At 51.9% G+C, this 112,515-nt stretch carries 115 protein-coding genes, 3 tRNA genes and 2 pseudogenes (2 of these 120 running past the window's edge); 37 read left to right on the plus strand and 83 right to left on the minus strand.

The annotated features are described in order from the left end of the window. The 12 genes from Q0X97_RS05830 to Q0X97_RS05885 all read right to left on the minus strand — a co-directional run. Positions 1–53, minus strand: the start of a protein-coding gene (locus tag Q0X97_RS05830; protein ID WP_302066445.1) for a hypothetical protein. The gene continues 154 nt to the left of window position 1, outside the view; the window shows 53 of its 207 coding nt (coding positions 1–53); its start codon is at positions 51–53; the stop codon falls past the left edge of the window. Between the two features lie 3 nt (positions 54–56). Beyond that, a complete protein-coding gene (locus Q0X97_RS05835; RefSeq protein WP_302066446.1) occupies positions 57–374 on the minus strand; it encodes a hypothetical protein in 318 nt (105 codons plus the stop codon). After that, complete coding sequence (locus tag Q0X97_RS05840) at positions 367–1,782, minus strand: replication initiation factor domain-containing protein (RefSeq protein ID WP_367881744.1); 1,416 nt, start codon at positions 1,780–1,782, stop codon at positions 367–369. The genes Q0X97_RS05835 and Q0X97_RS05840 overlap by 8 nt, the downstream gene beginning before the upstream one ends. Before the next feature lie 134 nt (positions 1,783–1,916). Next, positions 1,917–2,123: a hypothetical protein gene (locus Q0X97_RS05845; RefSeq protein WP_302066448.1), complete on the minus strand. Its 207-nt coding sequence runs from the start codon at positions 2,121–2,123 to the stop codon at positions 1,917–1,919. 149 nt (positions 2,124–2,272) lie between these two features. Beyond that, entirely contained in the window at positions 2,273–2,488 is a 216-nt protein-coding gene (gene rpmE / locus Q0X97_RS05850) for a 50S ribosomal protein L31 (RefSeq protein ID WP_085389143.1), read from the minus strand. Between the two features lie 173 nt (positions 2,489–2,661). Then, positions 2,662–3,186, minus strand: a complete 525-nt coding sequence (sodC, locus tag Q0X97_RS05855; RefSeq protein WP_302066449.1) for a superoxide dismutase [Cu-Zn] SodC — start codon at positions 3,184–3,186, stop codon at positions 2,662–2,664. 107 nt (positions 3,187–3,293) lie between these two features. Next, complete coding sequence (gene cysS / locus Q0X97_RS05860; protein WP_302066450.1) at positions 3,294–4,706, minus strand: cysteine--tRNA ligase; 1,413 nt, start codon at positions 4,704–4,706, stop codon at positions 3,294–3,296. Positions 4,707–4,810: 104 nt separating this feature from the next. Continuing rightward, complete coding sequence (locus Q0X97_RS05865; protein WP_302066451.1) at positions 4,811–5,197, minus strand: hypothetical protein; 387 nt, start codon at positions 5,195–5,197, stop codon at positions 4,811–4,813. Beyond that, positions 5,197–5,952: a type VI secretion system amidase effector protein Tae4 gene (locus Q0X97_RS05870; RefSeq protein ID WP_302066452.1), complete on the minus strand. Its 756-nt coding sequence runs from the start codon at positions 5,950–5,952 to the stop codon at positions 5,197–5,199. The genes Q0X97_RS05865 and Q0X97_RS05870 overlap by 1 nt, the downstream gene beginning before the upstream one ends. A 137-nt stretch (positions 5,953–6,089) precedes the next feature. After that, positions 6,090–7,244, minus strand: coding sequence for a GTPase ObgE (gene obgE, locus Q0X97_RS05875; protein WP_302066453.1), 1,155 nt, complete (start codon positions 7,242–7,244; stop codon positions 6,090–6,092). Positions 7,245–7,384: 140 nt separating this feature from the next. After that, positions 7,385–9,235 carry a glycine betaine ABC transporter substrate-binding protein gene (locus tag Q0X97_RS05880; RefSeq protein ID WP_302066454.1) on the minus strand — a complete coding sequence of 617 codons (1,851 nt, stop codon included), beginning with the start codon at positions 9,233–9,235 and terminating at the stop codon, positions 7,385–7,387. Positions 9,236–9,331: 96 nt separating this feature from the next. After that, complete coding sequence (locus Q0X97_RS05885; protein WP_302066455.1) at positions 9,332–11,380, minus strand: M3 family metallopeptidase; 2,049 nt, start codon at positions 11,378–11,380, stop codon at positions 9,332–9,334. 319 nt (positions 11,381–11,699) lie between these two features. Here Q0X97_RS05885 and Q0X97_RS05890 point away from each other — a divergent pair, with 319 nt between their 5' ends. The 3 genes from Q0X97_RS05890 to Q0X97_RS05900 all read left to right on the plus strand — a co-directional run bounded on the left by Q0X97_RS05890 (position 11,700) and on the right by Q0X97_RS05900 (position 13,895). Further along, positions 11,700–11,996 carry a helix-turn-helix transcriptional regulator gene (locus Q0X97_RS05890; RefSeq protein ID WP_169709798.1) on the plus strand — a complete coding sequence of 99 codons (297 nt, stop codon included), beginning with the start codon at positions 11,700–11,702 and terminating at the stop codon, positions 11,994–11,996. A 30-nt stretch (positions 11,997–12,026) separates the two neighbouring features. After that, on the plus strand, positions 12,027–12,797 hold the full coding sequence (gene xth, locus Q0X97_RS05895; RefSeq protein WP_302066456.1) for an exodeoxyribonuclease III: 771 nt from the start codon (positions 12,027–12,029) through the stop codon (positions 12,795–12,797). Between the two features lie 132 nt (positions 12,798–12,929). Further along, positions 12,930–13,895: an MBL fold metallo-hydrolase gene (locus tag Q0X97_RS05900; protein WP_302066457.1), complete on the plus strand. Its 966-nt coding sequence runs from the start codon at positions 12,930–12,932 to the stop codon at positions 13,893–13,895. Positions 13,896–14,019: 124 nt separating this feature from the next. On the opposite strand, the gene glnA is transcribed toward Q0X97_RS05900, so the two are convergent. Then, the gene (glnA, locus tag Q0X97_RS05905; RefSeq protein WP_302066458.1) at positions 14,020–15,438 is read right to left on the minus strand and encodes a type I glutamate--ammonia ligase; all 1,419 of its coding nucleotides are present in this window, start codon (positions 15,436–15,438) and stop codon (positions 14,020–14,022) included. Between the two features lie 420 nt (positions 15,439–15,858). On the opposite strand from glnA, the gene aroE reads away from it, so the two are divergent. After that, the gene (aroE, locus tag Q0X97_RS05910; protein ID WP_302066459.1) at positions 15,859–16,683 is read left to right on the plus strand and encodes a shikimate dehydrogenase; all 825 of its coding nucleotides are present in this window, start codon (positions 15,859–15,861) and stop codon (positions 16,681–16,683) included. After that, entirely contained in the window at positions 16,676–17,362 is a 687-nt protein-coding gene (mtgA, locus tag Q0X97_RS05915; RefSeq protein ID WP_302066460.1) for a monofunctional biosynthetic peptidoglycan transglycosylase, read from the plus strand. The genes aroE and mtgA overlap by 8 nt, the downstream gene beginning before the upstream one ends. An 81-nt stretch (positions 17,363–17,443) precedes the next feature. Here mtgA and aroB read toward each other — a convergent pair whose 3' ends face one another. The 7 genes from aroB to pilM all read right to left on the minus strand — a co-directional run bounded on the left by aroB (position 17,444) and on the right by pilM (position 24,618). Then, positions 17,444–18,523 (minus strand): 3-dehydroquinate synthase, encoded by a 1,080-nt coding sequence (gene aroB, locus Q0X97_RS05920; protein WP_302066461.1) that lies wholly within the window; start codon positions 18,521–18,523, stop codon positions 17,444–17,446. A gap of 414 nt (positions 18,524–18,937) precedes the next feature. Further along, a complete protein-coding gene (locus Q0X97_RS05925; protein WP_302066462.1) occupies positions 18,938–19,468 on the minus strand; it encodes a shikimate kinase in 531 nt (176 codons plus the stop codon). A gap of 47 nt (positions 19,469–19,515) precedes the next feature. Continuing rightward, positions 19,516–21,699: a type IV pilus secretin PilQ gene (gene pilQ, locus Q0X97_RS05930; protein WP_302066463.1), complete on the minus strand. Its 2,184-nt coding sequence runs from the start codon at positions 21,697–21,699 to the stop codon at positions 19,516–19,518. A 17-nt stretch (positions 21,700–21,716) separates the two neighbouring features. Then, on the minus strand, positions 21,717–22,253 hold the full coding sequence (locus Q0X97_RS05935; RefSeq protein ID WP_302066464.1) for a pilus assembly protein PilP: 537 nt from the start codon (positions 22,251–22,253) through the stop codon (positions 21,717–21,719). Between the two features lie 17 nt (positions 22,254–22,270). Further along, positions 22,271–22,915: a type 4a pilus biogenesis protein PilO gene (locus Q0X97_RS05940; protein WP_302066465.1), complete on the minus strand. Its 645-nt coding sequence runs from the start codon at positions 22,913–22,915 to the stop codon at positions 22,271–22,273. Between the two features lies 1 nt (position 22,916). Then, entirely contained in the window at positions 22,917–23,519 is a 603-nt protein-coding gene (locus Q0X97_RS05945) for a PilN domain-containing protein (RefSeq protein ID WP_302066466.1), read from the minus strand. 1 nt (position 23,520) lies between these two features. Continuing rightward, on the minus strand, positions 23,521–24,618 hold the full coding sequence (gene pilM, locus Q0X97_RS05950; protein WP_302066467.1) for a type IV pilus assembly protein PilM: 1,098 nt from the start codon (positions 24,616–24,618) through the stop codon (positions 23,521–23,523). 150 nt (positions 24,619–24,768) lie between these two features. On the opposite strand from pilM, the gene Q0X97_RS05955 reads away from it, so the two are divergent. Continuing rightward, positions 24,769–27,225: a penicillin-binding protein 1A gene (locus Q0X97_RS05955; RefSeq protein WP_367881745.1), complete on the plus strand. Its 2,457-nt coding sequence runs from the start codon at positions 24,769–24,771 to the stop codon at positions 27,223–27,225. 348 nt (positions 27,226–27,573) lie between these two features. Here Q0X97_RS05955 and yihA read toward each other — a convergent pair whose 3' ends face one another. Continuing rightward, entirely contained in the window at positions 27,574–28,203 is a 630-nt protein-coding gene (gene yihA, locus Q0X97_RS05960; RefSeq protein WP_302066468.1) for a ribosome biogenesis GTP-binding protein YihA/YsxC, read from the minus strand. A 145-nt stretch (positions 28,204–28,348) separates the two neighbouring features. Here yihA and Q0X97_RS05965 point away from each other — a divergent pair, with 145 nt between their 5' ends. From Q0X97_RS05965 to ccsB, 3 genes are all read left to right on the plus strand, one after another. Beyond that, positions 28,349–28,972 (plus strand): cytochrome c, encoded by a 624-nt coding sequence (locus Q0X97_RS05965; RefSeq protein ID WP_302066469.1) that lies wholly within the window; start codon positions 28,349–28,351, stop codon positions 28,970–28,972. A gap of 182 nt (positions 28,973–29,154) precedes the next feature. Continuing rightward, positions 29,155–31,107 (plus strand): cytochrome c biogenesis protein ResB, encoded by a 1,953-nt coding sequence (locus Q0X97_RS05970; RefSeq protein WP_302066575.1) that lies wholly within the window; start codon positions 29,155–29,157, stop codon positions 31,105–31,107. Beyond that, positions 31,100–32,293, plus strand: a complete 1,194-nt coding sequence (ccsB, locus tag Q0X97_RS05975; protein WP_302066470.1) for a c-type cytochrome biogenesis protein CcsB — start codon at positions 31,100–31,102, stop codon at positions 32,291–32,293. Before Q0X97_RS05970 ends, ccsB begins: the two co-directional genes overlap by 8 nt. A gap of 76 nt (positions 32,294–32,369) precedes the next feature. On the opposite strand, the gene Q0X97_RS05980 is transcribed toward ccsB, so the two are convergent. Next, positions 32,370–33,005: a TetR family transcriptional regulator gene (locus Q0X97_RS05980; protein WP_302066471.1), complete on the minus strand. Its 636-nt coding sequence runs from the start codon at positions 33,003–33,005 to the stop codon at positions 32,370–32,372. A 244-nt stretch (positions 33,006–33,249) separates the two neighbouring features. Between Q0X97_RS05980 and Q0X97_RS05985 the strand changes: the two genes are divergently transcribed. The 3 genes from Q0X97_RS05985 to Q0X97_RS05995 are packed head-to-tail and all read left to right on the plus strand — an operon-like array spanning position 33,250 to position 39,221. Continuing rightward, a complete protein-coding gene (locus tag Q0X97_RS05985) occupies positions 33,250–34,506 on the plus strand; it encodes an efflux RND transporter periplasmic adaptor subunit (protein WP_302066472.1) in 1,257 nt (418 codons plus the stop codon). 9 nt (positions 34,507–34,515) lie between these two features. After that, positions 34,516–37,785, plus strand: a complete 3,270-nt coding sequence (locus Q0X97_RS05990; RefSeq protein ID WP_302067688.1) for an efflux RND transporter permease subunit — start codon at positions 34,516–34,518, stop codon at positions 37,783–37,785. Positions 37,786–37,787: 2 nt separating this feature from the next. Beyond that, on the plus strand, positions 37,788–39,221 hold the full coding sequence (locus tag Q0X97_RS05995) for an efflux transporter outer membrane subunit (protein WP_302066474.1): 1,434 nt from the start codon (positions 37,788–37,790) through the stop codon (positions 39,219–39,221). A gap of 148 nt (positions 39,222–39,369) precedes the next feature. On the opposite strand, the gene speA is transcribed toward Q0X97_RS05995, so the two are convergent. Continuing rightward, positions 39,370–41,271, minus strand: a complete 1,902-nt coding sequence (gene speA / locus Q0X97_RS06000) for an arginine decarboxylase (protein WP_302066475.1) — start codon at positions 41,269–41,271, stop codon at positions 39,370–39,372. A 211-nt stretch (positions 41,272–41,482) separates the two neighbouring features. On the opposite strand from speA, the gene Q0X97_RS06005 reads away from it, so the two are divergent. The 5 genes from Q0X97_RS06005 to aroG all read left to right on the plus strand — a co-directional run bounded on the left by Q0X97_RS06005 (position 41,483) and on the right by aroG (position 47,443). After that, positions 41,483–43,159 (plus strand): formate--tetrahydrofolate ligase, encoded by a 1,677-nt coding sequence (locus Q0X97_RS06005; protein ID WP_302066476.1) that lies wholly within the window; start codon positions 41,483–41,485, stop codon positions 43,157–43,159. 112 nt (positions 43,160–43,271) lie between these two features. Next, on the plus strand, positions 43,272–43,835 hold the full coding sequence (gene orn, locus Q0X97_RS06010; protein ID WP_302066477.1) for an oligoribonuclease: 564 nt from the start codon (positions 43,272–43,274) through the stop codon (positions 43,833–43,835). Between the two features lie 286 nt (positions 43,836–44,121). Then, positions 44,122–44,436, plus strand: a complete 315-nt coding sequence (locus Q0X97_RS06015; RefSeq protein ID WP_302066478.1) for a hypothetical protein — start codon at positions 44,122–44,124, stop codon at positions 44,434–44,436. 85 nt (positions 44,437–44,521) lie between these two features. Continuing rightward, positions 44,522–46,162 (plus strand): glucose-6-phosphate isomerase, encoded by a 1,641-nt coding sequence (gene pgi, locus Q0X97_RS06020; RefSeq protein WP_302066479.1) that lies wholly within the window; start codon positions 44,522–44,524, stop codon positions 46,160–46,162. 237 nt (positions 46,163–46,399) lie between these two features. Beyond that, positions 46,400–47,443, plus strand: coding sequence for a 3-deoxy-7-phosphoheptulonate synthase AroG (gene aroG / locus Q0X97_RS06025; protein WP_302066480.1), 1,044 nt, complete (start codon positions 46,400–46,402; stop codon positions 47,441–47,443). Between the two features lie 151 nt (positions 47,444–47,594). Here aroG and Q0X97_RS06030 read toward each other — a convergent pair whose 3' ends face one another. From Q0X97_RS06030 to Q0X97_RS06180, 31 genes are all read right to left on the minus strand, one after another. Then, positions 47,595–48,230, minus strand: a complete 636-nt coding sequence (locus Q0X97_RS06030; RefSeq protein WP_302066481.1) for a hypothetical protein — start codon at positions 48,228–48,230, stop codon at positions 47,595–47,597. Positions 48,231–48,247: 17 nt separating this feature from the next. Then, on the minus strand, positions 48,248–48,712 hold the full coding sequence (locus Q0X97_RS06035; protein ID WP_302066482.1) for a hypothetical protein: 465 nt from the start codon (positions 48,710–48,712) through the stop codon (positions 48,248–48,250). Beyond that, a complete protein-coding gene (locus Q0X97_RS06040) occupies positions 48,705–49,475 on the minus strand; it encodes a tail fiber assembly protein (RefSeq protein ID WP_302066483.1) in 771 nt (256 codons plus the stop codon). Before Q0X97_RS06040 ends, Q0X97_RS06035 begins: the two co-directional genes overlap by 8 nt. Positions 49,476–49,547: 72 nt before the next feature. Then, complete coding sequence (locus Q0X97_RS06045; protein WP_302066484.1) at positions 49,548–51,020, minus strand: phage tail protein; 1,473 nt, start codon at positions 51,018–51,020, stop codon at positions 49,548–49,550. 3 nt (positions 51,021–51,023) lie between these two features. Continuing rightward, a complete protein-coding gene (locus Q0X97_RS06050) occupies positions 51,024–51,587 on the minus strand; it encodes a YmfQ family protein (protein WP_302066485.1) in 564 nt (187 codons plus the stop codon). After that, positions 51,584–52,639 carry a baseplate J/gp47 family protein gene (locus Q0X97_RS06055; RefSeq protein ID WP_302066486.1) on the minus strand — a complete coding sequence of 352 codons (1,056 nt, stop codon included), beginning with the start codon at positions 52,637–52,639 and terminating at the stop codon, positions 51,584–51,586. Before Q0X97_RS06055 ends, Q0X97_RS06050 begins: the two co-directional genes overlap by 4 nt. 13 nt (positions 52,640–52,652) lie before the next feature. Next, a complete protein-coding gene (locus tag Q0X97_RS06060) occupies positions 52,653–53,000 on the minus strand; it encodes a phage GP46 family protein (protein WP_004285281.1) in 348 nt (115 codons plus the stop codon). 101 nt (positions 53,001–53,101) lie between these two features. Beyond that, positions 53,102–53,770, minus strand: a complete 669-nt coding sequence (locus Q0X97_RS06065) for a phage baseplate assembly protein V (RefSeq protein WP_302066487.1) — start codon at positions 53,768–53,770, stop codon at positions 53,102–53,104. Beyond that, entirely contained in the window at positions 53,767–54,912 is a 1,146-nt protein-coding gene (locus Q0X97_RS06070; protein ID WP_302066488.1) for a phage baseplate assembly protein, read from the minus strand. The genes Q0X97_RS06065 and Q0X97_RS06070 overlap by 4 nt, the downstream gene beginning before the upstream one ends. Further along, the gene (locus Q0X97_RS06075) at positions 54,902–56,233 is read right to left on the minus strand and encodes a DNA circularization protein (protein WP_302066489.1); all 1,332 of its coding nucleotides are present in this window, start codon (positions 56,231–56,233) and stop codon (positions 54,902–54,904) included. Before Q0X97_RS06075 ends, Q0X97_RS06070 begins: the two co-directional genes overlap by 11 nt. Continuing rightward, a complete protein-coding gene (locus tag Q0X97_RS06080) occupies positions 56,230–58,428 on the minus strand; it encodes a phage tail tape measure protein (RefSeq protein ID WP_302066490.1) in 2,199 nt (732 codons plus the stop codon). The genes Q0X97_RS06075 and Q0X97_RS06080 overlap by 4 nt, the downstream gene beginning before the upstream one ends. A gap of 101 nt (positions 58,429–58,529) precedes the next feature. Next, positions 58,530–59,057 (minus strand): hypothetical protein, encoded by a 528-nt coding sequence (locus tag Q0X97_RS06085; protein ID WP_302066491.1) that lies wholly within the window; start codon positions 59,055–59,057, stop codon positions 58,530–58,532. Positions 59,058–59,130: 73 nt separating this feature from the next. Continuing rightward, entirely contained in the window at positions 59,131–59,286 is a 156-nt protein-coding gene (locus Q0X97_RS06090; protein WP_004284608.1) for a hypothetical protein, read from the minus strand. Further along, complete coding sequence (locus Q0X97_RS06095; protein WP_302066492.1) at positions 59,286–59,714, minus strand: hypothetical protein; 429 nt, start codon at positions 59,712–59,714, stop codon at positions 59,286–59,288. The genes Q0X97_RS06090 and Q0X97_RS06095 overlap by 1 nt, the downstream gene beginning before the upstream one ends. 6 nt (positions 59,715–59,720) lie before the next feature. Beyond that, positions 59,721–60,098 (minus strand): phage tail protein, encoded by a 378-nt coding sequence (locus tag Q0X97_RS06100; RefSeq protein WP_302066493.1) that lies wholly within the window; start codon positions 60,096–60,098, stop codon positions 59,721–59,723. 64 nt (positions 60,099–60,162) lie between these two features. Further along, positions 60,163–61,572, minus strand: a complete 1,410-nt coding sequence (locus Q0X97_RS06105) for a phage tail sheath subtilisin-like domain-containing protein (RefSeq protein ID WP_302066494.1) — start codon at positions 61,570–61,572, stop codon at positions 60,163–60,165. Positions 61,573–61,574: 2 nt separating this feature from the next. After that, complete coding sequence (locus Q0X97_RS06110) at positions 61,575–61,769, minus strand: DUF2635 domain-containing protein (protein WP_302066495.1); 195 nt, start codon at positions 61,767–61,769, stop codon at positions 61,575–61,577. Further along, positions 61,766–62,416 (minus strand): DUF1834 family protein, encoded by a 651-nt coding sequence (locus Q0X97_RS06115; RefSeq protein WP_302066496.1) that lies wholly within the window; start codon positions 62,414–62,416, stop codon positions 61,766–61,768. The genes Q0X97_RS06110 and Q0X97_RS06115 overlap by 4 nt, the downstream gene beginning before the upstream one ends. Then, on the minus strand, positions 62,400–62,828 hold the full coding sequence (locus tag Q0X97_RS06120; RefSeq protein ID WP_302066497.1) for a gp436 family protein: 429 nt from the start codon (positions 62,826–62,828) through the stop codon (positions 62,400–62,402). Before Q0X97_RS06120 ends, Q0X97_RS06115 begins: the two co-directional genes overlap by 17 nt. Before the next feature lie 2 nt (positions 62,829–62,830). Then, positions 62,831–63,211 (minus strand): hypothetical protein, encoded by a 381-nt coding sequence (locus tag Q0X97_RS06125; protein ID WP_302066498.1) that lies wholly within the window; start codon positions 63,209–63,211, stop codon positions 62,831–62,833. Positions 63,212–63,276: 65 nt separating this feature from the next. Next, the gene (locus Q0X97_RS06130; protein ID WP_302066499.1) at positions 63,277–64,185 is read right to left on the minus strand and encodes a Mu-like prophage major head subunit gpT family protein; all 909 of its coding nucleotides are present in this window, start codon (positions 64,183–64,185) and stop codon (positions 63,277–63,279) included. A gap of 2 nt (positions 64,186–64,187) precedes the next feature. Further along, entirely contained in the window at positions 64,188–65,246 is a 1,059-nt protein-coding gene (locus tag Q0X97_RS06135; RefSeq protein WP_302066500.1) for a phage protease, read from the minus strand. 210 nt (positions 65,247–65,456) lie between these two features. Then, entirely contained in the window at positions 65,457–65,873 is a 417-nt protein-coding gene (locus Q0X97_RS06140) for a phage virion morphogenesis protein (RefSeq protein WP_244741055.1), read from the minus strand. Positions 65,874–65,975: 102 nt separating this feature from the next. Then, positions 65,976–67,271, minus strand: a complete 1,296-nt coding sequence (locus Q0X97_RS06145; RefSeq protein WP_302066501.1) for a phage minor head protein — start codon at positions 67,269–67,271, stop codon at positions 65,976–65,978. Beyond that, entirely contained in the window at positions 67,258–68,826 is a 1,569-nt protein-coding gene (locus Q0X97_RS06150) for a DUF935 domain-containing protein (protein ID WP_302067689.1), read from the minus strand. Before Q0X97_RS06150 ends, Q0X97_RS06145 begins: the two co-directional genes overlap by 14 nt. Then, positions 68,826–70,505 carry a phage terminase large subunit gene (gene terL / locus Q0X97_RS06155; RefSeq protein WP_302066503.1) on the minus strand — a complete coding sequence of 560 codons (1,680 nt, stop codon included), beginning with the start codon at positions 70,503–70,505 and terminating at the stop codon, positions 68,826–68,828. Before terL ends, Q0X97_RS06150 begins: the two co-directional genes overlap by 1 nt. A 2-nt stretch (positions 70,506–70,507) precedes the next feature. Then, positions 70,508–71,005 carry a DUF1804 family protein gene (locus Q0X97_RS06160; protein ID WP_302066504.1) on the minus strand — a complete coding sequence of 166 codons (498 nt, stop codon included), beginning with the start codon at positions 71,003–71,005 and terminating at the stop codon, positions 70,508–70,510. After that, positions 71,005–71,220 (minus strand): hypothetical protein, encoded by a 216-nt coding sequence (locus Q0X97_RS06165; protein WP_302066505.1) that lies wholly within the window; start codon positions 71,218–71,220, stop codon positions 71,005–71,007. The genes Q0X97_RS06160 and Q0X97_RS06165 overlap by 1 nt, the downstream gene beginning before the upstream one ends. Then, a complete protein-coding gene (locus Q0X97_RS06170) occupies positions 71,217–71,480 on the minus strand; it encodes a hypothetical protein (RefSeq protein WP_302066576.1) in 264 nt (87 codons plus the stop codon). The genes Q0X97_RS06165 and Q0X97_RS06170 overlap by 4 nt, the downstream gene beginning before the upstream one ends. Positions 71,481–71,485: 5 nt before the next feature. Continuing rightward, positions 71,486–71,833: a hypothetical protein gene (locus Q0X97_RS06175; RefSeq protein WP_302066506.1), complete on the minus strand. Its 348-nt coding sequence runs from the start codon at positions 71,831–71,833 to the stop codon at positions 71,486–71,488. Beyond that, the gene (locus Q0X97_RS06180; protein ID WP_302066507.1) at positions 71,830–72,048 is read right to left on the minus strand and encodes a hypothetical protein; all 219 of its coding nucleotides are present in this window, start codon (positions 72,046–72,048) and stop codon (positions 71,830–71,832) included. The genes Q0X97_RS06175 and Q0X97_RS06180 overlap by 4 nt, the downstream gene beginning before the upstream one ends. 12 nt (positions 72,049–72,060) lie before the next feature. Here Q0X97_RS06180 and Q0X97_RS06185 point away from each other — a divergent pair, with 12 nt between their 5' ends. Further along, complete coding sequence (locus Q0X97_RS06185) at positions 72,061–72,231, plus strand: YegP family protein (protein ID WP_082403006.1); 171 nt, start codon at positions 72,061–72,063, stop codon at positions 72,229–72,231. Positions 72,232–72,279: 48 nt separating this feature from the next. On the opposite strand, the pseudogene Q0X97_RS11885 reads toward Q0X97_RS06185, so the two are convergent. The 21 genes and pseudogenes from Q0X97_RS11885 to Q0X97_RS06285 form a co-directional block, all read right to left on the minus strand. After that, positions 72,280–72,577 (minus strand): annotated as a pseudogene (locus Q0X97_RS11885) (hypothetical protein). Continuing rightward, the gene (locus Q0X97_RS06190; RefSeq protein WP_302066509.1) at positions 72,477–72,887 is read right to left on the minus strand and encodes a hypothetical protein; all 411 of its coding nucleotides are present in this window, start codon (positions 72,885–72,887) and stop codon (positions 72,477–72,479) included. Before Q0X97_RS06190 ends, Q0X97_RS11885 begins: the two are co-directional and overlap by 101 nt. Next, a complete protein-coding gene (locus Q0X97_RS06195) occupies positions 72,868–73,101 on the minus strand; it encodes a hypothetical protein (protein ID WP_302066577.1) in 234 nt (77 codons plus the stop codon). The genes Q0X97_RS06190 and Q0X97_RS06195 overlap by 20 nt, the downstream gene beginning before the upstream one ends. After that, positions 73,101–73,316: a hypothetical protein gene (locus tag Q0X97_RS06200; protein WP_302066510.1), complete on the minus strand. Its 216-nt coding sequence runs from the start codon at positions 73,314–73,316 to the stop codon at positions 73,101–73,103. The genes Q0X97_RS06195 and Q0X97_RS06200 overlap by 1 nt, the downstream gene beginning before the upstream one ends. Next, complete coding sequence (locus Q0X97_RS06205) at positions 73,313–73,873, minus strand: N-acetylmuramoyl-L-alanine amidase (RefSeq protein ID WP_302066511.1); 561 nt, start codon at positions 73,871–73,873, stop codon at positions 73,313–73,315. Before Q0X97_RS06205 ends, Q0X97_RS06200 begins: the two co-directional genes overlap by 4 nt. A gap of 183 nt (positions 73,874–74,056) precedes the next feature. Beyond that, positions 74,057–74,485, minus strand: a complete 429-nt coding sequence (locus Q0X97_RS06210) for a Mor transcription activator family protein (RefSeq protein WP_302066512.1) — start codon at positions 74,483–74,485, stop codon at positions 74,057–74,059. Next, on the minus strand, positions 74,475–74,897 hold the full coding sequence (locus Q0X97_RS06215) for a gp16 family protein (RefSeq protein ID WP_302066513.1): 423 nt from the start codon (positions 74,895–74,897) through the stop codon (positions 74,475–74,477). The genes Q0X97_RS06210 and Q0X97_RS06215 overlap by 11 nt, the downstream gene beginning before the upstream one ends. Positions 74,898–75,040: 143 nt before the next feature. Beyond that, entirely contained in the window at positions 75,041–75,514 is a 474-nt protein-coding gene (locus tag Q0X97_RS06220; RefSeq protein WP_302066514.1) for a DUF2335 domain-containing protein, read from the minus strand. After that, complete coding sequence (locus Q0X97_RS06225) at positions 75,511–75,705, minus strand: hypothetical protein (RefSeq protein ID WP_302066515.1); 195 nt, start codon at positions 75,703–75,705, stop codon at positions 75,511–75,513. Before Q0X97_RS06225 ends, Q0X97_RS06220 begins: the two co-directional genes overlap by 4 nt. Before the next feature lie 245 nt (positions 75,706–75,950). Continuing rightward, positions 75,951–76,838 carry a recombination-associated protein RdgC gene (locus Q0X97_RS06230; RefSeq protein WP_302066516.1) on the minus strand — a complete coding sequence of 296 codons (888 nt, stop codon included), beginning with the start codon at positions 76,836–76,838 and terminating at the stop codon, positions 75,951–75,953. A 43-nt stretch (positions 76,839–76,881) separates the two neighbouring features. Then, positions 76,882–77,082 (minus strand): hypothetical protein, encoded by a 201-nt coding sequence (locus tag Q0X97_RS06235; protein ID WP_302066517.1) that lies wholly within the window; start codon positions 77,080–77,082, stop codon positions 76,882–76,884. Further along, positions 77,082–77,612 carry a host-nuclease inhibitor Gam family protein gene (locus Q0X97_RS06240; RefSeq protein WP_302066518.1) on the minus strand — a complete coding sequence of 177 codons (531 nt, stop codon included), beginning with the start codon at positions 77,610–77,612 and terminating at the stop codon, positions 77,082–77,084. Before Q0X97_RS06240 ends, Q0X97_RS06235 begins: the two co-directional genes overlap by 1 nt. Then, positions 77,605–78,069 carry a hypothetical protein gene (locus Q0X97_RS06245; protein ID WP_302066519.1) on the minus strand — a complete coding sequence of 155 codons (465 nt, stop codon included), beginning with the start codon at positions 78,067–78,069 and terminating at the stop codon, positions 77,605–77,607. The genes Q0X97_RS06240 and Q0X97_RS06245 overlap by 8 nt, the downstream gene beginning before the upstream one ends. Further along, positions 78,066–78,554, minus strand: a complete 489-nt coding sequence (locus Q0X97_RS06250) for a hypothetical protein (protein WP_302066520.1) — start codon at positions 78,552–78,554, stop codon at positions 78,066–78,068. Before Q0X97_RS06250 ends, Q0X97_RS06245 begins: the two co-directional genes overlap by 4 nt. Before the next feature lies 1 nt (position 78,555). Continuing rightward, on the minus strand, positions 78,556–78,921 hold the full coding sequence (locus Q0X97_RS06255; protein ID WP_302066521.1) for a hypothetical protein: 366 nt from the start codon (positions 78,919–78,921) through the stop codon (positions 78,556–78,558). Positions 78,922–78,973: 52 nt separating this feature from the next. Then, complete coding sequence (locus Q0X97_RS06260) at positions 78,974–79,099, minus strand: hypothetical protein (RefSeq protein WP_302066522.1); 126 nt, start codon at positions 79,097–79,099, stop codon at positions 78,974–78,976. Positions 79,100–79,278: 179 nt separating this feature from the next. Next, positions 79,279–79,518 carry a hypothetical protein gene (locus tag Q0X97_RS06265; protein WP_302066524.1) on the minus strand — a complete coding sequence of 80 codons (240 nt, stop codon included), beginning with the start codon at positions 79,516–79,518 and terminating at the stop codon, positions 79,279–79,281. A 94-nt stretch (positions 79,519–79,612) separates the two neighbouring features. Further along, on the minus strand, positions 79,613–80,503 hold the full coding sequence (locus Q0X97_RS06270) for an AAA family ATPase (RefSeq protein ID WP_302066525.1): 891 nt from the start codon (positions 80,501–80,503) through the stop codon (positions 79,613–79,615). A 27-nt stretch (positions 80,504–80,530) separates the two neighbouring features. Then, the gene (locus Q0X97_RS06275; protein ID WP_302067690.1) at positions 80,531–81,850 is read right to left on the minus strand and encodes a Mu transposase C-terminal domain-containing protein; all 1,320 of its coding nucleotides are present in this window, start codon (positions 81,848–81,850) and stop codon (positions 80,531–80,533) included. Beyond that, positions 81,766–82,497: a DNA-binding protein gene (locus Q0X97_RS06280; protein ID WP_302066527.1), complete on the minus strand. Its 732-nt coding sequence runs from the start codon at positions 82,495–82,497 to the stop codon at positions 81,766–81,768. Before Q0X97_RS06280 ends, Q0X97_RS06275 begins: the two co-directional genes overlap by 85 nt. A gap of 77 nt (positions 82,498–82,574) precedes the next feature. Beyond that, positions 82,575–82,817 (minus strand): helix-turn-helix transcriptional regulator, encoded by a 243-nt coding sequence (locus Q0X97_RS06285; protein ID WP_302066528.1) that lies wholly within the window; start codon positions 82,815–82,817, stop codon positions 82,575–82,577. A 234-nt stretch (positions 82,818–83,051) separates the two neighbouring features. On the opposite strand from Q0X97_RS06285, the gene Q0X97_RS06290 reads away from it, so the two are divergent. Next, on the plus strand, positions 83,052–83,780 hold the full coding sequence (locus Q0X97_RS06290; protein ID WP_302066529.1) for a helix-turn-helix transcriptional regulator: 729 nt from the start codon (positions 83,052–83,054) through the stop codon (positions 83,778–83,780). Positions 83,781–84,064: 284 nt separating this feature from the next. Here Q0X97_RS06290 and folD read toward each other — a convergent pair whose 3' ends face one another. Beyond that, positions 84,065–84,922, minus strand: coding sequence for a bifunctional methylenetetrahydrofolate dehydrogenase/methenyltetrahydrofolate cyclohydrolase FolD (gene folD / locus Q0X97_RS06295; protein ID WP_302066530.1), 858 nt, complete (start codon positions 84,920–84,922; stop codon positions 84,065–84,067). Between the two features lie 265 nt (positions 84,923–85,187). Between folD and Q0X97_RS06300 the strand changes: the two genes are divergently transcribed. The 7 genes from Q0X97_RS06300 to tldD all read left to right on the plus strand — a co-directional run bounded on the left by Q0X97_RS06300 (position 85,188) and on the right by tldD (position 90,740). After that, positions 85,188–85,265 (plus strand) — tRNA-Pro (locus Q0X97_RS06300). Positions 85,266–85,310: 45 nt separating this feature from the next. Continuing rightward, positions 85,311–85,387: transfer RNA gene (locus Q0X97_RS06305), tRNA-Arg, on the plus strand. A gap of 17 nt (positions 85,388–85,404) precedes the next feature. Beyond that, positions 85,405–85,480 (plus strand) — tRNA-His (locus tag Q0X97_RS06310). Between the two features lie 154 nt (positions 85,481–85,634). Continuing rightward, entirely contained in the window at positions 85,635–86,144 is a 510-nt protein-coding gene (gene rfaE2, locus Q0X97_RS06315) for a D-glycero-beta-D-manno-heptose 1-phosphate adenylyltransferase (protein WP_302066531.1), read from the plus strand. After that, entirely contained in the window at positions 86,141–87,892 is a 1,752-nt protein-coding gene (locus Q0X97_RS06320) for a bifunctional biotin--[acetyl-CoA-carboxylase] ligase/type III pantothenate kinase (RefSeq protein WP_302066532.1), read from the plus strand. The genes rfaE2 and Q0X97_RS06320 overlap by 4 nt, the downstream gene beginning before the upstream one ends. Continuing rightward, positions 87,889–88,806, plus strand: a complete 918-nt coding sequence (locus tag Q0X97_RS06325) for a cell division protein (RefSeq protein ID WP_302066533.1) — start codon at positions 87,889–87,891, stop codon at positions 88,804–88,806. Before Q0X97_RS06320 ends, Q0X97_RS06325 begins: the two co-directional genes overlap by 4 nt. Before the next feature lie 491 nt (positions 88,807–89,297). Beyond that, positions 89,298–90,740, plus strand: coding sequence for a metalloprotease TldD (tldD, locus tag Q0X97_RS06330; protein ID WP_302066534.1), 1,443 nt, complete (start codon positions 89,298–89,300; stop codon positions 90,738–90,740). A 122-nt stretch (positions 90,741–90,862) separates the two neighbouring features. Here the strand turns inward: tldD and Q0X97_RS06335 are convergent, their stop codons facing one another. Continuing rightward, positions 90,863–91,837: a KpsF/GutQ family sugar-phosphate isomerase gene (locus tag Q0X97_RS06335; protein ID WP_302066535.1), complete on the minus strand. Its 975-nt coding sequence runs from the start codon at positions 91,835–91,837 to the stop codon at positions 90,863–90,865. 84 nt (positions 91,838–91,921) lie between these two features. On the opposite strand from Q0X97_RS06335, the gene tal reads away from it, so the two are divergent. Continuing rightward, positions 91,922–92,974, plus strand: coding sequence for a transaldolase (gene tal / locus Q0X97_RS06340; protein ID WP_302066536.1), 1,053 nt, complete (start codon positions 91,922–91,924; stop codon positions 92,972–92,974). Positions 92,975–93,333: 359 nt separating this feature from the next. After that, a pseudogene (locus Q0X97_RS06345) lies at positions 93,334–93,486 on the plus strand (transaldolase); the annotation flags it as partial. Positions 93,487–93,732: 246 nt separating this feature from the next. On the opposite strand, the gene Q0X97_RS06350 reads toward Q0X97_RS06345, so the two are convergent. Continuing rightward, positions 93,733–94,161: a thioesterase family protein gene (locus Q0X97_RS06350; RefSeq protein ID WP_302066537.1), complete on the minus strand. Its 429-nt coding sequence runs from the start codon at positions 94,159–94,161 to the stop codon at positions 93,733–93,735. Positions 94,162–94,425: 264 nt separating this feature from the next. On the opposite strand from Q0X97_RS06350, the gene fba reads away from it, so the two are divergent. Continuing rightward, positions 94,426–95,490, plus strand: coding sequence for a class II fructose-bisphosphate aldolase (gene fba / locus Q0X97_RS06355; RefSeq protein ID WP_302066538.1), 1,065 nt, complete (start codon positions 94,426–94,428; stop codon positions 95,488–95,490). Positions 95,491–95,608: 118 nt separating this feature from the next. Next, entirely contained in the window at positions 95,609–96,028 is a 420-nt protein-coding gene (locus Q0X97_RS06360) for an RDD family protein (protein WP_302066539.1), read from the plus strand. Between the two features lie 91 nt (positions 96,029–96,119). On the opposite strand, the gene Q0X97_RS06365 is transcribed toward Q0X97_RS06360, so the two are convergent. Beyond that, positions 96,120–97,460: an NCS2 family permease gene (locus tag Q0X97_RS06365; protein WP_302066540.1), complete on the minus strand. Its 1,341-nt coding sequence runs from the start codon at positions 97,458–97,460 to the stop codon at positions 96,120–96,122. Positions 97,461–97,776: 316 nt separating this feature from the next. On the opposite strand from Q0X97_RS06365, the gene mnmG reads away from it, so the two are divergent. The 5 genes from mnmG to Q0X97_RS06390 all read left to right on the plus strand — a co-directional run bounded on the left by mnmG (position 97,777) and on the right by Q0X97_RS06390 (position 103,715). After that, positions 97,777–99,663, plus strand: coding sequence for a tRNA uridine-5-carboxymethylaminomethyl(34) synthesis enzyme MnmG (mnmG, locus tag Q0X97_RS06370; RefSeq protein WP_302066541.1), 1,887 nt, complete (start codon positions 97,777–97,779; stop codon positions 99,661–99,663). A gap of 111 nt (positions 99,664–99,774) precedes the next feature. Then, positions 99,775–101,193, plus strand: coding sequence for a P-loop NTPase fold protein (locus Q0X97_RS06375; protein ID WP_302066542.1), 1,419 nt, complete (start codon positions 99,775–99,777; stop codon positions 101,191–101,193). Between the two features lie 327 nt (positions 101,194–101,520). Next, on the plus strand, positions 101,521–102,147 hold the full coding sequence (gene rsmG / locus Q0X97_RS06380) for a 16S rRNA (guanine(527)-N(7))-methyltransferase RsmG (protein ID WP_302066543.1): 627 nt from the start codon (positions 101,521–101,523) through the stop codon (positions 102,145–102,147). A gap of 120 nt (positions 102,148–102,267) precedes the next feature. Then, the gene (locus tag Q0X97_RS06385) at positions 102,268–103,035 is read left to right on the plus strand and encodes a ParA family protein (RefSeq protein WP_302066544.1); all 768 of its coding nucleotides are present in this window, start codon (positions 102,268–102,270) and stop codon (positions 103,033–103,035) included. Positions 103,036–103,220: 185 nt separating this feature from the next. Continuing rightward, entirely contained in the window at positions 103,221–103,715 is a 495-nt protein-coding gene (locus tag Q0X97_RS06390) for a heme-binding protein (protein WP_302066545.1), read from the plus strand. Between the two features lie 194 nt (positions 103,716–103,909). Here Q0X97_RS06390 and miaB read toward each other — a convergent pair whose 3' ends face one another. The 4 genes from miaB to Q0X97_RS06410 form a co-directional block, all read right to left on the minus strand. Beyond that, positions 103,910–105,229 carry a tRNA (N6-isopentenyl adenosine(37)-C2)-methylthiotransferase MiaB gene (gene miaB, locus Q0X97_RS06395; RefSeq protein WP_302066546.1) on the minus strand — a complete coding sequence of 440 codons (1,320 nt, stop codon included), beginning with the start codon at positions 105,227–105,229 and terminating at the stop codon, positions 103,910–103,912. An 18-nt stretch (positions 105,230–105,247) separates the two neighbouring features. Further along, positions 105,248–105,628 (minus strand): hypothetical protein, encoded by a 381-nt coding sequence (locus tag Q0X97_RS06400; RefSeq protein ID WP_302066547.1) that lies wholly within the window; start codon positions 105,626–105,628, stop codon positions 105,248–105,250. A gap of 350 nt (positions 105,629–105,978) precedes the next feature. Then, positions 105,979–106,851, minus strand: a complete 873-nt coding sequence (locus Q0X97_RS06405) for a Slam-dependent surface lipoprotein (RefSeq protein WP_302066549.1) — start codon at positions 106,849–106,851, stop codon at positions 105,979–105,981. A 356-nt stretch (positions 106,852–107,207) separates the two neighbouring features. Then, a complete protein-coding gene (locus Q0X97_RS06410) occupies positions 107,208–110,453 on the minus strand; it encodes a TonB-dependent receptor (RefSeq protein ID WP_302066550.1) in 3,246 nt (1,081 codons plus the stop codon). Positions 110,454–110,843: 390 nt separating this feature from the next. Between Q0X97_RS06410 and Q0X97_RS06415 the strand changes: the two genes are divergently transcribed. Further along, on the plus strand, positions 110,844–112,316 hold the full coding sequence (locus Q0X97_RS06415) for a YdiU family protein (RefSeq protein ID WP_302066578.1): 1,473 nt from the start codon (positions 110,844–110,846) through the stop codon (positions 112,314–112,316). Between the two features lie 196 nt (positions 112,317–112,512). After that, positions 112,513–112,515: the start of a sulfite exporter TauE/SafE family protein gene (locus tag Q0X97_RS06420; protein WP_302066551.1), read on the plus strand. Its footprint extends 795 nt past the window's final position; 3 of the gene's 798 nt are visible here — the first part of the coding sequence; it begins with the start codon at positions 112,513–112,515; the stop codon falls past the right edge of the window.

A 112,515-nucleotide genomic window follows, 5' to 3' on the forward strand; every position in this document is an offset into this window, starting at 1 on the left:
TCATGATTTTCCAAATCCTGCACTATGAAACGCTGTTCATATTTATTTACCATGACTTAGCCTTTCGGCGGATTTTGCGGCTGGACTTGGAAATCTTTCAGCACCGCCACCATGCCCTTACCGGTTGAAGTCATCTCAATGGTTGCAATCACAGCGATTGGAAATTTCAAGTTTTCCAGCCGCTTGAAATTGTCGGATTCACCGAATTTCATATTGGCAGCGGTAAAGCCTACGGCGTTACCCGACTGGCTGGGCATCGGCGTAGCAACAAGTACGGTACATGTATCGAGTTTGTTACCGTCGATTTCGCCTTTGAATTTTTTAGCACCAAGCAGAGTTGCTTGAATTTGGGTAATCTGGCTTTGCTCAAACATAATCTTTCCTTTCGGGTATTAATTCACAGTTAAACGATTTAATGGTGTTCACGGCTTTTCGCCGATGGGTTATAAAATAGGCCAACGAAAACTTGTAAGGCGAGTTTTCAATCTGGATCTTGCGAGTTAATGCTTTGCCTTGCTGTTCGGCTATCTCTAATTTCTTATGTTCGGGCAAGCCGTCATAAAGACATCTGGATAACCATTGCTGATAGGCATCTTCTTCTTTCTGCCGTCTGATACTGCCCCTGTCATTAGCAACTAATCCGAATAATGCACCATGAGGGTTGTAATCATCAGATAGTTTCCAATTTAAAAATTCATCGGTTTCTCTTGCGAGTTCGGCCTCTGGGGAGTTATGCAGATAACCGTATTTTTGCGCTTCCAATAACTCGTTAACGTCGTATCGGGCAGGTTCCAAACCTTTAGGATATTTGCCATCCTCAGCTATCAGCATTTCGACAATTTGGGCATCATCCATACCGACATCCCGCATGAATCTGACTAATCCGCCAACGGCGTTTTTGCCGTGCTTCACTTTATGTTCAAAAGTCATATTGAGCGTTTTTTCCCTGACGGCGATTCTTTTGGCTTCGGGCATATTCGCAAAGGTTTGGCAAATGGGAAACGCCCCTGAAAAATAAGCGCCTGAATCCTGCAATATTTCAAACGGTATCTCTATATCGCCGTGATTGAACTGAATTTCGAACCGCACCCACGGACTATCTTTATCGCCAAGCTGACGGCCTTTTTCATATATCCGCACATAACGGGCATTTTTTACTTTGCCGACATAAAGGGTTTTGCCGGTATGATCTTCTTTCTGCCATGCAGTACCCCGACATTCTCTTTTAGGCTGCATATTGTGATTGTTGAAAAAGCCGTTATCGTGGTCTAACAAAGCCTGTTCGGGCGTGTATTCACCGTTGAAAAAATCCAAAGCCAAATCACATCTGGTTATGCGGCAACGTATGGCGTTTTTCATAAAATCGTAAAGCCGCTTTTCCCAACCTTCGGAGGCCAAGTTACAGCCCAAACCTTTCAATTCAACCAAGACCGTATCCCGCTGACCGCCGTAATGAACCGCTCCATATTCAGCATCTTCAGAACCGAGTAAATACATGCTGTCATAAAATTTATTCCCCTTAGATTTTGCTTTTCGGGTTATGCCGAAGCCCAACATTTCTTCGAGCTTTTTACTTAAAACCCACATGTATTCAGTATCTGAAACAAGCGGATGCCCTACGAATTTCAACAATGTATCTTCATGAAATGTGAAAGTTATCCAGTCGCAAAATACGCCGTCTATGGCACCGCGCCTTTGAGGAACTTCGATTAATCTGCCCCTTCCATCAGTAAGGAAATGGGAAAAGTATTCAATCGGGTTTTGGTGTTGCTCCCCACTCATTGGATTGGGTTTTTGTTGCTCCCCCCCTGTTAGTCTAGGGGGGCGGCCTTCGGCGGAACCCGCCGCGCCGTGGCCGGCAGAGCCGACCACCGCCGCAGCGTTTCCCGCCACGGCCTTTTTATCCGCACCAACAGTCATTTCAACATTTCCGCATCAATGATTTTTGCCACTTCCTGCCGACCGCATTTATCGGCCATGCGGTAAGTTCTTTGCGGAAAATGCGGGTTTGAAATGGGAAAATTGATGGTCCTAACTAAGTTGTGGTTTTTGTAGATACGCAGCAGATAGGATTTACTGTTAAAGAACTTGTCTAAATCTACAGAGTAGTAAGCAATGCACATGATTAAGCCCCTTTCACTTGGCTAAGTTAAAGGAGCGTTAAAGTTTGTGAGTTATGCCCCTCTTATGGGGCGCAATATATAAGGCCGTCTGAAAAGCGGCAAACAAAAAAGACTGCTGAAGCAGTCTTTTTTTCTTATTCTTCCGCCGATTAGCGTTTGAACATGTTGCCGAATTTTTGGTTGAATTTGTCCACACGGCCGGTGGTGTCGACGATTTTTTGTTGGCCGGTGTAGAAGGGGTGGCACTCGGAGCAAACCTCGATAGTGAAGTTTTCTTTAGCCATAGAAGATTTGGTAACGAATTTGTTGCCGCAAGAGCAGGTAACGTTTACGTCGTGGTATTCTGGGTGAACGCCTTGTTTCATTTTGATTTCCTTTTAGGTTGCGGGCATAGGGATTGTGCCTATGCTTCAAGAGTTAAGTTGAGCATTATGGCAAGAACTTGTTGTTTTGGCAAGTTTTGCGTGTTCGGGTAAGTATTCAGACGGCCTGAAATGCTACAGGCCGTCTGAAAAGGAAAGATTATGGTTGGCGGGCTTTAACGGATAACGCCGCATGCCATTCTGTGACCGCCGCCGCCCAAGGGAACCGGGTGGTCGTGATGGTTGTCGCCGCCTTCGTGAATCATCAATGAATGCCCGCGCAGGTCTTCGATGTTTTTAATCCGCGGTGCCAATACGGGCTGGGTGGCTTTGCCGTCGGCGGTTACGGTTAGAGCGGGCAGGTCTCCCAAGTGGCCGCTGTCGTCCCACGGGCCTTTATGTGCGCCTGTGTGGGCGGGATCCCAATGGCCGCCGGCTCCGTGGCCTTCGGTTAGTTTGCCTTTATGCATGGCAGGGGCGCAGCTGGGTTTTTCATGAACGTGGAAGCCGTGGATGCCTTCCGTCAAGCCGTGCAGATTGGGGGTGAAAACTGCTCCGTATTTGTTTTGGGTGATGCGGATTTCGCCGATGGGTTTATCGCCGGTTTTTGCGTTGAGCAGGGATACCGGAACCACGATTTCAGATTGTGCGTATACGGCGGCGGACAAACAGCATATTAATGCCAATAATGTTTTTTTCATTGTGTAACCCTCTTGAATTGTGTGTGTGTTTGGCAATATCAAGAATTTTACAGGAAATATATACAAACATATTGGCATTTATATATCGGTGTCATCGTTGAAATCAATCAGCCGCGCCGCCACGTTGTACCGCCCGCGCCGTCTTCGAGAATAATGTTTTCGGCGTTGAGCAAATCGCGGATACGGTCGGATTCCGGCCAGTTTTTCTCCGCGCGCGCTTGTTTGCGCTGTTCGATCAGGCTTTCGATTTCTTCGTTGGAGAGGCCGTCTGAAACGCTGCCGCCCTGCAAAAATTCCTGCGGATCGCGTTGCAGCAAACCGATAATGCCGCCGAGTGCTTTCAAGCAGCCCGCCAGTTCGCTGCTGTTGGTTTTGTTGACTTCGTTGGCCAATTCAAACAATACGGCCATTGCTTCTACGGTGCCGAAATCGTCGTTCATGGCGGCAAAGAAACGGCGGGTGTAGTCGTTGGCGTTTTCGCCGACTGCAAACTCGGCGGGCGGCGTGTTTTTCAAAGCGGTGTACAGGCGGGTAAGCGCGCCTTTGGCATCGTTCAAATGGGCATCGGAATAGTTCAGCGGGCTGCGGTAGTGCGCACGCAAAATAAAGAAGCGCACCACTTCGGCATCGTATTTTTCCAACACTTCGCGGATGGTAAAGAAGTTGCCCAGCGATTTGGACATCTTTTCGTTATCCACGCGGATAAAGCCGTTGTGCAGCCAATATTTCACATGGCTTTCAATCGCTTTGCCGCCCGAATGGTTATGGCCGCAACTGCCGCCGTGCGCGCCGCAGCTTTGGGCAATTTCATTTTCATGATGCGGGAATTGTAAGTCCGCACCGCCGCCGTGAATATCGAAAGTGTCGCCGAACAACTCTTCGCTCATGGCCGAGCATTCGATATGCCAACCGGGGCGGCCTTGCCCCCACGGGCTTTCCCATGCCGGTTCGCCGGGCTTGGCGGCTTTCCACAATACGAAGTCCAACGGGTCGCGTTTGAAACCGTCCACTTCCACGCGTTCGCCCGCGCGCAAATCGTCCAGCGACTTGCCGGAAAGCTGGCCGTATGCGGCAAATTCGCGCACGGCGTAGTAAACGTCGCCGTTATCGGCGGCATAAGCCTTGCCGTTGTCGATCAGGCGTTGGATCATGCCCAACATCTGTTGCACATGCTCGGTGGCTTTCGGTTCCACATCGGGGCGGATCACGCCTAAAGCCGCCGCATCTTCATTCATGGCTCGGATAAAACGTTCGGTCAGCTCGCCGATGGTTTCGCCGTTTTCCGCGGCGCGGGCAATGATTTTGTCGTCGATGTCAGTAATGTTACGCACATAAGTCAGCGGATAGCCCTGTGCGCGCAACCAACGGGCAATCATGTCGAACACCACCATCACGCGGGCGTGCCCCAAGTGGCAGTAGTCGTAAACAGTCATACCGCAGACGTACATGCGCACGTTTTTCGGGTCGATGGGGATGAATTCTTCTTTTTGGCGGGTGAGGGTGTTGTAAACGGTTAGCATGGGTTTGCTCTTTATTTGTTCAATCTATCGGTAAAAATCGGATTATATCGGTAAGCGGAGGCTTATATTTATTTTCAAGATGTTTTTTCAGACGGCCTCGTCGCTCAATATCTGTTCTTTCTCAAAAAATCTGTCAATTCTTTGGAATGGTAAAACGCCATACAGCGGGCGAAAATCATGTTCATCTCGGTGTCGCCCGATTCTTCGCTGTGTATGCTGATGCGCTTTCGATGGAAATCGCCGGTTTTGTTTTCCACAAAATCAATCAGTTTCAGCCAGTCTGAAGGCGAATAACGCGGTTTCGGGTGGGAATAGTCTTGCAGGCTGCGGCGTTGGTAGAGGCCTGCTTTTTCATAGTTGCCGTTCAAGCATTCTTGCAGGGCGAAATCTCGGAAATCGAGATGCGGCACTCCGCCCGTGCCGGCGGCGGAAACGGCTGCCGGAAGCAGCAGGGCGGAGGCGACAATCAATGTGATGCTTTTGACCAACATTAAGTCAGTTCCCAAAAAATCACTTTAACGGTCTGTATCGGGCGGTTGGGATTGGGCGACAGTCTGGCGAACCAGAAATAATATTCGCTGTCGTCGTCGCTTTCGTGGCCGCGGGCGTAGAGCATTTTGCTGCCGTCCCACAAGGTAAAGTGGCCGCTGGCGTTGCCCCAGCCTTCGACTTCAAACATCACGATGCCGGTTTTGCCTTTGATTTTCGCCAACACGTTTTGTTTGACGGAGGCAATTCTTTCTTGGAATGCGGCCGAATCGAAGTCGGCGTCGTCATCCGATTTCAAGCGCGGCGGGCAGTATTCGACGGTGCCTCTGCCGAATTGTTTTTTGAGAAATTCGCCGAGTTCGCGCACTCTGAACCAGTGGTTTTTTTTGTCTTTGTCGCCGATAAACGCGCCGGCGCGGTTGGCGGGCAGGCGGATGCCGCTGTGGTTCAGCGCGTAAGACATGCGTGCGGCGCAGGTGTTTTCCCAAACGGTCGGTTCGCGCTCTGCCAATTCCGCCCAGCGTTTGGAAATGAGCGGATAAAACTCGTGGCTGGGAATGGTTTTGTAGTGCTTAACCATATCCGCCCAAGCCGGTTTTTTGGGGCTGACGCGGGGGCGTGCGGTGCTGCCGGTTTGGGGTTTGGGTTTGGCGGGCTTGACCGGTTTGACGGGTTTGGCGGGTTTGGCGGGTTTGGCGGGTTTGGCGGGTTTGGCGGGTTTTGCCGATGTTGCTCTGGCCGGTGTCGTTTTTGCCATTTTCTTTCTCCTTTGTAGTCAGATAATGCGGCGGAGAGGAAGTCTGCCGTTTCAGACGGCCTCTCCGGCTAGAAAAATCGAAACCAAATCACATTGCAATCGTTGTTTTAAGGGATTTCAGACGGCCTTGTTGTGTTTTATTCCGCCTGAAACACCGAGGTATCGGTTTGAGGTTGGTCTTTGACCGTCTCGACCGTTTCGTTTTGCTTAGCCGCTTCTTCGGCTTCGGCTGTCAAACGTTTTTTCTCGGTGAGGTAGGTGTTGATTTGATACACCAAATCCTGAGTGCCTTGACGGGATAATGCGCTGATTTTAAACAGGCGCGGGGTGTTCATGTCGAAGCCGAAGCGGTCGTCGGGGGCGAGGTGGTTCCAGCCGATTTGTTTTAAAAATTCGGCGGTACGCTCTTCGGCTTCTTCTTCGCTCAACATATCGAGTTTGTTGAGCACCAGCCAGCGCGGTTTGTCGTAGAGTTCTTCGTCGTATTTGCGCAGTTCTTCCACAATCGCCAAGGCTTCTTCGGCGGGGTTGACGCTCTCGTCGAACGGTGCCAAGTCCACCACATGCAGCAGCAGGCCGGTGCGGGAGAGGTGTTTCAGGAAGCGGTGTCCCAAGCCCGCGCCTTCGGCGGCACCTTCGATGAGGCCGGGGATGTCGGCCATCACGAAGCTGTTGTTTTCGTCCATGCGCACTACACCCAGATTGGGGTGCAGGGTGGTAAACGGGTAGTTGGCGATTTTGGGGCGGGCAGCGGAAACGGCGGAAATCAGGGTGGATTTGCCGGCGTTCGGCATGCCGAGCAGACCTACGTCGGCCAATACTTTCAGCTCGAGCTGCAAGCTGCGGGCTTCGCCTTCTTCGCCCGGGGTGGCTTGTTTGGGGGCGCGGTTGACCGATGATTTGAAGTGGATGTTGCCCAAACCGCCTTTGCCGCCGCGGGCGAGGCATACTTTTTGGCCGTGGTGGGTGAGGTCGGCGATGATTTCGTCGGTGTCGATATCGCGGATCAGGGTGCCCACGGGCATGCGCAGTTCGATGTCGTCCGCGCCTTTGCCGTAGCGGTCGGAACCGTGGCCTTTTTCGCCGTTTTTGGCTTGGTAGCGTTTGACGAAACGGTATTCGACAAGGGTGTTGATGTTTTCGTCGGCCACGGCGAACACGCTGCCGCCTTTGCCGCCGTCGCCACCGTCGGGCCCGCCGCGTGGTACGAATTTTTCGCGGCGGAAGCTGACGGCTCCGTTACCGCCTTTGCCGGCAACTACTTCGATTTTTGCTTCGTCAATAAATTTCATGGTGTTCTCTGGATGGATTTCAGACGGCTTTCAACAGACAGGCTGTCTGAAAAAGTATTCAATGGGTTGATATTATAAAGGATGTGTCAATAGGCCGTCTGAAAATCTGTTTCAGACGGCCTCTTCTGCAAGAAGCGAGACTATTGCTTATGTTTTTCGCCGCAACCGTAAGCCTGCGTGATGCGGTCGATGATGATGGCCAGAATCACGATGGCGGCACCGGCTTCCACGCCTTGGCCGATGTTGAGCGTTTGCACCGCTTGCAGCACGTATTCGCCCAGCCCGCGCGCGCCGATCATGGAGGCCAGCACCACCATGCCGAGCGACATCATCACGGCTTGGTTCACGCCTGCCATGATGCTGGGCTTAGCTTGCGGCAGCAGCACCCATTTCAGCAGCTGCCAGCGGTTGCTGCCGAACGCGATGGCGGCTTCAATCATCTGCGGGCTGACTTGGCGGATGCCGAGGGCGGTGAGGCGGATAAGCGGGGCGAGGGCGTACACCACGGTGGCGAACAGCGCCGGCACTTTGCCGATGCCGAACAGCATCAGCACGGGAATCAGATACACAAAGCTCGGCATGGTCTGCATCACGTCGAGCGCAGGCGAGAGCAGTTTGTAGAGGCGCGGGCGGTAGGCGGTAAAGATGCCGACGGGAATGCCGATGATCACGGTGAGCAATACCGAAGCGGCCAGCAGCGCGAGCGTCTGCATCAGTGCCGCCCACAGGCCGAACGAACCGATTACGTAGAAACCGCCGATGCACAAGGCGGCGAACCACCATTTGCGCGTGGCATGCCAGCCCACTGCGCCGGTGAGCAGCAACACCAACCACGCGGGCAGGGCTTGCAGCAGGCGCTCCAGCGGCAGCAGCAAACCGAGCATTACATCGCTGGCTTTACGCAGCTTGTCGCCGTGGTTTTGCACGGTTTGCTTGAGCGAACGGTTGAGGCCGTCTGAAACCGACCAGACGCGGAAAATGCCGTTATTGCTTGCGGATCGGATATCGAGCTTGGTTTTCAGACGGCCTGCCGCTTCTTCGGAAACCCATTGCCGCCACACTTCGGGGTGCTGCTGCAAAAACAGCTTGGCCTGTGCTTCGCCGCTGCGTTTGTTTTCCGACATTTCCAAGATGGCGCGGTTGAGCATATCCGGTTCGAATTGCAGCCGTTCGATCATGGCGGCCAGTTCGGGGTGGGCCGTCTGAAACGGGGTGGACACAGCGACGGCGAGTTTGGAAACGGGAAAACCCGATACGCAGCGGTTTTTGCTTTCAGGCTGCAACAGCGTTTCCCAGCAGGCGGCATCGTGGGCGGGGAAGTCCAGCGGCTCGAAGCGGTATTTCGCCATCAGGCCGGTGGGCTGCCAGTAATAAAACAAGATCGGTTTTTTCTGCTCGTAAGCGGAAGAAACCGCCGCATCCAAAGCCGCGCCGGTGCCGGGGCGGACGTTGTTGAAATGCGCGTTGAGGCCGGTGGTGTCGAGCAGGCGCGTGTTGAAGGTTTCACACGTCCAACCCGTAGGGCAGTTGAGGAAACGCGCTTTATGCGGCGACTCGGGGTCGGGGAACAAATCTTTGAAACGCGGCAGGTCGGCCACGCCTTTTAAATCGGGGTGCGCCTGCTTCACATAATCGGGCACATACCAGCCTTGTTTCGCCCCGCCTTTGAGCGTGTCGCCGATAACGGCGGCCTTTTTTTCTTCCACGGCTTTCTGCATCACCGGCGAGCGGCCGATCCATTGTTCGGCAATAATCTGAATATCGTCTTGCGCCAGCGCGGTTTCCAGCGCGGTGGTGGTGCCGGGCACGCTTTCGGTGGCGCAGCCGTAGCCGTCGCGCAAGATGGTATTTAAGACGGCAGTGGTGAATTGTCCGCTTTCCCAGTCGAGTGCGCCGAGTTTGATAGGTTTGTCGTCGGGCTGGCAGGCAACAGCAAAAGGGCTGGCGGCGAGTAAGACGGCGGATAAGAGGTGTTTGGACAAGGACTTCATCGGCTGAGATTCTTTATTATGTTTTTATGGGGCTGCTGAATCGGCTGAAAGTTCAGACGGCCTGCCGTGAAGAACAGGCAGGCCGTCTGAAAATCATTACGCCGCTTCCACATCAAACCCGCTGTGGCGCAGCAACGCGTCGATTTCAGGTTCGCGGCCGCGGAAGGCTTTGAACGATTCCATCGCGCTGCGCGAACCGCCCACGGCGAGGATTTCCATCCAGAAGCGTTTGCCGGTGGCTTTCACGTCGCCGCTTTCTTCAAAGGCGGCGTAAGCGTCGGCCGAGAGCACTTCCGCCCATGCGTAGCTGTAATAGCCTGCCGAATAGCCGCCGGCGAAGATGTGGCTGAAGCTCAGGGCGAAGCGGTTGTAGGCGGGCGGCTGGATAACGGCCACTTCTTTGCGCACGTCGTCGAGCACCTGCGCCCAGTTTTTCAGACGGCCTTCGTCGTTTTCGCTGTAAATCAGCATGTCGAAGAGGGCGAATTCCATTTGGCGCACGAGGAACATGCCGCGCTGGAAGTTTTTCGCCGCCACCATTTTGTCGAACAACTCGCGCGGCAGGGCGGCACCGTTGTCTTCGTGCGACGACATTTCCGCCAGCACGTCGTATTCCCACGCAAAGTTTTCCATAAACTGGCTCGGCAGTTCGACTGCGTCCCATTCCACGCCGTTGATGCCGGAAACGCCCAATTCGTCGACTTGCGTGAGCAGGTGGTGCAGGCCGTGGCCGGTTTCGTGGTAGAGGGTGATGATTTCGTCGTGGCTGAGGCGCGATTCTTTGCCGTTCACGGGCGGGGTGAAGTTGCACACCAGATAAGCCACCGGCGTTTGGGTTTGGCCGATGCGGTTGCCGGAGATGAAACGGCGTCTGCCGCGGTAGTCGTTCATCCAAGCGCCGCCGCGTTTGCCTTCGCGGGCAAACAGGTCGAGATACACGCCGCCGATGATCGAGCCGCCTTTTTCCAGCTCGAAATAGCGCACGTCGGGGTGCCACACGGGTACGGCTTTTTCAATGAAGTTCACGCCGTACAAACGGTTGACTTGGGCAAACAGGCCGGCCAGCACTTTGCCGACGGGGAAGTATTTTTTCACTTCGGTTTCGCTGAAAGCGTATTTGGCTTGGCGCAATTTTTCGCTGGCGTAGGTCAAATCCCACGATTGCGGGTCGGCAATGCCCAAGGTTTCGCGCGCGAATGCCTGCACTTCGGCCAAGTCTTTTTCGGCGAACGGTTTGGCGCGGCGGGCCAAGTCGTGCAGAAAATCCAGCACTTGCTGCGGGGTTTCGGCCATTTTGGTGGCGAGCGAAAGTTCGGCGAAGTTGGCGAAGCCCAGCAGTTTGGCTTCCTGCAAGGCGATTTCCAAGCGGCGGCCGATGTTGGCGGTGTTGTCGAACTTGCCTTCGTCGCTCAATTCACTGGCGCGGGTAACGTAGGCGCGGTAGATGTTTTCGCGCAATTCGCGGTTGTCGGCGTATTGCATCACGGCGATGTAGTGCGGCATTTGCAGACCGATTTTGTAGCCCTCCTTGCCTTCGGCTTGGGCTGCGGCGGCAAACATGGCCATCGCGTCTTCGGGCAGGCCGGAGAGTTGGCTATTGTCGTCGAAATAAAGCGCGAACGCATCGGTGGCATCGAGCACGTTTTGCGAGAACTGCGCGCCGAGCTGTGCGCCTTCGGTTTGCAGTGCGGCAAACTCGGCCTGCTGTTCGGGCGGTAATTCGGCACCGCTTAATACGAAGTCGCGCAGGTCGTGGTTGAGTTTGGTTTGCTGGGCGGCATCGAGTTTGGCGAATTCGGGCGAGTTTTTAATCGCTTTGAAGCGTTCGTACAGCTCGATGTCTTGGCCGATTTCGGTAAAGAATACGGTTACTTCGGGCATCAATTCGTTGTACACGGCGCGTAATTCGGGCGTGTCGGCCACGGAATTCAAATGCGCCACCACGCCCCAAATACGGCCCACGCGCTCGGTGAGGTCGGTAAGTTTTTCAACGGTGTTTTCCCAAGTGATGTCGCTTTGGGCTTTAATGGCGGCGATTTCCGCGCGCGCTTCGGTCATGGCGGCTTCCATCGCGGGGCGGATGTCGGCGGTTTGGATGCGGTCGAAACGGGGTTCGTCGGCGAGGTTCAGTAATACGTTGCTCATGGTTTTCCTTTGGATGTTTTCAGACGGCCTGAATGGGGAGAGGCCGTCTGAAAAGAAACGGGTAAGATGGGAATCAAACGGGGTGTATATAGTGCCGGATGGGGTAAATTCAAAGTGTTTCTTTGATTGGCGATACGGTAAAAACGGCGGTTTCTGAATATAACAAAAATCATACGGGCAGGGTGGGCGGTTTCATTGTTATTGTCAAATCAAATGATTAAAACCGCAAATGCCTGCAAACCCGCTGCATCGGTTTGCTTCGCTATCGTCTCCGAATGGTATAGAATAGCCCTATAACAAACCGCTACTAACTATAACTATGGAAATATCATCCGATACCGTCCGCACGGCCATGCAGCTCAAGCTGATTGCCCATCCGCAGCGGCTGGCCATTGCGAAGCTGCTGCTGGAAAGCGAGCATAGCGCCGCAGAAATTGCCCAAGCAACGGGCATTCACGTTACCACCGTGTCCAACCATTTGAACAAAATGCGCAGCGGCGGCGCGGTTGATTTCACCCGCTACCACCGCGTGATGCAATACCGGCTCACTTCGCCGCTGATTGTCGCCGTGCTCCGTGCCGTGCAGGAAAACGGTGGCGGCAAAGAGGCCGTCTGAAAAACGCTTTGGAAACAAACAAAACACATCATGAAAATCGCTACTTGGAACGTAAATTCCCTCAATGTGCGCCTGCCGCAGGTGCAGGATTGGCTGCAACAGCACAGCCCCGACGTATTGGTTTTGCAGGAACTCAAGCTCGACCAAGACAAATACCCCGCCGCCGTTTTTCAAATGGGCGGCTGGCATACCGTGTGGAGCGGCCAAAAAACCTATAACGGTGTGGCCATCATCAGCAAAGAAGCCCCGCAAGACGTGCACACCGGCCTGCCCGCGCTGCCCGACGACCCGCAGCGGCGCGTGATTGCCGCCACCGTTAACGGCGTGCGCGTAATCAACGTGTATTGCGTGAACGGCGAGGCACCCGACAGCCCGAAATTCCAATATAAAGAACAATGGTTCGCCGCGCTGACCGAATTTGTGTGCGATGAGATGAACCGCCACGAAAAGCTGGTGTTGCTGGGCGATTTCAATATCGCTCCCGCCGATTTGGATTGTTACGACCCCGAAAAATGGCGTGAAAAAATCCATTGCACCAGTATCGAGCGGTCTTGGTTCCAAAAACTGCTCGATTTAGGGCTGACCGACAGCCTGCGCCACCGCTATCCCGAAGAAGTGATGTACACATGGTGGGATTACCGCGGCGCGATGTTCCAACGCAAACAGGGTCTGCGTATCGACCACTTGCTGATTACCCCCGCCTTGCGCGATGCCCTGCAAGACGTGCAGGTGGATTTGGAAGCCCGCGCGCAAGAACGCCCCAGCGACCATGCGCCGGTGTGGGCGGAGTTTGCCGTTTAAACCGCATTAACCCGAATGCCCGATGGCATGAGGCCGTCTGAAAACTTTCAGACGGTCTCAACCCTTGTTTTTTACACTTAAACCATTTCTCAAATCATCTATCTTTTCATCACTCTTTTATTCAAGCTAAAAATGTACTCACGATTCTTAAAACCCAAATGCTTTCTCAACCTCATATTGGCATTGGCCGCCGTGCCTGCCGCCGCACACGCCGCGCAGTGTACGAATGCCGGCTTGGACGTGGTGGTGCTTGGTTCGGGCGGCCCCGAATTGAGCGACAAACGCGCTTCTACCGGCTACTTGGTGCGTGAAAACGGCAAAGCCCGTTTCATTATCGACTTCGGTGCAGGCTCTTCACTCAACTTCGAGCGCGCGGGCGGCGACATCAAAGACTTGGAAGCCCTGCTGTTTACCCATTTCCACGTCGACCATTCCAACGACTTGCCCGCATTGGTCAAAGCCTCGTATTTTTCCGAACGTAACCGTGACTTGCCGGTTTACGGCCCCACCGGAAACCACACCATCCCCACCACGCCGTTGTTTGTAGAGCGGCAGTTCGGAGAAAAAGGCGTTTATCCTTATTTGTCGGACTTTCTCACCGGTGAAGCCGCGTTCGCATTGAAGCCGATAGCGGTTAACGCCGATAAAAAACAGCCCAAACTGTTTGAAACCAAACTCGGCGGCTTTACCTTGAAAGCCATTCCCGTGGAACACGGCCTGCTGCCTTCTTTGGGTTGGCGTATCGAGAAAAACGGCTGCTCCGTAACCGTGTCGGGCGATACCAGCAACATCGGTAAAACTTTGGACGTGCTGGCGAAAAATACAGATATCTTCATCGCCCACAATGCCGTGCCGGAAAGCGCAAGCGACAAAATCGCATTGAAGCTGCACATGATGCCGTCTGAAATCGGCCGTATCGCCCAAATCACCGGCAGCCGCAGCGTGGTGTTGTCGCACTTTATGCACCGCACCGAAAAAGTGAAACCCGCCACCTCCGCCGCCATTCGCAAAACTTACCAAGGCAAGCTGGCGTTTGCGCAGGACTGCGATATTTATTCGCTCAAAACCGGCATGAAAACCGGAAGCTGCAAGGAATAGCCGAAAGGCCGTCTGAAAAAGGAAGGTTTTGAAAAGCGATGTTTTCAGACGGCCTCGAAAGAGAATATAAGAAAATCCCAAGCCCTGTGTTCAAGGTTGGGGATTTTTCTCGGTGTAAAGACGGTTACAGCGAATAATACATTTCAAATTCCAGCGGATGCGGAGCCATGCGGATGCGCTTAACATCTTCTTCCACCAGCGCGATATAACTGTCGATCCAGTCTTTGCTGAACACGCCGCCGCGCAGCAGGAATTCATGGTCGGCTTTCAGGGCGGCCAGTGCTTCTTCTAAAGAAGCGCAAACGGTCGGCACCAAAGCATCTTCCTCCGGCGGCAGGTCGTAGAGATTTTTATCCGCCGGATCGCCGGGATGGATTTTGTTTTGAATGCCGTCCAAACCGGCCATCAGCAGTGCCGCAAAACACAGATAAGGGTTGGCCGTCGGATCGGGGAAACGGGCTTCGATACGGCGTGCCTTGCTGCTGTTCACAAACGGAATACGGATGGAAGCCGAGCGGTTTTTGGCGGAATAAGCCAGCTTGGTCGGTGCTTCGAAGTGCGGAACCAAACGTTTGTATGAGTTGGTGGACGGATTGGTGATGGCATTCAGGGCTTTGGCGTGTTTGATGATGCCGCCGATATAGTAAAGTGCGGTGTCGGACAAACCGGCATAACCGTCGCCCGAGAATAGGTTTTTGCCGTCTTTCCAGATGGATTGGTGAACGTGCATGCCGCTGCCGTTGTCGCCCATCAGCGGTTTGGGCATGAAAGTGGCAGTTTTGCCGAAGTTGTGGGCAACGTTCAAAATCACGTATTTCATTTCTTGCGTTTGGTCGGCACGATGCACCAAGGTGCTGAATCGGGTGCCGATTTCCATTTGGCTGCCGGTGCCTACTTCGGGATGGTGCACTTCCACCGGAATGCCGATTTCTTCAAGTACGTTTACCATAGCGGAGCGCAGGTCTTGGTTCGAATCCACCGGTGCTACCGGTGTGTAGCCGCCTTTAACGGAAGCGCGGTGGCCGGTGTTTTGGCCGTCGAAATGTTTGCCGCTGCTCCATGCGCCGCTTTCCGAAGTGATTTCAAAACGCGCTTTGTGCATGTGGGTTTCAAATTCGATGCCGTCGAATACGAAAAATTCGGGTTCGGGGCCGAAATAGGCGGTATCGCCCACGCCTGAAGATTTCAGATAGGCTTCGGCACGTTTGGCGATGGAACGCGGATCGCGGTCGTAGCCTTGGCCGTTGGCGGGATCGATCACGTCGCAGGTCAACACCACGGTGGCATCGTCGAAGAACGGGTCGATAAAGGCGGATGCAGCGTCGGGTTTCAACTGCATATCGGAAGCCTGAATGCCTTTCCAGCCGCTGATGGACGAGCCGTCGAACGGATGTCCGTTTTCAAACCATTCTTCAGGGTCTTCGAGCACGATGTGGGCGGGAACGGTAAAGTGATGCTGTTTGCCTTTGGTATCGGTAAAGCGCAAATCAACAAAACGGACTTCGTTTTCTTCAATCAATCGGACAACGTCTTTAACAGACATGATGCAACTCCTGCGGAAAGTCGGATTTAAAAATATCGGTCGGCGTGCTGCTTTTTAACGCGATAGGTTAGCGGTTTGTATTGTGCCACAGGTGTCGGGCCGGTAGGAAAAAACGGTGCAAATAAACGGGTTTTGCCGCGGCAAGCCTGCTTGCAAAACGGTTTGGCCGGAGCGGTTCGCCGTTGCCGTCGAATTCCTGCGGTAGGGTTTTGTGGCGTTAATACTTTATGTTGCAACACTTTGTCGGCATTTATGCTTTTGTATGGCAATATAATTTTCTATTTTAAGATTGTCAACAATTTGATGCGGTTCCGTGTGCGGATGATGTTTCGGGCGGAGCGGCGCAGGCTTGCCGTTTTTATCACCGTTTTACCGAGGCTTGGTTATAATGGCGCGATTATTTGCATTTGAGTGAAGCACATGGACACCAAGCCCCGCTATGCCGTGTTCGGCAATCCGATAGTACACAGCAAATCGCCGCAAATCCACGAGCAGTTCGCCTTGCAGGAGCAGGTCGAAATCCATTACGAGCGCATCTTGGCGGCACCGGATGCTTTTGCGGAAACCGTTGAGTGTTTTTTTGCGGAAGGCGGACAGGGCGCAAATGTTACCGTGCCGTTTAAGACGGCCGCTTATGATTGGGTGGACGAGCATTCCGAACGGGCGGAAGCGGCGGGTGCGGTCAATACGTTGATTCCGCTGGGTAACGGTCGTTTCCGCGGCGACAACACCGACGGTGTAGGTTTGGTAAATGATATCGTGCAGGTATTGGGGATACCGTTGAAGGGAAAGAAAGTGCTGGTGTTGGGAGCGGGCGGAGCCGTGCGCGGCGTAGTGCCGGTGTTGCTTGAACAGCAGCCGGCAAGCATCACGATTGCCAACCGCACCGAAACCAAGGCCGAGGAATTGGCCGCGTGTTTCGGTGTTCAGACGGCCTCTTTAAACAGTTTGCCGGCCAATTATTTCGATATCGTCATCAATGGCACATCAGGCGGGCTGAGCGGGGCATTGCCCGATGTGGATGCCGCCGTGTTCGGTGCGTGCGAGTTGGCCTACGATATGGTTTACGGTGAAGCGGCTCGAGTGTTTTTGGATTTTGCGCATAACGCGGGAGCCCGGCAAACGGCCGACGGATTGGGCATGCTGGTTGGACAGGCGGCTTATGCTTATCGACTGTGGCGCGGGTTCGAGCCGGACATCAAGCCGGTAATCCGTTATATGAGAGAGGCAGGAAATCATGTTTAAATGGCTGATTGCATTGCCGTTTGCTGCTTTTATTCTGTTTAATGCCTATGTGTATGGAAACATTATCACTTACCGCGCGGTGGCACCGCATAAAACCGCTTTTATGAGTATGCGCATGAGCGATTTCCGCGATAAAGGGAAAGATGTCGCATTGGACTATCGCTGGGTGCCGTATGACAAGATTTCGGTTAATCTGAAAAAAGCCCTGATCGCTTCGGAGGATGCCAAATTTGCAGCGCACGGCGGCTTCGATTGGAACGGTATCCGCGATGCCATCAAGCGCAACGAACGCGGCGGCAAGATTCGCGCCGGTGGCTCTACCATCAGCCAGCAGCTTGCTAAAAATCTGTTTTTAAATGAAAGCCGAAGTTATTGGCGTAAAGCGGAAGAGGCGGCGATTACGGCAATGATGGAAGCGACTACTGATAAAGACCGTATTTTCGAGCTTTATTTGAATTCGATTGAATGGGGTTACGGTATTTTCGGTGCGGAAGCGGCTTCGCAGTACTTTTATAAAAAACCGGCAGCCAATCTGAGCAAACAGCAGGCGGCGAAATTGGCCGCCCGGGTGCCCCGTCCGCTTTATTATGCCGAAAATCCGCGTGATCGTGGGTTGCGTGCCAAAACCACTATTATTTTGAGACGGATGGGTTCTGCGGCTTTGCCGGATACGGATTAGCTGAACCGTTGATGGGCATCAAACCGGCAAGAGGCCGTCTGAAAAGGTTTTCAGACGGCCTCTTGCTTTCATTATCGGGCTTTACAGGTAGGGTTGCAGCGTTTTTCTCAAAATTTCCGTATCGGTAATTTCGGTAATGTTTGCTTCACCTAAACGGTTTAGGCCGACAAAACGCATAACGCCGCTGCAGACTTTTTTGTCGTGCTGCATATGGGCAATCCATTTTTCAAAATCGAAGCGGGGCGGTGCAACCGGCAATTCCGCTTTTTCGAGCAATGCGGCAATGCGCTCGGTATCTTTGCTTTTCAGACGGCCTAATTGTTCTGAAAGGCGGCAGGCCAATACCATGCCTGCGGCAACTGCCTCGCCGTGCAGCCATACGCCATAGCCCATTTCCGCTTCAATGGCATGGCCGAAAGTATGCCCCAAATTCAGCCAAGCACGTATGCCTTGCTCGGTTTCGTCTTGGGCAACGATGTCGGCTTTCATGCGGCAGCAATGATAAACGGCTTCGGTTAAAACGGCCTGATCCTGCCGCATCAGGGCGGTTATGTTTTGTTCCAGCCATTCAAGGAAATCAATATCGCCGAGTGCTCCGTATTTGATCACTTCGGCCATGCCGACTGAAAGCTCGCGGCGGGGAAGGGTGCCGAGGGTGCTTAAGTCTGCAAGCACGGCCTGAGGTTGGTAAAACGCACCAATCATGTTTTTTCCAAGAGGATGGTTGATGGCCGTTTTGCCGCCGACAGACGAGTCGACTTGGCTGAGCAGAGTGGTTGGAATTTGAATAAAAGGTGCGCCGCGCTGATAAGTTGCGGCGGCAAAGCCGACCATGTCGCCGATCACGCCGCCGCCTAAGGCGATTAGGGTGGTTTTCCGTTCGGCGCGGTTTTGCATCAGGCCGTCAAAAATCAGATTGAGCGTTTGCCAATCTTTATATTGTTCTCCATCGGGCAGAACAATGCTGAAATGCGGGATGCCGAGCTTGTCCAAGGCCGTCTGAAGCGTATGCAGATACAACGGAGCGATGGTTTCATTGGTGACAATGGCTGCTTTTTTTCCTATGTAGGGCCGGAGCAGGGTATCTGCTTGTGCAAGCAGGTTTTCGCCGATAAAAATAGGGTATTGATGGGAAGGTGTTTCAACAGTTAGTGTGCGCATTTATAGCTCCGTATACATGGTTTCAGACGGCCATTAGGTAATGGATATGTTATCGGCAAAGGCGTTCTGTATTTTGTCGTCCGACAGATAAATCGGATGACTTATATATCTCTATGTTCGGATTCGGTTCGGGTATTGCTTAAGTATCCGATATAGCAGGCGGATATTCTGAATGAAGCCGATTATAACGATATGGGAAACACAAAGCGGTATCGTTTTTAACCATTATTACCGTGTATTCGGTGAGGCCGGCGGTTGTTTTGAACTCGTGTTTGTATCGAGTGTTTTGCCAAGCTCTCAGTTTGTCTACCTCGATACCGGCATTTCCCTAAATATAATCAGGCCGTCTGAAACAAGATGGGTTATGTTTTCAGACGGCCTCTGAGTATGCTTACAATACCGTCGGGGCGGTATCTATTTTCGCGACAACAATTGCAGTAATTTTTCTACGGTTTTGTGGCAGTTTTGGCTGGTAGATTCAACCACAATGTCAGCCGCAGAACGGTAAACACCGTCACGGAGATGATACAATTCTTGCAATTTAACCAAAGGATCTTCTACTTGGAGCAAAGGGCGGTTGTTGTCATAACGGGTACGTTCCAACAAAATTTCAGGACGTGCATGCAGATAAATAACCGTACCGCGCGTGCATAGTTTACTACGGTTCTCTTCACGCATTACCGCCCCGCCGCCCGTAGCCAATACGATATTGTCCAAAGCGGTCAGCTCATCAATAACAGCGGCCTCTCGTTCGCGGAAACCTTCTTCTCCTTCCAACTCGAAAATAGTCGGAATAGATACGCCGGTACGCTTGCAGATTTCTTGATCACTATCGTAAAAAGAACGGCCTAAGGCTTGCGCGGTATATTTGCCTAAAGTCGTTTTTCCCGCTCCCATCAAGCCGATAAAAAATAAATTGCCTGCTATGTTCTCCATAGCAGGCATTTTAAACGAAAACTTACACAAAGTGTTTGCTTACGTATGGTTTATGTTTAGTAGCGCAAGTTGCTGCCGACATTATCCATAATGCGTGGGGTAATGAAGATCAGCAGTTCGCGACGAGCCTCATTGCGAACACGTGATTTAAACAAATTGCCTACCACGGGAATATCACCCAGCAGAGGAACTTTGCTTACGGTGTTGCCGTTTTCTTCCTCATAAATACCACCAACGATCAACGTACCACCATCTTCAACCATAGCTTGGGTTTGCAGTTGTTTGGTGGTAATACACTTGGTAGTTGTGCCGCTGGCTACGCAATCGGTGGGGCTGTCTTTGTTAATTTTAACCGACATGATCACTTGGCCGTCGGGAGTAATGTTGGGCGTAACTGTTAAACCCAACACAGCTTTTTTGAAGGTAATCGATGTCGCACCGCTGGAAGTAGCTTGTTCGAAAGGAATCTCAGTACCGGATTCGATAACCGCTTCCTTACGATCTTGAGTCAATACACGCGGATTCGAAATAACTTTACCTTTGCTTTGCTCTTGCATGGCTTGTAATTCTAGTCCCAATGCACCTGATGATATTGCACGTACCAAAGCAATGCTTGAAGTGGCGGATGCCAAAGGCAAGTTAACATTGGGGTTTAGTATAAACGGATCCAGTGTCGGACGAGTTTGGGAACCACTTAAAATCGAGTTAGCCAAAGTGTTATTATTTTTTACTTTAGTGCTGAAGTTATTAATAGCATTATTCAAGTCCGAGCCTATGCTGTTTCGACCGTTGACACCTTGATAGCCGAACTTCACACCTAAGCTACGAGAGAAACCGTCGTTAGCTTCTACAATACGGGCTTCTACCATCACTTGGCGTGTCGGAACATCCAATTCTTCAATGAGTTTTTGGAATTTTTGGATAACTCCCCGGTTGTCTGAAATAATTAACGTGTTCGTAGCAGGATCGATTAATGCGCTGCCACGGCTGCTCAACATAGAGTTACGGCTATCGCTACTTCCGCCATTTTCATCTAAACGAAGGATTTTGCGGAATTCCTCTACATTTTTGTATTTCAACTGGAACGTTTGCGAAAATAGCGGGCCTAAGTCATCAATTTCTTTTTGTGCTTGTAAAGTTGCTTTGTCTTTCGCCAACAATTCATCGCGCGGAGCGACATTAATGATATTGCCTTGGCGACGCATATCAAGATTACGAGCCTGCAGAACCAGATCTAAGGCTTGATCCCAAGGTACATCTTTTAGAGATAGGGTCATTCTTCCATTGACTGTGTCGCTGGCTACGATATTTAATCCAGATTCTTTCGCAAGAATTTGCAGGATAGTACGCACTTCAATATCTTGGAAATCTAAAGAAACTTTCTTTCCGTTGAAGGATTTATTGTTATTTTTGTTCAATCCCAAAGCACTAACATTACTTTTGGGGTTGATCTCAAAACTAAATCGGCCTGCTCCCGCTTTGGTACGTACTTCCCAGCTACCATTATTTTTAATTACCAATTGGGTATTATTTCCAATACGCTTCATAGTAATGTTGCGTACAGGTGTGTTGAAGTCGGTTACATCCAGAGCACGCTGTGCTTGTGTGGGTAAAGGATAATTTTTAAGCGTAACAATAATACGGTCGCTTTGCTGTTTGATCTCTGGTTCTCCTGTAAAGGATGGGGCACTTAACTCTACAACGCCCGAGTTGCGTGGCCCCTTACGGAAGTCAATATTTGCCGATGTAGTAACTTGCTCCGATGACACTTTGGAAGCAGTCTTACGAGAATGACTAGATGCGGCAACATAATCGGCTTTGTTGGACGCAGGTTGTGCAGCGGAATTATTAGCTTTAGAGGCTTCGTTTACATAGACCCATACCTCATTACCTTTAATCTCGGTGCTGTATTGGCCGATTTTGTTTAGTCCGAGCACAATACGGCTGCGATTATTATTTTGTGCAGTAGTAATTTGATTTAGCAATGGATCAGCATATTCCAAAACCGGTTGAGGTAGTTGGAGGTGGGTGCCGCCGAAATCTAAAGCAATGCGTGGAGGAGCATTGGTAATAAAACCACGAGGTGAAACAGCACCCTCATCAAATTTAATTTTGATAATTTTTTGGTTGCCAGGCAAGGTGGAAACGTTGATATCGGTAATATTGCCTGCAAAAGCTGTTTGAACAGCAAATCCTAAGCCGATAGCGGAAAGAATTTTTTTTACATTGTATGATTTCATAATGTGATGCCCCTTTATTATTTATTGTTTTGAACCGTTGCGGTACTCTTTTCTGATCCGCTGCTCAATGGTAATTCAGTTTTTCGGTAAGTCCAGTTGCCATAGCTATCTTCTACAACTTCTGTCAGTAAAATCTTATCAGGTACTATTGATTGGATATGACCAAAGTTTTGTCCAATATAGTTACCTACGTGAACGGTATAAACATGACCGTTTGCTTCTACATAGCCGGAAGTTTGATTATCTTTCTTAAACATTCCAACATATTTCAGATTTTCCAAACTAAAACCTTCAAGTACCTCTTTGGGCCGATTCATATTGGGTGCATTTGCACTTTGCTGGGCAGTATTAAGGCGCTTGTTATCGAAAGCATCCAATCCACTATGAGTAGGTGGTGTATAGGGTTTCGGTGGATTGATTATTGGCTCTTCAAAAGGAATTATCTTCGCTTTTGCTTGTTGTTGGGTTTCTTGCGTCCAAGTTTTCAAGTCTTCATGGGCAGGAGTACAGGCGGCTAAGGCCAATATGCCTGCGAGTAATATTTTGTTTTTCATAATGCATCTCTCAGGAATTATTGGTTGCTTTGTGCTTTTTCGGCTGCACTGGCTGCCGCAATTTCTGCTTCTACCTCTTCTACCGGGCGGGCTTTATAGGTGTTTGCAGTGGCACTAAATGTCAACTGGTTGCTATTTTTATCATCTTTGTGGCCGATTTTTAGCGACTCTAAAGTAATGATACGAGAAAGAGCACCTACGTCACGGGTAAATTGGCTAATTTGATTATATTTACCTGTGATAGAAATTTCATAAGGTAAAACTTGAATTGGGCCTTCATTTATTGATGTTTGAGGTGTTACGCTATCCATGCGTAAGCCATTTGTAGCACCTGCTTGATGCAGCTCCTGTATCAGATTGGGAATTTCAGCATCTGTCGGTAATTGTTTTAACAGAACATTAAATGAGGAGCGGATAGCACTTAATTCGGCTTTCAAGTTGTCCAAATTTGCTGCTTCGATGCTTTTTTTCGTATAAGTATCTTTTAGCTCGATTTCTTTATTTTGAACCGAATCTAATGTCTCAATTTGCATACGAAAGAGGGCAAAATAACTAATTGCCAAAACACCGACAATGGTCAAGCCAGCTAAAGTGAGTTTGGCGGGTGTACTTAATAAATGTAAGGTATGTATATCAATATCTTTTAATTTTTTTACTGACATATTAATTCCCCTGTTTGTTAACAGCAGCATTTATATCGGAAGTTTCAACTGGTAAGGCGCGGCTGGCTTGGTTTAAGAGGACTTTTAGTGTAAATTCTTGAGAATTATCCACTTTTTTAATGCTTAATAATTCCGGTTGCGTGAAAAGACCAGTACTAGGGAGAGAGCGCATAAACATAGCAATTTTGTTATCGCTAGTTGCTTTGCCACTGATAGTATAAGTACTTGGGTTTTCGGCATTAATAGAGGTAATATAGGTGCCCTCTGGGATTAATACGTTAATAGAATCAATAAGGTAGGCCGCTTGAAAACGTTTTTCTTGCAGTTCTTCCACTTTCTGTTTACGGGCTAAAAAGTCTTCCTTTTCCTTTTTCAATTTATTGATTTCAAGAAGATTTTGATCTATCTTGGCAATTTCTTGATTTAGAAATTCATTTCGCTTTTCTTGGCCGCCTATTGCATTGTTGATTGAGAGATAAGTTAATGCAGAGAAGCCTAAACCTGTAAATAGTGCAAACAACATTAATGCCTTAAATTGTTGCTTTTTTTTCTGTTGGATCTTTTCTCTATAAGGAAGAAGATTAATTCTGGTTAATTCAATCATGTTACAGACCCCTTAGTGCTAAACCGAAAGCGAGTGTTAGTGATGGTGCATCTATTTGTAATTGTGATAAATCAACTTTATTACTTTGCGCTGCATAGTTAATTGGATGGATACACTCGGTTGCTGTATTTGTGTGCGAGAAAATGGTTTCTGCCAAGCCAGGCTGCTGAGAAGCAGTTCCTGTTAAGAAAATGTGCTTAATATTGGAAAAATTCTCGCTTGATTGGGTGGTATAGTAAAATTGCAATACACGCTGAATCTCTTGTGCTACTTGGATGTTAAATCGATCAGCGACTGCAGTTTGGTAATCAGAAGGCTTGCTGGCAGCGTTCATCATCTGTGCAGCTTTTTCCTCTGTAACTTGATAAGTTCGTTGGATAAGCTGGTTTAGTTGTTCCGTACTAACGGGTGTTTCTTGTTTATAGAGAATTTGGCCATTTTGAGTAATTAATGCATATGTTTGTGTTGCATGAATACCGAAAATGGCTATTTTTTCGTTCTCTAACTCAGGAGTATGTTGGTTGATCCAAAAGGAAAAAGCATTGTTTTGAGCAAAGAGGTCGATATCTAAGGTTGAAAGGGACAAGCCTGCACTATCAAAAGCTTCAATGCGCGGTTCTACATCATCTTTCTTTGCAGCAGTAAGCAATACTTGCTGACCGGCAGGAACTATTGAGGTGCCTACGACTTGGTAGTCGAAGTTCATCTCTTCAATAGGTGCAACTTGAGAGACTTCGAACTCAGCAAAGCTTTCCAGGTCAGTATCAACCTCTTTCGGGTTGTATACAACAGTTTCAATCGTGGCTAAACTTTGTGGTAAAGCGGCAACAAAATTTTTAGACGACGTATGAAGCTGTGTATAAGAATGTTGCAGATATGTAACAAGTTGCTCGTAGTCTTGAATTTTATTGCCTTTAACAATATTTTTAGGCAGTTTCGTAATAACGTATTTTTCCAACTGAATTTGGTTTAAACTACGGGCTGACAGCTGAACCATTTTGATAGCATGCTGCCCGATATCTATGCCAATAGCATTTGAGTTGCTGATGTTGGAAGAGACTTTACCTTTTGTATTCTTTTGATTTTTTGCTAAACGCATAATGTAAATTCCCTATTTTGGGGTGTGAGTAACAGTTTTGGCATCCGTAAGAGATTTCATTTTTTTACACAGTGTGTAAGGGGTGTTTATGAAATCTTTAGCTATTTTACTTTATTTAATGCTTTTGATGGCAACTTTGTTGATTTAGTCATGATTAAAAAAATTATAACGACCTGTGTAGGTCTAATTTTAGGGTTGGCTCTTTTTGTAGTAGGGCTAGTTGCAATAGCCATTTTGGTTACTTATCCAAAACTACCATCATTAGAGGCTGTACAACATTACCAACCGAAGATGCCGCTGACTATTTATTCTTCAGACGGCAAAGTTATTGGTATGTATGGAGAAGAGCGGCGTTCGTTTACCAAAATCGCGGACTTCCCCAAAGTACTGAAAGACGCAGTCGTTGCGGCTGAAGATAAAAGATTTTATGAGCACTGGGGAGTGGATGTGATTGGGGTTCTGCGTGCCGCTGTCGGTAATCTAACTGGCGGCGTACAGTCAGGTGCAAGCACGATTACCCAACAGGTGGCGCGTAACTTTTATTTGAGTAATGAACGCACGTTTACACGAAAATTTAATGAAGCGTTATTGGCTTATAAGATTGAACAGTCTTTAAGCAAAGACCAGATCATGGAGTTGTACTTCAATCAAATCTATTTGGGTCAACGTGCTTATGGTTTTGCTGCAGCATCACGAATTTATTTTAATAAAAATGTCAAAGACTTAACGTTGGCTGAGGCTACAATTTTGGCAGGCCTGCCGAAAGCGCCTTCCACATTTAATCCTATTGTTAACCCCGAACGTGCCAAGCTACGCCAGCGTTATATTTTAAATAATATGGTGCAGGAAAAAATGATTACGCCACAAGAGCGCGATCGGGCATTGGCGGAAGATCTGCATTATGAGCGTTACGTGCAGAAGATTGATCAAAGTGCACTTTATGTTGCCGAAATGGTGCGTCAGGAACTGTATGACAAATATGGTGAAGATGCCTACACTCAAGGATTCAAAGTATATACGACAGTAAGTACGGATCATCAGCGCGTAGCAACTGCTGCTTTACGTAAAACTTTGAGGGGGTTTGATCGCGGTAGCAGCTATCGGGGGGCAGAGCACTATATTGATTTGAGTAAATCTGACAACCCTGAAGAAACCATTAGCCAGTATCTTTCTACGCTGTATACCGTAGATGATTTGGTACCGGCTGTTGTATTGGATGCTTCGAAGAAAGGTGTGCAGATTCAGCTTCCGAATGGTAAAAAGATCACATTGGATAATGTGGCTCTGGGATTTGCTGCCAGGGCTGTTAATAATAAAAAAATGGAGGATGCACAAATTCGCCGCGGTGCAGTTATTCGGGTGAAAGGTAGCGGTAAACGTTGGACGGTTGCCCAGGAACCTTTGCTCCAAGGAGCATTGGTCGCCCTTGATGCAAGAACGGGTGCAGTACGTGCATTGGTAGGTGGCTATGACTTCCACAGTAAAACTTTCAACCGAGCAACACAAGCACAGCGTCAGCCCGGCTCTTCGTTTAAACCGTTTGTTTATTCTGCAGCTTTGGCTAAAGGAATGACGGCATCTACGCAAATTAATGATGCTCCGTTGTCTTTGCCGGGTAAAGGGCCTAACGGTTCGACATGGAATCCTAAGAATGCCGATGGGCGATATGCCGGACTCATCACTCTGCGTCAGGCATTGACCGCTTCTAAAAATATGGTGTCTATCCGTATTTTGATGTCTATCGGCGTAAATTATGCCCAACACTACATCCAGCGTTTTGGATTTAGGCCCTCTGAAATACCTGCCGGCCTTTCTATGGCATTGGGTACGGGGGAAACAACTCCGTTGAAAATGGCGGAGGCTTATACGGTATTCGCCAATGGGGGATATAAGGTTTCCGCTTATGCAATTGATCGGATCTACGATAGCCAAGGGCGATTAAGAGCGCAAATGAGACCTTTGGTTGCGGGAGAAAATGCTCCGCAAGCAATTGATGCGCGCAATGCTTATATTATGTATAAGATTATGCAGGACGTAGTTCAATTCGGTACTGCATCGCGTGCGCGTGCGGTAGGGCGCTCGGATATCGCAGGTAAAACAGGTACGACTAATGATAATAAAGATGCTTGGTTTGTTGGGTTTAACCCTGATATCGTGACGGCGGTATACATAGGTTACGATAAACCGCGTAGCATGGGACGAGCAGGTTATGGCGGCACGATTGCTTTGCCTGTATGGGTAGAGTATATGCGCTATGCTCTGAAAGGAGTGCCTAGTAAAGGTATCAAAGCGCCGGATGGCATTGTAACCAGTGGCGGCGAGTATTATCTGAAAGAGCAGCAATCTACCAGCCCTAATTTGGCATTGGATAATCGCTCAAGCAGACCTGTTCGCAATGAAGAGCGGGATCCTACGGTTGGCTCTGAGGGTGCTGCGGCACGTTCAGGCAGTAATCAGCGTAGCGGAGAATCAGCTCCGGCTGAATCTTCCGGTCAGGAAACTCCGGTGGAACCGGTTAATAATGTGGACAGTGAGACTGTTCCGCCTCCGCCACCTCCTGCGGCTCCTCCCCAAGGGCAGGCCGGTCAGCTTGATTCGTTATTTTAAAAGTGCATGAATAAACAGGCCGTCTGAATATTTTCAGACGGCCTGTTTATATCGGCAAATCAAAGTAGCCGGTATTTTGAAAAAGAACTTTCATTCGGTTGAATGTAAAAGGGTTTTGGAAGTTTTATAACCAATTGTTTTGCAAAAGATAGGGCATAGTCTGTATTTGGACATGCTGTTTGCCGTTACTTTCAGTTCGTAACCCTATGTTAGCGATTGATTTGATTGGATGTTAAGTTCTTCTGTGGGTGTAGATGAAAATCTCGCTGAAATGATATTTTTTTTACTTTTGATCCATTTGGAGTAAAAGAGGGCGCAGTTTTATTGGATAGATAACAATTATAAAAGTCAGTTTTTTTCAGAATCAGCAGGTAAGCCATCATTTATGGCAAACCATTCTGCCACAACTTTGTTTACTTCTTCTATGCCTTGTTTTTTCAGGCTAGAGAATAGCTGGATGCTGATTTGCTGGCGTTCGCTATAAGGTTTCAATACTTTTTTGACTGCACTGAGCGTTTTAATTTGATCGTTTTTGGAGAGTTTGTCTGCTTTTGAAAGCAAAATGTGCACGGGGCGGCCGGTTTGATGAAAGAAATCCAACATTTGTATATCCAGTGCTTTGAGCGGATGGCGGGCATCCATAATCAGAACCAAGCCGATAAGCTGGGTACGCTTTTGAAGATAATCGCCAAGTAGTTTTACCCAATGTGCGCGTACAGCTTCGGGAACCTGTGCATAACCGTATCCGGGCAGGTCGACCATGAATCCGCCGTTGGTCAGCTCGAAAAAATTGATATGCTGAGTGCGTCCAGGAGTTTTGGAAACATAAGCCAGTCTAACATGATTGGTCAACGTATTGATTGCACTTGATTTTCCGGCGTTGCTGCGGCCGACAAAAGCAATTTCGGCCGGGGTGGCGGGCAGATCTTTTAGGTGGTTGACGGTAGTAAAGAATTTGGCATTTTGAAATAGGTTCATAACTGGTAAAATTGTGTGAATTTAGTATAGAATACCATGATTACAAAATCATCGGTTTAACCAAGCAGTAAAAGCTTGGTGTTGAGTATATATAAAAAGAGTGTTGCAGGCAGGGATTGCAACGCTGTCATTCAGGAGCACTTCCATGAAACATTTTACCTTATTGGCTTTTGCGTTGGCTGCAGGAACGGTAATGGCTGCGCCGAAAGCCGATATTGCTAAAGGCAAAGAAATTGCAACCACTATTTGTGCGGCCTGCCACGCGGCTGACGGTAATAGCGGTATCGCTATGTATCCAAAGCTGTCTGCACAACACGCCAGCTATATTTTCACTCAAACTAAAGAAATTAAAGAAGGTAAGCGTACTACAGGCGCTTCGGCCGTAATGATGCCGCTGGTGGCAAATTTATCGGAGCAAGATATCTTAAATGTGGCCGCTTACTATGCCAAACAGTTTCCTAAAGAAGGCGAAGCCAATCCGAAAGAAGATTTTGAGCTGGGGGCAAAAATTTTCCGCGGCGGCCTTGCCGATAAAAAAGTTCCCGCATGTATGTCTTGCCATGGCCCGAATGGTGCAGGTATGCCGGGCGGAGGTACGGATATCGTAGCTTATCCGCGTTTGGGCGGTCAGCATAAGGCTTATATCGTAGATCAGATGAAGGCTTATAAATCAGGTCAGCGTAAAAACAGCATTATGCAGGATATTGCCGGCCGTATGACGGATACGGAAATGAATGCGGTAGGAAACTTCATACAAGGGTTGCATTAATTACTGCATATAATCGTGGTGTGAAAACGATAGGCCGTCTGAAAAGAGCATTGTCTTTCAGACGGCCTTAAATGTGGTTATACTCGTTTTTTTAATTTGTTGTATAAAATCGACACTATATGTCTACTCCAAAGAAAACAGTTCCTTTAATACGCCGGCCGTGGTTTGCTTTTCTCAGTTCCATGCGGTTTGCCGTGGCTTTACTCAGTCTGCTGGGTGTAGCTTCAATTATCGGAACGGTGTTGCAGCAAAACCAACCGCAAACCAATTATGTGGTGAAATTCGGTCCGTTTTGGACGGAAATTTTTGGCTTTTTGGGTTTGTTTGACGTATATGCATCGGGCTGGTTTGTCGTCATCATGCTGTTTTTGGTGGTGTCGACCGGACTATGCCTGTGGCGCAATATCCCGCCGTTTTTACGGGAAATGAAGTCTTACCGCATCAATGCCGGCAATAAGTCGTTAGCGGCCATGAAACATACCGTGTTAATGGACGGCGGAATCTCGCCTGAAATTGCCGGCCGTTATCTTGATGTTCAGGGATTCAGCACTAAGACGGTACAGCGTGAAGACGGCTCCGTATTGGTTGCAGCCAAAAAAGGGGCGATGAACAAATGGGGTTATATTTTTGCCCACGCAGCCATTATTGTGATTTGTTTGGGCGGATTGATTGACAGCAACCTATTGCTGAAATTCGGTATGCTTACCGGCAAAATCGTGCCGGACAACGACTCTCAATTCGCACGGGATTTTAAGCCTGAAAGCATTTTGGGAAGCAACAATATTTCTTTCCGCGGTAATGTAAACATTATCGAAGGGCAAGGTGCGGATGTCGTGTTTCTGAATGCAGATAAGGGAGTATTGGTACAAGACCTGCCTTTTACTGTTGATCTGAAAAAATTCCATATCGATTTTTACAATACCGGAATGCCGAAAGATTTTGCCAGCGATTTGGTGGTAACGGATAAGGCGACAGGGAAGAAAATAGAGAAAACCATTCGGGTAAACCATCCGCTGACTGTGGACGGCATAACCATTTATCAGGCCAGCTTTGCCGACGGCGGTTCGGATTTAAAACTTAAAGCATGGAATCTGGCGGGGAAAGGGCGCATGCCGGCAGCGATGAATGCCGTGTCGATGCGCGAATTCCCTTTGAATATCGGAGGGCAGCAATACCGTTTGGAATTCGATCAGTTCACCGCTATGAACGTCGAAGATGTGAGCATGCCGTCTGAAAAAGGCGCGCAAAATCTTCAGACGGCCATCCGAGATGTGCGTTCTGTGAAACAAGATAGAAAGTTTTCCAACATTGGCCCGTCTATTGTTTATCGTATCCGCGATCAAGCCGGGCAAGCGGTGGAATACAAAAATTATATGCTGCCGGTAAAACAGGAAGAAGATTTTTTCTTCATTACCGGTACGCGTACAGGGCTGGAACAGCAATACCGCTGGCTGAGGATTCCTGCCGATGCCCAAGGCAAACTTGATACGTTTATGGCGCTGCGTGAGTTGATTAACCAACCGGATATCCGCAAACGGGCGGTAGAAATAGCTACGCGCGGTACGCCCGATAATGTGCGCAGCCAATTTAATCAGGCTGCCGAAAACACATTAAGTTTGTTTGCCCGCGGCGGTTATTTGGCGTTGAATGACTTTGTTACCAATAATATTCCTCAGGCTCAACAAGAAAAGATGCAGGGTTATTTTTATCAGATCCTGTACGGTACGATAAATGCCGCATTGGATGAAGCAATCAAGGAATATGGCCTGCCCGAATGGAAGCAAGGCGACGACCGTAACCGCTTCTTGTTGAACAGTATGGATGCGTACACCGGTTTAACTGAATATCCGGCCCCCGTGTTGCTGCAATTGGACGGGTACAAAGGAGTACGTTCTTCCGGCTTGCAGATGACCCGTTCTCCGGGAGCGTCATTGGTTTATCTCGGCTCGGTGCTGCTGGTATTGGGTACGGTATTTATGTTTTACATCCGAGAGAAACGTGCTTGGCTGCTGTTTGATAAAGGAACAATACGCTTTTCTATGTCGTCGGGCCGCAACGAACGCGATTTACAAAAAGAATTTCCCGAACACATCCAACGCTTGAAGCAGTTGGAAAAGGACCTGAACCATGACTGATTATACTGAAACTCAAAAATTATCCGAGCATGTGCTGCTGACGCATAAATCGTTTTTACGCCGTCTGAATGTTTGGGACTGGTTGTTTGCCGTTGTTATTGCATTGACAGCCATGTTTGCACAAACGCAAGCCAGTCATCATATGGACGGCTATGAAATGGCGATTTTGTGGTTCAGTGCGGCTTCTTCCGCGCTGTTAGGTTGGTTTTTCAAGCCGTTGCGCTGGTTTACCGTGTTGAGCCTCGTGTTGGCTTACGGGGCAATCAAGTTATACGGAGGCGATATCGGTAATGCTGACCGTTTTTTTCTTAAATACTTTTTGAGCAGCCAGTCGGCCATCATGTGGCAATGCGCCACGGTGTTTTTTGCCTTGTTTTGCTATATTGCCGGTGTGCTGTTGGCTAAAAAGCAGAATGCCGACCGCAATACTCTGCTGGGTATGGGAACGGCGTTGACATGGGTGTCGGCTTTGGCAGGTTTTACCGGCTTGCTGGTACGTTGGCACGAAAGCTACCTGCTGCGTCCGGATGCCGGCCACATTCCCGTATCGAATCTGTATGAAGTATTCATTCTTTTTCTGGTGATTACCGCTTTGATGTATTTGTATTATGAAAGCAAGTTTGCAGTGCAGAAGCTGGGCGGTTTCGTGTTGTCGTTTATGTCGGTGGTGGTGGTGTTTGTGCTGTGGTACAGCGTATCACGTGAGGCACATACCATTCAGCCGCTGATTCCGGCATTGCAATCTTGGTGGATGAAAATCCATGTGCCGGCAAACTTTATCGGTTACGGTGCATTCTGTATGGCCGCTATGTTGGGTATCGCCGAACTTTGGGCCATCCGCGGCGAATCTGCCGGTAAGAAATCGTGGTTGCCCGATTCGCAAACGATTGAAGAGGTGATGTACAAAGCGATTGCGGTAGGCTTTTTATTTTTTACCATTGCTACGATTTTAGGAGCGCTTTGGGCTGCCGACGCTTGGGGCCGCTATTGGAGCTGGGATCCGAAAGAAACATGGGCGTTTATCGTATGGCTTAATTATGCCGTGTGGCTGCATTTGCGTTTGGTTGCCGGTTGGCGCGGTAAAGTGTTGGCTTGGTGGGCGATTATCGGTTTATTCGTTACTGCGTTCGCTTTTATCGGCGTGAATATGTTTTTAAGTGGTTTGCATTCTTACGGAACGCTTTAATACTTTTCTAATAGACTGATTTAAACAAGAGGCCGTCTGAAAACTTTCAGACGGCCTCTTGCTGTTGCAGAATGCTTTAATTTTGATGCCGCAATGACGGGCAGTGTTGCAGGTTGCCCAGTAAAGTTTCTATGAGACGGGGAGCGGTTTCGCTGAGATCGATCCGATCCGATTTGATCAGCCATTGGTAAATCAGACCGTCGATGGCAGATTGCAGGTAGATCACGGAAGCGGCGATATCCAGATTATCGGGCAAGGATTTTTGCTTGATGCACAGCGTGAGGATATCGGTAAGCCGTTGTTCCCACATATTTTGGTATTTTTCGATAACGGCGATGATGGCCTGGTTTTGCTCGATATGTTCACATTTCAGGTACAGAATACTGCAAAATTTATAATGGATTTTATTTCTTTGCAGGCGTTCAAACGTGTTTAGCAGGCTTGCATGCAGGCTTTCCAAAATGTTGCCCGATTCGTTGGCTATATCTTCTTCCAATCTGTTGCCTACTTCGTCGCATAAACGTTGAAACAGGCCGTCGAACAAATCTTCTTTGTTTTTAAAATGCCAATACAACGCACCGCGGGTTACACCGGCTGCTTGGGCGATTTCGTTGAGCGATGCGCGGGCGACACCTTTATGATAAAAAGTTTCAAGTGCGGCGAGCATCAGATCTTCGCGGGTTTTTAGGGCTTCGACTTTGGTTTTTCTCATGATAGGGAGGTAGGGTTATTTTTTGTAAAAATTTTTCGTAATTATAATAAATATCTTTGGAACATACAATGGTGTATGTATAATCTTGAGATTCCCAAAACGCTGATATTCCAGCGTCTTGAGCAATTCAAGTGATTTTAGATTATCCGTTTGCCGTGAGATAAGGTAGGTCGGGTCATTGCCCGCCAGTTACGGAATTTGTAAAGAATCTCACGGAAATCCAATGATAAAGATAGGAAAATTAATGATATTTCACCCTGCTCGTCAAACATTGCACCTAGCGGCTTTGGCAGTGGCAACAGCATTGGCGTTGACCGCTTGCGGAAAAGGAGATTCTAAGCACCAACAGGCCGAGGGGGCGCAGAAACAGGCACCGGCACCGGTGGTCGGCGTGGTTACGGTGCATCCGCAAAAAGTTACCATCAGCACGGATTTGCCGGGGCGGTTGGAGTCGCACCGCTCGGCGGATGTGCGTCCGCAAGTAGGCGGTATTATCAAGAAACGCCTGTTTCAGGAGGGCAGCTATGTACGTGCCGGCCAACCGTTATATCAATTGGATGATGCAACTTATGTAGCGGCTCTGGAAAGTGCGCGGGCGCAATTGGCGACAGCCGAGGCTTCGTTGGCGAAGGCAAATGCCGATGTTACCCGCTATAAGCCGTTGGTGGCGGCAGATGCCATCAGTAAGCAGGAATATGATGCCGCAGTAGCCGCGAAACGTTCTGCCGAAGCAGGGGTGAAGGCAGCGAAAGCAGCGATTAAGTCTTCCCAAATCAATGTGAATTATTCCCGTATTACCGCTCCGATTTCCGGCTATATCGGACAGTCTTTCATCTCGGAAGGCTCGTTGGTAACGGCGGGTAATGCATCCAAACTTGCCACTATCCAGCAAACCAATCCGATGTACGTCAACCTTACCCAGTCCGCTACCGACGTGATGCAGCTTCGCCAGAACATTGCCGACGGCAAAATGCAGTCGGTAAATGGTGCGGTTGAAGTAGGTGTCCGGTTGGAAAACGGTAAGGAGTATGCCCATAAAGGCCGCTTGTTGTTTACAGATCCTACTGTGAACGAAGCAACCGGCCAAGTTACCTTGCGTGCAGAAGTGCCTAATCCCGACAATATCCTGCTGCCCGGGCTGTATGTGCGCGTGAGCCTGCCGCAAGCTGATGTGCAGGATGTATTTGTTGTGCCGCAGCAAGCGGTTACGCGCGGCAAACAAGACAGTGTTATGGTGGTAAATGCCGACGGTTCGATGGCACCGCGCATGGTAACGGTAGTGCAGCAGCAGGGCAGCAACTGGATTGTTTCAGACGGCCTCCAAGACGGCGATAAAGTTATCGTGGAAGGCTTGGCGATTGTCGGTTTGACGCAGGCAAAAAAAGTAACGCCGAAAGAATGGTCGCCGGCCGGTAATGCAGGTGTTCAGAATAGTGCCCAAGCCGCATCGGCACCTGTTAAGACGGCCTCCGAACCCCAAGCGGCTTCAGCGGATAAATAAGGAACCCTCATGGCTAAGTTTTTTATTGACCGCCCCATTTTCGCATGGGTAATTGCGATATTTATCATCATTGCGGGTGTTCTCGGCATCGGAAGCCTGCCGGTATCGCAATATCCTTCGGTTGCCGCGCCGACTATCCGCCTTTCTGCCGTTTATCCCGGCGCTTCGGCACAGGTGATGGAAGACAGCGTATTGTCGGTTATCGAGCGCAATATGTACGGTGTGGAAGGATTGGATTACATCAGCACCAACGCCTCTTCAAGCGGTGGCGGCACGATTACGCTGACGTTTACGCCCGAAACCGATGAAGATTTGGCGCAGATGGAAGTGCAGAACAAGCTGTCGGAAGTTGAAGCCCAACTGCCCGCCACCGTTAAGCAAAACGGTATTACCGTTTCCAAGTCGCGCTCCAACTTTTTGATGGTTTTGATGCTTTCTTCAAAAAACATGAGCACAGAAGACATTGCCGACTATGTGGAGCGTAACATCAAGCCTGAAATCCAGCGGGTAAACGGTGTGGGTGAGGCGCGCTTATTCGGTTCGCAACGGGCCATGCGCGTGTGGATCGATCCGAAAAAACTGCAAAACTACAATTTGTCGTTTGCCGATGTGTCCGCCGCCATCAGCGCCCAAAACGCGCAGATTTCCGCCGGTTCGCTGGGTGCGCTGCCGGCAATACAAGGCCAAGCTATCAGCGCTACCGTAACGGTGCAGGGGCAGATGAGTACGCCGGAAGAGTTCGGCAATATCGTGTTGCGCTCGACTACGGGCGGTGCCAATGTGTATTTGAAAGACGTGGCTGAAATCCGCTTGGGCAGCCAAGACTATTCCACCTCGACCCGTTTGAACGGCGAGCCTTCCGTCGGCATGGCGGTGATGCTTTCCAACAGCGGGAATGCGATGGAAACCGCAGCGGCGGTACGCGACAAAATGACGCAGTTGGAACGGTTCTTCCCGTCGGATATGACTTGGTCTTCGCCGTATGATACGTCCAAGTTCGTTTCCATTTCGATTGAAAAAGTGGTACATACGCTGATTGAAGCGATTGTGCTGGTGTTTATCGTGATGTACCTGTTTTTACAGAACATCCGTTATACGTTGATTCCGACCATCGTCGTGCCGATTTCTTTGCTGGGCGCATTTGCTTCGATTTGGTATCTGGGCATGTCGATTAACGTGTTGACCATGTTCGCAATGGTGCTGGTTATCGGTATCGTGGTGGACGATGCCATCGTCGTGGTGGAAAACGTCGAAAGGATTATGTCCGAGGAAGGATTGCCGCCGCTCGAAGCCACCAAAAAAGCCATGAGCCAGATTTCGGGTGCGGTGATTGGTATCACGGCCGTCTTAATTTCGGTATTTGTACCGTTGGCAATGTTCAGCGGGGCAACCGGCAATATTTACCGCCAGTTTGCCGTTACCATGGCGATTGCGATTGCGTTCTCCGCTTTTCTGGCGTTATCGCTTACACCCGCATTGTGCGGAACCTTGCTGAAGCCGATTCCCAAAGGCCATCATGTGGAGAAAAAAGGATTCTTCGGTTGGTTCAACCGCAAGTTTTCAGACGGCACCCACCGTTATGAAGGCTGGGTGGCCAGATTGCTGCGAAAAGCAGCGCGCATGATGGCGGTTTATGTGGCATTGGCCGCCGTGGCCGGGTTGTTGTTTATCCGCATTCCTTCTTCTTTCCTGCCGCAGGAAGATCAGGGCACTTTGTTGATGCTGGTCCAACTGCCGTCGGGTGCCACCAAAGAGCGCACCGATGCGACGCTGGCCGTGGCGAATAAAGTGATCATGTCTATGCCCGAAGTCGAGAACTTCATCGGCGTGTCAGGGTTCAGCTTTGCCGGTTCGGGGCAAAATACGGGCTTCGGTTTTATTACGTTGAAAGATTGGGCGAAACGCAGCGCTCCGGGCAGTGATGCCGCATCGGTGGCCGGAAAAATCACCGGCGCGTTGATGGGCAGCGTGAAAGACGGTTTTTCCATTGTCATCAATCCGCCCGCCATTTTGGAGTTGGGTACCAGCTCGGGTTTTGAACTGTATCTGCAAGACCGCAACAGCAGCGGCCATGAAGCTCTGCTGGCAAAACGTAACGAGCTGATCGGTAAAATGCGCCAAAATCCGATGTTTGACGCCAGTAATGTGCGTGCTTCGGGCTTGGAAGATGCGCCGCAACTGAAAATCGACATCAACCGTCAGGCTGCCGCCGCACAAGGCATCGACTTTTCCAGCATCCGCAACGTATTGGCAACGGCTTTGGGTTCGTCTTACGTCAGCGATTTCCCGAACAAAGGCCGTTTGCAGCGCGTTATTGTGCAGGCCGATGCGGCGGGGCGTATGCAACCTTCCGATATCCTGGCGTTAACCGTGCCGAATAATCAGGGTGTGACCGTGCCGTTGTCTACGATCGCCACGGTTTCATGGGAAAAAGGCATCGAGCAAAGCGTGCGCTTCAACGGCTATCCCGCCATGCAGATTTCCGGCGCGGCCGCTTCGGGCTACTCTTCGGGCGAAGTGATGGCCGAAGTGCAGCGCATGGTTGATGAAATGGACGGTTACAGCTTGGAATGGAGCGGCCAATCCCGTGAGGAAATCAAAGGCAGCTCGCAAACCGTCATACTTTATACATTTGCGATTATCGCCGTATTTTTGGCGTTGGCTGCATTGTATGAAAGCTGGTCGATTCCGCTGGCCGTGATTTTGGTGGTACCGTTGGGCTTTCTCGGCGTGGTGTTGGGCGTAACCGGCCGCAACCTGTTCGGAGGCTTGTTCGGTGCACCGCCTTCTTATCTCAATGATGTTTATTTCCAAGTCGGTTTGATTACGGTAATCGGCCTGAGTGCGAAAAATGCGATTCTGATTATTGAGTTTGCTAAAGACCTTCAGGCGCAAGGCAAAACGGCATTGGAGGCGGCCCTTGCTGCCGCACACTTGCGTTTCCGTCCGATTATCATGACTTCGTTTGCCTTTATTTTGGGTGTGGTGCCGCTGTATATCGCTTCGGGAGCCAGCTCTGCCAGCCAGCGTGCCATCGGTACGACCGTTTTCTGGGGCATGTTGATCGGTACGGTATTGTCGGTATTTTTGGTACCGCTGTTTTATGTGGTGGTGCGCAAATTCTTTAAAGACACGCCGCGCCAACTGGAACGTGCCAAGCTGCATGCCGCCGAAGCGGGGATGACTGCGGAAATGGTAGATAAATATGTGGGCGATGCCGAATCGGGCGCAGGTTTGAGCGAAGAAGAAAAACGCGCCTTGCACGAAGATAAGGATTAAACATGAAAACAGTAAATTTCAAACCCGCTCTGAGTGCCGTGGTTGCCGCCGTTGTGCTTTCAGCCTGTACCATGATTCCCAAGTATCAAAAGCCGCAAGTAAGCGTGCCGGAAACTTTCAGGCACGACACGCAGCCCGAAACGGCTATTCAGGCGGCCTCGTTGGGTTGGCAGGATTATTTCACCGACCCGCGCCTGCACCGCTTGATCGAACTGGCTCTGGCACGTAACACCGATTTGCGTACCGCGGCTTTGAATGCGGAAGCGATACGCAAGCAATATATGATCGCCCGTGCCGATTTGTTGCCCGGCATCAACGCTTCGGGCAGCGGGCAGCGCGGTCGGGTGGCGGCGGATTTGAGCACCACGGGCACTTCGAGGGTTTCTTCGTCTTATACCGTGGGTTTGGGGATTACCGCTTATGAATTAGATTTGTTCGGCAGGGTGCGCAGCACTGCCGAAGCGGCCAAGCAAAACTACTTCAACAGCGCGGCGGCTCGTGATTCCGCTCATTTGAGCTTGGTGGCAACCGTTGCCAAGGCTTATTTCAACGAGCGTTATGCCGAAGAAGCGATGAAATTGGCGCAAAATGTGTTGAAAACCCGCGAGCAGACTTACAAACTGACGCAGTTGAAACATAAAGCGGGCGTGGTTTCCGCCATTGATTTGCGCCAGCAGGAAGCTTTGATTGAGTCGGCCAAGGCGGATTATGCCGCCGCCGTGCAGAGTAAAGAACAAGCGCAAAATGCGTTGGCCGTCTTAATCAACCGACAACTGCCGGAAGATTTGCCTGCTGGTTTGCCTTTGAACAAGCAGTTCAAAATCAGCAAACTGCCTGCCGGTTTGACTTCCGATGTACTGCTCAACCGCCCCGATATCCGCGCGGCCGAGCACTCTTTAAGACAAGCCAATGCCAATATCGGCGCGGCGCGGGCGGCATTTTTCCCCAGCATCAGCCTTACCGGCACCATCGGTACCGGTTCCACCGAGTTGAGCAGATTGTTTAAAGGCGGTAACGGCACATGGGCATTCGTGCCGACCATCAACTTGCCGATTTTCAATTGGGGCAGCAATAAAGCCAATCTGGATGCCGCTAAAATCCGCCAACAAATTCAGGTGGTGAACTACGAAGCCGCCGTTCAAGCCGCTTTCCGCGATGTGTCCGATGCGTTGGTTGCGCGGGAGCAGCTCGACAAACGTTATGAGGCCGCGGCCAAACAAGGCAAATCTTATGCCGACTATCTGCGCTTGGTGCGCTTGCGTTACAAGCACGGCGTGTCCAGCGCGCTTGATTTGCTGGATGCCGAACGCAGCAGTTACGGCGCAGATACCGCCTTGCTCGGCATACAGCGAACCCGTTTGGAAAATCTGGCCGACCTCTATAAAGCTTTGGGAGGCGGTTTGAAACGCCATACGCAGGATGGAACTCAGCAGTAACGCCATGGCTGTTTTAGATGCGAAAGGCCGTCTGAAAACGCTTGCTTTGTTTGCAAGTTGTGTTTTCAGACGGCCTTTTCGGCAGCAGGTTCTTTCACGGCCATCTATGATGTTTCAGACGGCCTGCCAAACCTGTTCGCAAAGTTTGTCAGTTTTCTTCCACTTCTATGCTCAGATACGAGCTTTGTTTCAAGCCGCGGCAGAATTCGGCAAAGTAGCTGTTGCGCTCGTTGCTGCCCAGTTTGGCCCAGCGGGATTTTTCTTCGAATTTGTTCAGCACTTCTTCGGGTGAGAGATGCACGTAGTGCAACATGTCTTCGATGGTGTCGTGTTCTTCCATGCCGCCGAAAACGATTTCGCCGTTGTCGCGCACGTAAACGTTAACGGAATCGGTGTCGCCGAAGAGATTGTGCATGTCGCCGAGAATCTCTTGGTAGGCTCCGACCATGAAAACGCCGAGCAGATAAGGTTCTTTAGGCTTCGGCTCATGTACGCGCATGCTGGATTCAATGCTTTGCTGGTCGACATATTGGCTGATTTTGCCGTCCGAATCACAGGTCAAATCTTGCAGCACGGCGCGGCGGGTGGGATATTCGTCGAGCCTGTGCAACGGCATGATGGGCAACACTTGCCCGATGGCCCACGTGTCGGGCAGGCTTTGGAACACGGAGAAATTGCAGAAATATTTATCGGCCAATTTGTCGTTCAAATCGTCGTAAACCTGCCGTTGCGAACGCCGGCTGGCCTGAAGTTGCTGTTTCAGACGGCGGCAGAGAACGGCATGCAGTTGTTCCGCCAATGCTTTTTCTTTGAGCGGCACTTTACCTTCGAGGTATTGCCCGGTAACTTCGGTAAGGTAATGGCCGATGCGGTAATAGGTTTCGGTAACCATTTCGCTGTCGTTGATGTCCAAATAAGCAATCAGCTTTTTGGTGGCGAACGAAAGGTTTTCTTCGTCGGTGATTTCCGGCACTTCTTCGGGAAGGCGTTCGACATCGGTAACATTCATCACCAGCACGGCATGGTGCGCGGTCATGGCGCGGCCCGATTCGGAAAAAATATTAGGATGCGGCACGCCGTTTTCGTTGCAGTATTCGGCCAGCATGGAAACAATCACATGCGAGTATTCGCCCATATCGTAATTAATTGAACTGGCATTGCGCGAGTGGGTGCCGTCGTAATCCACGCCCAATCCGCCGCCCACGTCCACATACTCGATCGGCAGCCCCAATCCGCGCAATTCGGCAAAATAGCGTACCGCTTCTTTAAACCCTGCGCGGTAGTCGGCAATATTGGAAATTTGCGAACCCATATGGAAATGCATCAGCTTTACCGTGTCGGCCAGCCCCGCAGCGGTCAATTTTTCCGCCGATGAAATCAGTTGTGCGGCGGATAAACCGAATTTGCCTTTTTCGCCGCCGGTATCCGCCCATTTGCCTGAAGCCAGTGAAGACAAACGTACGCGCAGGCCCAAATTGGCTTTCACGCCGAGTTTTTGCGATTCTTCAATAACCAGATCAACTTCGGTTTCTTTCTCGATCACAATGAAAACCTGATGCCCCAGCCTTTGCCCCATCAGGGCCAAGCGGATGAAGTCGCGGTCTTTGTAGCCGTTGCACACAATGGTGCCGCCTTTGGGCGCAAACGCCAGCACAATCATCAGTTCGGGTTTGGAGCCTGCTTCCAAGCCGATGGATACTTGGTCGTTTTTCGGCACGATAATGTTTTTTACCACCGATTCCTGCTGGTTGACTTTAATCGGGTAAATCGCCGTATAGCGGCCTTGGTATTCGTTTTTTCGGATGGAACGGTTGAATGCCGCGCACAAACGGGCTACGCGGTCTTGCAGAATATCGGGGAAGCGGAACAACATCGGTAGGTCTTGGCCGCGCTCGTTGAGCTGGCCGACCAAATCGTATAAGTCGACCTGCACGTCGCTGTTGTCGTTGGGTCTGACCACCACACGGCCTTTGCCGTTTACCGAATAATAGCGGTCGCCCCAATGACGGATACCGTATAGCGAGGCGCTGTCTGCAACCGACCAAGACATAATCTGACTCCTTGAAAGAAATTGGAAAAACGGCTCGCATCATAGCACAGACAAGAAAGCGGGGCGGAAGAAAAAAGCCGTTTGGAAACAAGCCGGTTTCAAGTTTTCAGACGGCCTGCGGGCAAAGCTCCCGTTATGACCGCCGCCGCTATTTTCAAACGGGCTTTGCTATATAATACCCACACTTTCAACCTATCCACAGGAAACCGTTATGAGCTATAAAACCGATGCCGAAATCGCCCAAGCCGCCGCAATACGACCGATAGGCGAGATTGCCGCCAAACTCGGCTTGAGCGCAGACCAATACGAGCCTTACGGCAAATACAAAGCCAAAATCAATCCGGCCGACGCATTCGCCTTGCCCAAAAAACAAGGCCGTCTGATTTTGGTCACGGCCATCAATCCCACACCGGCGGGCGAAGGTAAAACCACCGTTACCATCGGTTTGGCCGATGCCTTGCGCCATATCGGCAAAGACGCGGTGATTGCTCTGCGCGAACCCTCGCTCGGCCCTGTGTTCGGCGTGAAAGGCGGTGCAGCGGGCGGCGGTTATGCGCAAGTGCTGCCGATGGAAGACATCAATTTGCATTTCACCGGCGATTTCCATGCCATCGGTGCGGCCAACAACCTGCTGGCCGCCATGCTCGACAACCACATTTACCAAGGCAACGAATTGAATATCGACCCCAAACGCGTGCTGTGGCGGCGCGTGGTCGATATGAACGACCGCCAGTTGCGCAACATCATCGACGGCATGGGCAAGCCTACCGACGGCGTGATGCGCCCCGACGGCTTTGACATCACCGTTGCCTCCGAAGTGATGGCCGTGTTCTGCTTGGCCAAAGATTTGGCAGACTTGAAAGAACGCTTGGGCAATATCCTGATTGCCTATGCCAAAGACGGCAGCCCCGTTTACGCCCGCGACATCAAAGCACACGGCGCAATGGCGGCCTTGCTGAAAGATGCGGTTAAGCCCAACCTCGTGCAAACCATCGACGGCACGCCCGCGTTTGTGCACGGAGGCCCGTTTGCCAACATCGCCCACGGCTGCAACTCCGTGATTGCCACCCGTTTGGCCCGCCATCTGGGCGATTACGCCGTTACCGAAGCCGGTTTCGGTGCGGACTTGGGCGCGGAAAAATTCTGCGACATCAAATGCCGCTTGGCAGACATCAAACCCGATGCCGCAGTCGTCGTCGCCACCGTGCGCGCCTTGAAATACAACGGCGGCGTAGAGCGGGCAAACTTGGGCGAAGAAAATCTGCAAGCATTGAAGAGCGGCCTGCCCAATCTGCTGAAACACATCAGCAACCTGAAAAACGTGTTCGGCCTGCCGGTGGTTGTCGCACTGAACCGCTTTGTTTCCGATACCGATGCCGAGCTGCAAATGATTCAGACGGCCTGTGCCGAGCAAGGCGTGGAAGTCGCCCTTACCGAAGTGTGGGGCAAAGGCGGCGCGGGCGGTGCCGACTTGGCGCATAAAGTTGTCAACGCCATCGAAACCCAGCCCAACAACTTCACATTCGCCTACGACACCGATTTGGGTGTGCAAGACAAAATCCGCACCATCGCCCAAAAAATCTACGGTGCGGCCGATGTTGATTTCAGCACCGAAGCCCTTGCCGAAATAGCCTCGTTGGAAAAATTGGGCTTGGACAAACTGCCCGTGTGTATGGCGAAAACCCAATATTCACTGAGCGACAACGCCAAGCTGCTGGGCTGCCCGAAAGATTTCCGCATCACCGTGCGCGGCATCACCGTGTCCGCCGGCGCAGGCTTTATCGTCGCTCTGTGCGGCAACATGATGAAAATGCCCGGCCTGCCGAAAGTGCCGGCCGCCGAGAAGATTGACGTGGATGAAAACGGCGTGATTCACGGGTTGTTCTGATATTGAGTTTGTAGAAGGCCGTCTGAAAATTATTTTTCGGACGGCCTTTTCTTATCGGATACCCTATAATAACGGCCATTCGATTTATCTCACTAAGAGGCCGTCTGAAAACATGACCCAAAACGCAAACAACCTCTGCTGGCTCGATATGGAAATGACCGGATTGGATCCGGAAAAAGAACGCATTATCGAAGTCGCCATGATCATTACCGACCCGCACCTGAATGTTTTGGCGCAATCCGAAGTTTACGCCATCCGCCAAAGCGACGAAGTGCTGAACAATATGGACGAGTGGAACACCGCCACGCACGCACGCACGGGGCTTACGCAGCGGGTGCGCGAGTCGGCTTATACCGAAGCCGAAGTGGAGCAGAAACTGTTGGACTTTATGGCGCAGTGGATTCCCGAGAAAACCACGCCGATGTGCGGCAACACCATTCATCAAGACCGCCGTTTTATGGTGCGCTATATGCCGAAGTTGGAAGCCTATTTCCACTACCGCAATTTGGACGTTTCCACCTTAAAGGAGCTTGCCCGCCGTTGGAACCCTACGGTTTATAAAGGGGTGGTAAAAAAAGGTTCGCATCAGGCGTTGGACGATATTCTGGAAAGTATTGAGGAAATGCGTTATTACCGGGAAAACTTTCTCAAGCTGCCCGAGCAATTGCCCGAGTAAAGCCGGTTTGCCGCTTTCCGTGTTTTGTTTACAGAATCTCCACTTAATCTTGAACAGGCCGTCTGAAAAGCCTTGAAGCCTGTCGGCAGCAGGCGTTTTCAGACGGCATTCCGTGTTTTCCAACCGCCGGCGGGCGTATCGGCTTTTCTGTTTTTTAGCCAAAATTTGAGCAAAATCAAGCTGTTTTTCTGTACGGTATTTAGACTGACGGCCGGTGTTGGCGGCAGTCGCCCGACCGCCGGTAAATAATTATGTGTGCGGGATTGGTATAAAAGTTGGATAACGAATGGAATGGATAAAAAAAAATTGGCCAATCATATTGGTTGCTTTTGTTGTTGCACTGATTAGGAGGGTTGCTTTTGATAAAATCTCAGATAATGCCTGCTGGAACGTTAAAAATATTCCAGTAGGGTTGAGTTGGCAGCAGCAAAAAGAATTTTGTCAGTGTGTACGTAGAACGGGCGATTACTATATTACCCATGAAGCTGTTAAAAGGATAAGCACTGGAGAGGGGAGGCCGGATGATTTTAAAAGGTATGACAAGCTTTTTAATGTTAGTTGTGAAGAAAATGCTTTAAAAGTATCCAAATATTTTTGGTAACCACGTTTTTAAACTTGGTATACTACAGGTAACTACAAATGATTCAAGCCGTTTCAGACGGCCTTGCCCATACGGTTCCGTTTTTATGAATAAAATTACTCAGACTTCAGCCTGGCAGAATTTGCAGGCCCATCAAATCAATACCGCCAATCTGCATATGCGCGACCGGTTCGCGGCAGACGGCCAGCGTTTCGACAAAATGCATGAAACCCTGCACGGCATGCTTTTCGATTACAGTAAAAACCGTGTTAACGAAGAAACGCTTAACCTGCTCTGCATGCTGGCCGATGCCGCCGGTGTCAAACAACAGGCTGAAGCGATGCGGTGCGGCGAAAAGATCAACATCAGCGAAAACCGTGCCGTGTTGCACACCGCTTTGCGTCTGCCGTCGGATGCCGAATCGGTAATGGCGGACGGCGAAAACGTACTGCCGAAAATCCGACACGAACTTAGCCGTGCGCTCGCTTTTGCCGAGAACCTGATCAACGGTGTGCATTTGGGCGTTACCGGCAAACGCATTACCGATTTTGTGCATATCGGTATCGGCGGATCCGACTTGGGCCCGCAAATGGTTACGCAGGCATTGCAGCCGTATCACAAAACCGTGCGCGTGCATTTCGTATCGAATTCCGACGATGCCAACATCGCCCAAACCCTCGCTTCGTTAAATGCCGAAACCACGGTATTTTGCGTTGCCAGCAAATCGTTCGGCACGCCAGAAACCCTGTTGAACGCTCATGCCGCGCGGGCATGGTACCGTGAGCAAGGCTTGCCCGAAGCAGGGATCGCCCGCCATTTCGTCGCCATTTCCAGCGATGTGAATGCCGCACAGAATTTCGGTATCGCCGAGGATAATGTGTTTGCCATGTTCGATTGGGTGGGCGGGCGCTATTCCGTATGGTCGGCTATCGGCCTGCCGGTGATGGTGGCGGTCGGGGAGAGCAAGTTCCGCCAGTTTTTAAACGGCGCACATGCGATGGACAAGCATTTTTTCACTGTGGAATACCGTCGCAATATCCCCGTGTTGCTGGCATTGCTCGGCGTGTGGTACGGCAATTTCTGCTGTTCGGCAGGGCAGGCGGTTGTGCCTTACAGCCACAATTTGCGCCGTTTCCCCGGCTATTTGCAGCAGCTTGATATGGAAAGCAACGGCAAGTGCCGCACTTTGTACGGCGAAGCGGTGGAATATCACACCGGCGGCATTCTTTTCGGCGAAGAAGGCGTAAATTGCCAGCATGCATTCTTCCAATTATTGCATCAAGGTACGCGGCTGATTCCGGTCGATTTTATCGTACCGATGCGAACGCCTTATAAAATCGGCCGCCAGCACCGCTTTACCGTGGCTAATGCTTTCGCCCAAGCCGAAGCGTTGATGCTCGGCAAAACATTGGAAGAGGCGCGTGCCGAGCTTGCCCATCTGCCCGAAGCCGAGCGCGAAGAGCTGGCTCCGCAGAAAGAATTCCCCGGCAACCAACCCAGCAACAGTATTTTGTTGGACGAACTCAGCCCGTTCAATCTGGGGATGCTGATGGCGATGTACGAACATAAAATCTTTGTCCAAGGCGTTATCTGGGGCATCAACCCCTTCGACCAGTGGGGAGTGGAATACGGAAAAGTGCTGGCGAAAACCATCGAGCCGGAGCTCAGCCAGCCGCGCGATTTGCAACACGATACTTCTACCTGCGGCCTGATTGAGTATTACCGTCGTTGCCAAAACAATAAATAGCAGTATTTGAGTACATAGGAGGCCGTCTGAAAAAAGTTTCAGACGGCCTCTTGAGTTGAATCTTTTGTGGTATTTAATTTTAAAAAATATCAATATCAGAAATTAAAATCTCTAAAAATTCAAAAACGATAGTTTTACACAATAAAATAGCGTTTCGTTTGCAATGAGAGCTTGCCACGCCGCAGCAAAACCGTTAGGCTGGCATCTGATTCATTCACATAAAAGAAAAGAACAATCATGACTCCGCGACACCAAACCGACGACGTAAAAATCAAAGAAGTCAAAGAACTACTGCCGCCTATCGCCCATCTTTACGAATTGCCGATCAGTGAAGACGCTTCGGATCTGGTTTACCAAACCCGTCAGGAAATCGCCAAGCTCGTTCACGGCGAAGACAACCGCCTGTTGGTAATTATCGGCCCGTGTTCCATCCACGACCCCAAAGCCGCGCTCGAATACGCGCAACGTCTGCTGCCGCTGCGTAAAAAATACGAAAAAGAGCTGCTGATCGTGATGCGCGTCTACTTTGAAAAACCACGCACCACCGTCGGCTGGAAAGGGTTGATTAACGACCCGCACCTCGACGGTACGTTCGACATCAACTTCGGCCTGCGCCAAGCCCGCAAACTGCTGCTTGAGCTTAATGATATGGGTATGCCGGCATCGACCGAATTCCTCGACATGATTACCCCGCAATATTATGCCGACCTGATTTCATGGGGAGCCATCGGTGCGCGCACTACTGAGAGCCAAGTGCACCGTGAATTGGCCAGCGGCCTCTCTTGCCCGGTCGGTTTCAAAAACGGTACCGACGGCAACCTCAAAATCGCCATTGATGCCATCGGCGCGGCCAGTCATCCGCATCATTTCTTATCCGTAACCAAATCGGGCCATTCGGCGATTGTCCACACCGCAGGCAACCCCGATTGCCATGTGATTTTGCGCGGCGGCAAAGAGCCGAATTACAGCAGCGAACACGTGAAAGCCGCTGCCGAACAGCTCGCGCAGGCAGGCGTAACGCCCAAATTGATGGTCGATTTCAGTCATGCCAACAGCCGCAAAGACTACAAACGTCAGATGGAAGTCGCCCAAGATGTGGCCCGGCAAATCCGCGACGGTGAAAACAACATCATGGGTGTGATGGTGGAAAGCCACTTGGTAGAAGGCCGCCAAGACAAGCCCGAATGTTACGGCCAAAGCATTACCGATGCCTGTATCGGCTGGGAACAAACCGAAGAATTGCTGGCATTGCTGGCCGAAGCCAACCGCAGCCGCGTATAAATATTGTTTCCCCAAGCAGCAAAGAGGTGTAAAGCGGCGGCGGCTTTTGCACAGTAACTTACTAGCTTTTGCACCGCGCTATATTTGGCAATCTTAACAGCTTTTGCACTAAAGACACCCCGTTTAAAGGTTATTTAAGCGGGGTTTAATCTTATTTAAACTTGTACACCAAGTTGTCCTCATAGGCGGCATCCTTGCTTAACTTGGCCTGTACGGTTAGGCGTGTGGCTTGGTCGAATGCCTGCCAATTATCCAGTCGCATTGATACGATTGTGTTGATGTAGTCGATAAACTCTGAGCGGGTGGAACTGAAAAACAGATACGGCGGGCGGGTTAGGCTTACCAGCTTTAGATAGTCCACCAAGCCGAAGCGGTTGGCTTGGGCGTAGGCGGCCTGCGTGGTGGATAAATACGGCGGGTCGAGTACAAGTAACGCCTGCGGGTTGTCTGAAAATTGCGGGATTAGGTCTATATAGGACTGCCAGCTTGCGGCTTGGCGGCCGCTGAACAGGAACCAAGACGAAACGACTACATGGCATTTGAAACCGTCGAAGCGCTCTATATCTTGGATAATGATTTGCTTAAGATCATCGGGTATGCGTTGGTTTTTGCCGAAACCATCAAAATGTTGCGAAATCAGGCGGCGCAGGCGGTTAATATCGGGGATGGCTTTTACTCGGGCGGCGTAGTGGTCGTAATCGTTATATATGACACGGGCGGCGGGCTTAATACGCTTGGCTGGCGTGCCGGTGTTGCTGCACCGACACATCGCCGTCCCTCGAATCATCTTTGTTTAAATCTGTATCAATCTCCTTTTATTTCCACCGCCAATTTTTGCGGCGAATACCGCCACGGCTTGATAAGTCCGAAGGCTTGGGCGCACCATTCGCTGCAAAACCAGCGGCTTTTGCTGTGCGGGGTTTTGAGTACCGTGCCGATTGCACCCGACCAGTCATAACGCGAGCCTTGTGTGCGGGCATATAAACCGACGGCGGACTGGATACAACTTTCCGGCAAGGGGATTAAATCCCATTTTTCGGGCTGCAATGCCATCACTTTGCAGCGCACGCCGCCATCGCGGGCGCTGGCGGAATAACAGGTGTAAAGCGATGCTTGCGGATGGACTGTTACGGCTATCTCGCAATGGCTGTACGGACTGCGGGTTACAGCACGCACAACCCAGTCTCTAAACCGCGCCCATCTCACGTTAAGGCCGCGACCGTCTTTTTTACCTTTATACAGAGCTAAATATACCTTGCGATTACTCATCTGCCACCTCGGTCGTTGTAGTTTGTGATGGCGGTGTGGTGCAAAAATCGCATTGCACGGCGGCAACATCTTCGGGGGTTTGTGCCGCGTAGATTTTGTCTTCGGCGGCTTGCCGTAAACCGGCTACATGGGCGGTCAACAGCTCAAACCTAACCGCCTTTTCATAAGCTTTTTGCTTGAGTGCTTGCGCTGGGATACCGCGAGCGCCCGCAATCGCATCCAGCGTAGGCGTAGCAGCGGCGTTATCGGCGTGCCATGCCTTAGCCTCTAGTGCTTGGATTGTCCACGTCGCGACCTCAAACTGCGGCACTTTATCCAAGCCCGCCGCTTGGTCGATACAGGCTTGGGCGGCGCGGTTGACTTCGGCCAGCTTGGCGGCTTGAGCCTGCGCCAATTGTTCGGCTTTGGCCTCTTTGCCGATAGCCCATTTCTTCCCATTCCACGAATGCCACATGGTCGGCGGAGCGTCAAACGTGAGGCCGTCTGAAATCTCGCCCACGGTATCGATAATCACGGCTTGTCCGTTATCGGTGCGGTAGGCGGTTTTGCCGCGATGGTCTGGGATATACTCCCATGCCTCGCCTGTCCAGCGGGCGGCATGGTCTTCACGGGCTTCGGGCGGCTCCACGTCGATACAGCCGCCGGGGATAATGTAGCTGCCGTTTCTGGCGTAAACGTCTAATTCTGCCTCGGTTTGACCCATATACAGGCCGTCTGAATCGAGTTGGCAGACGGGTTTTGTCCATTGGATGTTTTGGCTCATTTGTTTTTTTCCTTCTTGGGATTTATGTTTAGGCGGCGGGCAAGGATGCCCGCCCTACGGTTTCAGACGGCCTTAAATTTTTATGCAGGCCAGTAAAGCGACGTTGCGCGGGCGGGTTTCGCTGCTGTTGCCGGACAAGTCCTGATTGGCAGTAGCAATATGATGTACACGCCCGGAATGGAACGGACTGCCATTTCCGGGGGCATAAGCCCGGCCTCCGTCATTTAACGTACCTCCGTCGATTAGACGTGTACTGCTGATTCTGCCTTTAAGTACCCGGTTATATTCGCCTGCCATCTCCATCACGGGATATTCGTTTCCGCCGCCACTCCAACTCTGATTAACGATAACCATATCATCCGTGGTATTCATGACACCGATGCCGTGGTAGTGGTCGGCCATGCTTTGATTCTGCGCACTACCCAATGCACGGCCACGGTCGATGTTGCGGCCGTCGTCCAAACCACGGATAAACTCGCCGCGCAAGTCGGGCAGATTAAAGGTAGTTCGGCGGTCGCCTTGACCGTAAGTCGTACCGATGGCGGCAAACAGCGCAGCATAGGTAGTGCGCGAAACCGCCGCGCCGTTGGCTTTTAGCCAGCCCGGCGGCGGGTTTTGGCCGGCAAAATAGGCCACCGTACCCGACGGCACGGCATTATCTATTTTGTCGTTTAGCGTTTTAACGGCTTTGGCCGTGGCGATTTTGTTGCTGTCATCGAGATTGACGGCATCGGTTTTATCACTGGCAAGCATGATTTTGTCGCCTTGGTACTTGATGGAGCCGTCGTTGTTCAATTGCAGCGATTTGTTGCTGACTGGGTTTTTTAAATATATGGTGCTGGCGGCATAGCCCAGCTCTGCCCAATAGTCTTCATTGCCGCCCGATACGCGCAAGCCTCGGGAAAAATCGGCCACGGCGGCAAAGGTTTTTTTGCCGTTGATGGTTTGATCGCCCGCGGTTTTAACGGCGTCGCTTGTAGCACTATTGATTTCAGTTCTCACCCAATCTTGATACGCAACCGTCCGGTTGATATTGCCGAGCTCCGGAAAATGAATATAACGAACTTGTCCGCTAGTCTGCTCATATTTAATGTTTATTTTGAGCGTACTGCCGGCGGTAAAATTTGATTGCGGATTCGCCTCGATAAACCAATGTCCGCCGCCCTGCACGGGCATGCGTATCTTCCCCCAATGCTCGGCACGTCCGGCGGTTAACAGGGATGTGAAGGTCTTTGCACCGCCGATTTCTTCGTCTCCGGTTTTCGACACTTTCTCTTCATTCAATTTTTTGCCCATCGCCGCCGACAAAGCCTTATCGGTATCGTCGGATGTCAGGTTGTTTATCACTGCGCCGCTGAATATCTGTTTGATTGCATCAGCAAGCTGGTTGGTTTTGGCTTTATTCGGCTGGATACCGGCAGCGGTCAACACGGCCAACAGCTCGGCCTGAATCTGATTGAGCCACCATGCGGGCAGGATGGTGCCCAGCTCGCTGGTACCGTTGCCGTCTTTAAATTGTTTATCGGGGGTTTCGATAGCGTGCATTGTTTATGCCTCGTAAGTAAATCGCACTTCGGTATGTGCGGGTTTTAAATCTTGGATAACTGCCTCAATCACGGCATCGCCGTAATCGGTCAACCTGTCGCCCGCCGCCGAGATACCGGCGCGGAATCGGGTAATGCGGTTGTTGCCGCCGCGCACGTTAACGTGCCACACCCACATGATTTCCTGCGGCGCAAGGCGGTCGCCCGCACGGTTGACACCGGCGCGGAACGGCTGCGGTTCGTCAATTTCGATTTGATAGCCTGCCGCCTCGGCCAAACGCACAAAATAAGGAATACTCAAGCCGCCTGTTTCGTTTAGCTTGGCCATGACGGCCAACACACGGCGCTGGCGGTTTTTGCCCGTACCGTCCAAACCTAATACACGCTCCCAATCGGCCAGCATTTGGCCGGCGCTGCGCGGGTCGATGGCATCGGCAACGTTTTGAGCCGATTCCGCCACCGCATCCAGCGCGTCGCCGTCTATTTCTGCCTGCACACGCACGCGGGGGGCATTACGGGCATACGACACGGGGGGCAACAGGCCGCGCAAGATGTCTTGATAGCTCATGACGGCATCTCCGTTACATTAATCGCGCCCGCCTTAAACCACTCGATGCGGTTAACCGTATCGGCGGCGCGGTTGGCCGTCGGCGCAGTCAGACGACGGTCGATCACACCCTCCACATTGCTGATAGCCGCCTCGATTTGCGACACGGTCAGGCCGTCGCCGGGGATTAGGGTCTCGAAATATTCATTTAGGGCCGTCTGTATGCGGCGCTTGGCCTCGGCCAAGTCGATGCCGTGGAGCTTGACTTGCACGGTAACAGGTACCGCCGTTACGGTTGGCTTCAACACCAGCGCATTCTTGGCCGTTACCGGGCGCATCTCGTCGATATAAGCCTGCACGCGGCGCACGGTTTCTTCCGACGGCACACCGTCGGCGGAGGTAATCGCAATATCCACCGTGCCCAAGCCGCGGCGCAGCGGATAAACGTATGCGCTGGTTACGCCGTCGACACTCAACGCCCAGTTTTTGTAGTCGTAACGGTTGCCGCCTGCGGGCGGTCGGCGGATGATTTCCAACAGCCGCGCCAGCAGCGAGGCATCACTTTCGCGGTCGGTGCCGCCTTGTACGGTAAGGCGGCATTCGGTGGCCACGCCGGCGGGAGCGGCCATCAGTTGCGCTTCGCCGTCGCGCACATTGGCGGCCGCGCCCGGCTCTTCGGCGATTGCCGGTATTTCCGCCGTGCCGCCGCTGCCGATAACGGCGCGGGCGGTAGTGCGGTAAAAACGCTGGCCGATACGCACTTGCAGGCCGTCTGAAAGCACGGATTGCGCAATGCCGCTTACAGTCAGCATGCCGCTGGCCGTGGTAGGATTGCGGCGGCGCAATCCGCGCATGGAGGCGTGCCGCTCCAAATACTCGCGGTCGGCCGTGTCTGGGAAAATCTGCCGCGCAATCCAGCCTTGATGTGCATATTGACCCTCGGCACAGCCGGCCAAACGGCTGGCGTGCACATAATGGTCGCTGTCGGGGCTGATATCGGCATCCGGCCACAGGCTCTTGGTATCGCGCAGGATACGCTCGCGGATTTGCTCAAATGTCGGCGTTTCAAACACGTTTAAAACCTCTTTAAATCACGGGCACTTCGTGGCGGTAGTCAAATCCGCCTGCCGCCGTATCCACCCGGATATGCAGGATAAGGCGGCCGTCGTGCGGCTGCTCTGCGCGCACGGTAATCTTGTCGGCACGCCCGCTCTTAACAATCGGTTGCAGTGCCTCCTCGGCATATTGCTCGGCCAACAGGCTTACCCGTTGCAGGTCTTTTTCACGCTGCAACAAATGCAGCAGCGAGCCGAGCGTTTTATCCGCCCACCAGCTGCCCAACGGTGTCATCAAGCGGATGTACACGGCATTTTGCAGCGTATCGACGGTGCGGCCGGTATAGTCGCCGGTGCGGGGGTTTAGCTCTTTGTCCATGCCGGCATTTTGCCGTTTTCAGACGGCCTCACGGAGTACACGGGCTTCAAGCCCGCCGGCGCAAAAAAAAGCAGCCCGAAGGCTGCCAAAGGTCTGCTTGTCTATGCTGGTTCCGGTGGCGATGTTTTGCCGCCGATGCTGTCGGTATGCGGGTGCTGGCGCAACGATATATCGCCGGCCACCACGTCGCCGTCGGTGTTAAAGCTGCCGCCCGTTTGGTTAACATCGCCGCTAAAGGTGGCTCCGTTGCCGCCCTCGACGGCCATGCCGCCGTTGCCGTTGATTTGGCCTTGCGCCGTCAACACCGCACTAGTCTCCACCAACGGCGCGTTAAATTTGGCATCCGTGGCCGCATTAACCTCGTATTGTTTGCAGTTAACCCGGTACACGTCGCAATCGGCCTCAATGATTTTGCCTTGCTTAATCACGATTTTTGCACCCTCATGATTAAAAATCGCCGTCTCGCCGGGCTTAAGGTTTTTGATGCGGTAGCTGCCGTGCTGGCTGCACACAATCACACCGTGCGACGTATTGCCGCCCAGCGGTATCACTACCGCTTCGCTGCCCTCGGGCGGATGGCTGGCAAAGCCGTATTCCTGCAAATGCTCAAGGTCTTGCAGGGTTTCGCCGGCCAAGCCGCTCAACTGCACGCGCTGTATCGGCTCGGACGACACCACCAGCGTGATTTTGCCCCGAAAGGCCGCGCGCAGGGTTTCGCCGATATTTTTAGCAGTTTGCGCCGTTTTTTTCGCCAATTTACTCAAACTCATTCAAACACCGCCGTTTCTGCTTGTTTTTTGCCGCCTTTTTTGCCCTTATGGCTCACGCCTTTGCGTTTGCCTTTGCGCTTGCGCGCCGCCTCGGCTTTTTTGGGGTAAGCGTCAGGTGTCCAAATGCCGTCCTCTTTGAGCCGCAGCTCGGTTTGCGTGCCGTCCATGCGGGATAGCATAAACCGCCGCCCCATCAGAAAAAACACCGCATCGATACCGTGCTCGTCGTCGATCACATGCACACGCTGGCCGGGTTGCCATAATACGCCGTCGCGGGTTTTATGGCCGCCCACGGTTATCGTGAGCGTGAATCCCTCCAGCCGCCAGTCGGCCAGCTGCTTTTTAGCCTGCTTTTGCAATGCGGCCAAATTGTCGGCATCGGACACCACCACCGTTTTGGGGCGGTGCAGCGTCATGGTCGGGTCTTTGTACACCCACTTTAAATCGTGTTTGGCGCTGTCGCCGCTGCGGCCGTGCGATTGCGCCAAAAAAGTAACCTCGGAAAAGCGGTTGTCGGTATCCCACTCAATATCCATGCGCTCGATATTGCGGCGGCTGTCGGTGCGACTCCAGCACAATGTCGCCACCGGCGGGCTGCTGTAATCCGCACCGCCCACTACTAACGTGCCGTCCGGCTCCTGCCACGGATGCAGCCCGACCGAGTTGGCAATATGGGTTAACGCCTGCCATACGGTTTCGCCCGGCTCGATGTCGATTTTGTCCAAAGCAGGGTTGTTTTCCGCTTTGAGTTTTACCGTCTTAATCTGCGGCCACGGTGCGGCCAGCTTTTTGGCTGCATCCAATACCGTCATGCCCTTAACATTGAGCTGCGGCGCGGAGCAATCCACCAAAAAACCGGCCAAATCACGCCCGCTTAAGCTCAACTCGCGGCTGCCCTTGCTTTTGCCGTGGCGCTGGCTGCCGATGATGCCCGTCATCACGGTTTGGCCGTCTATTACCACTTCGCAGGTTTCGCCGCTCAAATCGGGTATGGCCGCCTCCGGCCCCGACCTGCCGATAGAAAAATCGAAGCTGTCGGCGGGGATTAAAAAGTCGCTGTCGATGTCGTAGCGCTCCCAGTGGCGGTGCTCTTTACCGCCCACGCGCACCGACACGGCATAACCGTATGAATTATTTTGCATAGCTGTTGACCAAAGTGCCGCGCTTGATAAACGCGGGGTGGTGGATATGGGGATTGAGCCGCATCAGCTCTGCTGCGCGGCCGATATCGCCGTAAAACTCATGGGCGATTTGGTGTATCGTGCCGTCGATTGGGGCTTGGCGCACAATCAGCGGCGGTTTTTGGTTGATGGCCGCCGCAACCAACGCATTCAGACGGCCTGCCGCCGCGCGCAGGGATTCTGCCGTTTGGTAAGCCTCGGTATACACGGCGTTGGCCGTCAGAGTGCCCGACTCGGCAGCAGCCGTCTGCACCGCCCGCAAGGCGGCAATCTCGGCCTGCATACGGCGGCGCATGGCGCGGTTAACCCCAATCAAATCGGGCGCGGTCATCTCTTCGCCGTGCGCCTCGATTAATGCCGTTGCCACCGACAACAGCGATGCCGTCGATAACAGGCGCACCGCCTGCGCCACCGGCTGCACTTGTTTGGCGGTTAAACGGTTCAAGCGGCTTTGCAGGCCGTCTGAAAAACGGCCGGTAAGCAAATTATCAGGGAAAGCGGCGGCACGGTCGGCAACAGCCGCAGCCCCGTCAAACCGCTGCCGCGGCGACCAGCCGGCATGGTGCATAGCATCATCGGCCAAACCCGCCTCACGGCGCATGCCGGTATCCACCATAACCGCCATATCGGCAAACAACTTGGCCGATCCGCTTTTAAACGCCGCTGCGCTGTATCCGCCCCGATCGGGAAAGGCGATTTTGTCCAAATCAAACAAACGGCGCACTGCGCTAAACGTACCCGATGCCGCACTCCAAATGCCCAGTGCGCTGCCCCATAAAGCCGATACGCCCGCATCCACCGCCAGCACCGCATCAATAAAGCCGATAGCCGCCTCGCGGTAGGTGTCGATATCGGCAATCAATGCCTCAAGCTCGACCAAAAAGGCGTTTTCAAATACAAAGATTTCCTGCGCTTCGGCCGCTTCGCGGAAAGTAATATCGATGCCCGCATAATCCACATAATCGGCCTCATGGCGGTAGCTCCATGATGCCGCAATCATGTTGTGCATCCGCCCCCAAACAGGGTGCACCAGCACGCCGCCGCCCGGCTGCTCCAGCGCATCCAGCAGCTTTTTCAGACGGCCTGCATAGCCCTTGCCCCAAAACACCGCATTAATCTGCACCTGCCGCCCGGTTGTGCCCATATCCTCAAGGTCGATACCCTGCACAAACGGCCGCGCATGCTCGGCCAATGCCTTGCCGTTGCTCTCGTCCACCGCCTCAATATCAAACCCGACGCCCTTGTAAGACGCGTCCTGCAATAAGGTATGCCATCCGCTCATTGGCCCGCTCCACGGCCGAACATGGCCACTTGATACCGCGATACCTCGTGGGCAATCACGCGCCCGTCGAGCGTTACCGTCATATTGTTGTTGATGGTTTGGTTGGCCGCCGCCAGCGTGCTGTTAATTTGATTCAGCCCGCCCGTTACCGCCGCCGTCTCGGCATTCAGCGCGGCTTGATATTGCGCCGTTTGCTCGATAATCGCAGCTTGATAAGCGGCGGTTTGCTGGGTAATGACGGGCGCAAGCGGTTCGGCGGGTTTAAGGGGTTCGAGCGGCTTTAAGGGTTGCAAGGGTTCGGCAGCCATGCCCGCAGGTTTGGGCGGCGGGTTTTCTTTCCATGCATCGGTAATGGCCGCTGTCAACAAGCCGCCGACCGCCCCAATTGCGGCACCGATGGCCGTGCCGATACCCGGGATAATCGAGCCGACGGCCGCACCCAAAGCCGCGCCGCTTAAAGCAGACTCGGCATATCCCGCCGCGCGGCTGTTTAGGCCGCCCTCTGTAAATCCCTTACCCTCATTGCGGTTGATGCGGCTGTTGGCATCCCATAAACCCAAACCGCCCGCAGCAGCACCGATACCAACAAGGCCGAAGCGTGCGGCCGTGCCGACCGCCCCCGCACCGCCACCCAAACCGCCACCGCCCAACACACCCATCAAGCCTTGAGCCGCCGCAGCAGCCATTGCGGCAGCGGCAAGCGTTTGCAGGGCTAAGGTTGCATTGGGAAATTCGGCAGTCAAAGATTTCAAGCCTGTTTCAGCCTCAATTAAAGGCTCCGTAAGCGCATCTTGTCCAAGCAATGCTTTTGCTTCTGCTTGCTCTTGCTTGTAAGCGGCGCTACTCTCCATAACCGCCAATTTTTTATCCACTAAACTGTTTTGCGGATTTAGGCCGAGCAAGCCTTGCATATATTCCTGCACCTGTTGCGTATCTGCTGCCGCCAGCAAACCGCCTTTGGCTTGGATGTCTGGCAAGATCGACGACAACACAAAACCCTTCATAATATTCATTTGGCTTTTAGCTGTTTCGTCGCCTGCATCCGCTTTTTTCTTAAAAGCTTGGTATTCCTTGTCTTTTTCCAACATGGAATCTGCCAATCGCGCCAACACCTGCACTGCACTCTCGCCGTTTTCCTTACCCTTTAAAACCGATGCTTGCCAATCAATACCTTTGCCCGGCTGTTGCGGATTAACCATTTTCGACAAACGTTTGGTAGTATCGGCAGATAAGGTTTTTTCCAGCAGATTGCGCACATTATTGGCCGCCTCGCTGTTTGACCCGGCTTTATTAGCCGCCGATTGCAAAGTAGAAAGAAGAAAACCGAAACCTTGCAGCCCGTCCATACCCGCAGCTTTCGCGGCAGGCAGCAAGGCAGGTAGCTCGCGTACCATGTCGGCAATTTCAAAATTACCCTGCATGCCCGATTTCATCGCATATTCGAAGGCTTTGGATAATTCATCGCCTTTAAAGCCGAAGTCGGAAAGAACTTTGAAAAGCTTGGCCGTATCTTGCGGATTGTATTGTCCGACTCCTTCGGCGGAAGCCAGCATAGCCCTATGAGAGGACTGGGCATTGGCGCGCGCCTGATCAAAACTCATACCGTTGGCCATCATGCTGTTAATCAGCTGTAAAGCTGCGTCCGCAGTGCCGCCGTTGGTATCCACCAATTCCTTAACCAATGCTCGGATTTCGCCTTTACCTTCTTTGGCAATCCAGTCTGCCGACTTGCTGTTATCTTCTCCATAAGCCTGCCAAGCTACTTGAGTGATATTGGCATCCAATTGTTTTTGGTTATCCATTGCAGGTTTTAAAACGCCATACGCTGCCGCCCCCCCGGCAAACACTGCCGCGCCCGCAGCCATGCCTTTTTGCAGACCGGCACCTCGCCCCAACTCTGCATTTAGCTCTTTCAATTTTTGCTTATGTGCTTGTGCTGCGCGCGCCAAATCGTTTTGCGAAGCCGTGCCACTGCGACGCAGCCTGTTATAGGCCGCTTCTGTTGCACGGATTTCGCGCTGTATTGCTTTTTCTGAGCGGATACCCGCTATTTCATAAGGCTTGTGTGCGCGCGCCATTTGCATACGCGATGTGGCCGTGCGCTGCAATTGCCGCTCGGTTTCGGCCAAAAGCCGCTTTGCGCCGTCATCCCGCCCGGTCAGCGACAACACCAGTTTCATTAATCCGTTTGCCATAAAAAAACAGCCTTTAAACTCACATTAACTCACGGTTAATTATGGTTTAAAGGCTATTTGAATCGGGATTTAAGGGGCTTCAAGCCCTTTTAGTCTATGCCTTATTTGATTTCCTCAAGTTTCCTGCCCTTATCGGTAAACCAAACATGATATTTTTTTCCCTTTGACTCATGAATATATTGCTCCAATTTACCGTTTTTAGCATCCTCAAGAGCCAATGCCGCAATACTGTGGTTACCTCCTTTGATCACTTCTTTTTTGAGCATTTGACCACCAGAGAAAATCATCATCTTAATAAAGCTGCAATCTCCTTCGCACTCAATAACTTGGCTTAGGCCGTTTTCAGAATTGAAGAGTTGATGCTTTCCGTCTTTGCTGCCGGAATAACGCAACATCAAAACATGATTTGCGGCCTGACCTTGATTAGCCGCATCGTGGCTGATAACTTGTTCATATCCGTATTCCAGCCCATCTTTCAAAGAATAGTAATGCGCAGGGGAGATTGGCTCAGGTTTAGATTCAGATAAGCTTTCTGCTTCCGCCGTTTGTACAGGCGCATTACTTCCTGAATCACCCCCGCAAGCCGAAAGTGCAAAACATAGTGACGCAAGATAAAACATCTTCCTCATTTTTAACCTCTCTTTGATTCCGTAATAAAAAAAGCCGTGCAAAATCGCACGGCCATGATTTTAACATATCTTATCACTTGCTTGGCTTAGGCAACCGCCTCGAGATAATCACTCCGTCATCCGTGGGCTTTTTAACGCCCAAGCTGTCCAAGATGTCTCCAAACCAAGCCACCAGCTCGGCGTGGCACATACCGGCCACGGCATCGGCGGATATGCCCGCTTTGGCCATCAAGATGACGGATTGTCGGTAATTGCGGTGGCAGTTGCGGTAGTTTCGGGACTCGGTTTTTCGGCGGCCGCCGTGGTGTTCCCGGGGTTTGTCCCAGCGGCGGTGTATTTTGCCCGCAGGTCGTCCTGTGCGGCCAAGATGATGCCGTAGTCTTCGCCGGTCAGATTTTCCGCTAAGTATTCGGCGGTTAGCTGCTCGGGTGCGATGCCCTCAACGGTAAGCTGCTCCGCCCAATAAGCCAAGGTTTCAGTCATCAGGGCGCGGGCTTTGCCGCTTTCGCTTTGCGCTTCGCCCAAATCCATATCTTCCAATGCCGCCTGCGCGCGCAGTTCGCCGCCGATGGTCAGCGGCCGCAGCGCGGCGCGTTTGGCCACACCGCCGCCGTCTGGCAAGGGCAGGCCCCACACCAAATCAAACTCGTGTTTCATGCGGTATTACTCCGTGATTTTGTGCAGTGCCACCATCTCGATATCGATAACTGCTTCCCCTTCCGATTGGTATTGCTCGCCGGTGTCAACCGTAAAGCAGTCGAGATAGGATGTGCGTTTGTCTTCTTGGTTGATGGGGTAGATGGTAATTTTGGCTTTGGTAATCTTGTCCCAATGCACCGCACGGTCGTCGAGCGGGATGGCTGCGGTAATGCTTAATTTGTGTTCCGTTACGCCGTCGCAATAACCGTTTACACGGCCGTTGCGGTTCATGGTTCTTACCGGCTTGCGGCCTGTCATAGTTTGCGGCTTGATGCTCACAATCTCGATGTCGCGGCCGTTAACCTCCATGATCACCGCGCCGGCATAAGTTGCATCGCTCATGTTTTATCCTTTTTTTAAGGTTTCAGACGGCCTTTAAAACAGGTTTAAACGCCGTCTGAAAGGGTTACAAAATCAAATCAATGCGCCCGGCAAACACATGCAGGCCGTTGACCACGTCGGCGGGGATGATGGCATTCACGCGGTTGGGGTCGTTTTGCGCACGCGCCACCACCAGCTTGCCTTTGTTGGCCTCGGCGTTTTCGATGATTTCGGCTTGGTCGAGCTTGATTAATACGTCCAAAATCTCGCTCTTAACCTTGGGCAGCAGGCGGTCGCTCAATTTGTCGCGAGGGAAACGCAGGGCAATGCGCTCTTTAACGCTGCGGCGCACATAATCCAGCGTGCGGATGGTGGTAATGTCGAGTAGTGCCGGGTCGTCGGTGTTATTGGCCGATTTGGTGTAGGTGGATACCGCACGCATAATCTGCACGCGGTTGTTCACTACGGTTAACGGCGTGATACCGTTGTAAAGCGCGTTGTTGCACTCGGCAAACAGCGGCCATTGCACATCGGGCGTAATATTCAGCCCTTTGATTTCCAGCGTATTCAGCGGCTTGGCGGGGTCTTCTTCAAAGGCCAGCACCGCCGCATAGCCCGCGGCAATGATGCCGTTTTGCTCCGCTGCGCCCTTATACCATGCGGCTGTAATGCGGCCGTCGTTGATTTTGCCGGCCGCTGTGGTTGCCGTGCTCAATGTAGTGCCCAAACCCAATACGCCGATACAGCCGCGCTGCTCGATGGCATTGGATACCGCCGTAATATGGTCGCTTAAGGCTTTGGCATTCGCTCCGTCGCTAAATGCGCTGCAAATGATGTGGTAGTGTTTACCGGCCACTTTGGTAACCGCGGCGGCAATGTCGGGGTTTTTGGCACCGGAAACACCTTTGGCAATCTGATAGGTCAAACCGGTGCTGCCGGTACCGGCAGCCACGGCAGTCTCGTTGCCGATTTCGCCTTTGTGTTTCGCTGTGAGCGTAATGGCGGCAGTATTGACAGCCGCGGTAACGGTAACGTCTGCCGCGTCAATAACGGTTTTCAAGCGGGCGGCTACAACGGCGGCGGTTTCGCCGGTGCTGACGGCGGTACTCACATTCATGCCGCCTATGGTCAGCTCTACCACGCCCGGTGCGGTTGCAGTACCGGCAAGCGTTACGGTCGATGTGGCCGCAATACCTGATTCATGGTCGGCCAAACCGATAACGGTCAAGTCGAGATAGGGATTGTTCATGAATGCTTGGCGAACCATCAGATGGGCCAACGAGCCTTTGCCGAACATCTCCGCGGCTTCCGCATCGCTGAACATCTGCACCGGTTTTAGGGCAGGTTGTCTGCCTCCTGCCAAGATGGGCGCGAGCATCAGTACTTTTTGCGGATTTTGCGGCAAACCTTGCACCGCATTGCGGGTGTTAAATTCAATATACTGGCCGGGCACGCGGATGCTGCCCGGAATCGTGTCAAAATCAATATGGGGCATCGTTACTCTCCCTTAGCATTACGGGTTTTGGTATTTGGGGCGGGATCCTCAACCACCACCAAATCACCGTCGTCAATCATGCGTTGGTAATACAGGCTGCCGTCCACTTCCACCGGCTCTTGGCCGATATACTCGTGCGGGTTGTGCTCGGCCGGCACACGCAGGCCGTCTGCCGCCGCTACTTTGATTTTGCTCATTGCTTGTCCTTAATGGTTAGGTTTATAGGGATTTCACCGGTGGATTGCGGGTCGTAAATTCTGCCGTCCAATCCCTCGAAATCAGGCCACGGCTCGCTCAATGTGCCCTGATACTTGGTAAAGATATGGTCGGGGTGGTCGGGATTGTCGGTGCGTTCGGGGAAACGGTCGTTTTCCAACCCGCAGGTGTTAAAGCGGATGGCATACTCAACCGCATATATGCTTACCGCGGCGTTTTGCACCAGCACATGATTGGCAATCGTTCGCACCGCTTTGGGCACCAAGCCGCGGCTATCGGGAAAACCGAGCCGCTGGCCGTCAAGCAGGCGGCGCACGGCGCGGATTAAATCGTTGCTGCCGATTTCACGGCTGTCGATGCCGCCTTGCCGCTGTGCCTGCTCGTTGCGCAGATTACGGGCTGCAACCATCACTACAAATTCCGCCGTATCCTGATAGCGGCTGTGCACGCCGCCGGTACCGGCAGGCTCAACCTTGCTGCCGCCATACGTTACCCATACCGCAGGCAGCGTATGGATTTGCCCGGCCAAGTCGTCGGCCTCGCCGTTGTAGCTTTTAACCGTGCGCACCATGCGCCCCAAGCCCCGTTTCAGACGGTCTGTTACCGCTTGCTCAATTTCGGTTATCACGCCCGAACACCTTATTTTTACCGTTGATAAACACAATACCGTCTTCGCCCGCGGCCACTTCTTCGCCGCTTTCATCCACGCCCAGCTGCACTTCGCCTTTGGCCATAGCACGCAGCAGGTCGAGTACGTCGATTTTGTAGCGGTTGCGGATTTCTTCGGTAATCAGCACACCGTTGGCGGCGGTGAGGCGGTAGCGGGCGATATCGCAACACAAGCGCTTGAGGATGGGCGGCACATCGGTAAACGGACGTTTAAACCGACCCAGATAAGCGTCTATTTCTGCGGTGGCATCGGCCAGTGCCACTGCCGCCACGTCCTCGTCAATCAAGCCGTCTTGGTTGCGGTCGGTCAACTGGATAACCTCCAGCTCACCGAAACGCGCCACCATATCGGCCACGGCTGCGTAAGCCATTTTTAAGCCTCTTTGGTTTGCAGGGCCGGCTCGTCGATAATGCGCTGCCACGCCTCGTCGCCAATCACGGTGCGGTCAATCTCGCGCCACTCGCCGTCAAATTTCTCGCCGGCGCGCCAAAATTCACGCCCCGATGCGGTGCGAACCAGTCTCTTATTTGGATTACCGGACTTCGCAGGCTTATCGGCCTGTTTGCGCAATGCTTCCAATTCGCGCTCGGCGGCGTTTTTTGCAGATTCGGCAGCGGCCAATTGCTCCTTTAAGGCGGATAGTTCGGCCTGCGCCTTATCCAGCTCTTGCTTGAGCGCCGCCTCGACGCTCAAGTCTTGCGGGTCGGGTTGGGTTACAGATTCGACGGGGGTGTCTTTTTTTGGGTTTGCCATAGTCAGGTCTCCGTTCAGACGGCCTTTAAAACAGGTTTAAACGCCGTCTGAAAATCAAGGTTGGTTTACAGGTGCACCGATACGTGCAGTTTCAGACGGCCTTTAAAGGTGTTGGTCGTACCGTCGATTTTTTCGGCTTCCAACAGCTCGCGGGCGGTCTCTTCCAGCTCGGGCGGCACCACCAGCAGGCTCGGTGTAATGTTGAGGTTATAACCGCCGTTGGCCTTGACTTTGCGCATGGCCACAATGATTTTTTGCAAATTAGCCTTGTTTAAGGTCAGTTTTTCAGCCATGTGCGCCAGCTGCCATAAGCCGAAACCGGCTACACAGCGGCGGCGGGAGCCGTAGAGGTATTGATCCTCCATAAACACCTTGTCCGATTTGGCTGGGTCAAACTTGTTTTCAAATTCCGGCTCGGTGCGGCTTTGGAATACCAACGGCTTGAGCGTTTTGGTATCGTCAATCACATACCATGTCGGTACATCATTGTCGGTGCCGGTAGTGATGTTTTTGGTGGCCGTGTTTTGACCGGTACCGTCGGCTTTTTCAAATACCGGGTGATCCGTATCAAAAAAGTATTGGCCGTCATAACATTCGGTGGTTTTGCCTTTTTTGAGCAAACCCCATACCAAAGTGTCGGGCAAGGCCGCGGCAGATTCGCCCATTGCGGCCATCATCGGGCGGTACATACCCACCTGATCGTCCTCAATGTCAGTGCGCTCCACGGCAACCGTTGCTTCAAACTTTTTGTTGGTGAGGCTCATGGCCTCTTTGCTCAGTTTTTCAACTTGGCGTTGGCCTACCCATTCGCGCATTTGCGGGAATTTGCCCAACCACGCGTAAGTATTGGTAGCCGTATTCGACGGCACCGTCATGGCAATGGCCGTATAAGACGGTTTAACCGATTCCAAGCCGTTTTGAAATTCTTTGCGGAATGCGGCGGTTAACGCCGTTAATACTGCGGTTTTATTCATTTTTAACCTTCCTGTTGTTTAACTTGTGCAGCATACTCGGCATGGCTCATACCGAGCATCTTGGCGGCTGCCTGCTCTTCTGCGGTCAATGCCACCACATTCTCGCCCGGCTCTTTGCCTGCGGTTTGCGTGCCGGCCAAAGCCGCTACCGGCTGCGCGTTTTCGATAAAGCCGGTTAAAAAGGCCAAGCCGCCTTCTTGTTTCAATACGCCTTCCGCCCATGCCTTTTGCGCGGGCAACAGCTTGCCTGCGGACAATGCGGCAGTAATCAGCTCGTTGCCTTTATCAGCGTTGCGTTCGGCGGTCAGCGCGGCGATTTGGCTTTGCAAATCCTGCACCACCGACACCGGTGCGTATCGGGTCAAGTCGGGTTGGCCTGCCGGCTGGGCGGACAAGGCGGCGATTTTGCTGTCTTTGTCGGCCAGCTCTTTAAACAGGTCGGCAGATAAGGCAACGTTTTGCGGCTTGGCCGCCAAGATTGCGGTTAACGCCGCCGTAATCTGCTCGTCGCTTGCCTGCGGCAGGCCAAGCAGTTGTTGCAACAACTCTTTCATCGGGTTTTGCTCCGTTTCGGGGTTAAAAAACTGTGCCGACGCTGCCGCCAACACTTCGTCCATGCCGTCCAACGCGGGGTAATTGGTCAGCGCGGCGTGGTAAATCTTGCGCACATAGCCCTTGGTGTCATAGCTAAACACCGCCGAGATATAACGGTATTCTTTGGCGGCAATGGCCGCCGCTGCCTTGTCCGTCCACTCCACATCGGCAAACAAGCCTTTGGGTGTAAACTCCAGCCAGCTCATCCAACCGGCGGCGGGCGCGGGCTGGCCGTTTTTTTCTTTGTGCAGGGTTTGGTGCTCGTAATCGACCACCAGCTGATTGCGCGAAGCATTGGCCAGCTGCACCACGTCGCGGCCGTTCTCCTCGGTCAGATACCAAGCGGGCACATCGTGGGGGCGGCCGTCAATCGCTCTAAACTCGCCGTAAGGCAGCAACTGGATGCGGCCATCGCGCGGCTGCACCTCGAAACTGCATGCGGCAAGCGTTAATCTGTTTTGGGGCATGTTGCACATCCTTTTTGCGATGTTGTCATTTTCGCCTTAACAGCCGTGCCGAAAAGAGTGGACGCATTTCAAACCCCGCACTGCATTCCAAACCCCTTTTAAACCCCTTTTAAAAACGCGTCAGATTGGTTTTAACCCATCGGCCTATGCCAACCTATTACCCAAAACAAAAACGCGCTAAAAAGCGCGTTTTAAAGGCCGTCTGAAAAATCATTTAATCAGGTTGGCAAAATAATCCTGTACATCGTCCATCAAGTCTTGTTTGTCTTGGTCGGTTAGCGTTAAAAATTCCCGTTGCGGTATGTTCACTTTGCGGCCGCGTCCGGCCATGCCGCCGAAGTTGTGGATGGCGGCATACACCATATTGGTACCGACAAGGGCGGTATCGTTGTCGGCCATTTTGGTGATGCTTTCGCGCAAGCCCTCGGTATCAATCAGCGGCCTGCCGTTGCGGTATTTCAGCCCCAGCCATTTCGGTCGGCCGCCGGCGCGGAAATTCATATGCACGGCGTAGTGCATGGTGCCCGCCAACCGCTCCATCAGCCGGTAACGGTTTTCCACACCGTCTTGCAGCCGCTCGATTTGGTTTTGCACCACGAAAATATTGTCTATTTTGATTTCAATCATGGTATGATGGTTTTCAAGTGTCGGAAAAGCGGTGAATCTCGATACCGCAGGCGAGCTTAGGCTTCTGACCGTGTGCAAGTGATTTCGAGCCTTGCCCGACACTTATTCCACGCTTTCAAATTTCTCCGCCAAACTTTCCAACTGGTTTTGGTTGGTACGGCGGAACGATTCCAAAAACAGTTCTTTCTTTTTGTGCAGATACTTGGTAACAGCCAAATACCACACTCCGCCGATTTTTTTGCCGAAGTAATACTTTCCGTCTTTGCGGTTGATGACGACCGTATCGGGTGCGTTATAAATATCCGGCAGATGTTCGTACAACTCCGCAGGAAACACTTCTTTTGCCCGGCTGTTAATCTGCTTGATGATCGTATCATCCGAAAGCCATACCGTTGATTTCTCCAATGCGGCCTTGTCTTGCACGCCTTTTGCAATCACACCTGCAGCAAAATGCCGTTCGTTGGTAAGGGTGTCTTCGATTTTATAGAGCTGGGTATTGCTCAACTTACCGTCGGTTTTCAGACGGCCTTTCACTTCGTAAAATTCTTTTTCAAGCCGTTTGAAGGTGGTTTTAAATTCGGGGCCGCCCATCTCGGCTTTGGCAAACTGGTGTGCCAAACCTCTGTCGTAGCGGTCAAGGTCGGGGCGGTAATTCATGCGGCCTGCGTTGTACTCAAATCCGCGGTCGGTGGTATGCAGGCTGCCGTCGGGAGCTTTGTAGGCCATCGTCGGGTAACTGTCGCCTTTTTTGTTGTAGATTTTGTGCGTCTCTACAAAGTTTTCCGGCGTGGATTTGCCCACGATACGCCCGCTGCGCTCAATATCGCGCTCGGCCAAAGCCACCACCGTGCAGCGGCAGTTGTAGCCGTTGGGCGGATAAAAGGTTGTCCAAAACGGGTCGTCATAGCGGTAAACCAGCCCGTCCATCGCCGCATGGGCGGGGCGCGTGCGGTGGTCGGCCACCGCGTCATACATCCAGTAGGGGCGGTGGTCGATATTGTCCATATAGCCTTGATACTGCCCGGTGCTGTAAGCCGACTGCATGTTGGTGCGGTAGATGGTGTCCAAACGGCGCGGCGTGCCGAACACCTCGCCCGTTTTCGGGTCGATGATGTCTTGCCCGTTGTGGCCGTTGGGGTGCAGCCAGCCCTTGTTTTGCAAGTGCTGCAAGATGTCTTTGCGCCAATCGGTAAACGCTTGCCCGCTGTCGGCCGCTTTAATCATGGATTGCTTGATGTCGTTGAGCATATCCAAATCGGTTATGCGGGCGATGGTGTACACTTTGGCGATTTCCGAGGCCGTCAGGTTGCGGTAGCTTTCGGCGGTCACGCCTTTGGCTTGCAGCCACTCAATCGCTTTTGCAGGTTTCAGGCCGAGGGCAAACTTAATGCTTGGCATTGGCTTGCCCCAACAGATCGCTCAAAAACAGCGCATTTTGCATATAGCCCCGCAGGGTTTGGTTATCCAGCTGCGGGTAGAGTGCGGTCAAGGCGGCATCTGCCTCTTCGTAGCTTTCACACGCCGCCAGCGCGGCCACCGCCTGTTTGATAATCGGATTGAGCTGCGCGTTAAAGTCGGGCATCTCCAACGCCTCGTCCAATGCACCGTCCAATACCTGCTGCTCGCGGGTGGCGGGGCGGCCTGCCGGTATGCGTGCGGACAATGCCGCCAGCGCGGCTTGATTCACGGGATTATCCGGCACCACTCGCGCCAGCACCCGTTCACCCTCGGCAGGCTCGGGGATTACCAGCTTGTCGCGTACCCAGCTCTCCGGGATTTGCACGCCCACGTCCACCAGCTTAGGGATGGCTTCGGCCATTACCGCAATATCCTCTGCCTCGCGCGTATCAAACTCAAATTTGGGCAGGCGGTTAGGGTCGGTATTGGGGTGGTTGACTTGCAGGTAGGGCAGGATGATCTGCTGGGTAATGGTCTGTGCCACTTGTTTGGCATCCGACACCAGCAAATCACGGCGCACCTCGTTGTGCACCTTACCCAGCGCATTGGTGCTGCTTTTGCCGTCGGCTCCGCTGGTGAGCGTTTGCCCCAAAATCAGGCGCGCGGCGGATTTTTCGCACCAATCGGCCATCTGCAAAAACGGGTTGCTGGTGGCGGTCGTGCCGCTGGCCGCTTGATGCAGCTCGATTTCCATTCCCTCGGGCATGATGCCCGCCGCGTTATGGCCGATTTCGGCCACCGCGCGCAACAGCGTGCGTTTTTCTGCCTCCGTTGCACCCGCCCCGTATTTGCCGATACGGATGGGCATGCCGTAAAGCTCCAAAAACTCGGCAAAATCATGCACGGCGTAATGCTTAAACATATACAGCCATGCCAACGTGCGGAATAAGCCGTTACGCGCCTGCGGCACGCTGCGCGATTTGTGGCTGTGCACAATCCAGCCCAACGGCCACAGCGGCTCGCCGTCTTGATTGTCTTGCGATTTGAGCATCAGCTCGTCGTCTTTACTCCATCTAAACCAGCTCTGCGGCCGATGGGTAAAGGCCGTCGGGTAATAGCGGCCGTCTGAAAAAGCCCACTCGATTTCCAACGCGGCGAAGCCGTGGCCGACCGCGTCCATCAGGTCGATAACCAAGTCCTCAAACTGCGTCAGGCCGTCTATCAGCTCAAAGGCTGCCTCGGCCAATTGCTCTTCGGCGGGCGTAGCATTGCGCGGCGGGGTAACGCGCCAATCCAGCGTCAGCAGCGCCCGCTTGCGCGTGCCCATATTGGCACCGATGTCGCTGTCGCGCTCCTCGATGTCGGCAAACAGCTCGTGCTGGGCGGTAATGTCGCCTGATTCCGCATCCTCGAACAGCGCACGCATTTTGGCGGGCGTGATAAAGTTGGACGGATGCTCCGCAATCACGCGCCCGGCGGCGGTAATTTGCGCCAAATCGGTTTGCAAGCCGTTTTCAGGCTTTTGCGGTTTGGTTTTTTTGTCTTTTTTAGCCATTATCTAGCCCACATGCTTTTGGTGTTGTCTTCATCAAGGTCATCGTCAAAATCATCGTGTGTTTCAGACGGCCTCACGCTTTGCCACTCAATCGGCGCCGAATTTCCTACGGCCAGTGCCCATAACATTTGTAGTGCGTCGGGGCCATCATCATGAGCATGCTTGGGAAAACGCCTAAGTTGGTCAATAAGCTCGGTATTGTCTTTGTGTATCCGGATATAGCCGTTCTCCATGTGAGGCTGGATAGATTCGATTCGTAGTTCTTTGTCTGCGATGGGCTTTACTCCCCTTGCAGGGATAGGGATGCCTTGCTGCAAACCACGCTTAGTTAATTCCGTTTTTAAAAATTCTTGGAATTGCACAATCTCAACCGCCCACAAACGGCATTTGTATTGCTTTTGCAGCCTAATTACATCTTCTATGATTTTGTCCGGCACACGGCGGCGTATTTGTGCCACCACCACATAAAGCGTAACTGTCGCCCGATGCCAACCGCCAATCAAAATCGCAGAAGGGTCGCGGTTGGCGTTGCGTTTACCCAAAGACGGGTCAAGCGCCCCAAACCAAATTAGATCAGACGGCAAGTCTTTATCGGCAAACTGCGCTGCTTCAATCATGTTTGCAAAAATCGCATCTTCACCGCTTACCGGCTCATTTTGATATTCACAATCAAAGGCTTCTTTGCCGATACGCGCGCGTATAGTCATCAGCAGCAAAAGCGGTCGCTGTTCCCAACTCACTTTGCTTCCAGCCAACATTTCTGCTTCGTTGGCTTCGTAAAACTCTTTTGCAGCTTTTCGCCCTTCGTGTTTGTAAATAGTCTCCCACTCATCCCATAAATCCATATTTTCAGGCCATTTGATAATGGCCTGAAAACGGCGGCTAGTCCAAAATGGATTAGCCAAAACACGATTCAACACGCTGTCGTAATGCAGGATAGTGCCAACATAAAGGACATCAAATTTTTCGCCAGCGGCACCCAAAGGCAATACAGCTTTATTGACCCATTCCATCAACTTGGCACGTTGTCTCGGTGTCTCGACGTTTTCGTCGTTTTCGATATCGTCCAGATAAGCCATATCGGGTCGGCGTGCGCCGTGTTTAGTGCCGCGCAGCTTCATGCCGCTGCCGTAGGCTTTAATTTTGTTTCCTTGTCGCGTAATGATTTCGCCAACACGCCAACGGCGACCAACTCCACACACTTCAGGAAAATCAAGAGCAAGCCGTTTATTTTCGGTCAATTCGGTCTTAATTACCTCTACCGACCCCGCCGCTTGGTCTTCCACGTCCGATATGATTACTACGTTATGCTTGGCGTTGCGTACCTCGTCCCACAAGGATTTAATCTGCACGCCAAGGGTGGTCTTAGCTTCGCCGCGCGGCGCTGCATCGGCTTCTGCTTCGGCCTCGGGTGATTGAGTTATTCGCGGCACCACGTCATCAATCAAATAATCGTGGAACTCCGACCACGAGTCGCCGCGAATATGATGCGGGAAATAAGTTTCAAGGAAAAACCGAAAGCCCGTTTCTGGGTTAAAAACTTTTTCTCGGCGTGCAGCAATATCTTCCACAGCATCGGAAAGCCCTGCATCTTCGGCTTCAATCCGCTGAATCAAATCCAAGCGGATACTTTCCATTCGTTCTCGCAACTGTGCTCGGGTCAGTTTCTTTTTCGACATGCTTAAAACTCTTGTTCCACTATCGGCATAAAGCTCTCAAAAACATTTAAAAAATCATTATTTAAATGCGGGAATTTCTGTTTGATGTGTTGCGATAATAGGTCAATGGTTTTAATTGCCACCGATGCCTCATGCACTTCGGGCAATAAACGTTTATGAGCGGCCATCGTTTTATTGTACGAATCACTCAACATACTGATAGCTTTAACCTTATCCATTGTTTCTAAGCTGGTATTGGTTTGAAGCTCTTTCATTACCGTTTCGTATTGCACGATTTGGCCGGCGATCATTGCACGGGCAACTGCCTCAACATCGCCTCCTGCCAAGGTATAAGCAGCCCGAATTTTGTCCCAATCATCGCCTTTATCTTTGGCTGATTTTTTCCAGCCCCGAGCCGTAGCTAACGGAACTTGACACATCACCGCAGCTGTTTCTAAGGTTTGATTACCTGATACATACAGCTGGCGCAGCTTTTCGCGCACTTCTTGAGGATGTGCCATTAACCGCCTCCGATACCGAGCTTGAGCTTAATCATTTCCCAGCCCGCGGCCACCGTCATGCCGCCCAAGCCGCCGTAAAGCGCGGCGGTTTTGCGGCACTCTTTGCGGATTTCTTTGATTTCTTCGTCCATGGCCTGCTGGTTTTCGAGCATCTGTTCCTGTTTGGCTTCGATGCGCACCAATGCGGCCAATACCGGGTCTTTGTTTTCAATCATTTATCTGCCTTTCGGTCTATTTTGTCGGCCAGTTTGTCCAGCTTGTTTTCCACCCGACCTAAAAAATCCATCATGGTTTTTTGGTCGGCCTCCGCATCCTTTTTGCTGCGGTATTCCAGCTTCACTTGGTGTAGCTCCTTGCGGAGATCCGCACGGTCTTTTTCGGCATCTTTTAAGCGGTTGGAGATGCCGTTAACCCAAAACCAGCCTGCTGCGGTGGCCAAGCCCCAAAGCGTTTTAAAGCCAAATTCAAAGTCAATCGGTGTCATGCCAGCTCCTTAAAAATCAAGCGGCAACTACATCCGCTGCGACGGCAGGCAACATCCAACGCCGGCGATGCCGTCGACACCGTAAACTCAACATCAAACTGCTGCTCCAACGCCTGTTTTATTGCCTGATATTGGTTCTTAAAATCCACAACACCGCGCTCAACGTGGAAGGTAACGCCAAAATCCTTATCCATACCGGTAACGTAATCCCAGCTGGTTGCATCCAGTTTGCGTGATACCTGCTCGATAAACGGCTGTTGCTCACGCGCCTTGGCTAACCCCATTTCAAAGCCGGCAAATTTAACCGCCAATACGCGCGCAACCAAATCCTGATAGGTGCTCATTTTTTGCCACCCATCATTTTTTTTAACCGATTGCATAAATTTCTAACCCAAGAAATATTTACAGGCGCATAAATTTTTGCTAAAACTTCCCCGTCATACTGTGCATTTTCTCGGGCTGCCCGAAATTTGGCTTTGGCTTCTTCCGGACTGTCCGCCCAAATGCTCAATGACCAGGACTTACCGTTAAAACGGTAGGAAAACGTATACTCTTTCATAGGAGAAACCTTATGTATTTTGAAGTTTATAAAGACGTAAAAGGCGAATACCGTTGGCGTTTGAAAGCTGCCAATCATGAAATCATCGCCCAAAGCGAGGGCTACACCACCAAACAAAACTGCCTGCACGCGGTCGATTTGGTGAAAAGCACTACCGCCGCCACACCCGTAAAAGAGGTATAAAATCCATTTTTTACGTTCAGCCCGCAACCTACGCGGGCTTTTTTGTTGTCAATCGTCAACTTTAGATTGACCACTCGCCGCCCATTCGCGCCAAGCCGTGTTTTGGTTTTCCAGTTCGGACACATAGCCGCCAAACTCGACCGCATGCTCCAACAACGCCTGTGCCGTGCCGTTATCCGGCGGGGCGCACCGGCGGCACCATCAACGCCGCAGGCGGCGCGGGCATTACCGGCACCTCAATGGTTTTAATTGGTGTAGCCGAGGGCACGGTTGTACTGCCGCAGGCTGTTAGGCCCAAGCCCGTCAATACACATACCGGCAGCAGTTTTATCTTGCTCGATTGCATGTTTAATCCCAGTTTTGTGTTGTTGTTTCAGACGGCGCACATCCGCTTGCGCCTGCGCCAGCCGCACGCCGACTGCCTGTGTTTTGGCCGCCTGCTCGTCTTGCGCCTGCTGCGCCTTTTTGAGTTCGGCGGTGTATGCCTCGGCGGATGACAACAGCGCCGCCGTATGGTCTTTTTGCGCTTGCTTAATAACGAGTTGCTGCTCGTTATAGGCCGTCTGAAAACCGTTACGGTAGGCCAGCCATAAAGCCCCACCGAGTAGCAGCACCGCGGCAAGATGCGGCAGATATTTAATCCACTTTATCGGCATTGTCTGCCTCCACTTCCTGCCGCTTCACACTCACCATCGCCCGTGCCACGGCATAACCGCCTACGATGCCCAAATACACCGCCCAAATCTCCGGCGACGGGTCGGGCAGCACAATAAATTTGTAAGTACCCGCCGCGCAGGCCACGTTGGCCCACAGTTTGCTGTGCGACACCTTGCCCGTGGCCGGATTTTTAAGGATATCCAGCAGGGCCATCATTTCGCCTTTCTGCGGTTGCGTGCCTTACGCGCCGCCCGCTTGGCAGCGGCCACGCCCGATTTACGGTAGTTTGGCCGCGGGTAATCGTTAACGATGCGCAGCTTGGGCATGTGCAGCACGGCATTAGCCATTTGCTCATGAGTAGGGTTGCCGCCCAGCAAAGTAGCCAAAAAATAACCCGCCGCCTGTTTTAAGCTCTTAAGCAGTCTCATACTTTTGCCGCTCCCACTTCCATCGCGATGGCCGTCGCCACAGCGCGGCAGATGGCCCATTTGCGCTCTTTAAACAGCTTCAAATCGGCATCATTGCTGATAAAAAACGGCTCAAACACAATGCCGCCATGCTGTGCATACGCCAAACGGCTGTGCTGGCCGGCGTTGTCGGGCTTATAACCGCCGTCGCCGCGCAGCTTCCAGCCCGTCGCTTTCGACACGGCTTGGCTCAACACTTGGCACCAGCGTTTGTTTTTCGGCGTACTCAAGGCTTCGATGCCCGTTGCCGGCTGTTGGCCGGGCTTCGGTTTGGCCGCCGCGTTGGTGTGAAACTCCACCGCCACCGTTGCACCCTTAATCAGCTTAAGGGCTTCGCGCAGCGGCAGATTGCCTTTGCCTTCGCCGTCGGTTTTTACCGTCAAGCCGTAGTCGTTACGCAAAATCGAGGCGGTAATATTGCGCATATCCTGCGCCAAATCCGCCTCGCGGTCGCTGCCGTTGACCGCGCCCGGGTCGGTGTTGCTGTGGCCTGCGGTCAACACAATAATCTTGCTCATATAAGCCCTTTCAAAATCGTTTTAAGCGGTTTTTAAACCCATTCTTGAGAGCCTTTATGCTATCCGCCTTTACGCACATCCCCGCACGGTATGCCTTTCAAACCCTAAAGGCCGTCTGAAACAAGCGGATTAGGCAAAAAAAATCCGCCCGAAGGCGGATGAAAGAGGAGAATTAAAACAGCGTTAAAACAGGGTATTTTGATGTGATACCGGCTCGCAGCCCGAACGCATAATCGTGTAGCCGGTGCGTTCGGAAATGCCGTATTTCGGGCACAGTTCCGTCATCGCCATCAGGCCGCTTTTGCCCTCGACTTCGGTCAGATTTAAAAATTCGTTTCTAAACCGCTCGTTTCGCAGCTCGCGCAGAGCGTTTTCACAGCGCGGCACATACAGCTCCTCGCCGCCATACACGCGCAACAGCTCGTAGGTTTTTGCCTCACCGATGGCCGAAAACAGAATATGCAGGCGCGGCGTATCTTCTTTGCCCTTGCCAAACTTAAACCGCGCGCCGCCGATGGCTTTTACTAACTGTTCGGCAGCCTGTAATCCGATAACCTCGACAATATCCTGCATGGTTTCGGGCAGCAGGTGTCGCACCTTCTTAAGCTCCATTGCCTTCCCCTTTTAGTTTTTGCTGTTTTTTTGTCAACGCCGCAATCACGCCGCGCATGTGCTCGTCGGTCAGCCATTCCACCCGCGCCACCCCATACATGCGCTTGGCCAAAGCATGCGCATAATTCCAGTGCAGCGCCATCGATGCCAGCAAGGCTTCGATTTTGCGCATCATCGCGTCAGCCGAGCTGCGGCGACGCGGGCGTGTACCGTGGTTTTTCGCAATCGGCACAAAGCCCATGCGTTTCATCTCTTCCGCCACTTTTTCCAGTTCCGGCATGCCCATTTTTGCGCAAGAATCCTTACCCGTTACCCGCACCAGCATGGCACGATAGGCATCATCGGCCATATCAAGCTGCTTTTGCGCAATCTTAATTTTGCCGATCAGCGCATTGCGGGTCGGTTGGTTCATGCTTTATCCTTAAATACAATATGTTGTAGTATTTTATCATTTTATTGATAAAAATCTACTACATATTGTATTTTATGTGTCATTTTTATATGCAAAAAAATCCCCGCTGTTTAAAGCGGGGATTAAGGTAGGCTATTTTCAGTCTATTCCTTTGTATTACTGCGTCCGGCAACAAATGCTAGTACAACTGCAACTAATGATGCGCCCATTAGTGATGCTCCCGCAGTGGGAGAACCACTGTAAATCAAATAAAAAGAAATTGCAGCAAACACAATAACTGACAAGCAGCCAAACAATTGACCACGCTTCTTAATTTCCTGTTCCTGTTTCAGGAAATTAAAACGTTCGCGTTGCTCCTTATCTTCCATTTGTAAGCGGGCAGTCTGCTCTTTTTCGGCCATCTGCATAATACGTTCTGCACCATTTGGAATAATGTTACTGTATCTTGCCATATCCTCAGGGGCAGGAAGCGGCCTCATATGGTGCTTGGCGATTATCTGGTTTAATAATTGTGGGCGGTTTTCTATCTTCTGTAATATCTCTTGATCTTCCCCTGTACAAAGCAAACCGCCCTCTTCTTCAGGGCGGTTCTGTAATTCCTTGTCTATATCTTTCATAATGACTCACTTACCTTTTCCAAGGCTTTCTTAAAATCGCTGCCGATTTTCTGCCAGTCTTGGGCTAGAGCCTGACGGTCGGAGCGACGTACAGGGCGAGATGGAGTTTTACTGGCCGAAGGAAACAGGCAGAAAGAAGAAACAAATCCTGCTGCCCAGGCAGACTTTGCGGATTTGACATTATTCATCATTAAACCTCTTTAAATTTTATTTATAATTTATTATTTACTAAACTTAGTATATAAGATTATCGTCTTAATACCAATACACAACCCTACGGCTTCACACAAGGTGCACTATGAAAAATATCAACATATAGTATAAATTTGCTTTTACATATTTGTAAAAATCAACATATTGTGGTTTTAAAATATCTGTTAAATTGCTGTAAAAAACCACGCATACAACAGCGTGGTTTTCAAATTTGAGACGGCCTCTAATCCTGCCAGCCGCCCAAATGCTCCACAAGCTCATTAAGCATGGTCGTTAACGATTCTGTCATAATGATTTGCGATGCAACCGCAAGGTCGGCAGCGTTATCGGCTTGGCTCTCGGCATTTTCCTGCACCGTATCAAGATACTGGATGCGTTTCAACGTCAGATTTTCGGTCAACACAAAGGCAATCTGCTCACGCCATACCAAGCCCATCTCAACCACATACAAACCATTACGGGCGTGCTGTACCACATCATCGGTAGTGAGGTCTTTTTTGCTGATTTTCACGCGCGGTGCAACATCGCCGACACCGCGTAAAGTAACATCGTAATCCAACTCAAACCCGCCTTGCGCTTGGCCGTTGAGCAGCCATTCCGTCATCAAACTAGACGGCGATTGTTTGGTTGCAGGCAGCTTCACGTCTAGTCCGCCCAATGCCTCGCGCAGCTTGGTTAACAGATTTTCCGCCTTGCTTGGTGTGGCGCTGTCAACCAGCATCCAGCCGTCCGTTAAGATGGCATGGGTGCGGCTGCTGCGGGTTAAGGCGCGGGGCAGCAGATCGTCGGTAATCTGTTCTTTGAGTTCCTGCTTTTCCCTTCTGCCAACATTGCGCGCTTCCGCCTTTTGGATTTGCTCGACTTTTTCAGCCAGCACGTTATTAATCACGCCGGACGGTAACACCTTCTCTTCGCGTTTAAGGTTGATTAAATAATGTCCACCGGCGTTATATACCAACATACCGTCAAACGGCGTAGGGATGGCAAAACCTTCGCTATACCAATCCAAGCCGGCAGGCGGCGTGAATTGGGCATTGCTTAAGCGGCCGTCTAAGTCCCATTCTTCAGGTTTTTGCGGCAACCGATATGCCGTTAATTGTTTAAACCACATGATGTTTTTCCTTTTAAAAAGGCGGGCAATGCCCGCCGACAAATCAATTAATCACGACCTTACTCAAATCCGGCTTAGTCTCCACAAAGTCCATCAAAGCCTTGATAGAGTTTGCCGCCATTTGCGCTCGGGTCAACGTAACACCGCTTTGCATCGGCTTAAAATCGCCTTCGTAGCTTATTGATACGCCGGTCAAGCCGTCGCTCTGCATTTCATCGCGGATGATGATTGTGATTTCAGCCATCACGCCAACTCCTGATTAAACGGCTCAATGGTAAAAAACTCCTTACCCTGCACGATTTTCAGCCCGGGCACGGGGTTGGCGGCAAAAAACGCTTCTTCATTCAATACCGCGTCTCTGTTTACCTCTTTTTTCACGCGGATAAATCGTTCTAGCGACGGGTCGGCTTCTAGCAGGGCGAGTACCGCATCTGCGCCGCTCACGCTGCATTTGGGCGGGTTGTTGCGCCACTTGATCATGCCCGTGGTTAGGTCGGCAAACTTAACCTTGCCGCCGTCGGGAAGCGCGTCGCGGTTGGCTTCCGCCCAAGCGTGCACGCCCGCCTCGATCACTTTGATTTCTTCCACCAGCGGCGCGACTGCTTCGTCTGCCGCCTTTTGCAGCTCGGCCACTTTGTCGTTGTGGTCGGCTTGGATGCGCTCGATGTTTCGTTGCAAATCGCCCATGCGTTTGATTTGCAGCGATGCGTCATCGCGGGATTGCACGGCCACGGCCAATGCTTCTTTTTTGGTTCGTTTGGTTGTTTTAGCCATTTCGTTTTCCTTTCTGTGAGTTGGCTTCATAAATACGCTTACATTCTTCCACCGACCGGCTACGCGGCCCGTGTATCCATTCTTTTTGCCAGCAAGGGGCGGTTGCCAATGCTCGCTGGATTTTTGCCATGACGGCTTTGGCTTTTTCCTGCTGCTCCGGTGTTGGCTGGTGACGATGCTCCAGTTTGAGCCGCTCGGGGCGGGGCGGCAGGCAGCCCAGCAGGTCGCGCGGTGCTGGCCAGCGGTCGGTTTGCGCAGCCAGCAAACTAAAGGCCGTCTGAATCCGCGGGATATCCTGCTCTGCGTCCCATGTCTTGCCTGCTGCCAATGCCACGCTCCACACTTGCGCCGTGGCCTGCACGGTATCGGCGGCGGGCGTACCCGGCAGCCGCAGGGCGAGCAGCAGGGTTAAGCCGTCCACTACCGCGTTGTGCAAACTGTCGGGCAGCTCTTTCATGGTTTACCTTTCTTGGTTGCTTGCAGCGCGGCGGCTGCGGTTAAGGTTTGGCTAGGCTTGGCTTTTACTGTCGGCTCGCCGGCAACGGCAGGCATCACCGCCGTTTCAGACGGCCGCCAACCGCTGATAACCTCGTACAAATATCCGTGCGATTTAAGCGGCAGTTTCAGACGGCCTGCGTCGCGGGCATCAATGGCCGTCTGAAAACCATGCAGCCAAGCCTCGGGTGGGGCGGGGTAAACTACCCCGTCGCGGCTGATTTGCCCGGCCTTGATGTCCGGCAGCAGCTCGCCGAGCAGCTTGGCCGTGCGGGCAAAGGTCAGTTGGCTTTTGGCCGGCCGAAACAAGCCCACATAGCGCACCGCCGCTTTGCCGATTAATGCGTCAAACTCCAACACCGCCTTAATCAAATCCGCCGCACCGTCGTTGCCGATCAGGCTGTCAAGACTGTGGACTGCGCCGCAGTTGGGGCATTTGAGGTTCATTTCAGACGGCCTCCTTAGCCCGTTCAACTTCCCCGCTCTTAAACCGGTTTCCAAAATCACGCGGATGCAGCCCGCACATCTCCAAATAATCCTCCCGCGCCAAATCCACCGCCTGACGCACCGTCGGTGCCTGTGCCGCCAAATACTGTCCCGGTTGGATTTCCACAGTAACAACAGGGGTTTCACCGTCTTTTTTATCGATTAAGAAACTACCCAAATCCTCCAGCCAATTGAGGCGGCATTGGTCGTATAAATCTTGCGTGCTCAAATTCATGATGCAGACGGCCGCTTCGTTCAACATCAATTTCAGTTCTGCCGGAGTAGCGGGGTTTTCCACGGCCGTAAGTAAATCGTCTATCAGTTTCATTTTTATGTTTCCTTTATTTTCAATAGGTTATATATTTAACAAGGTAAAAAAATTATTGCCCCATCAATCGGTTAGCCATCAGCACACCGAGATACGACCCGGCAAACGCCGCGCTCCAAAAGCCTGCCACCAACAACAGCCACCACTTAATCAGCCATATTGCCGTTTTCCATTTCATTTTCATTTTTTCCCACCCTTATCGTGTTTTCGCCGTATTTGGCGTTGATATCATTCAAAGCCTTTTCAAGCCTTGCCCGTTTTTCCGCTTCATTTAACGGGCGGTACAGCACGAAATATTTCGTCTTGCGCCGCCGGTGCTGGCCAAATGCCTGCCAGTCTTGGTTGCGCCGTCGGTGGCTATTCATACACCACCCCTTTCATGCGCTCTTCATCGCTCATGCGCTCATACGCCTTTTCCGCTTGCAGCGCCTCAAAATCAGCCGCATCCTGCTTTTCGCGCATCAGCCGTTGCGCCGGTGTTTCGTCTTTAAAATAACTGCGGGCGGGCTGCGGCTCCGTGCAGCGGTTGGCACAAGCCGTTGCCAGCATCACAATCAAAACGGGAGCGAGCAAGTGGCGCATTCTCAAGTTTTCCATTTTTATGTTTTCCTTTATTTTCAATGTGTTACATAAAACACAAGGTAAAAAAATATATAGCCCTATCAATGGCTTGCCGTTTCAGACGGCCAGATTAATGAATCAGCATCTCTTTAAACTGCCGCACCATCTCCACGTTTACCGGCTCTTTATGCAGCTTCGAGAGCCTGTTCACACCGTGCAGCATCTTTACCAGCCGCCGCGTATTGCCCTTGGCCGAATCCACCAGCTCTTCAACCACTTCCTCGGCCGCATTAGGCAGGTTGGCCGCCGCAATCTGTCCCAGCTCTGTGCCGTCCAGCTCGTCGCCCAAATCCAGCTTAAACCCGATACGGCTGTATAGCTGCTTGAGTTCGCCGTTTCTGCCGCGCAGGTTAACCAGCAGGCGCGGCATACCCACCAAAGCCAGCCCCACTTCGGCGCGGTCGTGGATACGGCGCAGGCATTCCAGCGCGCGGTAGGGCAGGCTTTCCGCTTCGTCCACCGCAATCAGGCGGCCTGAATGGGTCAGCTTGTCCACAATGCCGTTGAGCATATCGTTCAGCGTGCCTTTGCTTTCGCTGCCCACCTTTTCGGCAATGGTTTTCAGCAGCACTTTGGCGGTATAGGTAGGGTCGGCCTCAATCAGGATCACATCGGGGTTGCGGCCTGCGTAATCGCGCAATGCACTCGTTTTACCCAAGCCCGCCTGCCCGATAATCACCACCGCTTGCCCGTCCACATGCGCCAAGCTCAAAATATCGCCCGCGCGTTTGCCGCTTTGTGTGCGCACATAATTGATGCTTAATTTACGGTCGGCTCTGCGGTTTTCTTCCAGCGTTAAAAACGCCGCCAGCTTCTCTTCCAGTTTTCCGGTGTCGCCGCGATACCCGCCGCCCAAATAGCTGCTGATAACCGCATTGCTCATGCCGATGGCTTTGGCCACATAAGTTTGCGGCTTGCCGCTTTCGCTTAAAAATAATTGCAGACGTTGTTTTAAAGTCATTTTCAAACCCTTTTAATGTGTTTTAAATCAATCTTCCAAATCGCTCTCAAACATGCTGTATTTCTTCACTTCTTTGAGCGGTTGTTCCGGTGTTACTACTTCATAGCTGCCCTCGATAACTGCGCCGTTGCCAAACATCAGGCTGCCGAAATCGGGGACGTTTTCGATAGCGGGTGTAAGCTCCGCTTTGGCAATCGCAATCTTTTCCTCTTGCCGTTTCACCGCGTCTTTTACCCGCTTCTCGCGCAGCTGTTCGATGCGGTTTACAGGCATACCCGGTTTCACATGGCCGTCCAGCTTAACTTTGCCAATAATCTCGCCGCCCATTGTTTTGACGATCACTTGCGAAGCATCGTACCAGTCGTAGCCCACCCGCACCTTGTCGCTGTGGTGCATCGTCAGCACGCTGCCCGCATACACATTGTTGTGCAGCTGTACCGTGCCGCGGCGTACCGTGCAGATTTTTTCCGGCCTGAACATATAATCCAGTTCCACATCCGTTAACGGCTGCTCCGTCTTGTCCAACTCCGCCAAACGGTAAGTGCGGTAATCGGCCGGTGTGCAGTATTCCCCGCCGCTAGCTCTCGCCAGCTCCGCATGCTCGTGATTCAGGTTGTAATCGCGGATGGCAGCGTCCAAATCCGCTAAAAACTGCCGCCAGCTCGGCATCTTGCGCCGGTATCGCTGCTGCTCCGTGCTCAATTCCTTGCCTTGCCGCTCCGCATTCATCGCGCTGTTCAATTTACGGATAGTCAGCGTTTTCACGCTGCTGTCGGCATCTTTGCCCACATAAGTTTCATAGGTTTTCGCCAGCGGAATCGTTACCGTTTCCCAAAACCGCTCGATAATGCCGCGGCCTTGCGGGTTGCCCGGCAAACCCGTTGCATGCTCAATGCCGTAGCGCGGCAAAATACCCGTAATATCCGCATCCAGCATCTTGCCCGTAGGCCCCGCACCGTTATCCGTGTAATACATCAGCGCAGGCTCGTGATAAGTCATCGCATGGCGCAGCGCATCAGCATGGGCAATCGTCGATTCGCTCAAACTCACGCTCCAGCCCACCACATACCGCGTCGCCGCATCGATAATCACCGTAATCTCCGGCTGAAACGGCTGCCCGTGGTCGGGGTGCGCCACCTTAGCCTTAAAGCCGTGGCCGTCGCCCACCCAAATATCGTTCGGATTAAACATCAGCCAGTCGCGCTTCACATAAGGCATCAGCGATTTATACGCGCTGCCCGTCATTCTGCCGCGCTGCTTAATCACTTCCGGCAGCTGGCCTTGCACATATTCCACTTGGCTGATACTCGGGCAGGCATCCACACCGCAAGCCAATCCTCCAGCCATGCGATTTCATGCAGCGACCGCGTTTTCTTAGTCTTGTTCGGAGCCAACGCCGCCAACCGCTCCGTCGGGCTGGCCGCCCCGCGGTATAACGACACCCATTCTTTCAAAGTGCGCACGCTGATACCCCGTTTACTGTTCGCCCGTGCATTGGCCACCGACACAAAACCCGCCAGCGGCTCGGGCAAAAGCCCTTGTTCTATCTGCTGCGCCACATAAACTACGGCCTCGGTAATTTTCAGCCCCGCTACCTCGTGCATTTTCAGCACTTCGGCCACAATCGCCATCCGCGCATGAGCGCAGTCGCGTTGCTTGTCGGTCAGATCGTCGGCATATTCGTTAATCGGCAACCCCAGCTGCTCCAGCTTGCGCCGCGCCGGCGTATTCGCCTTTTTAACCACGCTCGGCAGCTGCGCCGGTTGCGCCGATGCCAACAATTCCGCCGCCTGTTTTTGCTTAATGGCCGTCTGAATTTCCACCGGCAGGCCGTTTATCAAATACTTTTTAAGTTTTCCTCCTCTACCTTTTCCAGCCATTTCCTCAAATGGCCAATTACCCTTTTTGGCATGATACTCAACCCCTTGCTTAGTTCTAGGCAGCATAGACAAGCCCAAATTAGCAAGCTCCATAGAAGATAACGCTGTATTCATGATATGACCTTTTGTTTATATTTTAGCCCTTTAGTTTATTTTTAAACCTTTTGCTTAGTCCATTTGCTATAAATGAATTAAGCGGCTAAACTTTTATTTTTATATCGGCTCGGCCAAATTTGCTCGGGTTTCAACCCTAAAAAGTCAGCGATAATTCTTTCGCCTTTTGGGTATTTAAACTGCAGGGCACTCTTTAAAGTGTTTGGGCTTAAGCCTGATTCAATAGAAAGCTGCCTCACAGTTTTCCCCCTTTTTTTGACCGCAGCTATTACGTCCGCGCGATGCCAATCTTGAGAGGTTTCCGCGTTTTTTTGTGTCATTTGTTTTATTCCTTTTGCTAAGTGTTTCTGCTTAGTAATATTACTAAGTTGACGGAATAATACTAAACAAAAGGCATTATTAAAAGTCTTTTGTTTAATAAAATAAGGGGAAAAGCTTAAAAATATGACAAACTATTGTTTCTAATTGAAATTTAATTTAAACAAAAAACCTCAATTTTTGTTTTGTTTTTTGTTTAACCCTCAAATTTTAAACAAAAGGTAATAGGAAGAAAGATGGATACATTCAAAGACAGAGTGTTGAGCCTATGGCCTGATTTATCAGTGACGAAAATTGCCGATAAAATTGGAATGACTTATATGGGATTGTCTAAAATTTTTAAGAATGGACATATCCCAAAAGCAGAAACACTCTTAAGCATCCACGAGCATTCAGGGTGCGACCTTAAATGGCTCATGACAGGTGAAGGCGAGCCATTTCCAAACCAAAACAAAGCAGGAACAGCGGCAAGCACCAGCAGTCTGAAAACAAAAGAATCGGACAATCCTATCGTGCTAGACACGCTTGGAAACCCTGTAAACTTAGAAGAATTTGTATTTATACCCAGATACGATATCAACGCCTCGGCAGGCAACGGGTTCCCGATAGACACCGAAAATCCCTTGTTTTGTATGGCTTTCAGGCGGTATTGGATAGAGAATTACGTTACCACCCAAATCGAAAAGCTATCGGTGATCACAGTAAAAGGCGATTCGATGGAAGGCGTGCTCAACCACGGCGACAACATACTGGTAAACCACGCCGACACCAACCCGCGCGACGGCTTGTATGTTTTAAGGGTAAACAACGATTTGATTGTAAAAAGGGTTCAAGCCTTGCCCGGCAGATTACTGGTTAAATCAGCAAATCCCGAATACGAACCCTTTGAAATAAACCTCAACCACGATCAGCAAGACGTGGCAATCATAGGCAGGGTGGAATGGTTCGGAAGAACCATAAATTGAAAGGCTTTTAAAGCCTGATTAAAAATAGTTTAAACAACTTCATTTTCTCATCAATTTTGTGCAAAAGCTGTTCAGATTTTGAATATTTTTGAGCAAAAGATTTTTTCTCGGTTTTCATAACCAAAACGGCCAAAACCCTTGTGTTTTAAGATTTTTCCGCCGTTTTCTCTTTTTCCCTCTTGGTGCAAAACCAATCACCCCCCCCACACACACAGAGGCCGTCTGAAACTTTTTCAGACGGCCTGCAGCTTTTTTTCAAGCTGAAAAGCAATTATCCGAAAATCCTATCGGTTATCATGCAATTCAGCCGCGTGCAGCGTATTTTCCAACAACGTGGCGATGGTCATCGGGCCGACTCCGCCGGGTACGGGCGTAATCATAGAGGCACGTTCTTTGGCCGCTTCAAATTCCACATCGCCGCACAGTTTGCCGTCTTCCAAACGGTTGATGCCCACATCGATAACCACTGCCCCGGGTTTAATCCATTCGCCTTTCACGAAGTTCGGTTTGCCCACACCGACAACAACAATATCGGCGGCACCGACTTCTTCCGCCAAGTTTTGAGTGGCGCTGTGGCAGATGGTAACGGTGGCGCGTGCCAGCAATAATTCCAAAGCCTGAGGGCGGCCTACGATGTTGGATGCCCCGACAACCACGGCTTTTTTTCCCGTAACGTCAATGCCGTATGCTTCCAGCAAAGTCATGACACCTTTGGGCGTGCAAGGGCGCATCAGCGGCATTTTAACAACCAAACGCCCGACATTGTAAGGATGGAAGCCGTCAACGTCTTTATGCGGCAGAATGCGTTCCAGCACGGCTTGGCTGTCGATTTGTTTGGGCAGCGGCAGTTGCACGAGAATGCCGTCTACTGCGGCGTTGCCGTTTAATTCGTCAACCAGTTTCAACAGTTCTTCCTGCGAAGTGTCGGCGGGCAATTCGTAAGAAAGAGATTCAAAGCCTACTTTTTCGCAAGCCAGTTTCTTATTGCGGACATAAACTGCGCTGGCAGGATCGTTTCCGACCAGTACGACGGCCAAACAAGGAGTGTGCAGGCCGGCGGCGCGGCGTTCGGCGGTTTTTTGGGCGAGGATTTCCAAGCGTTGGCGGGAAACTTCCTTGCCGTTGATTAATTGTGCGGTCATGGTTTTCTTTCTGCGAAACGGGATGGGTAACGAGCGGCAGATTATCGCATTTTTGTTGCCCGCTTTCATCTGTTTGTGTCGAAGCCGTCTGAAAAGAGGGTGCAGGCTTTCGGTTGCCGGCGTGTGGCGGCCTGTTCGGAGTCGGGTTGCTTGCCGGATATTTTAAATCGCTTAATAAAATAAACAGATAGCGTGAAAGTGCCGCTTTTTATATAAAGCGGGCTTGACGTATTTTAAGGCTGCAGGTATAGTTCGCTTCTCTCGTCGGGGCGTAGCGCAGTCTGGTTAGCGCACCTGTTTTGGGAACAGGGGGTCGTGAGTTCGAATCCCACCGCCCCGACCAGTTTACGTTCCATTCAGCCCGATGTTTGAGGCGCGAAAACCGCACGCGCCCGTAGCTCAACCGGATAGAGCACCCGCCTTCTAAGCGGGCGGTTACAGGTTCGATTCCTGTCGGGCGTGCCAAACAAGTTTCTTTTGCGGTGGCTGTAGCTCAGTTGGTAGAGCCCCGGATTGTGATTCCGGTTGTCGTGGGTTCGAGTCCCATCAGCCACCCCAAATCATTTAAACCCGTGTATGAAAATACACGGGTTTTTGCTTATGTTTTGTTTCGGCTGCCGGGTTTGGAATAACCGTTTCAGACGGCCTGACCTTTTCCAACGGCGGGCACTTCGGTATCATGGCGGCAACTTGTTTATTCGAAAGCGTAATCATGTCTGAATGGCAGCTTCCAGAGTTTGAATGCAAAATCTGCCCACCGGAGCAATTGTCGGAGCGTATTGCCGCACTGCCGCGCCCGCTGGTGTTTACCAACGGCTGTTTCGATATTCTGCACCGCGGGCATGTAACTTATTTGGCGCAGGCGAGGGCGACCGGTGGGGCCATGGTGCTGGCTTTAAACACCGATGCTTCGGTGCGCCGTTTGGGTAAAGGGGACGACCGCCCGATCAATCCTTTGGAAAACCGTGCGGCGGTTGCGGCTGCATTGGAAAGTGTGGATTTGGTTACTTGGTTTGACGAAGATACGCCGGCCGAACTTATCGAACAGATCTGCCCGGATATTTTGGTTAAGGGGGGCGATTGGGCTCCTGAAAATATTGTCGGTGCAGCGGAAACTCTTGCGCGTGGCGGTAAAGTGTATTCGATTCCCTTTTTGCATCAAACTTCTACCACTCAAACGCTGGCGAAAATCCGTGCGGCAGAAGCGGCAGCCGAACGATGATGCCGCTCAAGCCGCAACATTGGAAACTGTTGGCTGCACTTTCAGACGGCCTGCCGAGGCATGTGTCGGAGTTGAGCCGTTTGGTGGACATCAAACCGCAGCAGATTAACGGCTTCTGGCAGCAGATGCCGCCGCATATCCGCGGCTTGTTGCGCCAATATGACGGCCAATGGCGGTTGGTTCGTCCGTTGGCCGTGCTCGACGAAGCACAAGTACGGCAAATCGGTGCGGAACATGGTTTTCAGACGGCCTTGAAACATGAATGCTCGTCCAGCAATGATATCGTGTTGGAGCAGGCCAAACAGTCGGTTGAATCCGCGCACCGCTTGTTGTGTGTTACCCATCATCAGAAGAAAGGGCGTGGCCGCCAAGGTAAGGCGTGGGAAGACCGTTTGGGCGAGTGCCTGATGTTCAGTTTCGGCTGGGCGTTTGATAAGGCGCAAGGCGAACTGGGGGCGTTGGCGTTGGTTGCGGCGCTGGCCTGCCAGCGTGCGTTGGCGGCGTTCGGCGTGGCGGCGCAGATCAAATGGCCGAACGATTTGGTGGTCGGCAGACAAAAACTCGGCGGGATTCTGATTGAGACCGTGCGCAGCAGCGGCAAAACCGTTGCGGTAATCGGCATCGGCATCAACTTCGTTTTGCCTAAAGAAGTGGAAAATGCCACTTCTGTGCAGGCTGCTTTTCAGACGGCCTCACGGCAGGGGTTGGCAGTTGCACGGTTGTTGTCGCTATTGTTGAAAGAGCTGGGTGAGTTGTTGGCTCAGTTCGAGCGGCACGGTTTTGCACCGTTGCTGCCGGCTTACATCGAGGCTAACCGCGATCTCAACCGCCCCGTGCGTCTGCTTCAAGACGGAGTAACCGTGTACGAAGGTACGGTGGCAGGGGTAACCGAACAGGGGGCTTTGCGTTTATCGACCGAACAGGGTGAAAGGGTTGTGGTTAGCGGTGAAATCAGTTTGCGCCCCAACGACGACCCCGTGCCGGTTCGGACGGCCAAACCCGAACGTTATCTGCTGTTGGATGGTGGCAACAGCCAACTCAAATGGGCATGGGTGGAAAACGGGCAGATCGTCCACATGAACCGCGCGCCCTACCGTGATTTGGGATTGCTCGGTGCCGAATGGCTCGAGCGTTCAGACGGCCTCGTCCGCATTACGGGCTGTGCGGTGTGCGGCGAAGCCAAGAAAGAGCTGGTTGCCGCGCAGTTGCCGCTGCCGGTCGAATGGTTGCCGTCGATGCCGCAGGCTTTGGGGATTCGCAACCATTACCGCAATGTGGCCGAACACGGTTCCGACCGTTGGTTTAATGCACTCGGCAGCCGCCGTTTCACTCAAAACGCCTGCGTGGTGGTAAGCTGCGGTACGGCGGTAACGGTTGACGCGCTGACGGACGACCATCATTATCTCGGCGGCACCATTATGCCGGGCTTTCATTTGATGAAAGAGGCGATGGCTTTGAAAACCGCCAACCTCAACCGCCCGTTGGGGCGGGTGTATCCTTTCCCCACCACTGCCGCCAATGCTTTGGCTAGCGGTATGGTGGATGCAGTATGCGGTTCGGTAATGCTGATGCATGGCCGTCTGAAAGAAAAAATCGGCAGTGAAAAGCCCGTCGACCTGATTATTACCGGCGGCGGTGCGGCAAAAGTGGTGCAGGCGTTGCCGCAAACTTTTGTTTTGGACAATACAGTTAAAATTGTAGATAATCTCGTGATTTACGGCTTACTCAACTGGATAGAACAACAATGAAATGGTTATTTGCCGTGCTGGTGGCGCTGAACATCATCGTATTCGGTGGAATGGTTGCCAGCCGTGTCGCAGAAAAACAGAAAACCGTTGTCGAACCGACCGTTCCTATTGTCGGCAATATGCAACACGAACTCAGCGTGCCGGAGGTGCTCAACAAGCCGTCCGAATCGCCTGTTTCTGCTTCTGATTCCTCTGTTCCCGATTGGATTACCTCGACCGAAACCTCCGCCAAAGTAGCATCCGAACCTTCGGACGATGAAAAGGCACTGGCCGAGCGTGAGCGTAAAGCAAAAGAAGAGCAGTTGGTCAAAGAGAAAAAAGAACGCGAAGAAAAAGAAAAACGCGAGAAAGAAACGGCATTGGCGAAAGAGCAGGCCGAGCGGAAAGAACAAAAAGATTCGAAAGAAACGGCAGCCGCCAATGACAGCCGCCAATGTACCGCTTCAGCCAGCATCACATTGGATGAAGACGACTATCACCGTATCAAAGGCTTGCTCAAAAACTGGCCCCATGTTGCTGCACGGAAAGTGGAAAAACGGGCGCACAGTGCCAAAAACGGCAATCAGGCGCAGAAAACCTACCGTGTATTGCTGTCGTCCGGCGGCGATGCGGTGGCGCAGTTGAATAATCTTTCCGACAAAGGATTCAGCGCAACGATTTACGAAGGCGACATCAGCGTCGGCGTTACCCGCAGCAAGTCTGCAGCCCAAGTGCTGATTTCGCGTTTGGCTACCGCAGGATTCGGCGGTGCGCGGATTCAGGAGCAGGAAGACCGCAGCAATGCCCGTGTCGACAGCGGTTTGAGCGTGGCGAAAATGCAGATTACGTTTGTTTCGGTAGACGACAAGAGTGCTAAAGAAATCGAGAGTGTGCTTGAGCGTTATGGCAAATTGAACCGCAAAGGATGTAAGTAGTTTCCGCAAATAAGAAGAGGCCGTCTGAAAATCGTTGCTGGGGTTTTTCAGACGGCCTCTTCGGTTTTTATGCTTTATTTATGGTTGCGTAAGCGTTTTTCAAACGGCTGCTTCTTTCGAAAACACAAACCCGCTGCTTAAACAGCGGGTTTGTGTTTTCGGTTTTGAGTATTTGATGTCAAGGGAACTGTATCTTTCGTATACACACACTCCGTATGAAAAAGGATGAAAGAAAGGGGGAATAAGCTGTTCGGTGTTTAATGGCTCGGATTCAGGATAACTTCCGAGTGGTTACATTTTGATACAAATAATAATAATTATCAATACAAATTAAGAGTAAAATCTTTAATTTTATTTAACTTATTGAAATTTAAAAGAATATATTTTATCTATTGAGTGGTTAGAGGAATGTGTCCGGAGTGAAGTCTACATATCGGGCAGGAAATAAATCCCGTATAATCCGCGTATTACTATCAAGGCCGTCTTAAAACATGTTGCAAACCTATCAAACCGTACAACGCGATTTGCTTGAAGCTAATCAATTATCTCCTGAAATCCTATCTGAAAGCCTGAGTTTAATCGGAAGCCATCATGTTGATTATGCAGATATTTACTGCCAGCGCACGGCTTTTGAGAGCTGGCATTTGGAAGAAGGCATTGTGAAATCGGGCAGTTTCCAGATTGATCAGGGCGTGGGCGTGCGTGCGGTTTCCGGCGATAAAACCGCGTTCGCTTATGCCGACAGTTTGGATGCAGGCTCCATCCGCCGTTCCGCCCAAGCCGTACGTGCCATCGGTGCGGTCGGTCGGGAAGCAGAAGTGCGTGTGCCCGTGCCCTGTTACGGCAAGGATGTACATGCTACGATTAACCCTATCTCCGGGCTGGATTCGGCCGCCAAAGTAGCTTTGCTGAATAAAGTGGAGATGCTGGCCAAAGCCGCCGACCCGCGTATCGTGCAAGTGATGGCGGGGCTGACGTGCGAATATGATTTGATTTACATTGCCCGTTTGGACGGCAAGCATACCGCCGACATCCGCCCGATGGTGCGGTTGAATGTAACGGTGATTGCCAAACAGGGAGACCGTCGCGAACAGGGCAGTGCCGGCGGCGGAGGCCGATACGGTTTGGCTTATTTCAGCGAAAAACTGGTGCGGCAATATGTAGACGCCGCCGTTAAGCAGGCGTTGGTCAATTTGGAATCCCGCCCCGCTCCGGCCGGTGCCATGACGGTCGTTTTGGGCAGCGGTTGGCCGGGCGTGCTGCTGCACGAAGCGGTGGGGCACGGTTTGGAAGGCGATTTCAACCGCAAGGGCACCAGCGCGTTTGCCGGCAAAATCGGCGAACGTGTGGCCGCCAAAGGCGTTACAGTGGTCGATCAGGGCGATATCGCTCACCGCCGCGGGTCGCTCAATATCGACGACGAAGGCAACGAAACCCGCCGCACCGTATTGATTGAAGACGGCATTCTCACCGGCTATCTGCAAGACGAAACCAATGCCCGTTTGATGGGCGTGCAAAGCACCGGCAACGGCCGCCGCGAAAGCTATTCGTCCGCCCCGATGCCGCGCATGACCAATACTTTTATGGAAAACGGCGGCCACGATCCGCAGGAAATCATCGAATCGGTGCATAAAGGCATTTATGCCGTCAACTTCGGCGGCGGGCAGGTGGACATTACCAGCGGCAAATTCGTTTTCAGCGCGTCGGAAGCGTGGTGGGTGGAAAACGGCAAACTGCAATATCCGGTGAAAGGTGCCACCATTATCGGCAACGGCCCCGAAGTGCTGAAGCATGTGAGCATGATCGGCAACGATACCGCACTCGATACCGGCGTGGGTGTGTGCGGTAAAGACGGCCAAAGCGTGCCGGTGGGCGTAGGGCAGCCGACATTGCGGATTGATGCCGGATTAACTGTAGGCGGAAGCGAAGTTTAGGTTGATACGGCAAGCTGCGGTAAGAATGCTGAAAAGTATCTATTTGCCGCCTATTTGAAAATTATGGAAACCGTGAGGCCGTCTGAATAATTTCAGACGGCCTCACGTTATCTGCATTCGAATCAGACAATCCGCGCTTTGAGCAGATCGTGCATATTCAACGCACCGACCAACACATCGTTTTCCTTCACTACCAAAAGGCCGTTGATATGGTTTTGCTGCATGTGTTTCAAGGCTTCGGTGGCGAGTTTGTCGGCGGCGATGGTTTTGGGGTTGGCGTGCATGATTTCGTTTACCGTCAGGCCGGCGAAGTTGTCGCGCTGTTGGAACAGGCGGCGCAGGTCGCCGTCGGTAAACACGCCTTTCAGACGGCCTGCTTCATCGGTAACGGCCAACATGCCCAAGCCTTTTTCGCTCATACGCACGATGGCGTCTTTCAGCAACGTGCCGTCGGTTACGGCAGGCAGCGACTCGCCGCTGTGCATGATGTCGGACACGCGCAGCAACAGACGTTTGCCGAGGCTGCCGGCGGGGTGGCTGAGGGCAAAGTCGTCGGGCGTGAACTCGCGTGCTTTAAGCAGCACCACGGCCAAGGCGTCGCCCAAAGCCATTACCGCGGTGGTGCTGGAAGTGGGTGCCAAACCGAGCGGGCAGGCTTCGTGCGATACGGAGGCGGTGATGTGGATGTCGGCATGGCGCGCCATAGTGGAACGCGGTTTGGCGGTGATACAGATGAGCGTGATGTTTTTGCGCTTCAACGCGGGAATGATGGCGGTGATTTCGTCGCTCTCGCCCGAATTGGAAATCGCCAGCACCACATCGCCGTCGACAATCATGCCCAAATCGCCGTGCGCGGCTTCGGCGGGGTGGACAAAAAAAGCCGGCGTGCCGGTGGAAGCCATCGTGGCGGCCATTTTGCGCCCGATATGCCCCGATTTGCCCATACCCATAATGACGACGCGGCCTTCGCACTGCAAAACAGCTTCGGCGGCTTGGGCGAAATGATGATCCAGTTCGGAAGAGATTTCGTGCAGACTTTCGGCTTCGATGCGCAATACGTCGCGCGCCCAGTCCAAATATTGTTCGGTATTTTCCATGATTAGTTTTCCCGCGGGGCTACCCAAATACGCTGAATCGGGTTAGGATTTCCACTTCATGTAGAAATAACAAGGATTTCAGAGATGACTATTTTATCGGACGTTAAAGCATTAGGCCAACAAATCTGGCTCGACAACCTTTCCCGCTCGCTGGTGCAAAGCGGCGAATTGGCGGAAATGTTGCAGCAAGGCGTGTGCGGCGTCACTTCCAACCCCGCCATTTTCCAAAAGGCTTTTGCGGGCGACGCGCTTTACACCGATGAAGTCGCCGCGCTGAAACAGCAAAACCTCACCCCGAAACAACGCTACGAAACCCTCGCTATTGCCGACGTGCAGGCCGCTTGCGACGTGTGCCTGCCCGAGTTTGAAAAAAGCGGCGGCAAAACCGGTTTTGTCAGCCTCGAAGTTGCCCCCGATTTATCGCACGATGCCGCCGGCACGGTAGCCGAAGCCAAGCGCCTGCACGCCGCCATCAACCGCCCCAACGTGATGATTAAAGTGCCCACCACCGATGCGGGCGTAGCCGCGTTGGAGCAATTGGTTTCAGACGGCATCAGCATCAACCTGACCCTGCTGTTCTCGCGCAAACAAACCCTGAAAGCCTATGAAGCCTATGTGAAAGGCATTGAAGGCCGTCTGAAAACAGGTAAGCCGGTCGACCGCATTCAGGTAGTGGCCAGCTTCTTTATTTCCCGTATCGACAACGCGCTGGATGCCACGCTGCCGGAGCACCTGCAAGGCAAAACTGCCATCGCGCTGGCCAAAGCCGCTTATCAGGATTGGCAGAGTTTCTTCGGCGAACGGTTTGCCGCATTGAAAGCACAAGGCGCCAACCCCGTGCAGCTTTTGTGGGCTTCTACCGGCGTGAAAAACCCCGCTTACCCCGACACATTGTATGTGGACAGCTTAATCGGCCCGAATACCGTCAACACCGTGCCCGACGCCACCTTAAAAGCCTTTATCGACCACGGCACGGCCAAACTGACCCTTACCGAAGGCACGGCGGAAGCGGCGGCGCAACTGGCCGAAGTGGAAAAACTGGGCATCGACGTAGAAGCCCTCGCCACCCGTTTGCAGGAAGACGGCTTGAAACAGTTTGAAGACGCATTTGAAAAACTGCTGGAGCCGTTGGCATAAGGCCCTCTGAAAGCATGTAGATTTGGTTGGAACGAGGCCGTCTGAAAAGATTTTTCAGACGGCCTTTTTAAATGTAGGGCGGGCATCCCTGCCCGCCGCGACGAGAACAGCTTTGTTTGCCTTTTATGCTGTGTTTGAAAAGCCACGACAAAGACAGCTTTTCCGCCTTGATCTTGGTGTAATGTTTAACCATACACGGCGGGCAGGGATGCCCGCCCTACGGGTTATGCTTTCTCAACCCTCACCGGAAATACACCACGCAAGGCGTTGCTCAGCAACGTTAGGTTGGGCTAAGACCAACTTTTCAGACGGCCTCAATAACAATGTGTTGGGTTTAGCAACCCAACCTGCACTTGCTGACCCTTACCGAAGACATGGCGGAAGCGGCAACGCAACTGGCCGAAGTGGAAAAGCTGGGCATCGACGTAGAAGCCCTTGCCACCCGTTTGCAGGAAGACGGCTTGAAACAGTTTGAAGACGCATTTGAAAAACTGCTGGAGCCGTTGGCATAAGGCCGTCTGAAAGTATGTAGATTTGGTTGGAACGAGGCCGTCTGAAAAGATTTTTCAGACGGCCTTTTAGATGTAGGGCAGGCATCCCTGCCCGCCGCTTATGGTTGCTGTGTCTTAACTCAAAGAGAACGATTATATAAGCTGCTGAAACTGCATCAGAATCAATTATGTACTACTTGTACGATTTGCAATTTGCCACCCCGTATCAAAATTAAGTTTATTTGCTATAAAGTTCGGACACGGTTTTCAGACGGCCTCCAATACCTCGCGCAACGCTTGTGGCATCCTGCCGACTTTCTGGGCGGCATAGTCGAAACACACCATGCCGGTGCCGGCTTTGGCGATGGTTTGATTGTCGGCGGGGCGGTGCAAATGATAAACCAGCGTAAAGCTGCTGCGCCCGACATCGGCAACCCCCATTTCAATTTCAATCACATCGCCGTGCCGTGCCTGCGCCAGATATTGCACGGCGGCATCGGCCATAATCAGCCCCGTGCCGCCGGCATCCAACTCGGTAAACGCGTGCTGCTCCAGCCAGCGGACGCGGCATTCGTGGCAAAGACGCAGCACGGCATCGTTGGCGAGGTGGTTGCCGTAATTAAGGTCGCCGATCTGCACGCTCAGCGCGGTGCGGTATGCAACGGGCGAAGGCAGCGGTACGGAAATGCGAGCCATTATTTCTCCTGAACTATCCGAATTAAAAACCGTCGCATATTTTATCGCGGAGCAGCTTAATCCGCGCAATAAACCCGATGTGTTTGGCAGGGTATTCCGACGGTGGTTGACGCTTGCATGCCGCACGGGCGGAAAACGCCGTATAGCGTGATTTCCGTTGTTTATTTTGTTGGAATATTCTTGTTGTGTTGTGTAGTTTTCGACGGAGAAACTGCTATAATCGCGGCATTATCTGATTTGTTTTAACCATTTTTGGAGAAACCTATGGCACTCGTTTCCATGCGCCAACTTTTGGATCATGCGGCAGAAAACAGCTACGGCCTGCCTGCTTTCAATGTGAACAATCTCGAACAGATGCGTGCGATTATGGAGGCCGCCGACCAAGTGAACGCCCCTGTTATCGTGCAGGCCAGCGCAGGTGCGCGCAAATATGCAGGCGCACCTTTTTTACGCCATCTGATTTTGGCCGCCGTTGAGGAATTCCCCCATATTCCCGTGGTGATGCACCAAGACCACGGCGCGTCGCCCGACGTGTGCCAACGTTCCATCCAGCTCGGTTTTTCGTCGGTGATGATGGACGGCTCGCTGCTGGAAGACGGCAAAACTCCGTCTACCTATGATTACAATGTCGAAGTAACCCGTAAAGTGGTTGAGTTTTCCCATGCTTGCGGTGTGTCGGTGGAAGGCGAAATCGGCGTGTTGGGTAACTTGGAAACCGGCGAAGCGGGCGAAGAAGACGGCGTGGGTGCGGCCGGCAAACTGAGCCACGACCAAATGCTCACCAGCGTGGAAGATGCCACCCGTTTCGTGCGCGATACCGGCGTGGACGCTTTGGCGATTGCCATCGGCACCAGCCACGGCGCGTATAAATTCACCCGTCCGCCCACAGGCGACGTGTTGCGTATCGACCGCATCAAAGAAATCCACGAAGCCCTGCCCAACACTCATATCGTGATGCACGGTTCCAGCTCGGTGCCGCAAGAGTGGCTGAAAATCATCAACGAATACGGCGGCGGTATCGGTGAAACTTACGGCGTGCCGGTGGAAGAAATCGTGGAGGGCATCAAGCACGGTGTGCGCAAAGTGAATATCGACACCGACCTGCGCTTGGCATCCACCGGTGCCATCCGCAAATTTATGGCGGAAAATCCTGCCGAATTCGACCCGCGCAAATATCTGGCTAAAACCGTAGAGGTGATGAAACAAATCTGTATCGACCGCTACTTGGCTTTCGGTTGCGAAGGTCAGGCTTCAAAAATCAAGCCGGTGTCGCTCGATAAAATGGCTATCCGTTACGCCAAAGGCGAGTTGGATCAAATCATTAGATAAATCAGTCTGATATATTGTTAGAAAAGGCCGTCTGAAAACTTTTCAGACGGCCTTTGGACAAATAAACAGCTTCAACTTGTTTTGCCGATGCGTCGGTATGAGAGAAGAGAAAGGAAAAATGATGAGATACGCCGGATTCTGGATTCGCGTGGCTGCCAACCTTATCGACGGTTTGATTCTGGCCGCGGTTATCGTGCCTTTAATGTATCTGTTTTATGGCGACCAGTATTTCACAGCCCAAAAAATGGCTCCTTTGGGTGCCGCCGATATTTTTGTGAATTATATTTTGCCGTTGCTGTTTACCGTCGGTTTCTGGGTAAAAATGTCCGCCACGCCGGGCAAGATGCTGCTCGGCTTGAAAATCGTAGATGCGAAAACGGGCGAAGGTATCAATTTAATGCAATCCGTCATCCGTTACGTCGGCTATTTTATTTCTGCCATGGTGTTTTTGATCGGCTATATTTGGGTAGCGTTCGATGCCAAGAACCAAGGTTGGCACGATAAAATGGCCGGTACGGTGGTGGTGCGTACCCGTTAAGGGCGATGAACCGATTGAAAAGGCCGTCTGAAAATGCTGTGTATGCTTTTCAGACGGCCTTGTTAGATTGGGCGGAATAAGGAGGCGGGTTTTAAGCCCCCAAGAACCAGAATTTGACCGCCCAAGCCACGGCAACAATCCATACCATCGGCGGCACTTCTTTGGTGCGTTTGCACAGCAGTTTGATTACCGCATAGCTGATAAAGCCCATGGCGATACCGTCGGCAATCGAGTAAGTGAAGGGCATGAAGGCGATGGTGATGAACGCGGGAGCCGATTCGGTGATGTCGTGCCACTCGATTTCAATCACGCTGCGCATCATCTGTACGCCGATGTAGAGCAGGGCGGGTGCAGTGGCGAAAGCCGGCACGGTTTTGGCCAGCGGTGAGAACCATAGGCAGGCCAGCATCAACACGCCTACGGTAACGGCGGTCAAACCGGTGCGCCCGCCCGCCGATACGCCCGACGCGCTTTCGATATAAGGCGTGGTGGAAGACGTGCCCAACGCCGCGCCCGCTACGATGGCGGTGGAGTCGGCAAACAAGGCTTTTTTCAGGCGCGGCAGTTTGCCGTCTACCAGCAGGCCGGCGCGGTGCGATACGCCTACCAGCGTGCCGGTGCTGTCGAACAAGTCCACCAAGAAGAAGACGAAAATCACCGCAACCAAGCTGCCGTTAAACAGGCCGTTGAAGTCCATCTGCATGAAAGTCGGCGCGATGCTGGGAATCGGATCGACAATGCCTTGAAACTCGGTCAGCCCCAGCACAATCGAAATCAGGGTAACGGTAAAAATGCTGATGATGATGGCGCCGCGCACACGGAAATAATCCAGCACGATAATCAGGAAAAAGCCCAGCAAGGCCAGCAATACCGGCCAGTTGGGCAGTTTGGCACCGTTTCCCATCACATACAGTTCGCCCATTTTTACCAAAGTGGCTTCGCTGGCCACGATAATGCCCGAGCCTTTGAGGGCAATCAATGCCAAAAACATGCCGATACCCGCCGCAATCGCCATTTTCAGGCTCATCGGCAAGGCGTTTACCAGCATTTCCCGCAGCTTCAGAAAACTGAACAAAATGAAGATGATACCCGACACAAACACGGCAGCCAGCGCAACCTGCCACGGCACGCCCATGCCTTTGACTACCGAAAAGGTAAAGTAGGCGTTTAAGCCCATGCCCGGTGCCAATGCAATCGGATAGTTTGCCAACGCGCCCATAATGAAGCAGCCGATGGCGGCGGAAATACAGGTGGCCACAAACACCGCGCCGAAATCCATGCCCGTAATCGAGAGGATGCTCGGGTTGACGATGACGATGTAGCACATGGTTAGGAAAGTGGTGAAACCGGCCAGAAGCTCGGTGCGGACGTTAGTACCGTGTTCGCTCAACTTGAACAGGCGTTCCAAGAGGCCGTTTTGAGAAGTGTTCATAGCGTGTCTTTAGGTTAAAAAAAGTAAAGCAAGCGTGCATTATAACGGATTCGCCGCGTATTGGCGCAATCGGGCGCGGCATCACGGCGAGGTATGACAAGTGCTGTGGCAGGAATGGTACGGAACGCGAAAGGCCGTCTGAAAAGCCCGCAACATGTTTTCAGACGGCCTCGGCATCAATATTTAAAGTGTACTGATCAAACAAAAAAGCGTACAATCCCACCTATTTTTTCAACCATCCGAAGCAGCGGTTTTTATAGGCTATCATGCTGTTTTTACATAACAAACCGCTCAATAGAAACACTAACGTCCAATTATGATTTACCCCAAAACCTATGATGTCATCGTGGTTGGCGGCGGGCACGCCGGCACCGAAGCCGCCCTTGCTGCCGCACGCATGGGCGCACAAACCTTATTGTTGTCGCACAATATCGAAACCCTCGGCCAAATGTCGTGCAATCCGTCTATCGGCGGCATCGGCAAAGGCCACCTCGTGCGCGAACTCGACGCGCTCGGCGGTGCCATGGCGTTGGCTACCGATATGGCCGGCATCCAATTCCGCCGTTTGAACGCCAGCAAAGGCCCCGCCGTACGCGCCACCCGCGCCCAAGCAGACCGCATCCTCTATAAAGCCGCCATCCGCCACATGCTGGAAAACCAAGAAAACTTAGACCTTTTCCAGCAGTCGGTTGAAGACATCACCGTGGAAGGCGACCACGTTTCCGGCGTGCTCACAGCCATGGGTGTCGAATTCAAAGCCCGCAGCGTCGTGCTTACCGCTGGCACATTCCTTGCCGGCAAAATCCACATCGGCTTGGAAAACTACGCCGGCGGGCGCGCAGGCGACCCCGCCGCACAAGGCTTGTCAGGCCGTCTGAAAGAATTGTCTCTGCCCGTTGCCCGCCTCAAAACCGGCACCCCGCCGCGCATCGACGGGCGCACCATCGACTTTTCCAAACTCACCGAGCAGCCCGGCGACACCCCCGTGCCCGTGTTTTCCGTGCGCGGCAGCGCCGCCTTGCACCCGCGCCAAGTGTCGTGCTGGATTACCCACACCAACCAGCAAACCCACGACATCATCCGTTCAGGCTTCGACCGCAGCCCCATGTTTACCGGCAAAATCGAAGGTGTCGGCCCACGCTACTGCCCCTCGATTGAAGACAAAATCAACCGCTTCGCCGACAAAGACAGCCATCAGATTTTCCTCGAACCCGAAGGCCTGACCACCAACGAATACTATCCGAACGGCATCTCCACCAGCCTGCCGTTCGACATCCAGCTCGCCCTCGTGCGCTCCATGAAAGGCTTGGAAAACGCCCACATCCTGCGCCCCGGCTACGCCATCGAATACGACTATTTCGACCCGCGCAACCTCAAAGCCAGCCTCGAAACCAAAACCATCAACGGCCTGTTTTTCGCCGGACAAATCAACGGCACCACCGGCTACGAAGAAGCCGCCGCACAAGGCCTGCTGGCAGGCGCGAATGCCGTGCAGTACATCCGCGGACAAGAGCCGCTCACCCTGCGCCGCGAACAAGCCTACCTCGGCGTGTTGGTGGACGACTTAATCACCAAAGGTGTGAACGAGCCTTACCGCATGTTTACCAGTCGCGCCGAATACCGCCTGCAACTGAGGGAAGACAACGCCGACATGCGCCTTACCGAAGCCGGCCACAAAATCGGCTTAGTTTCCGAAGCCCAATGGCAGAAATTCGAGCGCAAACGCGAAAACATCGAGCGCGAAATCCAACGCCTGCGCAGCACATGGTACACCCCCGCCAAACTGCCCGAGAGAGAACAAGAACGCGTGTTCGGCCAAAAACTTTCCCGCGAAGCCAACCTGCACGACCTCTTGCGCCGCCCCAATCTCGACTACGCCGCCCTAATGACCCTGCCCGATGCCAAACCCGAACAGGAATTGGACGGCGAAGTGATCGAACAAGTGGAAATCCAAGTGAAATATCAAGGCTATATCGACCGCCAAAACGAAGAAATCGAAGGCCGCCGCGATATCGAAACCCTGAAACTGCCGTCTGAAATCGATTACAGCAAAGTCAAAGGCTTGTCGGCGGAAGTGCAGCAGAAACTCAACCTCAACCGCCCCGAAACCGTAGGCCAAGCCTCGCGCATTTCCGGCGTAACCCCCGCCGCCGTCGCCTTGCTGATGGTGCATTTGAAGCGCGGGTTTAAGGATGCGAAGTAAAATTAGCTTGAATTAAACGATGCCGTCTGAAATAAGCAGGCTACTGTGAATTCCTTTTGCAGAGGCTTCAGCTATTTCAGACGGCCTTTTTATGGAACAGAGGAGAACGAATTGGAACCAAAAACATTTGAATCGAGGGATGAATTCAACCGCAAACCTATTGCACAAAACATTATTAGCCTGTTGTCTTCCGATATCGATATTTCGCCGATGGTAATTGACAGCGGCTGGGGAACGGGTAAAACCGAATTTTGCCAAAAACTGATTGCTTTAATGAAACAGGAGCACCCTGATTATCAATTGGTTTATGTGGATGCTTTCCGTTCCGACCATAGCGGCGAGCCATTATTGGCTTTGTTGGCTCAGATAATTAAAGACTGCACACCTGAAGACCAAGCAAACGGCGAGCCGTCGCCAAAACGCAAGGAATGGACAAAGAAGTTTGCTAAAGCTGCGGGATTTGTCGCTAAAACAGTTGCTAAAGCCGCAGCCGGTCATCTTTTAAAACAAAGTGTAGAAAACTTGGCAGATGGGTGGCAGCAGGATGTCGGCAATGAAACTGATTCAGATCAAGTGGCGGAAATCATATCGAATACCATGGTTAAGGTATCCGATAAAGCCATTGACTCCACAGTGGAAATTTTATTGAAAGAACAGATTGAAGCAGAGAGAAATTTAGAAACTTTAAGACAATGCCTGTCTGAGTTTGCTAATGAAAAGCCCATCATTTTATTTGTTGATGAATTAGATCGCTGCCGCCCAGATTATGCGGTGGAAATGTTGGAAACCATCAAGCATGTGTTTGATGTGCCCAATGTACAAGTGGTTTTGGTAACGAATACCCATCAACTGCGGGCTGCCATTAACCACCGTTATGGCTTGGCGGTGGATTCGCAAAGATATTTGGATAAGTTTTTAAAATACAGTTTTACTTTGCCGGAAAAATCTTTAGACCAACATGACGAAAAGAATCAGGTTTTGGCATCTGTGAAACATTTTACCCAATTAGTACAGGCAAGCAGCGTTCTTCAAGATACAGGATTAAATAATCATCTAGATGAGTTAGTTATGTTTTTTGCAACATCCTTGGTTGCAAGGAACGAGTTATCGCTTCGCGAAGTGGAAACTTTTGTCCGTTATTTGGAAATTTACCATCGGTTAAGCAGGGGGTTTGCTTCTGATGCTATTACAGGTTATCAATTCTTAAGGATTACCGGTGTATTTTTATTTTGCTTCAAGCCGGATATAAAAGAATCACTGATTAGAGATAAAGCTGATGGTAGACAGATTGCGGAGCAAGTACTTGGTTTTGTACCTAGTCCTCTAACTGATTGGAGTAATACTTCTGCTATAGATATTATTGCTACTGGTTTGGTACTTAATAAACAAGATCCTGATTCGTGGAGAGAGAAAGGTAATCACCAATGGGAAGCGTATATGAGTCATATATTTCATGGAACATGGAAAATTCCAAAAAATATGTTTTCCCCTATTAAAGAAGCAATCAGATATTTACAGCTTGGAAAATAGAATACTGGGGATTATTGAGGCCGTCTGAAAAAGTTTCGGATAGGTTTGAAATGCTTGCAATAATTTTTTTCAGCTTGGCCAATTCCAACATACAGAAGCTGTTGTAAACGGAATATTGAAGGTTTCTACATACCAATTTTAATGGCCCCTAAATTGTAAGTCTTGAGTCGAATTCCGATTCTATCCATACAATCGGTTGTTTTTATTCCAAGTCGAGTATCCAGTATGAACGGCTTTTCAGACGGCCTTTCAAACAATTCATCCTGTAAAAGCAGGTTTTCGGATAAGATTACGCCAAACTAAAAAGCTTAATCAGGACAATAACAAATGGACAACAAACAAAAATTACAAGACGGCCTACAAAAACTCGGCCTCGAGCTTTCCACCGCGCAGCAGTTGCTGCTGCTCGAATATGTTTCCTTGCTGAAAAAATGGAACAGCACTTATAACCTGACCGCCTTGCGCGATGAAACCACGATGATCAGCCATCATGTGCTCGACAGTCTGACGCTGCTGCCGTATGTGAAAGAGGCCAAAACGCTGATGGACGTCGGCTCCGGAGGCGGTATGCCGGGCATTCCCACCGCGATTTGCCGCCCCGATTTGCAGATTACGCTGTTGGATTCCAACACCAAAAAAACCACGTTTCTGCAACAGGCCGTGATTGAATTGGGGTTGGGCAACGTAACCGTTGCCAGCGGCCGTGTGGAAGCGATGCACGATAAGAAAGTGGACGTAGTAACCAGCCGCGCGTTTGCGGAATTGGCCGACTTTATCGCGCTGACCAAGCATTTGCTGAACGAAAACGGTTATTGGGCGGCGATGAAGGGCGTGTATCCGTATGAAGAATTGGAGCATGTGCCGGATTCGGTGGAAGTGGTGAAAGTCGAAAAAATCGAGGTGCCGATGCTGGATGCCGAACGCCACATGGTGGTTATGAAGCCGAAAAAATAACGCACGCCTTTTTCAAGCGGAGGCCGTCTGAAAAACAGGTTTTCAGACGGCCTTCATACCATTCGACGGCAAATAACGGTACAATTCAGCCAACTTCAAAATCCATAGGTTAAAACACAGATGGGCGCAAATATTATCGCCGTCGCCAACCAGAAAGGCGGTGTCGGCAAAACCACCACGGTAGTGAACTTGGCGGCTTCGCTGGCGCATTTCGGCAAGCGGGTGCTGGTGATTGATTTGGACCCGCAAGGCAATGCGACAACCGGCAGCGGCATCAATAAAAGCGGCATCGGCAGCGGTGTGTATCAGGTGCTGCTGGGCGAATCGGAAGTGAAAGATGCGGTGTTGCGCAGTGAAACGGGCGGCTATGATGTGCTGGCGGCCAACCGCACGCTGGCCGGTGCCGAAGTGGAACTGGTGCAGGAAATCGCCCGCGAAATGCGCCTGAAAAATGCGTTGGCGGAGGTGGCGGATGATTACGATTTTATCTTGCTCGACTGCCCGCCCACGCTGACTTTGCTGACTTTAAACGGTTTGGTGGCCGCCAACGGCGTGATCGTGCCGATGGTATGCGAATATTATGCGCTCGAAGGTATTTCGGATTTGGTGGCGACGGTGCGTAAAATCCGTCAGGCGATTAATCCGCAGCTCGACATTACCGGCATTGTGCGCACGCTTTACGACAGCCGCAGCAGGTTGTCGCAGGAAGTGTCGGAGCAGTTGCAGGCGCATTTCGGCAAGCAGCTTTTTGAAACCACCATCCCGCGCAACGTGCGGTTGGCCGAAGCGCCCAGCCACGGCATGCCCGCGCTGGCTTATGATGCGAAAGCCAAAGGCACGGTGGCGTATTTGGAGTTGGCGGAAGAATTGCTGAAACGGGTGAAATAATACCGCTGTCGGCAACCGGTAAGAGGCCGTCTGAAAGTGCAGTTTGCCGATACTGCATTTTCAGACGGCCTCTTTGAGTGTCGGCGGGCCGCATGCGGAAGCAGGCGGCTTTTATTCTTGACCTTAGTAAAAAAAGGGTTTTAAATCAAAAGGGAATACCATTGTTCACTTTTGAGGAGAGAAACATGCGTTACTCTAAAACGGCGGTGTTGTTGTTCTCATTGTTGTTTAGTGCCTCGGTATCTTCGGCGGAATTAACGAAAACATTGCCGGGCGATATCACGCTGGGGCAGGCGCAGGCGGTGGTTCAGGCGGCATTAAAGAAAGCCGAAGCCATCAAAGTGCCGGTGAATATCGCAGTGGTGGATGCGGGCGGCAACCTGAAAGCCTTTGCACGGATGGATAATGCGTTTTTGGGCAGCATCGATATTGCCGAGCGCAAGGCGCGCACCGCGCGATATTTCAATATGTCCACCCGCGAACTCGGCAAAGCGTCGCAGCCCGGGCAGCCGCTTTACGGTATCGAAGTAACCAACGGCGGTTTGGTTCTTTTCGCCGGCGGGGTGCTGCTAACCGATAAAAAGGGAACGATCGTCGGCAGCATCGGCGTGAGCGGCGGCACGGTGGATGAAGATGAAAGTGTGGCCAAAGCCGGTGCTAAAGTTCTGCATGGCCGTTAGTAAGTTGGGATAACGGTAGAGGCCGTCTGAAAGATTTTCAGACGGCCTCTTGTTTGATGCTTACCGTAAACGATGATTACGATTCGGCGGTTATGGCTGTGAAAATGAAGTTTTTATACAAGGCGGCGAGCCGCAGACAGTACAGATAGTACGACAAGGCGAGCCGACGCAGTATAAAAGATTCAGTTTCACAGCTATACGATTTCTCCGCGTAAAGAGAAAGTGTAAGCCTCGGTAATCTTCAAATCCACCATCTCATTGATCAAACGCGGATTGCCGGTGAAGTTCACCACGCGGTTGTTGGCGGTGCGCGCTTGCAGTTGGTCAGGGTCTTTTTTGGAAATGCCTTCTACCAAACAGCGTTGCACTGTGCCGAGCATGCTTTGGTTGATGCGGGTGGTTTCAGCTTCGATTACTTCGTTCAAGGCTTCCAAGCGGCGCACTTTTTCTTCATGCGGCGTGTCGTCGGGCAGGTTGGCGGCCGGCGTGCCGGGGCGCGGGCTGTAAATGAAGACGAAACTTAAATCGAAGGCAACGTCTTTCACCAGCTTCAACGTTTGCTCGAATTCGCGTTCGGTTTCGCCGGGGAAGCCGACGATAAAGTCGGAGCTTAAGCACAAATCGGGGCGGATGGCGCGCAGTTTGCGGATGATGGATTTATATTCCAGCGCGGTATAGCCGCGTTTCATCGCGCTCAACACGCGGTCGGAGCCGCTTTGCACCGGCAAATGCAGGTGCGATACCAGCTTGGGCAGGTCGCGGTAGCATTCGATAATCGCATCGGAAAACTCGCGCGGATGGCTGGTGATGAAACGCATGCGCTCGATGCCGGGAATTTCGTGAACGATACGCAGCAGGGTGGCGAAGTCGCAGGTTTCGCCGTCATCCATTGCGCCGCGGTAGGCGTTTACGTTTTGACCCAACAGATTGATTTCTTTCACGCCTTGCTGGGCGAGGTTGGCAATTTCGGTGAGCACGTCGTTCAGCGGACGCGAAAACTCTTCGCCGCGGGTGTAGGGTACCACGCAGAAGCTGCAATATTTCGAGCAGCCTTCCATAATCGATACGAAAGCGGAACCGCCTTCCACACGGGCCGGAGGCAGGTGGTCGAATTTTTCGATTTCGGGGAAAGAAATATCCACTTGCGAGAGGCCGGTGGTTTCTTTGTCCATAATCATTTGCGGCAGGCGGTGCAGGGTTTGCGGGCCGAACACCACATCTACATAAGGCGCGCGCTTCACAATCGCTTCGCCTTCCTGAGAGGCAACGCAGCCGCCCACGCCTATGATTAAGTTGGGGTTTTTCGCTTTCAGCGGTTTGATGCGGCCTAAGTCGGAAAACACTTTTTCCTGCGCTTTTTCGCGCACGGAGCAGGTGTTGAACAGAATGATGTCGGCCTCTTCGGCGTCGCTGACTTGCACGAGGTCGTCGCCTTCGGCAAGCACGGACAGCATTTTTTCGCTGTCATACTCGTTCATTTGGCAGCCGAAAGTGCGGATAAATACTTTTTTCATGTTGTGAGGATAGGGGAATTATTGTTGGCGGACGGCAGCGCGCTGCTTAACGGCTTCTTCTTCGCCTTCGGTCAGCACCCAGATTTCGTTGATATTGCCCTCCGCATCGCGTTTCACGGCAACGGTTTTGCCGGTTTTGGAGGCAAGTTTGCCGCGAACGACGAAGCGGTTGCGTTCATCTCTGATGCGCAGATCGTGGGTGGTGTTGAATGCGGAAACGTTGTTGTCGAGCCAGCCCAAAGTGAGGATTTTCAGCCACGAAATGCCGTCGTTGCTCAGTACCACCTGAGGATAGGCCACTTGTTTTAAGACGGCCACATCCATGTCGTCAGGCACGGTGCGTTGCGCCCAAGTTAAGGAAGAACATAATAAAATCAAAAGAGTGAAAAGTTTGCGCATAATCGTTTTTCTTGTGTCTGAGTGAGTAGGACAGCGACGGATTATAGCACAGCACGGTTTTTAACGGAGGGGAGTGTTGTTTTTAATAGGGATTTTTACAGATAATGTTGTGCGGAGGCCGTCTGAAAACGCTTTTTCAGACGGCCTCGTTACCGGTTTGACCGCAACGGCTGCGCAATCTATCTGTTGAACGGCATGGTTTTATTGCGGTTTGGGCAATAAAGTTTTAGGCACGGTGGTTTGGTTGGAAGCGGATGCTTTGTTTGAAATCCGATGTGCGGTATGCACCCGATAAGCGGGCAGGGCATGGAAGAGCCGCTGCCCGCCGTTCGAGCCGTTATGGGATCCGGCTATTTTTTGGTGCCGCCGAAAGCGGTGTTGAATTGGTGATTCCTACCGAATTCGGCTACGCCGGCAATGGCTGCACCACGGTTGCCGAAGAAGTGGCCGTGCGTTTGGCCGATTAAACGGTTATTCGCTTTAGCCGTACCTTTGAATGAAGCTGCTTTGGTGTTGATCGCGGCATTGTTGATGGCAATGCTCAAGCCGGAGCGGGCCATTGTGCCGTTCAGCTTTTTGGCTCCGAAGTCGGCGGTCAGGGTGCCTGTGAGTACGGCAGTACCTTGTTTCACGTGGTTGTTGATGCCTTTGACCGCATAGGTGGCTTTGCCGCTGGTGGGCAGGTTGGTGGTTCTGCCGGTACCGCTGTAAAACACGGTGTAGTTCGTGCCTGCGGTATTGGCTTTTGCGCCGGAGGGTACGTTTGCCCAATCGCCGAAGTATACGTCGAGATTACCTGCTTTGGCATAAGAAAGACGGCCTAAGTGCGAATGGTCGGGCATTTTGGGAATGTTGTCCCACACCACGCCTTTCATGCGGTAAAGCTGGGCGACGGTTACGCCGTTTTTATCTTTGCCCAAGATGCTTTTGGCAAAGGCTTTTATCAAGAAGTTGTTTGCCGTTCTGTCGATCTTGGCAAAAGCCACGGGTTGGTTGTTGGCGACACCCTTGCTGTTTTTTGGCTTGACGCCGATGTCCACCACATTGATGGCTGCTTTATTGAAATCTTTATCTTTCGGATTGGTTTCGACGGTTGTTTTGATATGGCGGATCTTATTGCTTGTATTGATTGATGCGGAAGTACCGGAAGCGGGATTCGCCGCAAATGCCATAGAAGCCGCCAACATTGCACCCAATGCCAATACCAGTTGTGTTTGTTTCATAATCAAACTCCTTAACACACATTCATTTAAACGATTACATATCTTTTGCGCTTTCCGCTTCGTTACAGGCCGTCTGAACAGCTTTATCTGAAATAAACGGTATTTTATTACGCTGAAAGGCATAGTGATTATACCTATCATTTCATATAATGCAAATAAAAATCACTTTCATTACATTGGGTTATGATGGATTTATATTATCTTTTGGCTTTATCCAGATCGGTTGTCGGCGAGGCACGGACGGAAGCCGGATGGCGCGTGCCGACCGGCCGTGTGATGGAAACGGATAGAGGGGGCAAAAAACCTTGAGGCCGTCTGAAAACACTTTTCAGACGGCCTCGGAATGTCGCCGGCTTTTAGAATTTGCCGCTGATGCCGACGCGTATGCCCCTGCCCGGAGCGGGTAGGTAGGAGCGGCTCATGGGGTCGAGGTAATAGCGGTCGGTTAAGTTGGTGCCCACCAGTTCGGCGGTAAAGTTTTTGCTGATTTTGTAGCGCAGGTAGGCATCCCATACGGCCACGGGCTGCCAGCGCATATCGTCGGCTGCAGGGCTGAGTTTGGGATTGCCTTGCCCCTCTTCGATGGATAATCTGTTGCGCCCGTGAAAATACGGCCACCAAGCATCTTTCCGGCTTTGGTAAACGCGGCTGTGGTAATGCATCCTCACGCCTGTTTCCAATTTGTTTTTTAAGAAGCGGCCGCCCAAATCGGCATCTATCGACCAGCGGGGCTGTAAGGCGGTGGCCAAATAGCCCGAATCGCTTAAACCGCCGTGGTTGCAATTGGGCGCTCCCAACAATTTACCTGTTTTGATGTAATTCGAGATTTCATCATTTTCTGAAATGAGGCCGAAAGAATCGTCACACATCTCGTTTTTCAGGTTGCGCAATACGCCTATGCCGCCGAAAAAGCGGCCGGTATCGAAGCGTGCTTGCAATTCCACGCCGGTGCGGGTGTGTTTGTCGAACTGCTCGAATTCGAGGTTTTCGTCGCGGTCGATTACGTTTTTGGTTTTATTGTGGAAATAGTTGATGCGGAAATCGGCATGACGCATTTTCGGGAAAAAGCCGGTAAGGTCGTGGATATAGCCCACTTCCCAGTTTTTGGCGTGCTCGGGCTTCCAGCCGTAACCCGCACGGGCGAAAGTGCCGGCAGCGGTGGAAAAGCCGTAGGTGCCTTCAAACATGCTGGGGAAGCGCAGGCTTTCGGTGTAGCGCAGATAGGCGCGGGCATTGTCAGTAAAATTGACGGTGGCGGAAAAAGCCGGTGCCCAGCCGCTGTCGCTCTGCTTCCGGGCGCGTCTGCGTTCGGCATCGGTCATTTCGGTGTTATAGAACGAGCCGCTGCCGCTATATTTGGGCACCATACGGGGGCTGAAAGGATTGGAAGGGTTATGGGCCGGATTAACGACTTGGGTGTGTAGGTCGGGAATGCTGCCATTTGTTAGAGGGTTGTTTTTAATGTCTAAACGTCCGGATTGGTCTTTATTCCAATAATAATTTTTAAATTCGTCTTTGGTTAATTCGGGAATGTCTGCGATATACGGGATGCCACTGGGTTCTTCAATACTTATTTTGCGGTAAGCGTCATCATATTCAGGGGTCCAATTTCCCTCTTCAAATATGGCTTTTTGAGCAACTAAGTAATCTTTATATTCTTGTTCGGTAGCGACGCGGCCTAATGTGTAGCGTATGCCCCTGTTCATTTCCAACGAGCGGCCGTATTTATTCAAACCGGTTTCCAACAGCTTGCTTTGGTCCTGTATCGAAAAATGGGTGTAACGTGCCCCTGCGGTAAGGCTCAGCCAGCGGACGGGGTCGTATTTGAAATTGAAGCCTAAGTTGTATTCGCGGCGTTTGCCGTTGCGCGGCACGCCGAACTCGTTGAGTTGGTAGTTGGGGCGCAGGGTGTTGTTGTCTTGTTCTTTCTGATATTTGTTGCCGTCGGCCAATACCTCGGAAAAATTATCGCGCGAGGTCAGTTTTTCATGTTGGAAATCGCCGAGCAGGGTGAGCGTCAGTTTGTCGTGCAGCCTCATGAGGTTGGAGAAATGGAAGCCCGTGCGGTTGTTTCGGGCATAAAGCGCTTGTCCTTCGACGGTGTTGAAGCGGCCGTCGGTATTGGGGGTGGTAAGGGTGGGCGGCAGGGGAGGCTGGAAACCGGCTTCGATCAATTGCCGTTTTTCCTCGGGAGATTTTTTCTGCCAATCGTTGTATTCGTCGCGGGCACGGTGGAAGGCAAGGTCTTCGTAAAGGGTGTCGCCGGGAGAGCCGCCTGCGGTGTTGGTTTTGGATTTGGTGCGGGTGGTCCAAAGGGAGGCATTGAAATCTATCCAGCGGTTGCCTTCGGGTTTCCATGTGTAATCGATGTTGTAAGATTTTTGCTTAACCCATGCGTCCGGCCATTCGGCGATTTTATTGAGGACTTTCGCATCCAAAGAAATCGGCCCGATAATGCGTGAGGGCATTATTTCGCCGAACACGGTATTGGTGTGGCGCAGGCCGAATTTGAGGGTTTGGTGGTTGGGCAGGCGGAAGGTGGTTTTACCCAGCCATGATTTGGTTTCGAGCGAGGTGTTGCTCACTTCGCCGCCGGGGTGGTAGAACAGGCCGATCTTGGCTATATCGGGTGCGCCCCCCATACCTTCGCTGCCGAAGAAACTTTCACCCCGTTCGGCGGCTTCTTCTTGGCGGCGTTTGAGTTCGTCCAAAGTTTCTTGTGTCCACGGGCCGATGTAACCGTAGCGTTGCGCGCCTTTTTTGCCGGAAAAATAATTGCCTTTGTTTCGGTAGGCATAGGCAATTATGGCATCGAAGTTTTCTTGTTTGGTGGCGGCGGCGATGCGGTAGGCTTTGTCTTCAAAGAATTTGTTGCGTCCGCCGAAACGTTGGTCGACGCGGTCGGTATCGTCCAGTAGGGCGCGCCAGATGCCGCCGGTGGAAACTTCGGGATAGGGCAGGGTGCGATAATCCACTGATTTTTCATACACGTTTCGGCGCGGTTTGACGGAGTTGGTGGAGGTTTCGGCTTTGAATTCGAGGCCGTATTTTTGACCCTGCGGCACGATATCGTCGGCATCGATGGTTTTCAGGGCGACGGTACCGCCGATGCCGCTTTTGGCATCACGGCTGAACGAGGGGCCTTTTTCGATGTAAACGCTGCTGATGATGTTGGGGTCGACATAGTTGCGGTTGTTGGCACCGGTATAGCCGCGCCATACGGTGATGGCCTGCTCGGTGCCGTCGACGGTAACGGGCACCCGCCCTTGCCCCTGCACGCCGCGGATATTGGGATCGAGCGCGCCGCTGTTGCGGGCATCGCCGCTGTATACGCCGACCAAACCGCTGAAGAGGTCGGAAACGGTGTTGCCTTTGAAGGTTTCTACTTCCTGTTTGCCTTTGTAGAGATTGACCACTTCGCGGGCATAAACGCGGTTGTGCCCTTTCTCGTCTTTAGAGGTTCGCGTTCCTTTTACTTCTACCGTGTCCAATGTGGTTTCCTGCACAGGAGCCGTTGTTCCTTCTCCTGCCGCCCACACATGGGGAGTGCACCATAAAACGCTCAAGCAGACCACAATGGTTTTTAACGGGTATTTTTTCATAGGAACTCCTGTTGCTTTTCGTTGCTTCGTTTGCCTCATCCGTTCGGCCGATAAATAGGAAATATGAATTAAATTGATTTTGATTATCATTTGAGAGTGGCTTTTATATTTTTTGTTTCCTAAGCGGGGATTTTTTACAAATGCAATGATTTTCTTAATAAAACAAGTACATATCACTTAAGTAAATATTTATTCTGATGGAAACAGGAGTGGCGGAGTATGAGGCCGTCTGAAAATACGGCGTGCAGCCTGCGGCATTCGGGCATACCTCCCGAAGCGTATTGCGGCGTTGGCTGCCGTAGCGGGGTGGACAATCATGCCGTATGCGGATTGTTTGAAAGCGCAGCTTGGCGTATTCTTTTGCCCAATCATACTGATAAGGAAAAACACATGCCGCACACACTTCCTCTGCACCCCCAAGCGTTTTCAGAGTTGCCTGAGGCTTTTTACAGCCGCGTCCGCACCGAGCCTTTGGGTGAACCGTATTGGGTGACGCAAAATCATGTTTTGGCGGAAGAAATGGGTTTAAGGCCGTCTGAAATTTTCGATAACGCCGACAACCTGCTTTATCTGGCCGGCAGTGCCAAACAATACGATCCTGCGCCGATTGCTTCGGTGTACAGCGGCCATCAATTCGGCGTGTATGTGCGCCAGTTGGGTGACGGCCGCGCGGTGTTGATCGGCGATTCGGTCGGTTCAGACGGCCTGCGTTGGGAATGGCAGCTTAAAGGTGCGGGCAAAACGCCGTATTCGCGCTTTGCCGACGGGCGGGCGGTGTTGCGCTCAAGTATCCGCGAATATCTTTGCTCGGAAGCCATGCACGGCTTAGGCATTCCGACCACGCGCGCGCTGGCGATTACGGGCAGCAACGATGCCGTTTACCGCGAAGAAGCCGAAACCTCTGCGGTGGTTACGCGCATTGCGCCGAGTTTCATCCGTTTCGGCCATTTTGAATACATGTATCACACCGGACAACATCACAACCTGCCCGTGTTGGCGGACTTTTTGATTGACCGCCACTTCCCTGAGTGCCGCGAAGCCGAAAATCCTTACTTAGCTTTTTTCCAAACCGTTTCCTGCCGCACCGCCGAATTGGTGGCCGCATGGCAGAGCGTCGGCTTTTGCCACGGCGTGTTGAACACCGACAATATGTCGGCTTTGGGGCTGACCGTCGACTACGGCCCGTTCGGCTTTCTTGATGCCTACGACCGCCGCCATGTGTGCAACCATTCCGATACGGGCGGCCGCTATGCTTATAACGAGCAGCCGTATGTGGTGCATTGGAACTTGTCGCGCTTTGCCTCGTGCCTGCTGCCGCTGGTGTCGCAAGACGATTTGGTGGCAGAGTTGGAACGCTTCCCCGATATTTTTCAGACGGCCTATCTGCAAAAAATGCGCGCCAAACTCGGTTTGCAAACGGAAGAAAAAGGCGACGACGAACTGGTGGCCGATATGTTCATCGCCCTGCAAAGCCGCAAAGTCGATTTCACACTGTTTTTCAGATACTTGAGCGAAGTGGGCAATGTCCACGGCGAGCCGCTGCCCGAAAAACTGTCGGCATTGTTCCACGGCCCCACCGAAGCGTTTACGGCGTGGATGGGGCGTTACCGCGGCAGATTGCGGGCGGAAAACAGCCGTCCCGCCGAGCGCGCCGAGCGTATGAATGCCGTTAACCCGCTGTATGTGTTGCGAAATTATCTGCTGGAGCAGGCCATACAGTTGGCGAAAAGCGGCGACTTCCGCGAAATCGAACGCCTGCACCGCTGTATGCGGAATCCGTTTGTCGAGCGCAAAGAGTTTGCCGATTTTGCCGAACTGCCGCCGCAATGGGCGGAAGGGATTTGTGTGAGCTGTTCGAGTTGATGTTGAGGCCGTCTGAAAAACCATGCCTGCCAAGCGGTTTTCAGACGGCCTAACCTTTCTTTATGGTCAATCAACCCAACCTTCACGACGGGCTGCTTCGGCTTGCCGCTTTATTATGAATGCGGTTCGATTGGCTTTACCGCTGCCCCGCACCGCCGCTGTTGGGCAGACTGTGTCAAACCGCAAGGAAAAAGAAATG

It is taken from the genome of Neisseria sp. MVDL19-042950 (genome assembly GCF_030504625.1).
Taxonomy (GTDB): domain Bacteria; phylum Pseudomonadota; class Gammaproteobacteria; order Burkholderiales; family Neisseriaceae; genus Neisseria.

Excerpts from the sequence above, each read along its gene's own strand:
- Q0X97_RS05835 (WP_302066446.1), bottom strand. The coding sequence starts at position 374 with ATGTTTGAGCAAAGCCAGATTACCCAAATTCAAGCAACTCTGCTTGGT.
- Q0X97_RS05840 (WP_367881744.1), bottom strand. The coding sequence starts at position 1,782 with ATGAGTGGGGAGCAACACCAAAACCCGATTGAATACTTTTCCCATTTC.
- Q0X97_RS05845 (WP_302066448.1), bottom strand. The coding sequence starts at position 2,123 with ATGTGCATTGCTTACTACTCTGTAGATTTAGACAAGTTCTTTAACAGT.
- rpmE (WP_085389143.1), bottom strand. The coding sequence starts at position 2,488 with ATGAAACAAGGCGTTCACCCAGAATACCACGACGTAAACGTTACCTGC.
- sodC (WP_302066449.1), bottom strand. The coding sequence starts at position 3,186 with ATGAAAAAAACATTATTGGCATTAATATGCTGTTTGTCCGCCGCCGTA.
- cysS (WP_302066450.1), bottom strand. The coding sequence starts at position 4,706 with ATGCTAACCGTTTACAACACCCTCACCCGCCAAAAAGAAGAATTCATC.
- Q0X97_RS05865 (WP_302066451.1), bottom strand. The coding sequence starts at position 5,197 with ATGTTGGTCAAAAGCATCACATTGATTGTCGCCTCCGCCCTGCTGCTT.
- Q0X97_RS05870 (WP_302066452.1), bottom strand. The coding sequence starts at position 5,952 with ATGGCAAAAACGACACCGGCCAGAGCAACATCGGCAAAACCCGCCAAA.
- obgE (WP_302066453.1), bottom strand. The coding sequence starts at position 7,244 with ATGAAATTTATTGACGAAGCAAAAATCGAAGTAGTTGCCGGCAAAGGC.
- Q0X97_RS05880 (WP_302066454.1), bottom strand. The coding sequence starts at position 9,235 with ATGAAGTCCTTGTCCAAACACCTCTTATCCGCCGTCTTACTCGCCGCC.
- Q0X97_RS05885 (WP_302066455.1), bottom strand. The coding sequence starts at position 11,380 with ATGAGCAACGTATTACTGAACCTCGCCGACGAACCCCGTTTCGACCGC.
- Q0X97_RS05890 (WP_169709798.1), top strand. The coding sequence starts at position 11,700 with ATGGAAATATCATCCGATACCGTCCGCACGGCCATGCAGCTCAAGCTG.
- xth (WP_302066456.1), top strand. The coding sequence starts at position 12,027 with ATGAAAATCGCTACTTGGAACGTAAATTCCCTCAATGTGCGCCTGCCG.
- Q0X97_RS05900 (WP_302066457.1), top strand. The coding sequence starts at position 12,930 with ATGTACTCACGATTCTTAAAACCCAAATGCTTTCTCAACCTCATATTG.
- glnA (WP_302066458.1), bottom strand. The coding sequence starts at position 15,438 with ATGTCTGTTAAAGACGTTGTCCGATTGATTGAAGAAAACGAAGTCCGT.
- aroE (WP_302066459.1), top strand. The coding sequence starts at position 15,859 with ATGGACACCAAGCCCCGCTATGCCGTGTTCGGCAATCCGATAGTACAC.
- mtgA (WP_302066460.1), top strand. The coding sequence starts at position 16,676 with ATGTTTAAATGGCTGATTGCATTGCCGTTTGCTGCTTTTATTCTGTTT.
- aroB (WP_302066461.1), bottom strand. The coding sequence starts at position 18,523 with ATGCGCACACTAACTGTTGAAACACCTTCCCATCAATACCCTATTTTT.
- Q0X97_RS05925 (WP_302066462.1), bottom strand. The coding sequence starts at position 19,468 with ATGCCTGCTATGGAGAACATAGCAGGCAATTTATTTTTTATCGGCTTG.
- pilQ (WP_302066463.1), bottom strand. The coding sequence starts at position 21,699 with ATGAAATCATACAATGTAAAAAAAATTCTTTCCGCTATCGGCTTAGGA.
- Q0X97_RS05935 (WP_302066464.1), bottom strand. The coding sequence starts at position 22,253 with ATGAAAAACAAAATATTACTCGCAGGCATATTGGCCTTAGCCGCCTGT.
- Q0X97_RS05940 (WP_302066465.1), bottom strand. The coding sequence starts at position 22,915 with ATGTCAGTAAAAAAATTAAAAGATATTGATATACATACCTTACATTTA.
- Q0X97_RS05945 (WP_302066466.1), bottom strand. The coding sequence starts at position 23,519 with ATGATTGAATTAACCAGAATTAATCTTCTTCCTTATAGAGAAAAGATC.
- pilM (WP_302066467.1), bottom strand. The coding sequence starts at position 24,618 with ATGCGTTTAGCAAAAAATCAAAAGAATACAAAAGGTAAAGTCTCTTCC.
- Q0X97_RS05955 (WP_367881745.1), top strand. The coding sequence starts at position 24,769 with ATGATTAAAAAAATTATAACGACCTGTGTAGGTCTAATTTTAGGGTTG.
- yihA (WP_302066468.1), bottom strand. The coding sequence starts at position 28,203 with ATGAACCTATTTCAAAATGCCAAATTCTTTACTACCGTCAACCACCTA.
- Q0X97_RS05965 (WP_302066469.1), top strand. The coding sequence starts at position 28,349 with ATGAAACATTTTACCTTATTGGCTTTTGCGTTGGCTGCAGGAACGGTA.
- Q0X97_RS05970 (WP_302066575.1), top strand. The coding sequence starts at position 29,155 with ATGCGGTTTGCCGTGGCTTTACTCAGTCTGCTGGGTGTAGCTTCAATT.
- ccsB (WP_302066470.1), top strand. The coding sequence starts at position 31,100 with ATGACTGATTATACTGAAACTCAAAAATTATCCGAGCATGTGCTGCTG.
- Q0X97_RS05980 (WP_302066471.1), bottom strand. The coding sequence starts at position 33,005 with ATGAGAAAAACCAAAGTCGAAGCCCTAAAAACCCGCGAAGATCTGATG.
- Q0X97_RS05985 (WP_302066472.1), top strand. The coding sequence starts at position 33,250 with ATGATATTTCACCCTGCTCGTCAAACATTGCACCTAGCGGCTTTGGCA.
- Q0X97_RS05990 (WP_302067688.1), top strand. The coding sequence starts at position 34,516 with ATGGCTAAGTTTTTTATTGACCGCCCCATTTTCGCATGGGTAATTGCG.
- Q0X97_RS05995 (WP_302066474.1), top strand. The coding sequence starts at position 37,788 with ATGAAAACAGTAAATTTCAAACCCGCTCTGAGTGCCGTGGTTGCCGCC.
- speA (WP_302066475.1), bottom strand. The coding sequence starts at position 41,271 with ATGTCTTGGTCGGTTGCAGACAGCGCCTCGCTATACGGTATCCGTCAT.
- Q0X97_RS06005 (WP_302066476.1), top strand. The coding sequence starts at position 41,483 with ATGAGCTATAAAACCGATGCCGAAATCGCCCAAGCCGCCGCAATACGA.
- orn (WP_302066477.1), top strand. The coding sequence starts at position 43,272 with ATGACCCAAAACGCAAACAACCTCTGCTGGCTCGATATGGAAATGACC.
- Q0X97_RS06015 (WP_302066478.1), top strand. The coding sequence starts at position 44,122 with ATGGAATGGATAAAAAAAAATTGGCCAATCATATTGGTTGCTTTTGTT.
- pgi (WP_302066479.1), top strand. The coding sequence starts at position 44,522 with ATGAATAAAATTACTCAGACTTCAGCCTGGCAGAATTTGCAGGCCCAT.
- aroG (WP_302066480.1), top strand. The coding sequence starts at position 46,400 with ATGACTCCGCGACACCAAACCGACGACGTAAAAATCAAAGAAGTCAAA.
- Q0X97_RS06030 (WP_302066481.1), bottom strand. The coding sequence starts at position 48,230 with ATGATTCGAGGGACGGCGATGTGTCGGTGCAGCAACACCGGCACGCCA.
- Q0X97_RS06035 (WP_302066482.1), bottom strand. The coding sequence starts at position 48,712 with ATGAGTAATCGCAAGGTATATTTAGCTCTGTATAAAGGTAAAAAAGAC.
- Q0X97_RS06040 (WP_302066483.1), bottom strand. The coding sequence starts at position 49,475 with ATGAGCCAAAACATCCAATGGACAAAACCCGTCTGCCAACTCGATTCA.
- Q0X97_RS06045 (WP_302066484.1), bottom strand. The coding sequence starts at position 51,020 with ATGCACGCTATCGAAACCCCCGATAAACAATTTAAAGACGGCAACGGT.
- Q0X97_RS06050 (WP_302066485.1), bottom strand. The coding sequence starts at position 51,587 with ATGAGCTATCAAGACATCTTGCGCGGCCTGTTGCCCCCCGTGTCGTAT.
- Q0X97_RS06060 (WP_004285281.1), bottom strand. The coding sequence starts at position 53,000 with ATGGACAAAGAGCTAAACCCCCGCACCGGCGACTATACCGGCCGCACC.
- Q0X97_RS06065 (WP_302066487.1), bottom strand. The coding sequence starts at position 53,770 with ATGAGTTTGAGTAAATTGGCGAAAAAAACGGCGCAAACTGCTAAAAAT.
- Q0X97_RS06070 (WP_302066488.1), bottom strand. The coding sequence starts at position 54,912 with ATGCAAAATAATTCATACGGTTATGCCGTGTCGGTGCGCGTGGGCGGT.
- Q0X97_RS06075 (WP_302066489.1), bottom strand. The coding sequence starts at position 56,233 with ATGAGCGGATGGCATACCTTATTGCAGGACGCGTCTTACAAGGGCGTC.
- Q0X97_RS06080 (WP_302066490.1), bottom strand. The coding sequence starts at position 58,428 with ATGGCAAACGGATTAATGAAACTGGTGTTGTCGCTGACCGGGCGGGAT.
- Q0X97_RS06085 (WP_302066491.1), bottom strand. The coding sequence starts at position 59,057 with ATGAGGAAGATGTTTTATCTTGCGTCACTATGTTTTGCACTTTCGGCT.
- Q0X97_RS06090 (WP_004284608.1), bottom strand. The coding sequence starts at position 59,286 with ATGGCCAAAGCGGGCATATCCGCCGATGCCGTGGCCGGTATGTGCCAC.
- Q0X97_RS06095 (WP_302066492.1), bottom strand. The coding sequence starts at position 59,714 with ATGAAACACGAGTTTGATTTGGTGTGGGGCCTGCCCTTGCCAGACGGC.
- Q0X97_RS06100 (WP_302066493.1), bottom strand. The coding sequence starts at position 60,098 with ATGAGCGATGCAACTTATGCCGGCGCGGTGATCATGGAGGTTAACGGC.
- Q0X97_RS06105 (WP_302066494.1), bottom strand. The coding sequence starts at position 61,572 with ATGCCCCATATTGATTTTGACACGATTCCGGGCAGCATCCGCGTGCCC.
- Q0X97_RS06110 (WP_302066495.1), bottom strand. The coding sequence starts at position 61,769 with ATGAGCAAAATCAAAGTAGCGGCGGCAGACGGCCTGCGTGTGCCGGCC.
- Q0X97_RS06120 (WP_302066497.1), bottom strand. The coding sequence starts at position 62,828 with ATGGCTTACGCAGCCGTGGCCGATATGGTGGCGCGTTTCGGTGAGCTG.
- Q0X97_RS06125 (WP_302066498.1), bottom strand. The coding sequence starts at position 63,211 with ATGGCAAACCCAAAAAAAGACACCCCCGTCGAATCTGTAACCCAACCC.
- Q0X97_RS06130 (WP_302066499.1), bottom strand. The coding sequence starts at position 64,185 with ATGAATAAAACCGCAGTATTAACGGCGTTAACCGCCGCATTCCGCAAA.
- Q0X97_RS06135 (WP_302066500.1), bottom strand. The coding sequence starts at position 65,246 with ATGCCCCAAAACAGATTAACGCTTGCCGCATGCAGTTTCGAGGTGCAG.
- Q0X97_RS06140 (WP_244741055.1), bottom strand. The coding sequence starts at position 65,873 with ATGATTGAAATCAAAATAGACAATATTTTCGTGGTGCAAAACCAAATC.
- Q0X97_RS06145 (WP_302066501.1), bottom strand. The coding sequence starts at position 67,271 with ATGCCAAGCATTAAGTTTGCCCTCGGCCTGAAACCTGCAAAAGCGATT.
- Q0X97_RS06150 (WP_302067689.1), bottom strand. The coding sequence starts at position 68,826 with ATGGCTAAAAAAGACAAAAAAACCAAACCGCAAAAGCCTGAAAACGGC.
- terL (WP_302066503.1), bottom strand. The coding sequence starts at position 70,505 with ATGTCGAAAAAGAAACTGACCCGAGCACAGTTGCGAGAACGAATGGAA.
- Q0X97_RS06160 (WP_302066504.1), bottom strand. The coding sequence starts at position 71,005 with ATGGCACATCCTCAAGAAGTGCGCGAAAAGCTGCGCCAGCTGTATGTA.
- Q0X97_RS06165 (WP_302066505.1), bottom strand. The coding sequence starts at position 71,220 with ATGATTGAAAACAAAGACCCGGTATTGGCCGCATTGGTGCGCATCGAA.
- Q0X97_RS06175 (WP_302066506.1), bottom strand. The coding sequence starts at position 71,833 with ATGAGCACCTATCAGGATTTGGTTGCGCGCGTATTGGCGGTTAAATTT.
- Q0X97_RS06180 (WP_302066507.1), bottom strand. The coding sequence starts at position 72,048 with ATGAAAGAGTATACGTTTTCCTACCGTTTTAACGGTAAGTCCTGGTCA.
- Q0X97_RS06185 (WP_082403006.1), top strand. The coding sequence starts at position 72,061 with ATGTATTTTGAAGTTTATAAAGACGTAAAAGGCGAATACCGTTGGCGT.
- Q0X97_RS06190 (WP_302066509.1), bottom strand. The coding sequence starts at position 72,887 with ATGCCGATAAAGTGGATTAAATATCTGCCGCATCTTGCCGCGGTGCTG.
- Q0X97_RS06195 (WP_302066577.1), bottom strand. The coding sequence starts at position 73,101 with ATGGCCCTGCTGGATATCCTTAAAAATCCGGCCACGGGCAAGGTGTCG.
- Q0X97_RS06200 (WP_302066510.1), bottom strand. The coding sequence starts at position 73,316 with ATGAGACTGCTTAAGAGCTTAAAACAGGCGGCGGGTTATTTTTTGGCT.
- Q0X97_RS06205 (WP_302066511.1), bottom strand. The coding sequence starts at position 73,873 with ATGAGCAAGATTATTGTGTTGACCGCAGGCCACAGCAACACCGACCCG.
- Q0X97_RS06210 (WP_302066512.1), bottom strand. The coding sequence starts at position 74,485 with ATGGAGCTTAAGAAGGTGCGACACCTGCTGCCCGAAACCATGCAGGAT.
- Q0X97_RS06215 (WP_302066513.1), bottom strand. The coding sequence starts at position 74,897 with ATGAACCAACCGACCCGCAATGCGCTGATCGGCAAAATTAAGATTGCG.
- Q0X97_RS06220 (WP_302066514.1), bottom strand. The coding sequence starts at position 75,514 with ATGAAAGATATAGACAAGGAATTACAGAACCGCCCTGAAGAAGAGGGC.
- Q0X97_RS06225 (WP_302066515.1), bottom strand. The coding sequence starts at position 75,705 with ATGATGAATAATGTCAAATCCGCAAAGTCTGCCTGGGCAGCAGGATTT.
- Q0X97_RS06230 (WP_302066516.1), bottom strand. The coding sequence starts at position 76,838 with ATGTGGTTTAAACAATTAACGGCATATCGGTTGCCGCAAAAACCTGAA.
- Q0X97_RS06235 (WP_302066517.1), bottom strand. The coding sequence starts at position 77,082 with ATGGCTGAAATCACAATCATCATCCGCGATGAAATGCAGAGCGACGGC.
- Q0X97_RS06240 (WP_302066518.1), bottom strand. The coding sequence starts at position 77,612 with ATGGCTAAAACAACCAAACGAACCAAAAAAGAAGCATTGGCCGTGGCC.
- Q0X97_RS06245 (WP_302066519.1), bottom strand. The coding sequence starts at position 78,069 with ATGAAAGAGCTGCCCGACAGTTTGCACAACGCGGTAGTGGACGGCTTA.
- Q0X97_RS06250 (WP_302066520.1), bottom strand. The coding sequence starts at position 78,554 with ATGAACCTCAAATGCCCCAACTGCGGCGCAGTCCACAGTCTTGACAGC.
- Q0X97_RS06255 (WP_302066521.1), bottom strand. The coding sequence starts at position 78,921 with ATGAAACTGATAGACGATTTACTTACGGCCGTGGAAAACCCCGCTACT.
- Q0X97_RS06260 (WP_302066522.1), bottom strand. The coding sequence starts at position 79,099 with ATGAAATGGAAAACGGCAATATGGCTGATTAAGTGGTGGCTGTTGTTG.
- Q0X97_RS06265 (WP_302066524.1), bottom strand. The coding sequence starts at position 79,518 with ATGGAAAACTTGAGAATGCGCCACTTGCTCGCTCCCGTTTTGATTGTG.
- Q0X97_RS06270 (WP_302066525.1), bottom strand. The coding sequence starts at position 80,503 with ATGACTTTAAAACAACGTCTGCAATTATTTTTAAGCGAAAGCGGCAAG.
- Q0X97_RS06275 (WP_302067690.1), bottom strand. The coding sequence starts at position 81,850 with ATGGCTGGAGGATTGGCTTGCGGTGTGGATGCCTGCCCGAGTATCAGC.
- Q0X97_RS06280 (WP_302066527.1), bottom strand. The coding sequence starts at position 82,497 with ATGAATACAGCGTTATCTTCTATGGAGCTTGCTAATTTGGGCTTGTCT.
- Q0X97_RS06285 (WP_302066528.1), bottom strand. The coding sequence starts at position 82,817 with ATGACACAAAAAAACGCGGAAACCTCTCAAGATTGGCATCGCGCGGAC.
- Q0X97_RS06290 (WP_302066529.1), top strand. The coding sequence starts at position 83,052 with ATGGATACATTCAAAGACAGAGTGTTGAGCCTATGGCCTGATTTATCA.
- folD (WP_302066530.1), bottom strand. The coding sequence starts at position 84,922 with ATGACCGCACAATTAATCAACGGCAAGGAAGTTTCCCGCCAACGCTTG.
- rfaE2 (WP_302066531.1), top strand. The coding sequence starts at position 85,635 with ATGTCTGAATGGCAGCTTCCAGAGTTTGAATGCAAAATCTGCCCACCG.
- Q0X97_RS06320 (WP_302066532.1), top strand. The coding sequence starts at position 86,141 with ATGATGCCGCTCAAGCCGCAACATTGGAAACTGTTGGCTGCACTTTCA.
- Q0X97_RS06325 (WP_302066533.1), top strand. The coding sequence starts at position 87,889 with ATGAAATGGTTATTTGCCGTGCTGGTGGCGCTGAACATCATCGTATTC.
- tldD (WP_302066534.1), top strand. The coding sequence starts at position 89,298 with ATGTTGCAAACCTATCAAACCGTACAACGCGATTTGCTTGAAGCTAAT.
- Q0X97_RS06335 (WP_302066535.1), bottom strand. The coding sequence starts at position 91,837 with ATGGAAAATACCGAACAATATTTGGACTGGGCGCGCGACGTATTGCGC.
- tal (WP_302066536.1), top strand. The coding sequence starts at position 91,922 with ATGACTATTTTATCGGACGTTAAAGCATTAGGCCAACAAATCTGGCTC.
- Q0X97_RS06350 (WP_302066537.1), bottom strand. The coding sequence starts at position 94,161 with ATGGCTCGCATTTCCGTACCGCTGCCTTCGCCCGTTGCATACCGCACC.
- fba (WP_302066538.1), top strand. The coding sequence starts at position 94,426 with ATGGCACTCGTTTCCATGCGCCAACTTTTGGATCATGCGGCAGAAAAC.
- Q0X97_RS06360 (WP_302066539.1), top strand. The coding sequence starts at position 95,609 with ATGATGAGATACGCCGGATTCTGGATTCGCGTGGCTGCCAACCTTATC.
- Q0X97_RS06365 (WP_302066540.1), bottom strand. The coding sequence starts at position 97,460 with ATGAACACTTCTCAAAACGGCCTCTTGGAACGCCTGTTCAAGTTGAGC.
- mnmG (WP_302066541.1), top strand. The coding sequence starts at position 97,777 with ATGATTTACCCCAAAACCTATGATGTCATCGTGGTTGGCGGCGGGCAC.
- rsmG (WP_302066543.1), top strand. The coding sequence starts at position 101,521 with ATGGACAACAAACAAAAATTACAAGACGGCCTACAAAAACTCGGCCTC.
- Q0X97_RS06385 (WP_302066544.1), top strand. The coding sequence starts at position 102,268 with ATGGGCGCAAATATTATCGCCGTCGCCAACCAGAAAGGCGGTGTCGGC.
- Q0X97_RS06390 (WP_302066545.1), top strand. The coding sequence starts at position 103,221 with ATGCGTTACTCTAAAACGGCGGTGTTGTTGTTCTCATTGTTGTTTAGT.
- miaB (WP_302066546.1), bottom strand. The coding sequence starts at position 105,229 with ATGAAAAAAGTATTTATCCGCACTTTCGGCTGCCAAATGAACGAGTAT.
- Q0X97_RS06400 (WP_302066547.1), bottom strand. The coding sequence starts at position 105,628 with ATGCGCAAACTTTTCACTCTTTTGATTTTATTATGTTCTTCCTTAACT.
- Q0X97_RS06405 (WP_302066549.1), bottom strand. The coding sequence starts at position 106,851 with ATGAAACAAACACAACTGGTATTGGCATTGGGTGCAATGTTGGCGGCT.
- Q0X97_RS06410 (WP_302066550.1), bottom strand. The coding sequence starts at position 110,453 with ATGAAAAAATACCCGTTAAAAACCATTGTGGTCTGCTTGAGCGTTTTA.
- Q0X97_RS06415 (WP_302066578.1), top strand. The coding sequence starts at position 110,844 with ATGCCGCACACACTTCCTCTGCACCCCCAAGCGTTTTCAGAGTTGCCT.